Raw genomic sequence first — 112935 nt, forward strand, 5'->3', positions numbered from 1 at the left:
TCGATAGCAGAAGGCAGGATGGTTTCCATACTATGGAGTCTTTTTGCTAGGTTGAGCAAGAACGCGTCAATCAGCATCATCATAGAACACCAACACTTTGGTACCAGTTGTACGCGTCTTTGACCGTTGTACGGAGCGATCTCTGTTTGGCCGGTGCTGCGTTCGTGAATCTTTCAGGTACTGTACCACGTTGTACCCCTGATCTGAATTCTGCGCCATTTATCGGATACAACCCACGGTTGTGAAGTCGATTTACTATGGGAGACAACCCGATCGAAACAACGGAACGGGGAATCGGAGGAACGAAACAGTTGTCGTCGGCCACCGCTGCAATCGTACGGTACAGGGTGCTCGCAGAATGATTCTCACCGGAGACCACAAACCGATTGGTCCCGATTTCGTTAAGCGCAGTTCGGAGCGTGTCAACGACATCAAAAACGTGAACGATGTTGTACTGACCAGGAATATATAACGGTGGAACCAGGAGACGATTCGCTGCCACCCGCTGGAAGAGGTTGAAATGATTCAATCGGTAATCCCGTGGTCCAATGACGTACGTCGGATGGATAATAGACCAATCGAACGGCCAATCCCCGTGAACTATCTCTTGGTCGGCTTCATACTTGGTGATTACGTACTGATTGTCTACCGTGTCATCATACAGGTCGGGATGTGCATTGATCGTGCTCGTAAACACGACTGTCTCGATATTGTGGTCAGCCGCTCGTTCAAGCAGTAGTTGCGTCCCTGAGACATTTACTTCTCGTATGAACCCCTCTTCATTTTCTGCCTGTTGTTCGGTGTCATTGTCGTAGCCAGGATAGACAGCAGCGAGATGGATAAGTGCATCTGCCCGTCGTAGACCATCCTCAAAACTACCGGGCTGGGTAAGATCACCATACACTGTCTCGACCCCTGCCGGCAGCATCTCCGTCTGTGAAGACTCCCGAACAAGTGTCAGAGGCTCAAATGAATTAGTCGTCTGCAGTTTGTGAACGAGGTTGAGCCCGATGAATCCTGTCGAACCTGTTACTAAAACTTTCATATTCAACTGCTCCCAGCGTCGTAGACATCCTCAATTGTCTGTGTAATCGCCAGTCCCTGGGTCACAGGCGCATATGTTTCATCATCGCCATTGATACAGTGTGTGATAAAATGATTTAGACGTCTACGCTCGTAGTTATCCTCGGTCCGGCCCCACAATTGATAGAGTGGACCCAACTGCAAACGGGGTAACTCACCATTTTTGTACTGTAGTTTGTGCCCGCGGACGTTACCCTGCAGCCGTTCGTCGTTGAATCTAAGTATCCCGTCAGTTCCGACCAGTTCGTTCAAATGATACCATCTATCGTGTGTCCAGCCCACTGAAACGTTCACGTCGATGCCTTCATAATTGAGCCCGATCGTCGCAATATCCTCAACAGACGTGGTATTCTTGAACCGGAGTTCAGCGGATGTCACCCTCGGTTGAATATCGAATATTGTGTGATAAAAATCGAATATATGGGGACATTTGTCCTTGACAACGCCCCCTCCGGATACATCCGGGTCGAAATACCATCCTGCAACAGGTGGTGATGAGAAAATTGTTGTATGTGCCTCCACGATATCTCCTAAGAGACCTGCGTCAACCATCTCGATGACTCGTGTAAAATTCGACATAAACTGGTATGCGTATCCGAGCAGCGTGACAATTCCAGACTGCTGTGCCGCCTCAACCATCCGTTGTGCCTCAGTCGGCGTGAGTGCAAGAGGTTTTTCACAAAATATATGACAATTATTATTTGCCGCCTGAATAAAATATTTTTTATGTGTGCTCGGTGGTGAACAGATACTCACGAGGTCGAGGTCCCCAGAATCAATCAACTGAGAGCCATCACGATACGTGGCGAGTCCGCTAAATTTGGATTCAAGGTAACTACGTCTTTCTTCATCGGGGTCAGCAATTCCTACGAGGTCCACCTTTTTATGTTCAGTATAGGCGGGCAAATGAGCTCGTTCAGCGATATTACCACCACCGATTACGCCAGCGCGCAGTTGTTCCGTGGAAATTTGTCTTGAACTATCCAATGAAGATACGTTATTCTGATTCATAATTATATTCTATTATTCCATAGGCGAGACGAATCGTCGATTATCAGAGTAGTCTGATACCTCACCAGTCGACTCACATATATCCCAACCGCTCTAATCGATCCCTTGTCACGTCGCTTACTTGATCCTGAGAACAATCGGTTTGCTTCGACCTCGACTTGTATATCGAAATTGGGACCTCAAATAACTCCGACGCCCACGCCGGGATTTGAGAGTTCTCGTCTGATTCATCCTGCCAACAAGGTTGATTCTGATTAAGTATGTATGTGTCTACGTTTCCGAGTGTATCCCAGACGATTTTTTTCTGTCCTTCATAGACACATCGAATCATACGGTCCCAGTACTCAGTGTCTTCATCGGGACGATCAACAGTCCCACTTTTACCAATGACCTCTGCAGGGATCCGGTCTGTGAAAACGTCAGGCGTATCATCTTTGACTAATGAGTGTATTAGTTTCGGTAGTTGGAGATGGGAAAAATATTGCGTTTCAGTAGTGCTGTAGCCGCTTGGCGGATTAATTATGGCAAATGGGACGTGCAATATCCCCTCTGTAAGACTACTTGTATGACCGAAGAGATGGTTGTCAGCCTTGTATGCTAGGTTGTCGCCGTGATCTGCAGTGATGATAACTGTTGTCGTATTATCAGTGTTGTTAATCAACCACTCTATGAGCATCGATAACTTTCGATCAAGATAATCAATAGCGGCGCTGTAAAGTTCCCGGTGGTATTTCACGCTATCTGGCAAGTGTTCACTTGACGTCTCACTCAATTGGATTCTGTCCGTCCCGGAGTCATAAGAATTCCAAGTGTATGGGGCGGAATGTAATTCCTTGTCAAACCCTAAAATGTGTTGGAGTGGCCCGTGCGCGTCCATATAATTCGCGAATAAGAAGAATGGCTCTGAACTAGCTTGGACGCGTTTCTTGATCTTTCTAGAAATAATTGTTGCTCCTTCATCCCAGATCTTTGGGATAGGGATCCCCCGCAGTGCACTATTTATTTTGGCAGTCACCCCGTTGGCAACACTCTTTAGTCGATGTTCTTGCTGGACAACGGTTTTAAGAAACCGAAGATATTCCGAAATACCGCTCGCATCGGATTCTCGGCTGAATTCCATCATATCAAGCCCGTCGGGAAACCGACGATGTGGTGCAATGTCGTGAAATTCATCAAAGAAGCGATCGAAACCGTAAGCAGAACCAGCATACAAATTTGAACTGACACCGATAGAATAGTGGTCAGGTAGCTGAGTAAATAGGGTCTCTGATGGACTAAGCGTCGAAAAGTCACGATTATGTGTATGAATACCGTGCTGATGAGGAAGCTGACCAGTTATCATACTCGCGTGGCTTGGCAGACTCCAGCCACTCGCTGCTCGACACTGTGAAAAAATTACCTCGGCACGTTTGTTGATTTTGGGTGCAAACTCATCAAAAAAATCCTTGCGAACAGTATCAAGGCAAATCAAAACAACATTTCGGGCCATTTACGAAACATATATCATTTCTAATATTTATATTATGGGTTAACTGCAAGATAAAATTGTTGCAAGGTAGAGCATCGCATTGTGAAACGCTGCGAAGGCTTTGACCCAACGGTCGACTGATTTCCACGAGCTATAGTGGGGGAACCGATTGTAGAAAAGCCTGGTTCGATATTTCAACGGGCCGAACCACGCTTCGACGAGAGACCGTTCCACCCACGTTTCTCGCCGTGACTCACAGAGTTCGAGGTCATCAAGCGGCCAGTTGTACCACGGACCGCGATCGGCGAGGACAACAGGATCGCCACGACAGCGCTTCAACACTTGGTTGATGAAGAGCAACGCGTCAAGATCAGATCGTCCGGGTGAGACCTCGATGTGGATGACTGAACGTCTCCACATCGATCACTGCCCAGACGTAGATCTCGGTCTTTTCGACGTTCAGCTTTGTCTCATCGATTGCGACTGTCGAGTGGTGATCGAGGTCTGGATCGAACAGGTGCGCCAGTTTGTGATACCACTGGCGCACGGCCTCATACGACCGCTAGATCACCTTCTCTATGCGCCGATACGACAAGCCGGTATGATACAAAAACGCTGCATCAACACGCTGTTCGGCGGCATATCTTCACGCGAAAGTATTTTTTGCTCGCGTGCTTGCTCAACCACACGGCCGAGCATTGCTGAGTCACCAATTTACCCTTGCTCGGCCGCTTCCTTCACGTTAGGTTGACACCCTTACCCCGAGGAACCCCGGTAAACATAAACCACGACGACAGATACTATCCCTTATGAAGATACTCATCACGATGGCGGGACGCGGGAGCCGCTTCCGTGAAGTCGGCGTATCCCGGCCGAAACACGAAATCGAGGTCCGAGGTGAGCCGATGTTCGATTGGGCGATGCGGAGCCTAGAAGCGTTCTTCGACGAGGAGTTCGTATTCGTGGCCCAAGCGGAGCACTCGCCGACCGCGTTCATCGACGCCGCGACGACGCGTCTTGGAATCGGCTCCTACAACGTTGTCATCCTCGACGAATACACGGCCGGGCAGGCATCAACCGCGATGGCTGCCGCCGATTCGATTGGCTCCGACTCGGCCGTCGCGATATACAATATCGACACCTACATCGAAGAAGGAGCGCTGACGCCCGATGTCATCGAGGGTGACGGATTCATTCCGACGTTCTCTGCCTCCGGGACCCGGTGGAGTTTCGTCGAAACCACTTCCTCCGGTGAGGCTACTGCCGTCTCGGAGAAGGAGAAGATATCGAACGAGGCCACGGTAGGGTTCTACTATTTCGACCGGTGGGCGCATTTCGTCGACGCCTATCGAGAACGCGCAGACTCCGTTGAGGGAGAATATGGCGAGACGTACGTGGCACCGCTGTACAACCATCTCATCGAGCGAGGCGGCCGAGTGACGACGTACGAGCTTGACCCGGAAGACGTGCACGTGCTCGGAACGCCGACGGACCTTGAGCGGTTCGACGGGACGTTCGATCCGATGGATCAGACGTGATGGCGCCGCAAATCGAGAAGGACGAGGTTCTCCTCGTTCCCTCCGCGGTGATTGTTCCTGACGAGCTACGGCTCGATGTCGGCTCGGTCCCGTCGGGTATGATCACGCTGCGCGGAAAGCCGATGTTGGAACGTATTGCCGCAGCGTACACGGATTTGGACGTCACCAGAGTCGTCGCCGCCGACACGGGGCGCGAGCGCATCGAACAGTACGTCTCGCGAAGCGAGTATGACTGGACTGTCGTTGATGTTGCCGGAACGGAGAGTCTTGCAGACACGGTAGAAATGGCACTTTCGGCTTTCCCTGCCGCCGACCTACGCAACACGGGGCTCTACGTGAACTTCGCGGACACGCTTGTCTCTCCCGTCCGCACCGTAGCGAGCGGAGACTACGTTCCATACAGAGTAGAAGACCGAACTTACCGCTGGACGGCGTTCGAGATTAAAAACGGAGACATCGAAGATATCACCCCGAAGTACGAGCGCGCCTCGTCTGGCCCACGTCCGGTATTTGTCGGTCAGTTCGGCATCTCGTCGGCGGATGCGTTATTAACGGCACTCCGAAATGCAGATAGCGACTATATCCCTCGGTTCTACGCCGGGTTACGGGCGTATCTTTCGGAGCGAACGTACGACCTATGGGAACCCAACACGTGGATCGACGTCGGCCACTTGGACACCTACCATATGGCGAAGAAGCAATTCTTGAACACCCGCGAGTTCAACGAACTCCACGTCGATAGCGGGAAGAACGTCATCACCAAGCGGAGCAACGACGCCGAGACGCTGATAAGCGAAATCAACTGGTATAACCAGGTGCCGTCCGCTCTCCAGCCGTATCTCCCACGTATCTACGACTGGTCGACTGACGGTGAGAAGCCGTTTGTGCAGATGGAGTATATCGGCTATCTCTCCCTGAGTGACCTCCAGTTGTATGGTTCGCACGGACAGCACCTCTGGAACAGGATATTTTATCGCTTGATGCAGATGCTCGCGGAGTTCCGGGAGTTTACGGTCACCGACACGGAGAAGATTTGCGACGCGCTCAAGTCGATGTATGTCGATAAGACTCGGCGACGATTGAATACACTCCGTGACGACGAGCGCTTTGAGCCGTTCTTCGGCCGGGATGAAGTTGTCGTTAACGGGGCCTCACACCCCTCCTTGGGCGAATTCCTTGGGCAGCTCGATTCGATAGTTGAGGAGGAGTCACTACTCTGCCGGGGCGAATTCACGATCATCCACGGCGACCTCTGCCTGCCAAACATCCTCTACGATCCGCGCAACCAGATCGTCAAACTCATCGACCCGCGCGGAGCGTTCGGCTCGTTCACGGTATACGGCGATCCGCGATACGATCTCGCGAAGCTACGTCACAGCTTCGTTGGGCACTACGAACACCTGATAAACGGCCAGTTCGACGCCTTCCGACTCGGAGACCGAGAGCTTTCGTACGACGTCCACGTTACGGACGAGCAACAGCGCCGGGAGGCTCGGTTCGACACAGTTCTCGAAGAGGAGGTTCAGGACTCTCTTTCCCAGATTGAGCTGATTGAGGCGCTCCTCTTCTTGAGTATGGTCCCGCTCCACTCGGATAGCTATGAGAGACAGCTCTGTATGCTCTCTCAGGGTATCGAGAAGATCACGCCATTTGTCCGCTGACCGAAAGACATTCGGGGTCAACCCAGTATCCAAGGAATATGAAACCGCCCGCGGACAAGCGAATTGTCTTCGATATTGATGGCGTAATATGCAAGAAAGATGATAGGAAAGACTACTCCGAACGAGAGCCTCATACAGAAGTAGTAGAGCAACTCCGGGAGTACGACGATCAGGGATACTACATCATCCTCTACACCGCTCGAAATATGAATACGTATGAGGGACGTATCGGTCGAATCAACGCGGACACGGCCAAGACGCTGTTGCAGTGGCTCGAAGAACACGATATCCCGCACGACGAGATTCATTACGGGAAACCGTGGTGTGGCCACGAGGGATTCTACGTCGACGACAAGGCCATTCGGCCGTCCGAGTTACTGGAAAACTCGCCAGACGAAATCCGTGCAATTCTTGATGCCGAAGATGAGTTTATGAATAGTTAGTATGAGACGTCCGAGAGACATACGCGGTGCTCATTTGGGGCTTACGCGGTGATGGGGATGTCTGCTGCGATGGCTTCATAGTCTAGCCATCGCTCTATATCCCCACTATGAAAAATACAGTTATATTCAGCGGGCTCCCGCGGAACCCCGATCTCTTCGAGCAATCAGGGTCGGAGATGGCGGATCTATGCGGCGACGGCGTGCTTGAGCGGATACTGTTCGTGACGTTGTGAGAGCACTTCGACGAGCACCCCGAACTGGCGCGAACGCTTGCCAGATACGACGTCGAGGATATCACGGTCCCGGAGTCACCGCTCGCTGGAGACGAGAACATCTGGCACCAGGGAGCCTGAGAAAGAGTCACGTACGAAGTAGCAAGGGCGGGATGCTCTTATGCCGTAGATTGACTCTATGGCTCTGGTGAATCGCTGTACTGCAGCAGGATAGGTCGTCAATCAAAAGGAAGTGAAGCGGGAAACCCGCGGTGGTTATGTCGAAGATCGCCCGCTTCACAACGAAAGCGGTCACGTTAGCTAAAAATGTTGTTGGTGGCCGAGGCGAAGTCGCCGCCCCCGAAGGGGATGGCGGCTTCCCCGATCACGCTCTTGTATCGCTTTACTGTCTACAGATTTACCTCGATAAGTCGTACCGCAACGACCTCGATCTGCTGAGTGAAGTACCGCATATTCTCGCCGATATCGGCCTCAAAGAGGGGGATCTCTCTAACCACTCGACGTTGGTAAAGGCGTTTGATAGCTTCGAGATGAAGATCTGGCGAGTGCTGCTGCGCCTGTCGGCGCAGCTGCACGACCCGAGCGGTCACGCCGCCATCGACGCGACGCTCTTCGACCGCGAAAACGCCAGCAAGCACTACTGCTGCCGGACGAATTATCGCGTTCAAACACTCAAAGGGACCGCTCTCGTCGATACAGTATCTCAAGCTGTCCTTGACGTTTACTGTACGACTGAGAAAAACCCACGACACACAGCTCGGCTGGCAGGTCTCCTGCCGCAACGCAGGCGACCTGACCAGCCTCGCCGCTGACAAGGGCTACGATTGGATGGATTTACGCGAGAAACTGCGTGAAGAAGACGTGAGACCGCTGATTAAGCATCTCATCTTCCGGCCCATCGACCACGCGCATAACGCGCGGGTTGATGAGCCTCGCTATCGCCAGAGATCAATGTATGAGACCGTTTTCTCGTCGATCAAGCGCACGCACGGCGACGCCGTGCGTGCGCGAACGTGGTACGAGAATTTCGTGAACTCGTCTTGAAATGTGTCGTTCACAACATCAGGCGTGCCGCAACATAGCCAGATCAACCGCTATATGGCGATTCACCAGAGCCCTCGTCTTGGACAAGCACGGGTCACACATCTGTGAGTACACGTGCAAGCGAGCCCACCAACAATATTCTACCCAAGAGCGAATATTGAGCAACCGCCGATACAGTTGGTCAAGATACTCACAAAGACAGTGAATCGCAACGATAACCCAGTCAGCGTAGCCATCGTCCCGCTCCTGAAGCGGTGGCTGAGGCTCACCGACGACAGACTTTTGAGATAAATCGACGCATTTGCCGGTGAAGCGGGCGAGTTGGGTGGGCGTACCCGACTCGTTCCCGCTTCAACCACTCATAATCCTCGACAGCAGCGTCTCTCGCTAGCGTCTAGATATGACCCGGTGGGTTTAATATCCTCTAATCTTCACTCAAAATGGATGATTGGCATCTCCGTTTCCCTGTATGATAAATTTGACGATTTAAGTATAGCTCACGATATAATACGTCATAATTGGGAAGATGAGTACTATATATCAGTGTGTTCAAACCATCCTGATGCATCTGAACGAATTAATGAACTTGACCTCGAAATAGATTCTTTCCAACGAGGTGCACAGATTCCTTTTGAGGATAAAATGGAAGACCGACATAAGCGGACGAATTTCTTATTAAGGGTAAATGATACTATTCGAACAGCTATCAAAAATGCATTCACTGAGGATGCTGTGGATTATGTTCTTCATTTGCATTCGGATGCGTGGCCCCTATCAGAGCAAAGTCTGAAAGATCTAATCAGGGATATGGACAATCGGAATGCGGACGTAGCATTCAAAGTAGATACACGTAAGTTCCTAAATAATTATCCACCAGGACACATTATGGATCAGTTTATGATCTTTAATGTCAAGTCTTGCTCCTCAAATAATCTGTTCGAACGAAGTATTTTAGACTTTCCACCAGGCATTCACTCTCATAGACTGATTATGATGGAATGTATCGTTACCCTGGGCTGGGATAGTCTCTACCATTATTCAAATCGTACGGAGGAAACATTTTGGGACGGGAAGCCAATTCCATCAACTGGCCGAATTGTTAGACCGATGGTATATAACCCAAGTTTTGATCAACTTCACGTTGCTACAGAGGACTTTCCAAATAATCTAGGTAAGTCTTTGCAGTCGCATTACCTAAAAGAATATGGATTAACTGATGGAAACTATATAAAGGAGTTGATAAATAACCACTCGGCCTCTGCTACCGACCTATTCCATAATTTAGATGTATTTTACAATGAATTGGATCGGGAGCTCAAATGGTACTATGGATTATCCACGGAGTCAATGGGAAGAGAAACCCCTAAAATTAAATTATATACTGATTTGCCTCGTCTTGAAAAGACAAAAAAAATAGTTCGTCATAATGTAGATAATATGTTAAGGGGTAGCTACAATCGAGTCAAAAATATGCTTGGCGGTGCCAATCCGAATTCGTCTATAGAAGCGGGATCCGCGGATCTGCTACTACATAATTATTATGAGGACATATTAAATACAGAGGAGCTTCCAGATGACATCTCATAAATCAACTTTCTCAAAAACTGGATAGGCAGATATCATAAGCAAGATAAACGGTAGTGATAATTATGTATTCACCAAAACAAATCCTGAAAGGATTAAAAAACCCGGGGCTTGTGGCCTTAGAACTGTTCAAAATAATTAATCAGAGGAGATAAAGTAAAATTATTGAAAAAGATTGGGATAACCTAATTATCCTTGATGCTTGTAGGTATGATATGTTCGAAGAGTTGAATACGATATCCGGGGACCTTCAGGCAGTATATTCAATGGGATCGACCACCGGAGAATTTCTGACAAAGAATTTTTCTACCGGGACATATCCAGGAACAGTATATATCTCTGCGAATCCTCACATCCAAACTCATAATATCGGTCAAAGATTTCACGCATCCGTTCGGTTATGGGAGGAAGAGTGGGATGAAAAACTCCGTACAGTACCACCAAAGCGAGTAGTCCAACGAGCCAAAAATATCGAAAAAATCTATCCAAACAAACGTTTGATTATTCATTTCATCCAGCCTCACTACCCCTTCATAGGGAAGACAGGACAAAAGATACGCCATAGCTCAATGACTGGCAATGGAATAATCAAAAATGAACGTTCCTACTCCTCTATTTGGGACCGCTTGGAAAGTAATGAAATTAGTCAAGATCAGGTCAGAAAAGCATATCGAGAGAATCTCCAATTGACACTACCACACGTTCAAAACCTTTCAAAGAGTTTAAAGGGGAAAACAGTCGTAACTTCCGATCACGGGAATGCGTTAGGTGAATGGGGTATATATGGCCATCCCGGGAGTACATATATACCACCGCTGGTAAAAGTACCTTGGCTTGTTATCACAGACGCCGTAAGAAAAGAGATCGTTGAAGAGACTATGAGTGATGGTCATAAACAAACATCATCTAAAAAAACGGAGGAGAGATTGGAAGCATTAGGATATAAAAGATGATTTTAAAATATATAGTAATGGTGCTAGTCGTCGGTAAGGGTGTCAAAGCTAGAGGATCGCATTGTGAAACGCTGCGAAGGCTTTGACCCCCTCCCCGCTCGACTGATTTCCAGAAGCCAGTGGGAGAACCGGTCATAAAAGAGCCTGGTTCGGTATTTCAGCAGGCCGAACCAAGCCTCGACGAGAGACCGTTTTTCCACGTTTCTCGGCGTGACTCACAGAGCGAGGTTATCAAGCGGCCAGTTATACCAGGGACCGTGATCCACGAGAACAGCAGGATCGCCGCGACAGCGCTTCAACACCTGCTTTGATGAAGAGCGACGCTCGAGGTCAGATCGGCTGGCCGAGACCTCGATGTGGATGACTTCGGACATCTCCATATCGATCACTGCCCAGACGTAGACCCGGTCTCGTCGACGTTCAGCTTCGTTTCATCGATTGCGATCTTCGAGTGGAGATCGGCCTCGGGATCGAACAGGTGCGCTAGGTTGTAATCACTGGCGTACGACCTCGTACGACCGTCGATCACCCTCTCTTCCCGCCGGTACGAAAGCCAGCATAGTACAAGAACGCTGGATGAACACACTGCTCCATTGGCGTATCTCCACGCGAAAATTTCTTGTTCGCGTGTCGCTCTTGGGTAAGCGATTGTTGGTGAAGTCATAGAGCAGTTTCGAGGATGATTTTGAGTTCCTTTGTTTTGCCGCTGGATGACTGTAGTTTCAGACGCTCTCACTGGAGGATCCGTCAAGCTAACCGGGATTTGGGCGCCGTCTGGCGATATGGGATAGGTCAGACGGTAGCGGTGATGTGTCGAACCCCTTCCAAACAACACGTAGAAGATCCTGACGTACCCGCCGCCGGACGGTGCGGACGGGTACGCCAAGTGGACACAGATCGCGTTGTTTCTGTTCCGCGTTGAGTTGGAAAAGAGTCTCCGTGAAACGGAAGACTATCTCAATGAGATGCCCGGTATCCTCACCATATTTAATCTCGACGAGGCACCACATTACAGTTCGTTCTGCCGGCGGGAAGACGAGTATCGGATGTGTGAACTTCGCCGCCTGTTCCGCGCTTCGGCGGAGCAGGCGGTCTGGAGCGTTGAAGCCGCAATCGATGCAAGTGGCTTCCAGCGTGATCAGACCAGCTATCACTACCGTGACCGTGCGAATTACTCGCTCCAGTCGATGAAGTCAACAATCTTGATCGACGTGAGCTCCTAAGCGATCAAAGACGTTCATAACACGACGAAGAAAGTGTGGGACCGCCACATCGGGATGCAGGTCTTCCGCCGGAACGCGGAAGATTTCCAGGTGCTATCTGCTGACGCGAACTACTCGTGTAGCGATATCCGTGAAGAGTGTCGCTCCAACTCAACACGACCACTGATCAAACACAGGGAACAAAAACCGTTGCAGAAGCTCACAACGCTCGTATGAACGAGGACTACAACCAACGCTGGATGAGTGAAACCGGCTTCTCGCAGTTGAAAGAAGACGACGGCGAGAAACTCCGTACCCGGAGCTGGCACGGCCAGTTCCGGGAACTGACTCGGAAGTGCATCGTGCAAACCTAGCGCAGGCGACGAGCCCTAACTCGCCGCCTGCTCCCTTTCTACGGACGTATCCGAGAGAGGCATCGCCGTCGTCACCGAAACAACGAAGCAAGATACCATAGTTTTGACTCTTCGCCAACCGCCGTGATTGACGGCTACTATTTCTTCTGACTGCTAGATCGCGCCTCGGACAGCGTGAGACTACAAACAACCGCTCCTACCCTGTCGCTGTCTTGCGTTCAACAAGACATTTTGAGTGCTTCCTCGCCGGAATTCTAGCGGATACGTTAGCGACGCTGAAATGCTCTGAAGTAGGGTGTGAGCCTGTCTTTGGAGACGCCTTGATCGGCGAGAATCAACGTCGCGCCAGCGAATCTGCTGCAACAAGTTTGCGGCCCGACGCTCCGAGACGAACGTCTTGATTGGGAACATTATTCGTCGGGTGACGCGAATGCATCATCTATGCCCGCTGTGATGTCCAGTGACTGCTGAGATCTGATTAACAATCCTCTACCCAAGAATGTCGCGTGCTTTCTCAACCACGCAACGAGCATTGCTGAGTCACCAACATACTATTGCTCGGCCGCGCCCTTCACGCTAAACTGGTACAAAATGCGTTCAATTCCATAGTATTACATTGCGCGTCTCAGCGCATAAATGAACTACTTCGGTTATAGTAGATGTCGCTCCCAGCCGAGGCATAGATTTTATTCATCTGATCAACCGGTCGTGCCGGTCTACTGTCACAGGATCCCTGTCGAACGATCGGTTCTCGGCTGATATCCGTGCAGTTGTACATTCCGCTGATGACCTGCTGACTGCTGTAATGGTGGTACGCCTCTCCACCACGGTCCCCGCTATCAAGAAACTCCGAAGCCCGAATGTCGTAGATAGTGTCATAGTACATCGACCAGAAGTATTTCTTTTGGGCGAGATTTCCGTCTTCGATCACCTCCCCCTTATCGATCAGAATATTCGGATGGTATTCGTTCGTCACCGAGCCATACAGTCCGACGTTCAACACGAAGTACGCGAGGACGAACCCGAGCGCAGCGATTCGCCCCATCCGCCGAATATCGTCCCGGTCAACGTACCTTGCCACGAGTGTGAGTCCGTTCCGAATCGTCAGTACCAAAAACGGCGCGAAGAACAGCAACGCCGGCATCAAGGTCCGTGCGGTGTTGAGTTTGTCAACGCCGACGAACGTGCCCCCGAAGACGCCAAGAAACGCCGCACTATACAGCAGATACTCGACTCGCACGCGTAATTGATCACCCGAGCCATTATCCGCCGCCGCAAGGACTCCGCGCCTGAGTCGTTCTACGAACCGCCTCAGCCCGAGGGCGCCGATACTGATCCCTGCGAACGCCCCCAGTGCAATATTGAGCGACTTCAGCCACCGGATCGTATCTGAGGTGTACTGTGTAACCACATACTTAGTCGTGGTCGAATCCTGTGCTGAGACAACAGCACTCTGTCCGTAAAAATCCCGCCAAAGATCCGTAAAGAATCCATACGAGAACGACACGACCCGGGCGAACGCTCCCGCACGGTAGACGATGAACACGTACCACAGGAACACTATCAGCCCGAAAACCAGTACGACAAGGGTGGAAGTATGTGCATACCGATTCGTTTGTGTGGGGCCGAATAAGATCCAGTTGCCGACGAGCACCAATCCGACTGCAGCCAAGACAATGTAGGCTGTCCCGTAGTGGGAAACTACGAGTCCGCCTAAGAAACAGAAAGTGAGCAGGCGTCGTTTCGATCGCGTCAAATTCCGGTCTACGATGGTGACAGCGACGAGTGACAGGAACAATAGCGCGCCGTTCGTCCGGCTATTCCACGACAGAACGGTAAAGAACGAAAAAAACGACATCGGTAGTAGCGCCGCGATGAAGGCGTCGCGTCTGTCGACGACAGCCTGATAGGATTTGTAGAACGCAACGGGCGCGAACGAAAACAGGATCGGGCTGACCGTTTTGAACTCCCAGAGTAGACTGAGATCCGCAAGCACCGAATAGATCGGATGTAACAACACGATCCGCAGCATCGCGTTTTTCATCCATTTGCCGCCGATACTAGCATCCCAGACGCCGTTTTCGACGACGAGCGTCGCCAAGCGGAGTTCCTTCGGGGCGTCCCACGCCAACACGTGGGTCAACACCGAATTGTGCAACAGCAGCGATACCGCGATCACCCAGATCGCCAGCGGGAAGAACCGCTCGGGGAGATATCCCAGATACGCCGCGATAGCGATGAACCCAAGCCCCGTCAACACGATAAGAATCAGACTGTTATTCCCGAATCGGGTGACAAGCCGGGCTCCGAGGATGGCGGCGAACGGAACACACAGCAGGCCGAGCGGCCACGGGTGCCAGACTCCCTCAATAATGGACTCCAGTACCACCGTTCTGGAGTCATTCCGGGTCGTGTGTGCCCATAATAACACCCCAAGACCGGCCAGAATCATCACTAGGAGAATCCCCTCCCTGAACACCGGATCGATACCGACGGCAGGCAGGAACGTATTGAGCACCACGCCGTAGCCCATCAGCAGACAGAGACTCAACCCGAGCGAGTAGAGGAACGCGATCGTCGTCTCTCGGGGGTCAATCTGCAGGAGCCTGAGCGAGAGATAGCCAGGCACGAGCGACAACACCGGGACGACAATCACTGGTCGCAATAGGCCGACGTCAACAACGGTGATATCGACAAAAACAATCGATCCAAAGAGAGCGATGGCAACGCCAAGAAGGTGAGTCTCCTGGGTCCAGCGCTGACGTGCCGTCGCCCAACGAACCACGCTGCGTGAGATACTTGGCTCCATACGAACCTGTCACGCTCACACAAATTCTCTATCCTCTTAGGCCTACCTCTGGCAGCAACTCCTCAATTGGAAGAGACCGATAGCTTGTGAATGAGCTACACTCAGCGCTGCTTCAATTACCCTTCCAAATTCCAGCAAGCAAACCATTAACTCCAGGGCCTCCATTCCTCCGATCAGCCGTGCAAGACCGACGGCGCAACGTTGCCACGTGGATCCTCGCCGCGGTACTGGCCCTTTCGATCCTCAGCGTGGGCTATCTCGCCGCGAACCCAGCGTTGACCACCACCGGCCAGACGGAACTGTACTTTCCGGACGTCGGCAACACCACCACAACCACGGCCCAACCCGGAGCCACAGTCCCACTCATCGTCGGGATTGCCAACCACGAACACCACCCCATAACCTATCGGCTCGTCGCGACGAGCGGTGGCACCGAACTCGCCGCGCGCTCGATCCGCCTTGCAGACGGTGACAGGCGGAACGTCTCCATCCCCATCACGGTCCCGACCGACCCCGGACGGTACCGGATCGACGTCACCCTGTATTACGAGGCGGAACCCGACTCGGAGCTGACGATCTGGCGGTGGATTCGAGTCCAGGGCTAAGCCACCCCCTGTGGTTCGTCGTGGGATGCGCTACGATAACTCGGGGTGAGCCGATCGTCGATTCGGACGGCCCAGCCCCGAATTCAACCAGCTTAGGGATCGAATGGATCCACCTGAAACGGGGAAGCGAGAGCGATTCTTTCCCCAAAGCGATTGACCTGACCGTTCGGTTCCCTTCGAGCGGATGGTCGTCCTCAACGGCCACCCAGTGATCTGAGAAACGAAGCGACCTATCGACGATCCGGAGGCCAAAACGAGTCCTACTCGATTCACGAGCGTTCCCGCCCCAACTCACTGCACGAGAACCGAGTTGGAGTTCCGACGGATGCGACCGAGTGGATACCGCTGTCGAGCGATCATCAACTCCGATCTCAGCAGAGATACCCTAGAGCGGCTGTCAATCATAACGCACCGCGTGCAGATATGTTCCCTACCGCTCACACCTCCGGGCGGTCTCCCATCTGGGACCGATGTATGAGCCACACAATCCCAGCAACCACCCCCGTGACCAGTGTCGGCTCCGGTTGGGTACTCAGATAGAGCCCTGGGCTCGGTATTTTATACTGCAAGAGCGGCCACAGGAGCTGTTGGTTACTGCGACCCATCGGAGTCAGCAACATCATATCAGCAACCGAGTGGCTCACCGCCCCCACTGTGAGCATCACCCCACCCTTCCGTCGTTCGGACGCCGATAACAACACCACACCGATCAGGATGCTCACCACCAGTCCCCCGCCGGTATGCAAACTCCCCCACGCGAACGGAATCCCCAGGAGCTGTTCGACCGTCCGCCCCGGCAGGAGCAATCGCACTTTGACCAAGTCGGGGATGAACGCCCCGACCATCCCGAGGGTAAGATACGGACTTGAGATCCATTCAAACCGCCACGACAGCACCCGACAGACACTATACGCGATGAACGTATGGGCCAGGAGGTCAGGCATTGTCGCCTCCTTGGGGTGCCCTTAATCAGCGTCCAGACGCGACGAGCGGTAAGCGGCCGCTCACGACGCACAAAACACACCCGAGACCACTCGAGTGTCCAGTGCCGTACTAACCGACCCAAGACCCACAGGCCAGCCAGAAACGACACCACCCACGTATACCACAAGCCACTCCGAGGCACGACAAAGGCATTGTGACTGTCGATCGTCCGCAGTCCGGTCAAGATCCCATACACACGGACCTTGTCACCGATTGCGGGAGCAAGCGGGGTCCCCGTAATCGTAAGCGTATGCGTGCCCCGTCGCGTCCGGACCGCAATGACGATCGGTGAGCCCTGCTGGACGATTCCGCCGGTAACGACGCGCTCGCCACGGTATGTGTCCGGATGTTCGATAAACGCATCCGCACGCGGATAGACGCCAGCGTCCGGGTTCACTGGTTGCTGTGCGTACAGCGGAAACAACGCCGAATGGCCGATAAGAAGCAGCACAAGTACACATATACGCCCGCGTGCTGTCGTAATCATCCGCAGTAGTCCACGATAGCATTCTTAGAATAATTATACTTTACCGTACCAGAGGTGGGCCGTCCCGACGTGTGCGAGGGACGAATACGCGATACCAGCCAACCTGCGTTGGGTCACAACGGAACCGACCGGCGTACCCCCACGCAATCGCCCACGCCCGACTCCAATACTCGAACGACAGCAGACAACTCGACCAGCGACGCCGCACGGACACTCTCACCCTGAGACGACTACAGAGATGGCAGTGTTGTCCGAACAGCGTGAGATAGCCATCCCCCTTGGTCGCCGACGACCGCGCTCGAATCGCCGTCCACCATCGGGTTTGGCTGATTCCGGACGGCCCCAGGGCAAACCACCCTATCGTAGGGGCCCGAGACGGATTCGGCGCTGACCAGTTGGCGGTGGATGTCTGTCCAGAGCCACGACCCCAATCGATCAGATCGGTATCACTATCACGGCCCCGTGGGATCGGACTGATATGACTGAGTCCCAGACCACGAGCGCCGTCGAGGTTCCGACCGAGGTGCTCGAGCAGCTCGAGCACCGCGTGACCCAAACCGAATTCGAGGATACCTCGGCCTACGTCACGCATCTGCTCGAGGAAGTCCTCTTCCAACTCGAGCAATCCGCGGAATCAGAGGTCGAGTCCGTCGACGAACAGCAAGTCCAAGAACGGCTCAAATCGCTGGGCTACCTCAACGAGTAACACTATATGACAGCCGGATTGGTGTCGTCCCTCAACAAGGATCCTCAGTTACTAGCACTACTATGAAGATCGCGTTCCTGTATGATGCCGTCTACCCCTACGAGAAAGGTGGTGCCCAAAAACGCATCTGGGAACTCGCCCGCCGGCTCGCCGACGATCACGACGTCCACCTGTATGGGATGCATTACTGGGACGGGCCCGCCGTCATCGAACGGGAGGGTGTCACCCTCCACGGCGTGTGCGAACCCCGCGAGCTCTACGTCGACGGCCGCCGATCGATCCCACAAGCGATCGCCTTCGCCCTGCGTGTGCTCCCGCCACTCCTGCGAGAGGATTTCGACGTCGTCGACTGCCAGGAGTTTCCGTACTTTCCCTGCTTTTCCGGAAAGCTCCACGAACTCGTTCGTGGCAGTACCCTGGTTATCACCTGGTATGAGGTCTGGGACGACTACTGGTACGAGTACCTCGGTCGGAAGGGCCTTTTCGGCAAGGCGGTTGAACGCGCTACCCTCCGGCTCGCGGACACCATCGTCCCGATCTCCGAGTACATCGCCGCGGACCTCCGCGAGCTTGGCCGCACGGCGGGTCTCGAAGTCGTCGAGAACGGAGTCGATTTCGAGCGCCTCCAGGAGATCCCGGCAGCGGACGCCGACTGGGACGTCATCTACGTCGGCCGGCTGTCCGAACACAAGAACGTCGATCTCCTGCTTGAGGCGATCGCAACCGCGACAACGCAGCTGGATCGGGACCTCAGTTGTGGCATCATCGGCGACGGCCCGGAACGCGAACAACTCGAAGCCGACGCCGCCGACCTCGGCGTTGAGGACCAGGTGGAGTTTCTCGGATTTGTCGAGGCGGACGCAGACGTCATCGGCAACATCAAGGCCACCTCGGTGTTCGTCCTGCCGTCAATCAGAGAAGGCTTTCCGAACACGATCCTGGAAGCGAACGCGTGTGGCGTCCCGAGCATCGTCGTCGACCACGCGGAGAACGGCTCGACGGCCGTCGTCGAGGACGGCGTCACCGGCTTCATCACGGAGGTCTCCAGCGAGGCAATCGCCGACCGGATCGTCGACTGTCTCACCGACGACGACCTGCTCGCCGATCTGTCCGCGGGCGCGAAAGCATTCGGCCGCGACCACGACTGGAACGTGATTGTCGACGAATTGGAAGAAGTATATTCAAGTGTTGTCCAGCGAGAACGATAGCTATCGATGGAACACGACGATGTCCTCGTTACTGGTGGGGCGGGATTTATCGGCTCCCGATTCGTCGAGGAGTTAGCCCAAACCGACGCGAACGTCATAGCGGTCGACAACTGCTTTGCCGGCGAGCCGTCGCTAGTCCCCGAGGACGTGCGCTTCGAGCACATCGATATCCGGAGCGCAGAGTTCAGGGAATTGGTTCGGACGGTTGAACCGGACGCGATCGTCCATCTGGCGGCGATCCACTACATCCCGTACTGTAACGAACACCCCGAGGAAGCGTTCGCGGTGAACGTGATGGGGACGCGAAACCTCCTAGCTGCCGCGCGAGAACTCCCTGACCTCGAAACGATGGTCTTTGCCTCCTCGGCAGCCGTCTACCCGCCGAGAGAGGGCCCGAACAGCGAGACCTCCGAGACTGGCCCGACGGACATCTACGGACAGACGAAACTGATCGGCGAGGATCTGATGGAACTGTTCGCCGAACAGACCGCCACACCCACCGTCGCCGCGCGCCTGTTCAACGTCTATGGGCCGAACGAGACGAACGAGCACTTGATTCCCGCGGTGCTGAAACAGGTCCGCGACGGAAAACGCGAAATCGAACTCGGGAACCTCACACCGAAACGGGACTTCATCCACGTCTCGGATGTCGCGAATGCGCTCGTGACCCTTCTCAACGGAGCCGACGGAGGCTACAGCGCCTACAACGTCGGCACCGGAACGGAATATTCGGTCCGGGAGATCGTCGAGAAGACGAGCGAGGCGCTCGGTGAGGGGATCGAGATCACCCAAGCCGACGACCGCGTTCGTGAGAGCGATCGCCCACATCTCCAGGCCGATATCTCGCGGATCCGTGCGGACTTCGGCTGGGAACCGACGGTCGAATTCGTCGAGGGCCTCAAGGACTTGCTCCACCACGACGAAGAGGTGCTCGTGACGTGACTCAACGCAACATCGTTTTAGTCACTTACGACAGCCTCCGTGCCGATCACTGCGGGCACCTAGGCTACGATCGGGACACGACGCCACATCTCGATCGGATGGCCGCCGACGGAATGGCTTTCCCGAACGCGATCGCGCCGGCCTCCCGGACGAACCCATCGATGGCGGGAACCTTCACGGGCGAGCCGATGGTCGCCAGAGCTCGGGTCGCCGATCCCTCTCACTCCCGGCGACACTTGGCCCGACACGGCACGCTCGCAGAGGAACTATCCGCCCAAGGGTACACGACGGGGGCGTTCAATCCGAACGCGTATGCCTCCCGCCACTACGGGTTCGACCGCGGGTTCGATCACTTCGAAGACTTCCTCTTCTCAACAGAGTGGTACCAGGAGATCTTCCAGAATCACCTCTCGGAGTCGACCCTGTACACGCTCGTCCGGAACTTCAGGAACTATCTCCGCCGTGAGGAGGCGTTCAAAACGTGGGATCGCTACATCGATCAAATCGAGGAGTGGGTCACATCTCAGAGCGAACCCTTCTTCCTGTGGATCTTCTCGCTCGACACGCACTTCCCTCACCTCACGCCGCAAGAACACCGGAAATGGAGTTCCCTGTTCCAGCAGTACTACTACAACTGGCGCTGTAATCAGCTGATTGATGAAATGGAGCCTGACCTCTCCGAGAAAGAAATCCAGAAGATCATCGACATCTACGACGATTCGATCCGGTTTGGCGACGTACTGCTATACGAACTCCAAGAGCGGCTGGCCGAATACGACCCCGTCTTCATCGCGTTCGGCGATCATGGGGAAGCATTTGGCGAGCGCGACATCTACGGCCATTTCTATCCATCTCTGTACGAGGAGAACGTCCACGTTCCGCTGGTCGCCTCTGAGCCTCTCGAATGCGATGGCGACCCGTCTCGGCCTATCTCGCTCACGCAAATCCCGAAGATAGTCAAGCACTTCACCGACCAAGAGACGCGACCCCAGCTCGGCACGTGGACTGTTGCCACCGACTACGACGGGCGGAACGATCGAAATCTGATCGCCGTCCGTACCAAGAATACGAAACAGATCGCAAGCTGGAAAAACGGGGAACTGACGAGCACCGAGACGTACGCGCTGGATGGGCAAATAGAAGGCACTCCACTGTCTGAAGACAGCGAACTCCACGATACGTTGAGACCGATCGTTCAACGACGCTACAACCACGAAGCGGAAATTCTCTCGATTCGATCCAGCGTGACAGAATTCGTATAGTCCACAGCGTACAATTTTATCTCCGTTACTTTTGATCGTGTTTAGTTAAGGATGAAGAGTGAGGCGGGGTGATTTTGTGGTGCTCTATGCCAAAAATCGCCCGCCTCAGCGGATGCACGGACTGGATTGATTTGGATTTTGTGGAGCGCCAGCGGACACCCGAGCGTGCGATGAAACTCGGTATTTAACTGCAGTTAGCGGGTTGTCGCTCAGGAATACCGTCTCGATTCTCGAAGAGTGGAGTGTCGAGCGCTCGCCGAAGGCGATTCACGATTGGGTGCAGAAGGCCGAGTTACAGCCTACAGCGGGTCGAAACCCGAATCACGTTGCGCTCGACGAGACTGTGATTCGAATCGACGATCAGCAATTCTGGCTGTACGCCGCCGCTGATCCTGAGACAAACGATCTCCTGCATCTGCGACTGTTTGCAACGACGACGACCGCACTGACCGAAATCTTTCTGCGTGAACTGCGCCAGAAACACGACGTCGAATCCGCCGTGTTTCTGGTCGATGGCGCTCAACACCTCCAAACTGCGCTGGCCAGAACTTCACTCCGATTTCAAACCGAACAGAATGGAAATCGGAACGCCATCGAGCGAATCTTTCGAGAGCTCAAGCGTCGAACCTCCTCGTTCTCGAACTGTTTCAGCCACATTGAGCCGCAAACTGCCGAAAATTGGCTTCAAGCATTTGCCGCCTGGCTCAATGCTCCAAACTAAACACTACCGACAGGAGGTGCTGAACATATATACCCGACAACTGCGTATTCGTGTTCTGAATGCAATTCTGCGACGAGTGCGGTTCGCTGATGCACACGGACGGCGACGCGTGGGTGTGTCGTTCCTGTGAGTACGAGGCGCCGCGAGATTCGCAAGCGGAAGCGGCGATGGCGACCCAGGAGGGACAGCAGGACGACGGGGCACCCGCCGTGGCCGACGCGACGCAGGGCTCCACCGAGACGATGCAGGAGCCCTGCCCGGCGGACGATTGCGACAGCGACCGAGCCTACTACGAGATGATGCCGAAGCCGGGCGGCTCCTACGAAGTTCGGCTGTTCACCTGTGTCGAGTGCGGCCACAAGTGGCGCGACTCCTGACCGCACGTCCCAAACCGTCGCATAACTGTCCACAGACCGCGGCATCACCCCCTTAACTCTCAGGAGGGGTCAGTTCGGAGAGCCCTCATATCTGTCGGCACAATAACAATATACTGAAACAGATATTGCGTTACTATGAGCGGATCGAACCCTACGTCAGAACAGATCGTCAAGACCTACATCGATATCTGGAATACCTGGGACTATTCACGGATCCCCCGCGGTGGTTGCGGATTCGTTCGTCGTTCACGATCCAGCGATCGGTGAAACTGTCGGCGGCGGACCCGCAGGGGAGGCACACGGTCGGGACGGCCTGAAATCGTTTATGAAGCGCGTCGAAAACGGATTCCCCGACTTTCAAATCGCCGTCGAGGACCTACTCGCCGGTGAAACGATGGTAATGGACGAAGCAACGCTGACTGCCACTCACAAGGGCGAATTCAAAGGTGTGCCCCCAACAAACAATCGTATCGAACTCCAGCTAATGGCGAAATTCCGGGTTGAGGACGGTCAGGTCCAAGAACACCGTGTCTATATCGATCAGCAGGAATTTCTGCAGCAACTCGGTCTTACCTTCCCGGACGTCCTCGCACAACTCCCAACCTTGGCATATAGAAAAATTCGGACGGAGTGATGGTCGCTCAATAGAATCGACTACCACCGATTGGTTCGCAGAGTCGTTCTAGCAGTCAGTAGGAACTGCGAGCTAGGCGAGCAGTATCCGACAGTCGAACGCATCCTTGACGGCCGACTGACACCACCAGCCCACTCGTAGAGTGCGAGCGAGTCTAGCAATCGTATTCGAGACTCACGGAGTCACGACGAGTTTCCCGACGTAGCCGCCAGCGAGGATTTCCTGGTGAGCGCGGGCGGCGGTATCGAACGAATAGGTCTCGGCGACGACAGCCGTCAACGCGTCCTGCCGCAGCAGTCGAGCGAGACGGTCCAACACTGGACGCCGAACCGGGTGGTTGTCCATCTTCAACGGTCGGATGGACACTTCCTTGTTGTAGAAGGGCCGCCCGTTCGTCTCGGGGATGTGGCCCATCGTACTGATGATCTGCCCACCCTCTGCGACGACTTCGAGATCCAGGCTGAGGTACTCTTCGAGCCGATGGTCGAGGACCGTGTCGACGCCGGCACCGTCGGTCGCGGTGAGGATTTCGTCGGCGAGCGCGTCACTGTCGTAATCGAGCACGGTGGTCGCACCGAGATCCCTGAGTCGATCGCGCGCCGCGTCGGTGCCGGCGGTCGCAATCACCTCGGCGCCGCTGTGCGCGGCGATCTGCACTGCGAGGTGCCCGACGCCGCCGGACCCGCCGTGGATCAGGACCCGATCGCCCGCCTGGATCCCGGCGAGCTCTTCTAGAGCTGTCCACGCCGTCGCACCGACGTTCCCGATGGCTGCGCCGACCGTCCACGAAACATCACCGGGCAGGTGTGCGACTTTCTCGGCTGGGACGGCGGCGTACTCGGCGAACGTTCCGCCGTCGGCCCGGTCCATCCCGGAGAGGAAGACGCGGTCGCCCGGCTCGAACTCCTCGACGTCCGCTCCGACTTCCTCGACGAATCCCGCGCCGTCGCCGCCGGGAATCGTCGGGAGCGGCAGGTCGCCGTACTGGCCGGCGCGGAACAGCACGTCGACGCGGTTGACGCTGGCCGCCCGGATTTCGACGAGGATTTCGTCGCGGTCGGGCGTCGGCCGTTCCACGTCGTCGACCTGGAGCACGTCCGCGTCGCCGTGTTCGTGGTAGCGGACGGCTCTCATCGCTTGCCCACCTCGGGTTGGGAAGCCGCCGTGGCACTTGACTGGACGGTTCGCCGCCGCACGTCGGTCGTGACTGGGTCCGTCGTCATCACATCCGAATGATACAGGGCGATCGGCGTAGCGATTCTGTGGAGTATGCTCCAGGGGTTTATGTGGTCAGCCGTGAGGCGTGTCAAACGAGATACGTATGAAACACATCCGGATCACCGTCCGTCCGGACCTCGACCGAGCGCCGGAGTTTCTCCGGTACTTGCTGGAAGCGACCGCCGTCGACGAGGCACGCGCGATGGATTGGAACCGCGGGGAGTCGGCGCGCTCGACGCACCTGTACGCGATCGACGGCGACGGGGCGACGTTCGTCGAGTTGGCGCGCGAGACGCCCGGCGTCGAAGCGGTCGAACGCGCGGCTACCGATACGGGCGTGACGTACGCGCTCATCACGTTGCGGGACGCGGCGGTTCCGATCTTCGGCGGGTCTGCGACGGCGATCGATCGCGCTGGACTGGTGGTGCGACGCCCGCTCGTGTACCGCGAGGGTCGGATCCACGGACACATCGTCGGCGACCCGGCGACGTTACAATCGGCGATCGACGGCCTCCCGGCGGCGGTGACCGTCCAAATCGACGCCATTCGGGAATTTCCGAGCGCCGAGGTGGATCCGTCGACGACGCTGAGCGACCGCCAACGGGAGGCGCTACAGGTGGCCGTCGAGTTGGGATACTACGACACGCCGCGTGAAGCCACACACGCTGACGTCGCAGCGGAGTTAGGCTGTGCGCCGAACACGGCGAGCGAACACCTCCAGAAGGGCGAAGCGAAACTCGTCAGGGCCGGGCTTGCTTCGTTCACGTCGTCACTGTGAGCCTGTTGGTACCGTACCTAATCTCCGGGCTGAACCGGGCGGACTCGGATATCGAAAAAACTCTTTTAGTGACAACTTATACACATATGTATGGTAGATGATGATATGGGTCCAGAGACGGGGGCAAGCGGAAGCGGAGGTACTGGGGATCTACCACCAGGCCCGGACGGGCTGCCGATCCTCGGAAACACCCACCAGTACATCAAACAGCCGATAGGGTTCTTCGACGAACTGATCGAATACGGGGACGTCGTCCACTGTGAGTTCCCGCGTATCGATGCCGTCGCGGTCTTCCACCCCGACTACGTCGGGGACGTACTCCTGGGTCAGGGCACCTACGAGCGGTGGAACTTCGACGAACTCAAAGACCTCCTCGATTACGAGATCGCGCCGCGGGGCCTCACGTTCACCCGCGGCGACGAGTGGAAACGACAGCGGCACTTCCTCCAGCCGATGTTCGGACTGGACCGGCTGAAAGGGTTCAGTTCGGCGATGACTACCGCCACGGAACGGATGATCGCAGCGTGGGACGACGGCGAGGAACTCGTGCTCAACGAGGAATTTTCCTGGCTGACGCTGTCCATTCTGACGAACTCGCTGTTCGATTTCGACCTCGGAGAGCGTCGACAGGTGATCGCTGACGCCGCCGACGAACTGCAGGCGATGGCCGATATGAGCGGGCTGAGCGCCGTGGAACTGCTGCTGCCGTCGTGGATCCCGACGCATCGGAACCGTCGGTACAGCCGAGCGATGGACGCCTTCGATGCGACCGTCGAGACACTCATCGAGGAGCGGCGAGCGAACCCGGAGCGGTACGACGACTTCCTGACGATGATGCTCGAAAAAGAAGACGACCACGAGTACTCGATGAGCGACGAGGAGATCCACGATCACCTGATCACGTTCCTCATCGCCGGCCACGAGACGACCGCGATGGCGCTGACGTTCACGTGGCTGTTGCTCGCGCGCAACCCGGAGGCGCGCGAGCGCGTCGAGACCGAAGCCAAAACCGTACTGGACGGGCCGCCAACGGCTGCGCACCTCTCCGAGCTGACGGTCACAGAGCGCGTCGCCAAGGAAGCACTGCGACTGTACCCGCCGGCGGGGATGCTGTTCCGTGAGGCCGTCGAAGAGACGGAACTCGGCGGCTACCGGATCCCGGAGGGGACGAAAATCCTGCTCCCGCAGTTCACCGTACACACTGACGATCGGTGGTTCGACGCGCCCGAAGAGTTCCGACCCGCACGCTTTAGATCCGAACGCAGCGACGACCGCCCGGACTTCGCGTACTTCCCGTTCGGCGGCGGGCCCCACCAATGCATCGGGATGCACTTTGCGATGATGGAACTGAAACACATCATCCCGATCCTCGCCCGACGCGTCGATCTCGAATTGGTGAGTTCACCGACCCCGGACGTGAATATGGAACTGACGTTACAACCCGCCGAAGACGTCCGAATGCGCGTACACAAGCCTTGACGCCGTGACAGCAGACCGCGCCAAGCGGGTCTCACAGTGGTCGTAGAGATACACGGAGAAGCCAGCGGAGGTGATACTGCAGCGTCCCTTGGGCGTACGTTAGATCATCGAGCAACGCGCGAAAGTGAACGCCCGACGTGTCGGCTATCCGCTGGTAGATCGCCCGCCGTGAGGCCAGTTCGATCCGGATCTGACATACTCACTCCCGTGTCAACGCGACGAAAAACGCCAAGAGGCCACCGAGAATCAGGATCGCGCTCCCGTGTTCGAGCAATTCTAGAGTGGCGTACGGGAAATACGGAAGCAACGGATATTCGAGAAACACGATGAGCCCGTAGACGGCGAACATCCCGTAGCCGAGCGTGACGATTCCCATATTGTGGCCGTCACTCGGACGCGCGTTCCGGTGCCTGATGCGTCGCGTCGGCGAACCGGACGACCAGCTCTTCCGTTGTGACGGCGTACACGGTCATTTCCTTTCCCTTTTCGGAGTACCACGTTCCGACCGGCGTGACGAGATCGACGTCACGTAGCCGGTCTAAGTGGTACGTGACGTTCTGGATCGACTGCCCGATTGCGGTCGCAACGTCGGACGCCGTCCCCGGGTCTCGTTTGAGCGTGGTCAGGATTTCCTGTGCGGTATCCGATGACAGGACTTGGAGGACCTCGGGGGGATTCTCGCCGCCGACGACGACGTCGGTCTGTTTCTCGGGAGCGTGTTCGACTGACGGCTGGTGTGGGAGCGCACTGGACATTGACTTGGATGATCCGTTTTGTTTGTTCGGCTCATCCCGAACAAACGAATCAAACAATTTAATACTTATGGAGTCTTTGCCGTAGATATGACTCAAGAGGGGACTCATCACGCCGGCACACGAGGGAGTTCATATGAGTAACGGGGACCGTGACCTCGCAAGCGAACGCGTCATCGAATCGCTGGAACAATCGGCCGAGGTGTATGGGCTGAGCCGCTCGGCTGGACGCATCTACGGCGTCCTGTATTTTGCCACCGAGCCGCTCTCGATTCCAGAACTGGTCGAGCAGACCGGCTATGCCAAGTCCACTGTGAGTAACGTAACCCGGACGCTCACACGGATCGGGCTGATCCATCGGCGCTCCTCGGACGGCGGCGGGCGGCGAGTACAGTTCACGGCAGAACGCGAGATCTGGTTCATCCTCCAGGACGTCTTCCAGCAGTACATCCAACGCGAGATCCAGACGACCCTGCGAACGATCCGGCGAGCGGAAAACCAACTCTCGGACTCAGATACCAGCGACGCCGAACGGATCCGTGACCTCCGAACGACCTACGAAGATTTCGAGGAGATCGTCGAGCTCGCATCGAACCTCTCCGCCGCCGAACTCCGTGAGGCGCTCGAAACGTACGAGGAGTAAGTCCGGTTCGCTCACCAATAGACGGTGTAGGTACAGCGGTCCTCCCCGTTCCGCCGACAGGTAGAGCCCGTCTCTTCGATGAACACGAACGAATCCATCGACGCGTACTGTTCCGCGACGCCTCTGATCAGACCTCGATCGAACGGACACGGGTACGGGTTGTAACACGTGACTGTCCCGGCCCGGTCGTCGGTCTGCTCGAATCGGTACCACCCGATCTCGCCGCCGCGGTGGTTCCGTTGATACGCCTCGTCGATCGACCGTAGCCCTTCCGGGACCGTGTCGAACTCGTTGGGCCACTCGGCGGCGTCCGGAATCTGTTCGCCGAGACGGTCCAACACGTGCGGTTGCAGTTCCTCGGCGATGGCTTCGAACGCGTTCAACCACGCCTGTTGCGGATACCACTCGTCGGGTGCGGGGTCGGTAATCCCCTCTTCAGCCAGCGCCTGCAACGCTTGCTCCCGATACGCGTCTGAGAACTTCCCCATCCCCTGTTCGACGATCGTCAGGACGGTTTCGCCGTTGATCTCGACGGTCGGGTCGAACGCTTCATACGAGGCCATCACGCCAAAACTTCCGATCAACAGACATAAATCCCGCAGGTATGCGGTTCATCGCCGTCGAGAAACAAGACGAACACTCGAAACGGGTCGATACGTTGATCGGGTCATCTATCCGGTGCCGTCTTCGAGATCGCTGATCGTCCCCTCATCGATCGTGATCCGCATCGAATCGCCCGGTTCGATTTCGGTGCAGGGGAGCGTGTCTTCGGGCGTGATGAGAACTGATGGAGTACACGTCGGAGACACGAACGCCACGAGGTCTTCTGTACACGTGGCAACGGTAGCGGGATATGTGCCATCAGAGATGTCGTGATGACCCACGTCGTAATCGGCGCCCCCCAGAGACAAAGTAAATCGCCTGTTAAACTGCTCGGACGAGGACTTGGAACTGAACTGCAGCGGAGCGAGACCGATCTGGTGGTCGCCGGGCAAGAGCCTTTTCCGACTGGTACCCGACCGTCGGATATGGACCTCGATCTCGGACTGGAGGGCAACGTAGCGCTGGTCACCGGAAGCGCCACGGGCCTCGGCCACGCCTGTGCGGAAGCGTTCTCGCGTCAGGGCGCGGACGTCGCCCTCGCCGCGCCGAACCTAGACGACCTCGCGTACGCCGGCGACAGGCTCGACGCGCTCGGTGAGGGGGACATCTTCGGTCTCGAACTCGACGTCCGCGACCCCGACCACCTGGCGGTCCTCGTCGAAGAGACCGTCGACCAGTACGGTGGCATCGACCATCTCGTCACGGGGCCCCGACCGCTCGAACCGGGGCGGTTCCTCGACGTCTCCGACGAGGACTGGTTCCGGGGGTTCGATCGGCTGTTTATGAGCGTCGTCTGGGCCATCCGCGAGTCCGCCCCGCACCTCGAAGCCTCCGATGCGGGCACGGTCGTCACCGTCGCCAACCCCGCCATTCCGGCGCTCGCGGACGAGCTGTCGGTGGCGACCGCCTACGGGCGAGCGGTCCAGGGGCTCACCGAGAGCCAGGCGACGGCGTTCGCGCCGGATGTCCGCGTGAACGCGGTCGCTCCGGGGCCGCACGAGACCGCGGACCTGGAGGGGCTCCTCGCTCGACGCGTCGACGCCGGCGAGTTCGAGGACCTCGCGTCGGCCTGGGAGGCCGTGCTCGCGGACTGTCCCTACGAGTCGCCGGGGGATCCGCTCGACCTGGGGGCGGTGGTCACGTTCCTGTCCAGCCGGCACGCGAGCTTCGTCAACGGCGCGACCGTCCCGGTCGACGGCGGATCCGGGATCTGAGAGGCCCAGCCGAAGCCCGGCTCGGGGGATCGCTGACGACGCCGCGCAGCGACCGAGCCTCCCGGCGCCGGAAGGCGGAGTCGGTCACGAGAGGTGATCGAGGAGCGCGTCGGTCACCGCTGCCCGCTCGTGATGCACCCAGTGGGACGCCTCCGGGAACGTCCGCAGCCGGCCGGTCTCGCAGTAGTCGAGGCTCCGTTCGGCCATCGAAGGCACGAGGCCGATGTCGTCTTCACCCCAGCAGATGAGCGTCGGCTGTGTCACGGTGTCGCGCGCCGGGCGCTCGGACCGCCGGAAGCCGCGGTACCAGTGTATCCGCGGTTCGACGCCGGTGTGTCGCCACGCCGCCTGATACCGAGCGATCGTCTCGTCGTCGAAGGTACCGGGATTCGAGGAGAGCTCCAGCGTCGCGACCATATTGTCCATCTCGTTTCGGCGCAGCATCCACTCGGGGAGCTTCGGGAGCTGATAGAACCAGACGTACCAGCTCCGAACGATCTGTCGGAGGCTGGACCGAAGCGTCTCCCGATACACCGTCGGGTGGGGGACGTTGCAGATCCCGAGTCGGTCGACGACTGCGGGCTCGCGGAGGGCGACGTTCCAGGCGACGAACGCGCCGAAGTCGTGTCCGACCACGTGGGCCGACTCGCGCCCCTCTGTGTGGATCAGTCCGCAGACGTCGGCGACGAGGTTCGACTGCCGGTAGGCGTCGATCCCCTCGGGCGCCTCGCTCAGATTACAGCCCCGCTGGTCCGGGACGACGACGCGGTAGCCGGCGTCGGCGAGCGCGACGATCTGCTCGCGCCAGCCGTACCAGAAGTCCGGATGCCCGTGCAGCAGGACGACGAGGGGCGCGTCCGGCTCGCCCGCCGTCACCACGTGCAGTCGGACGCCGTTCACCTCGCGGTAGCCGGATTCGACGTCGCGGTCGGCGAGCAGCGATGCGTCAGTCTTCGCGGGCGGTGTCGTAGCTGACATCTGTGTTCGTGTGGGAACGGTTCGAAGTCCGTGCTCGGATCGGCCGTCGCTCTGACAACTGAGAGTACGCGACGGGACCGGATAGGCCGGCTGCCGTAGGTGTGTGGTGATTTTTATATCGGCACGCGAGCGTGCTCGTCGTCGAGAGACTCATCATCTGAATCCGGCCGCGGCGGAAGGCTTACCTCGCCGGCGGGCGCCCCTGACGGTATGCAGTCGCTGCCGGAGACCCCGGAGCTGACGCCGCCGACGGACCTGTCCGGCCACCTCTGGGTGCAGGAGCTCCCGACGGGGGGACGGCTCCGGTTTCAGGTGACGGCGGCCGGCGGACTCGCGTTCGCTACGCCGGACGAGACGAGCACGACCGTCACGGCGCTTTCGGCCCCGTATCGGCGCGCGGCGTGGCGACTCCGGGAGGCCCTCGACCGCGACGCGGTCCGGTCTGCGGTCGACGATCCGGAGACCATCACGTTCGTCGGGCGAGCCACGTGGAACGAGGGTATCGACTACCCGTGGCGCGACGTCCCGGCGTTCCTCGGCAGCGACGTCTGGAGCGACCGGACGGATCGGTTCCTGCCGCCGGATACGGCGACGGCGGCGTTCGAACGGCTCGGCGTGCCGACTCTGCCCGCCGTCGCGAAGGAACAGCCCGTGTCCCACACCGACCTCTCTCAGTATACCGACCCCGACGGATTCCCGTCGTCGGCGTGGCGCGACGGCCGCGCCGCCGGCGTCCTCCTCCGCGACAAGACCGGGACGCGCGCCCAGGCGTGGCGCCCCGTCGCGACGGCCACCGGATCGGACCGCGACGACCCCTCCGTTGCGGACGTCGTGACGCGATACGCGACCGAAGAGCGCATCGCCGAGACGGTCGCGCGCCTGGACGCTACCGAGTACGCTCCGTCGGTCGAGGCCGTACGCGACCGCGTCGTCGCCGACATCGCCCGGGAACGCTACCCCGAACTGTACCGGGACGGCGACCCCGTCGTGTCGATGCGAGCGCTCGACTCCGCGATCGCGGAGTCGGTCCAGCGGTACCTCGCCGATCGCCCGTGAGCGGAGTCGATTAAGTCTCTCGAACGGTGAGACAGCGGTATGGACATCTTCGGCTCGGAGACGCCGATCATCGGAATGGTACACCTGCCGCCGCTCCCGGGCGCGCCCGGCTTCGACGGCGACAGGGGCGCGATCCGCGACCGACTCCACCGGGACGCGTCGGCGCTCGAATCGGGAGGCGTCGACGGGATTATGCTGGAGAACTTCGGCGACGCTCCCTTCTACCCGGACCGGGTGCCCCGCCACGTCGTCGCCGACGTCGCGGCGCTCGCGGAGTCGCTCCGCGAACGCGTCTCGATCCCCTTCGGCGTGAACGTGCTCCGAAACGACGCCCGGAGCGCGCTCGGCGTCGCCGCCGCGACTGGCGGGGCCTTCGTCCGCGTGAACGTACACACCGGGGCGCGACTGACCGACCAGGGCCTCATCGAGGGGACGGCTCACGAGACGCTGCGGCTCCGCGAGCGGCTCGACGCCGACGTCGCGATCCTCGCGGACATCGACGTGAAGCACTCCGCACCGGTCGCCGAACGGCCGCTCGGCGAGGTCGTGAGCGAACTCGTCGAGCGCGGCGGGGCCGACGCGGTCGTCGTGAGCGGCACCGGCACGGGCGAGGCGGTCGAGACGGACGCCCTCGACGCCGTGGTCGAAGCCCGCGACGCGCGCGGCCTCGACGCGCCGGTCCTGGTCGGCAGCGGCGTGACGCCCGAGACGGCGCCCGAACTCCTCTCGGTCGCCGACGGCGCGATCGTCGGGACGGCGCTCAAACGGGGCGGCGAGACGACGAACCCCGTGGACGAAGCCGCGGTCGAGCGCCTCGTCGACGCCCGCCCTCACTGAGTCTCCAGGAACTCCCGCACCGCGGACTCCGAGGGAAGGCGGCCGCGTGCGCCGTCGGCGGTGCAGTTGAGCGCCGCCGCGGCGGCCGCAAAGCGACCTGCTGCCGCCGGCGACTGCCCGCCGAGCACCCACGTGTGGATCAGCCCCGCGGTGAAGGCGTCGCCGGCGCCGGTCGTGTCCGTCACGTCCACCTCGAAGGCGGGCACCTCGGTCACCGCCCCCTCGTCGAGGAGGACCGCGCCGTCGCGCCCCCGCGTGACGGCGGCGCGAGAGACGCCCCGTCGCGCGAGGGCAGTTACGGCCTCCTCGACCCCGCCGCCGAAGTACGACTCGGCGGCGACCTCACCGACCACGAACAGATCGATCACGGGGAGAAGGCGATCGATAGTGGCCGGCGTCGTTCCCCGGCCTTCGAGCTCCGAGAGCGGCCCCGCGAGGTCGAACACGAGCGTCGAGACCGGTCCGCGCTCGCGCGCGTCCACGAGTCCGGAGACCACCTCGTCGGGAGCGTAGGCGCTGGTGAAGACCGTTCCGGCCTCGCCCGCGTACTCGACGTCGGCCTCGTCGAGCCGAAGCTTCGGGACGCTGTCCCCGCCGGCGACGATCATTCGCTCGCCGTCCGGACCGCGGAGGACCAGCGTGTACGACGACTCCTCGGGGCCGGAACGGACCCGAGTGCAGTCGATCCCGCGTGCGCGGAGGTCATCCTCGATCTCCTCGGCTGCATCCTCGCCGACGCGCGTGACGATGCCCGTCTCGTTCCCCAGCGCGGCGAGCCCCGAAGCGACGTTCGCGGCGACGCCGCCCACTTCTGTCGCGTGATCGCGGACGAACGCCCCGCCGTCGGGCTCTGGGAGGTTCGAGAGCGCGTACAGGTGGTCGATGACGGCACTGCCGACCGAAACGACGTCGAGCGAGGCCATTGCGTCTCCTCGGAGGTGGGACTCTACGACCATACAGGCGTTGCTGTTCGTCGCTCCGTGCGGGACGCGGTGACGAGATTCGAGAACGTCGACGGCGACCGAGCGAAACGGTGGAGGGCCGAAGCGGGGGGATGCTTCCGCATCCATTGGTTCGTTCACGTGACAGAGATACAAGAGCACTCCGCTGACAAAGAAGCACCATTGAGAACGTAAGTAATTGTAACATCATCAACGAAACGACCGCAGTATCTATACTGTACCCTCACGAAGCGATCCTATGACCGACGAGGAGCCAGCCCCGACGCCCGCGGACGACCGATCGAACGCGACGACCGAGGACGAAACAGCGGCGGACGAGTCGGTGTCGTTCGAGGGCCTGACCGTGTCCGATCGGGTCCACATCGTCCCGCTGGGCTACGAATACGAACGCGTGACCGTCCCGGCGATCCGGATGCGGGCCGACCGCGTGTACCTCGTGTACCACGAGGGCGACGACCCGGCGAAGCGGCCAGAGTACTACGCGGACATCCGCGAGGATCTCCGCGCCGCCGGCATTGCTGTCGATGACGACACCGTCTGCAACATCTTCGATCTGTACGACACGCTCCGGACGGTCGCCGAGCTCATCCAGGCCAACAGGGAACACGAGGTGTACGTGAATCTGGCATCTGGTGGGAAGGTCACCGCGATCGCGGGGATGATCGCGTGTATGGTCACGGGCAATGCCGAGCCGATCTACGTCAGCGCCGCCGAGTACGGACAGGACAAGGAGGTCCCGGTGGCGAAAAACGTCACCAGCGTGTCCCGCCTGCCGACGTACCCGATCCAAGCGCCGTCTCGGGACCCGCTTCGCCTGCTCCGCTACGTCGTCGAGGACGGCCCGGTCACGAAACAGGAGTGCATCGAGTTCGCAGTCGGCGCCGGTATCGACCCGCTCGCCGGCCACAGTGAAGACGACACGCGCGGGCTGTATCGGCTGCTCGACTCGCACCTGCTGAACTCGCTGCGCGACGACGGGTACGTGGAGACGTTCAAGAAGGGCCGGAACAAGTACGTCGAAGCCACTGTCGAAGGGGAAAACACCCTCGAAGCGTTCGCGTATCTACTCGACGAGGACTGATTTGATTGATAGTAAAGTAGAAATATAATTCATAGAAAATATGAGATACAAAAATAGAATGTATTAGCAGGTATAGATAGCATAAATTAGCTACGGGAAGGTGTTTTGAGAATTCCAGAAATATACCGAAACAGGTTTGACATATTTAGAAGATATATTAGTAGTATTTATTTCTGATATGAATACTGCGATATCTGAGGGCGGCTACGATCACTCATCTATGCCCGGCCGAATATTCGATCAGTGTTCGAATATTTTTGTGCATCTTCTAGGAGCCATATTCCTGTACTAGGATACTGTTTTGTAACTGGATGATATATCATCGATGTCTATGGGAGTGACAACCACGCCTGGCGCGAACGTGGAGGAGGTGGTAGACACGACACAGCGCGTCGTACAACACGAAATCACTCGCACGGAGCGGGAGAAACGAGCATTCGCCGACTTCGCGTCACGTATTCGGCAAATCGACACCCGAACGGACCGCTTCACTGCCGGGAGTGATGATGTCGCTTCACGGCCGGTGCTGACAGCGGGAACGGATCCGTGTTCCGGTGTTGGGGGGACCGAAAGCGGCATCTCCGAGCAGATTCGGGAGGCATTTCGATCGACCGTGATGTCGCTGCCGTTCTTCGAAGATGAGTATGCGGAATCCTACCGGGAGGCGCTCCGGCGGGAGTTCGGGCCGGAGTTCGAGACCGTTCTGTTCAACGACGAGTGCTTCACGCCCTCGGCCAAGGACGCCCTCCTCGATCGGATAGACCGCGCGAAACAGCAGCGGAATTCGCTGCTACGGAGTTGCGAGCGGGAGCTCGAATCGGTAACCGACGTCGGTGCGGAACTGGAATCGATCGCCGAGGAAGTGCGATTCTACGAGGATGCCCACTTTGCGGAGCAGGATTTCGGCACCTTGGACGCGTACCGTTCTCACCTGCTTAGACTTGAGGACGCCTGTGAGGACCTCACGGCGGACCGCCAAGCGACGATCCGGCATCACCGGACCACACACGGACTCACGCAGGACTGCTGTGATCTCCCGGAGTACCTCTACGACGACTTGGAGCACAATTATCCGATCCTGTATCTCTGTAGCGACGTCCTGGGGCGGGTGCGGGAACTCCACGACCGAACAGAGACTGCGATCGTCGCGACGTTCGAGTGACGGACTGCGATCGACCGCCGACTTTCACTCGCCGTGACGACAGAGGAGGTACGAAAACGAGGCTGATGATGGATACCCTGAGGCGCGTGTGTCGAAAAAGTCCGGAGCCAGTGCGTTCAGATGCTGGTCGTCCGGAACCCTTCGAGGAGGTACTTGCGAAGGAAAATGACGAAAATGAACGCCGGAATGACGATGAGAGTACTCGCGGCCATTATCTGTCCCCAGAAGACCCGTTGTCCCTCCGAGAACGTGAATAGACCGACTGTGAGCGGCCACTTGTTCCGCGCCGACATCAGCACCTTCGGAATGGTGTACTCGTTCCACGAGATCGCGTAGGAAAACAGCGCCACAGCGATCATTCCGGGCTTCGCTATCGGGAGCGCGACGTCCTTGAACGCCTCAAATCGCGTCGCACCCCTGATACGAGCGGATTCCTCCAGCGTCTGTGGGACTGTCTGGAAGAACTGCCACATCAGCCACAGGGAGAAGGGCAGCGACAGCGCGGTCTCGGCCAACACGAGACCGACGAGGTTGTTGGTGAGACCGATCTCGCTCCAGATGATGAACATCGGAATCGAAAGCAGGATCGCCGGGAACATATAGCCGAACAGGACGAGCCGGGCGAAGCGACGCTTGAACCGGAAGTCGAGTCGGGCGAGCCCGTATCCGCCCAGCGTGGACAACACCACGGTGAGCGTGACGACGCCCAGCGAGACGAGGACGCTGTTTTTGTAGAAGGTGAGGAAGTTGGTGTCGAACAGAAGCGTCTCGTAGTGCGTGAACGAGATCGTCCGGGGAATCAGCTGCACGGACTGGACGAATATCTGGTCCTGCGGCCGGATGGATGTGTGGAACATCCAGAGGATCGGGAGCGCGATGGCCGCGAGCACGAGCAGTGTGAATCCCGCGAGAGTCAGTTTCCAGAGCTGTTCCACCCGACGGTATCCGATGACGGACGCGAGGTCTGACTGTGAGCTCATTCGGCACGCACCTCCTCGGCGGGCTGTAGGGTACGGAAGTAGATCACCGCGACGCTAGCCAGTATCACGAAGAGCAGCGTCGACATCGCGGCCGCTTTCCCTAACCGCGTCATCCCGAAGGCGAGTTCGTACGCATAGATCGGCGCCGTACGAGTGGCGTCGCCCGGTCCGCCACCGGTCAGCACCCAGACGATGTCGAATTTATTGAACATCCACACGCCGCGAAGCAGCAGCACGATGAAGATCACGCTCTTTAGGTTCGGCAGCGTGATGTCCCGAAACACTTGGTAGCGAGACGCTCCGGCGACTCTGGCGGCCTCGTAGAAGTCGTCCGGGATGCTCTGTAACCGTGCGAGCACCATTATCGTCACGAATATCGTGAACTTCCAACTGCTCGTCAGAATCACCGCGATCATTGCGGTGCTGTGTCGTCCGAACCAACTGAACGGCCCGCTGAGAATCCCGAAATCGATGAGCACGCGGTTGATGATCCCCCACTGCGCGTTCCCCATCCAGAGAGCCATAAATCCGAGCACCGCGGTAGGGATCATATACGGCAGGATGACGACCGTCTGGACGAGACGCGAGAACCGGAACTCTCGGTTGATGAGGAGCGCGATACCCGTCCCGACGACGAGCTGGAACGCCGTCGATCCACCGGCAAACACCACGGAGCGCCACAGCGAGGCCCAGAAGGGACCTTCGCCGAGCAGTTCGATGTAGTTGTCCAGGAAGACGAACTCCCACTGGGGCACGAACACGGGAATCTCGTAGAACCCAGCGGCGATCGCCCAGACGATCGGACCGAGCGTGATGAACACGAACAACAGGAGCGCCGGTAGGATGGTGAGAGCGGCCATCACCCGCCGTTCCGACAGCGTTCGATACAGCCGGTCCCGATACTTACGGCCCCGTTCCGGCCGACCCTTCAGGTCATCTGAGACTTCTGTGGCCATCGATAGCAGGTAACACGTATTCTTCAATAATCTTTTTGTTACGACACCGGGATTGGCCCGCTACGACCGCGCCTGATCGATAACCGACTGGATCTGACTGGCGTACTCTTCGACGATCGTCTCCGGATCCCGCTCGTTGATCGTGGCGTCGTTGAGGATGTCGACAAGGAGCTTGGAACTGTAGATCGTGCCCGCGTACGGGTTCGGGGGCGACGTCTCCTGACTGAACGGGAGGATGTCGTCTGCGAACGCCAGCGAGGTCTCGATGTCCGAATCGGACCACGCGTCGTCGAGGTTCTCCAGCCCCTGTTGGTACCTGGTGTTCTCCCGGATCGACGGGTAGCTCGGATTGTTGTGGATCGGCGTCAGCAAGAGCAGGTCGATGAAGTACTCCTCCTGGAAGAGATAGCTGATGAACGCGTTGCCGGCCTCCACGTTGGCATCCTCGAACGTCATATACGTGATCGCGTTGGCGTGGTGCTGGGAGGTCCGGTTTTGGGGGACCTGGGACGCCCGGACGTCGCCGGCGAACTCCTTGCCCTGTTGGACCGACTGGACCTTCGGTCGGGCCCCGACGTAGCCCGCCTCGGCGGAGGTCTGGTTCGGTATCGCCTGGACTTGTTGGGAACAGGCGGCGTTCGCGTTCGTCGGGGAGTACTGGTAGAGGTCGCTGAAGAACTCCAGGGTCTCGATCCACCGCTGCTTGTTCTCGCCCTGATTCATCACACACTGGACCTCCCCGTTGTCGTCGCGGGCACACACGCGCCCCTCGTTCGTGTACAGATACGCGAGGAAGAACGAGTCCACACAGAGCGCCCGGCCGAGCGGGATCGACGTCCCGCGGATGCCGTCGGGGTCGTCGGCCTGCTCCGCGTAGTTCAGCATATCGTCCCACGTCTCGGGATTCCCCTCGTAGATATCCTCCCGGTACCACTGTCCCGACGGATTGATCCAACAGGGAACGGCGTAGTCCGTCCCGTCGACCTGGACGCGGGTTCCGTCTACGGGGTCGCCGTATCGGTCCTGCATATCGCTCATCGCCGAGTCGACCGACCCGGCGACGCCCTGGTTCTGCAGTTGCACGACGCGGGTCTGGACCGCCTGCATCACGTCCGGTGGATCACCAGCCTGGAGCAGCTGCGACAGGCGGGGGCCCTGTTCGCCGAGATTGACGAGATCGAGGTTCACCGTCGCGCCGGTGTCGCTCTCGAAGTCCTCTTTCACGCGCTGGAAGAACTGGGTGAACTTCTCGCTGGATTCGTCGGTCAGGAAGTGGACCTCCTGACCGCTGAGGTCGGGCCACTCGCCGCTCCCGCCGGCACTCCCGCTCGTCGAACCGGAGGTTCCCCCGCTCGACGTGTCGTCGCTTTCTGTATTGCTGTTGTTGGAACTCGAACAACCCGCTAGTCCGGTCACCCCGGCTGCTCCGCCGGCGACCTTTATGAATCGCCGGCGATCGAAGCGACAGCCACACTCGTTCGAGTCTACACCCTCTTTGCTCCGCTGGTCAGACCTATGGCTTTCGTCTGCCATACTCTGACACATTGTTTATTACTATATATACCTTATGTTTATTATACAATAAATTATACATAAATAACAATCCGATCGCCGGACGCGAAGATCAGATCGTCGGGAAGGGGCGGCGCTCGATCCGGACTGCTACTCGCCCCCGGACTAGACGTGGTCCTCTGCGTCGATCACTTCCCTCGCTGCCGTCGGGTTGCGCTGGCTCCGGCCGACCAGCCGCGTGGTCTCGCGATCGAACAGGTGGAGTTCACGCGGATTCAGGTGGATGTCGACCTCGTCGCCTTCGGCGACGTCGCTGTCCCGTGGGATCAGCGCTGCGAGTTCGCCCTGCGGGCCGTCGATCGTCGCCAGCGCCCGGTCGTCGAGCGGTTCGATGAGGCGGACCGTGGCGGTGAACGATCGGTCCTCTCCCGCGAACGAGACGTGTTGCGGGCGGACGCCGAGTATCGCTTCTTCCCCCTCGAACTGGCTCGCAGTCCGCTCGATCGGGAACTCGATCCGACTCCCCTCGACGTCGACGACTGCGGTCTCGTCACCCCACTCGACGACTGAGCAGTCGAGGAAGTTCATACTGGGGTTCCCGATGAACTCGGCTACGAACGTATTGTTCGGATACAGGTGTACCTCGTCGACGTCGCCGATCTGTTCGATTTGCCCCTCGTTCATGACGATGATCCGATCGCTCATCGTCATCGCTTCTTCCTGATCGTGCGTGACGTAGACGGCCGGTTGGCCCAATCGCTTGTGAATCCGCTGGATCTCCTTGCGGATGTCGATCTTCAGTTTCGCGTCCAGATCGCTCAGCGGCTCGTCCATCAGGAACGCGACCGGATCCCCCACGACGGTCTGTGCGAGAGCGACTCGCTGTTGTTGACCACCGCTCAGGCTCCCGGGGTACTTGTCCAGGGACTCCCCGATTTGCATCACCTCAGCCGCCTCCTCTGCGGCCTCGCGGCGCTCGGACTTCGGGACTCCCTTGACCTTCAGCGGATATTCGATGTTCTCCCGGAGCGTCATATGTGGGTACAGCGCGATGCTCTGGAACATCATCGCGAGGTTCCGGTCGTTCACCGGAACGTCGGTGACATCCTGGTCGTCGAACAGGATCCGACCCTCGGTCGGCGTCTCGAGGCCTGCGATACACCTGAGGGTGGTCGTCTTCCCGCACCCCGATGGCCCCACGATCGTCAGAAACTCGCCCTCGCCGACCTCGAAGCTGATGTCGTCCACGGCGACGAGCGAACCGTACGATTTGGTAAGTGACTCCACCTCAATACGCGTCATATCGAGAGTAGTCACTCTCCCGCTGTAAATCACTTTCCCAATCTATCAGATCGAATTTATGAACGGCGGTCGTGAGCCCGGATGCGACGAGGGTCCAGCCGACCGGTAGAATAATACCGCAGGACCGTCACCAATCGAGTGCGTTATGACCGAAAGACTGTCCGGTCAGACGGCCATCGTCACCGGCTCGAGCGCCGGGATCGGAGCGGCGATCGCGAAACGATTCGCGGCCGAGGGGGCGAACGTCGTAACCAACTCCCGGTCGTACGACCGCGCCGAAACGACGGCCGCAGAGATCCGCGACGAGGGAGGCACAGCAGTCGCCATCGAGAGCGACGTCACGGACTACGATCAGATGGGATCGCTCGTCGAGGCGACGGTCGAGGAGTTCGGAAGCCTCGACATTATGGTGAACAACGCGGGCGTGACCGAGATCGCCCCCGCCGAGGAGTTCGATCCCGAGGCGTGGCGACACGTCATCGACGTCGACCTTACCGGCGTCTTTTTCGGCTCCCAGGCCGCCGGACGCCAGATGATCGAGCAGGGGACCGGTGGGTCGATCCTGAACATCTCCTCGATGCTGGGTCAACAGGGACTTCAGAAGCGGGCGCCCTACTGCGCGGCGAAGGCCGGCGTCGACAATCTCACTCGGACCCTCGCGGTTGAGTGGGCCGAACACGACATCCACGTCAACGCGCTCGCGCCGGGGTTCATTCAGACCAACATCACCGAACAGACCCAGTCAGCCGCCGATTACACCGACGAGGACATCCGCAGTCGGACGCCGCTCGGCCGCTACGGGAGCCTCGAAGAGATGGGCGAGTGCGCGACGTTCCTCGTCAGCAACGATCACTACGTCACCGGCGAGGTGCTCCGGGCCGACGGCGGTTGGACCGCCTTCGCCTGGGGGCGGCGTGACGAGTAGTCGGAGTCGGGTAGTCGGCTCGCGACCCTGTCGGAGAACCGATCCGCGATCAGTTTTTGCGAGCTTCCGGAACGACCGACTAGTTCGGGAACGAAACGTCGTAGTACTCGGCCAGAGTGCGAAGGCTCTCCACTGTGCTCGGCTGGAGTTCGACGCCGTTCTGCGCTTGCTCTCTGTACTTCGCGGTCTCGATCTCGCCCGGGAGCTTCACCTCGTCGAACCCCTCGCGGGTCTCGACGGCTTTGAGCTGGTCGATGTAGTCGTCGACGTCCGCCTTGAACGTCTCGACGTCCCGGAACGCCGATACGTCGATCGCCGCGATGAAGTGACCGAGACGCATCGGCTGGTCGTAGTCGTCGTAGAGGGGTCCGATTTCCGGGCTGGTCCCGACACCGGAGAGCAGCCCGCACAGGACGTCCACGACGACCCCCAGCCCGTACCCTTTCGGTCCTCCGACCGGCCGGACCGCGACGGCCTCGTGGGGATCCGTCGTCGGCTCGCCCTGCTCGTTCACCGCCCAGTCCGAGGGTATCTCGGTGTCCTCCCGTCGCGATTCCTCCTGGATCCGACCCATCGCAACGATGCTCGTGGCCATATCGAGCGTGATCGGGAACGAGCGGTTCGTCGGGACCGATACCGAGATCGGATTCGTCCCGAGGAACGGCTTCGACCCACCGAACGGGATGACGTCCGAGCCGACGTTCGTCATCGCGATCCCGATGAAATCCTCGTCGGAGGCATATTCGGTGTAGTAGGCGGCCGTCCCGAAGTGGTTGCTGTTCGTCACCGAGGCCATCCCGATCCCCGCTTCCCGCGCTAAGTCCATCGCCTCGTTCATCGCCAGGTACGCGGCGCTCTGGCCCGGTCCGTCGTCTGCGTCGACCATCGCGGCCGCCGCATCGATCGGCGTGACCGAGATGTCGGGATCCGGATTGAATCCGCCCCCCTCGAACTTCTTCATATACACTTCGAGTCGCGCGACCCCGTGCGAGGAGACTCCCCGCATATCCGCCCGGACGAGGCCGTCGGCGACTCTGTGTGCGTGCTCGTCCGCGACACCGCCTTCGGTGAGCACCGTTTCGACGAACGATCGCAGTGACTCGCTATCGACGTGAACTGGACTATCTGCTTTCGGTTCGGACATACTCCCTCGCGACTTGCTCGGTTGAACTCATGTGTTCTTTCGCTCCGTGTTCTCGGGGGCTGGTCTGATGGCGTCTCCCGGTGCTGGGACGTCGTGGACGGTCGCGGTCTTCTACTGCGCGGTCGTTCCCCCGTCGATGTTCACGACGGCGCCGTTGACGTTCCGGGCGCCCTCCGATGCGAGGTACGTGGCCAGTTCCGCGATGTCGCTGGGTTCGTTCAGCCGGCGGATCGGGATTGCCTCCCGTCGCTCTTCCACCCACTCGGGGTTTTCCTCTCTGACTTCCTCGTTTATCGCCGTCTTCGTGGTGCCTGGGGCGATCGCGTTCACGTTGACGCCTTTGGGTCCGAACTCCACGGCCAGCTGGCGGGTCAACGCGTTGACGCCACCCTTGCTCGAACAGTAGACGGGGAGATTCTCGATGCCGCGCTCGCCCGCCTCCGAGGAGATGTTGATGAGCGTCCCGTCGGTCTCGACGAGCGACGGGAGCGCGGCCTTGGCGAGCCGCATCGGCCCGGTGAGATTGACGTCGATCACCAGTTCGATGTCCGATTCGTCCGTCTCGGTGATCGGTCCCCGCGTCATCGCGCCGGCGCTGTTGAATGCGATGTCCAACGGACCGAACTCTTCGATCGCGGCCTCGACAGCGGCATCCACCGTAGACTGATCGGTCAGATCACACTCGACGAAGGCGGCCTCGCCGCCGTCCTCCCGGATGACCTCGTGAGTCGGTGTTCCGCCGGACCGCGGCTCCTCGCGGATGTCCCCGACGACGACCTTCGCGCCTTCCCGACCGAACCGTTCGGCAACTGCCCGTCCGATTCCCGAGGAAGCGCCGACTACGAACGCTACGTCACCGTCTAGCTGATCAACCATACCCGGGCTATTGAGATAGAAATATAAATATCTTACCCGGACTCCGTCGAGCGGTCTCATAGCTGTCCCGAGCAGTTGTCCAACACTGTTGGAAGATGTGTGTGATTAATCATCAGAGACATCTCGCCGCAGACGCCGCAAACGGGCCTCTGTGTCTGAATCTTCCGAATTGAGGCGTTCTCCGACCACGGGAGAAAGCATCACCATCGTTTACCAGCCGATTCATCCGTTTAGCTCCTGTCAATCCCTTCGGGATACTTGACTGCGCCGTCGAACGGGCTCCGAAGACGGTGAAGAGTGCGGCAAAACCCCGGCAGAATCGGCCGTCCAACGACGTTGGATCGAGTGATCGTCGAATTCGGCGGAAGTGTTCTATCTTTCAAGAACAGTATATAACGAATGATCGCTGTGGTTTGTCGCCGACCGTTCCGTTCGATTTCCTCGGTGTCGTAATCCAACAATGTTGTATCGATTCACCGGATCATAACCTATTTTTATGCAGGTATCGATCATCGCGTATGGCAAAGAAAGAGAATCAGGGTGGCTCACGAAACCGCATCAAAGCCATCAGTACGATGTTCACGATCGTCGACGGCCTGCGGGAGTTGGAAACGGCCGGCGTGTCGGAACTCGCTGACCACCTGGATATGCCGTCGAGCACCGTCCACATCTATCTGAAGACCTTGGAGGAGGAGGGATTCGTCCTCAACGACGACGGCCAATACCGTTCCAGTCTGCGGTTCTTGGAACTCGGCGGGGACATCCGGCAGCGGATGAGCATCTTCCGCACCGTTCGTCCTCAGGTCGACGAGCTTTCGGCCCAGACGAACGAGGTCGCCAACCTCGGAATCGAAGAGGACGGCAAACGGGTCCTGTTGTACACCTCGGAACCCTCGGAGGGCGTGTTCGACAATTCACCCGTCGGACAGTACACGCATATGCACTGGACCGCGCTCGGAAAAGCGCTCCTCGCGCAGTTGCCCGACCAGCGAATACACGACATCGTCGATCGACACGGGCTTCCGGAAGCGACCGACCGAACGATCACGGACCGGGAAACGCTCTTCGAACGAATCGAGACCATTCGCGACCGCGGCTTCTCCATCGAGGACGAAGAGCGACGCCGGGGAATCAAGGCGCTCGCCGTCCCCATACAGTACGACAGCAATCCGTCGCCTCCGGCCGCGGTTTCCATCTCGGGACCGAAGCGACGGATCGGTGAGGAGAGTTACGACGGACTGCTCGATGCGATCAAGAACGCGGTCAACGTCAGCGAACTTCGGTACAAGCACTACCAGTGACGCCGGCACTCGAGTCGATTACCGCGGATGCATCTCGACTGCGGCTGTCCTGCGACGCCCTCTATATAACTAGTGTACGTATGTTATCTCGTTGTTTCCTCGAACGTGTTCGTCAGAGCACGTTCTCTGGACTGAAAGACGGCGACTGAGATCCAACCCTCGGACACGAGCCCTTGACACAGAGACGTTACGCCATATCGGAACCGTGGACGAGGTTGAGTTCGACTTCGTTCGTCGCCGCGAGCACCCGATCTGCGATCTCGTTCCGGCACCTCGACTCGGGCATCCGATGCGCCGCGCCGGCGACGCTGATCGCCCCACGGACGCCCTCCTCGTCGACGATGGCGGCGCCGACGGCGTGGAGCCCGTCGATCGACTCCTCGAAGTTCAACGCGTAGCCCCGCTCGCGGATCTCGTCCAGCTCGGCGAACAGCTGCTCCCGCGACGAGAGCGTGTGGTCAGTTCGCTGTGAGAGCCCGCGCTGTTCGATTATCTGTTCGACTCGGGCGTCCGGTAGCTCTGCGAGTATCGCTTTGCCCCCAGAAGTCGTGTGTAACGGGACGTGCCGGCCGATACGGGCGTCCGTCGCCACGACGTTCTCGCCGATCGCTCCGTGAATGAACACGCCCTGCCCCCGCTCTTCGACGTGACACCATGCGCGCTCGTCGACGTCCGCGGCGAGCGCCTCCACCTTCGGTCGAGCGATCTGATACAGTTCGTTTCGGTATTGCCGGTAGACCCCGTAGTCCAGAAATCGCAGGCTGAGTCGGTACACGCCGTCGGACTTCGTCGCGTATCCGCACTCGTGGAGCGTCTTGAGATACCGGTGGACCGAGCCCTTGGACGCGTCGAGGCGCTCTGCCACCTCCGACACGCGCAGGCCGTCGTGTTCCTTGAGCAGCGTGACGATGCGGAGCAGTTTGGCCCCCGATTTGACCGTGCCCGACGGGAGCGCGTCGTTTCGCATACCGAAACCATTCGCCCAGTATGTAATGAATATTTCGACGAGACCGCCATCGGCTTCGGCGCGATCTGGTGTCCTCATTCTCTCCGATTGGCAGCGATGCGTTGGCCCGTGGTGAGGATAGATGAGACGACCAATCGGTTTCACGATCGAGAACCGTTTGAGTCGTCAATAACAAATGTACGGATGTGAGCCGGTTGGTTCCTCACGTCGGATTTGCCACGCTGATCGGTTCGGAAAACGCACGTGTTCGGCGAATATGTACCCGAAATCGGTTTTTGACGTATATCGGGTATTTTCTGTCGATCCATCGCGACACCCCGATCGTTTCTCATTCCGGAACTCGGCGAATGGACCGTCCGTGGAGACGGTGTTCGATACTCCCGGGCCCTCGGTCGTCGTGTGGAAATCGGCTGACAAACCGAGTGCATCCAAATCTATATGTATTATTAGATCCACGCCGAGCATATGGGATCGTCAATCCAGCGGTTAGACTCGGCTGCCGAGGTCCCCGAGGAGGCGTTCGAGACCGAGGTGATCGATCTGGACTTCCACGTGAATCCGCTCGAAGAGGAACTCGAGCCATATATCGAGGACGAGCGGGCGCTCGATCGGCTCACGACGGAGTTCGGGATGTGGCCGATCCCCGACAAGTGGGACGCCGCGTACGCCATCGCCGAGGGCAACGAGGGCCTGTTCACACAGGGCCGCGCGGAGTACCCCGAGGACGTCTGGGAGGCCTGCGAGAAGTTCGGTATCGACACGCCGATCGTCAACGCCGCGCTCAATATGCTACCCCAGCAGCACCACCCGGTGCTGAAGAACGCGGTGCTGAAGGCCGGAAACTCCTATATGCTCGATAACTTCGTCGACGAGGGCATCCCGACCGCGCTCTCGATCGCGAAGTGGGACGTCGACCACGCGCTCGCGGAACTGGACCGCTGGGGCGAGGAGGACGACGTCGTCGCGGTGTACAGTTGGTTCGACCCGCGGAAGCCCTGGGGCGTCGAGAAGTTCGATCCCGTCTTCGAGAAGCTCGAATCCCTCGGGCTGCCGCTCTTGCTCCACGGCTCGCTCGCGTTCTGGCCGCAGCACTCCTACGTCGGCGACGAGATGTTGACCTGGACCGAGGTGTTGGGGCTCGACTGGCCCTTCCACGGGATGGTGAACACGGCCAATATGATTATGCGCGGCGTGTTCGATCGGTACCCCGATCTGAACGTGGTCTTCCAGGAGGCCGGCCACTGGTGGATTCCGTTTATGCGGTACCGGATGGACGAGTTCTACGAGATGCACCCCGAGGACATCCAGATCACGCCGCGGAAGTTCGACGCTGGCGAACACTACCTCGACCGCGCCCCAAGCGAATACCTCCGCGACAACATCTACGTCTGCACACAGCCGATGGCGCTCCCGCGCCGGGCGGGCGAGGCCGAGAGTATGCTGGATCTCAGTATGGCCCGGGACACCTTCCTCTACTCGTCGGACTGGCCGCATCAGACGCTCGATCCCCCGACGTGGTTCTTCACGAGCCGGGCGTTCCGCGAGGACGAGGAGCTCCGCGACAACGTCCTCCACCAGAACGCGAAAGACATCCTGAGGTTCTGAGTATGTCCGAATCGACGAATCCGACCACGACCATCGACGGCGACGAGTACACGAAAGTGGCCGAGACCGACGACATCGACGTCGGTCGCGGCATCGCGGTGGACGTAGACGGTATCGAGGTCGCCGTGTTCAACGTCGACGGCGACTTCTACGCGATCAGCAACCGCTGTTCCCACCAGCACGCGCCGATGTGCAAGGCCGGCGAGCGGAAGATCAACGCCGATCACACCTGGACCGAATCCCGCGGCGGCGTCAACGCCGAAGACTGCACCGTCTCGTGCCCGTGGCACCTCTGGGAGTGGGACCTCGAAACCGGCGAGAACGAGGCCTCGGGCCAGCGCATCGCCACGTTCGACGTGACCGTACGCGACGGGGAAGTCTGGGTCCGAGTGTGATCCGGCCCCGAACAACGATCCAACACCAACGAGACACCAATGAGTGACCTGCAACGAATCGAACACGCGAAGCTGGCGGTGACCGACCTGGAAGACGCACGGCGATTCTACACCGACGCGATGGGACTCGTCGAACGCGGCGAAACGGACGGAACCGTCTATTTCGGCCGTGGGTACGACAGCAACTTCGACCTGGCCGTCACCGAAGGCGGGACCGGGATCGAGCACTTCGCCGTCCGCGCTATCGACTCGGCGGCCGTCGACGGCTACGAGGAGCGACTCCGTGATCGGGGCGTCGACACGGCCCGAGTCGACGGCGCCGAACCGGGACAGCGGGCCGGGATCCGATTCGAGCTGCCCGGCGGGGTCCCGATGGAGATCGTCGCCGTCGAGGACGAGGCGTACCCGCACTCGAACGTCTCGGCGACGGATCGCGCGGGACACGCGCCCTCCGCGGTCGACCACATCCAGTTCTTCACGCCCGATCTCGACGCGGATCTGGCGTTCCTCCGGGACGCCGTGGGACTGCACGTCTCCGATCTGGTCGGTCCCCGGGACGACCCGGAGAATGCCTTCCTCCGGTGTAACACGCTGCATCACGACATCGCACTGAAGCACAAGCCGGAACTGTCCGAGACCAGTCTCCATCACTTCGCGTGGGGATACGACAGCATCGAACATATGAAGCTCTTCCTCGATACGGTGGTCGGACGCGGCGCGGACTTCGAGCGCGGCATCGGCCGCCACTTCGCCGGGGACAACCTCTACGCGTACTTCTGGGAACCGGGCGGGAACCGATTCGAGATGTGTGCGGAGATGGCCGAGGTGAAGACGACGGAGCCGAACCACGTCGTCGATTACGAGACTGCGACGACCGCGTGGGGGCCGGGCGCTCCCGAGTCATTCGACGAGGGGTCGGGATTGGCGAGCGAAGACTGATACCCCTCACCCGCCGGCGCCACCTTCGTCCGACGAGGAACGCAGAAAACCCAAACAATAATAATGATGGAGTTGACAACCCTACGAGAAGGTATGACAAGCGAGGAGTACGGCGTCGACCGTCGCACAGTGCTAAAAATCGGGGCTACGTCCGGACTGGCGGGTCTCGCGGGGTGTACCACCGGTTCCTCCGGTTCCGACGAGGGCGGTTCGGACGGATCGGGAGCCACGACCGGCACCACGATGAGTTCCCAAGGCGGGTCGAGCGAACCGATCACGATCGGGACGACGCTCCCGGAGAGCGGGTCGTACTCGTCGATGGCCAAACACATCCGCGCCGGCTACGAGATGGGCGTCCAGTACGTCAACGACAACGGCGGCATCGACGGCCGGCCGCTCGAACTGATCATCAAGGACGACGAGAGCGAGGCCCAGAAGACCCGCTCGGGGCTCAACGAGATCGTCTCCAACAACGACGTAGCGATGCTGTGGGGGAGCTTCTCCAGCCTCCTCGTCACCGCCGGCAGCGCGTTCGCCGAATCCCAGGAACTTCCGTTCATCGGCACCACCTTCGCCTACCAGGAGCCCCACCAGGAGAAGAACTACAAGTGGACGTTCGCGCCGTTCCCCAAGAGCCGGGACCAGGTCCGCACCACGAAGAGCTGGTTCGACGCCCTCGACGACGGCCCCGAGCGCATCGCCATCTGGGAGCTCAACTCCGGGTGGGGCGAGGAGCTGGCCAATCTGTGGGAGCAGTCGTTCAAGGGGACGGACTACGAGGTCGTGCTCCGCCAGAAGTACCAAATCGGGAACAGCGACTTCACGACGCTCATCTCGCAAACTCAGGACGCGGACGCCGACGCCATCCTCTCGAATCCGGTCCCGCCGGACGGCATCACCGCGGCCAAGCAGATGAAACAACAGGGCTACACGCCGAACCTCGTGAACTTCATCCGCGCGACCGACCCGCGAGCGTGGACGACGGCGCTCGGGGGGACCGGCGACTACTTCGCCAGCACCGGCGTCGGGTGGCTCGCCGGACTCGATACCACCGGGACGGGCGCTCTCATCGAACGGTATCACGACCGTCAGGGCGTCTCGGGCGACGCCGTGCCGGTGAACTCTGTCGGCGCCGCGTTCACGGTCGTCCAGGTCGCGGCCAGCGCGCTCCGAACGGCCGGCTCGACGGACCCGTCGGCCGTCCGGGACGCACTCTTGAATCAGCAGTTCGATACGGTGATGGGGCAGTTCGGCTTCGACGACACCGGGATGCCGAAGGAGGGCGAGATGGTCCCTGCGGTCAGGCAGTGGCAAGACGGCAAACAGATGCTCGTCCATCCCGAGCCCAGCGGTGACTACGCGATGGAACCCGAGTATCCGATGCCGACTTTCGATAGCCGCTAGCCAAATATATCATATTTCAATATAATTTGAAATTCTGTAATATTAGTGGTCGTACTATGATTCAGGTAGAAATATGCAGATCTCGATGGATGAATCTGGCGTAGTAATGTGAAAATAACCCGGTATTGAACATAGTTTGTTTGGAAATACCTGTATTAGTAGTGAGTTCTTATATATTCTAATATAATACCGGTCGGATCACTGCTGCGGTCAGCAAACAAAAACTTCAGAATCCGTTCAAGACATCATACCTATGTGGTAATAATAACAAAATAAATTTTATCTGGTACTTATACAGAGATGGTTGCCGATCGACCGAACCGAAATGCGAATCCAGCCGCTGGGATTCCCACTATTGGCCCGGCAGCCGCGACGCGCTCTCAGCGTCGGACTTTCATCGGGCGCTCGGCGGTGATGAAGGAGTCGTCGCCGGCGGTGAAGGTGATCCCCCCGTAGTCGGGGCGGTCCACGTGCCAGTCGGGTAGTTCCGGGATGTCGTAGTCCGCCGGCGTCCCGTACGCGGCCGCGATCGCCCACTCTCTGGCTCGCATCCTCAGAACGCTCCAGTGACGATGTCCGCTACGGCCTGCCGATCGAACAGTTCCTCGTCGCCGGTCACGTCGCCGAACGTCTCGGGGTAGAGCTGTTTGGCGGCCCGCTCTGTCAGGAAGAGGTTGTGAATCGGGCCCTGATAGAGATACCCGCCGCGGTAGACCCGGCCGTTCTGGACGGCGCGCAGTTCGCTTCCGACCGGGTGATCCTCCATATACGCGAGGACGGTCTCGCGGAACTCCGTGGCGGACTTCCGTTCGTGGCCGCGCACGAGGATCACCTCGGGGTCGATCTCCAGGAGGTTCTCGTAGTCGAATTCGCCCCGGTTCGTCGTGCTGAGGTTCTCGATATCCGTGCCAGAGAGGGCGTCTGTCACGCCGAGGTCGCGCCACTGCTTCTTGCTGGTCCCGCGGTCGTTGAGGCGGTAGGGCGAGAACGTCTCCGGGGAGTTCGTCCCCTCGTAGGTCAGGAACACGTCCGGGCGCTCGTCGGCCGGGGGGAGCCGCTGCTGGATCGAAGCGATGAACTCGTCGTGCAGCGCCGCGAACGCCTCGTAGCGCTCCCGTTCTTGGAACAGCGTGGCCATCTTCTCGAAGGCCTCATAGAGCGTGTAGAACCGGTAGTCGTGCCAGTCGTCCGAGCGCCGGAAGATGAGGTTGCCGACGAACGGCCCGACGTTCTCGGCGATCTCGTCGACGTCGGACTGCTCCCAGTCGAACCAGTTTTTGAGCATCTCCGGGTCGTACAGGTGGACGTCGCTGTCGAGCGCGTAGAACTGCTCTTTGGTCCGCACCTCGGGGTGTTCCTCGATGCGGTCGCGGTCGACGCTCACGCCGGGGAGTTCGTCGTAGACGTAGGTGTAGTACCGATCCGCGCCGCCGATCCCCGTGATGCCGTCGGCCCGTCCGAGCGCGACCGCCATATCGGCGTAGTCGCCGCTGTAGGGGACCCACGTCTCGGGGACCGACTCGAACGTGACCTCGCCGACCGGCTCCATCGAGACCGAGTACGACCGGTCCTCGGCCGTCCGGGTCGCCGTCGTCGTCGATTCCGTCTCTGTTTCGGTACTGCTCTCGGTCGGCGTCGACTCGTCGCCGCCGGCGCAGCCGGCGAACAGTCCGCCGCCGAGGACCGCGCCGCCGTACTTGACGTACTCCCGCCGCGTCGGCCCGGCGAGGTCGTCCGTGTCTGGTGCCATACGATTTAGGCTCGCCTAAACAAATAAAGCGCTTTCGAAATTTAGGCGAACCTAAAATTGAAGCTCGCGCGACAGGAGTTACACCGACGTGTCGCCGGAGTTATTTCGACGCCCGCCGTCGGACGTCGGATATGGAGGACGCCCTCGCCGACTACCTCGATGAGTTCACGCGCCGCGACTGGCAGACGCTCGACCCCGACGACGTCGACGACCCCGTCCGGGTCGCGGTCGTCGGACTCGGATGGTTCGCCCGCGAGTGGGCGCTCCCGGGCATCGCGCGCTCGGCGTTCACCGAGGCGACCGTCGTCACCGACGTCGACGCGGACGCCGTCGAGACCGTCGCCGTCGAACACGACGTCCGCGGAGTCACGCCCGACGAACTCCGGTCCGGCGCCGTCGCCGACGAGTACGACGCGGTCTATGTCGCCACGCCGAACGCGACCCACCTGGTGTACGTGCGGGCCGCCGCCGAGCAGGGGAAGGCGATCCTCTGTGAGAAGCCACTGGAGGCGACGGTCGACCGCGCCCGGGAGCTCGTGGCCGCCTGCCGCGACGCCGACGTCCCGCTGATGGTCGGCTACCGGATGCAGACCGATCCCGCGGTGCGGCGGCTGCGGGACCTCCTAGAGGCGGGCTTCGCCGGCGACGTCGTCCACGTCCACGCGACGATGTCGCAGACGATGCTCGGCGAACTCGGCAGCGACCACGACCAGTGGCGGCTCGACCCCGATCTCTCGGGCGGCTGTGCGCTGATGGACATCGGCGTCTACCCGCTGAACACGACCCGGTTCGTCCTCGGTTCGGACCCGGTTCGGGTGTCGGGGCGGACCCGGACGGAACACGAGGCGTTCGCGGGCGTCGACGAACACGCGACGTTCAGATTAGAGTACCCCGGCGGCGTCGACGCGATGTGTACGGTGAGCCAGAACGCCCAGCACGCCAGCCGGCTCGAAGTCACCGGGACCGACGCCCGATTGATCCTCGATCCGGCGTTCTACGAGCGCGAGGACCGGGGCTTCGCGGTCGTTCGCGAGGGGACCCGCGTCGACGTCGACTTCGACCAGGTCCACCAGATCGAAGAGGAGTTCGCCTACTTCGGGCACCAGCTGCTGGCAGAGGAACCGTTCTACCCGGACGGCGACCACGCGCTGGGCGATATGCGCGTCCTCGACGCCCTCTACGAGTCGGCCGAGATGGGCCGAGCGGTCGCTCTCGGCGACGACGCGTAGGGCTCGGTGCCCCTCGCGCTACGGCTCGATGCCGTAGACGTCGCCCGTCCAGTCGCGTGCGGGGTGGTCGTACACCGGCTGGTCGCGGTCGCGCTCGTCGAGTCGCCTGCGGTCTTCGTCGTCGAGCGACCAGTCGAGGTCGGCGTTGGCCCGCACGTGCTCGGGGGTCGACGAGCGCGGCAGGGCCACGATGTCGCGGTCGAGCGCCCAGCGGAGGATCACCTGTGCGGGGTGTTTGTCGTACGTCTCGGCCAGTTCTTGGACCACCTCGTCGTCGAAGACATCCGTGCGCGCCAGCGGCGCCGCCGCCTCGATCACGGTGTCGGACTCGCGGCAGTACTCGACGAGGTCGGGCCGCTGGAGCCACGGGTGGAACTCGATCTGGTTGACCGCGATCGGGACGTCGGCGATGTGGTGCGCACAGCTCAGCTGGTACGCGCTGAAGTTCGAGACGCCGACGTTGCGGACGAGCCCGCGATCGTGGAGCCGCTCCATCGCCTGCAGCGACTCCCGCAGCGAGATCGCGGGGTTCGGCCAGTGGATGAGATAGAGGTCGAGGTAGTCGGTCCCCAATCGATCCAGGGACGCCTCGCACGACCGGATCAGCGACTCGTAGTCGAGGTTCTTCGCGAGCACCTTCGAGGTGAGAAACACCTCGTCGCGGTCGTACTCGGCGAGGACGTCGCCGATGACGGCCTCGTTTTGGTACCCCTCGGCGGTGTCGATGTGGGTGTAGCCCGCCTCCAGGGCCGCGCGGACGCTGGCTTCGGTCTCCTCGTCGCTCAGGTCGTAGGTGCCCAACCCGAGCGCGGGCAGCTCGTCGCCGCTCGGGAGGGTGTGGGCTGGGATGCTCACGGGCGTATGTCATCGGATCGCAGATTCAAAGTGTCGCTTCCGGAAGCGACGCCCGGCCGCCGTTGAGCTGCCGTTCGCGCTGACTCCCCCGAATATTAGGAAAAGAGCTTTCTATCTACTGAACGACGTAATACTACGGTTGAGGCCCTAATATGCAGATTCGCTCGTCGGTGTCGCAGTACGTGTCCCCGCTCCAGATTACGCTGCTGTATCTCCTCTTCGGGTTCGTCGCGCTGTTCATCTCCGACATCCTCTTTCCGATCGTCCTCGACGGGCCGCGCCTCCGCCTGATCCAGAGCATCAAGGGCGCCGTCGAGATCCTGCTCACCGCGATCTTCATCTACCTGATCGTCTGGTACAGCTGGCGCGATCTGCGCCTGAAAGAGCGGGCGATCGACGAGGCTCCGATCGGGGTCGTCATCACCGACGACCGCGACGACGACAACCCCGTGATCTTCGCCAACGAGCGCTTTCAGGACCTGACCGGCTACGACAAATCGGAGATCGTCGGCCGCGACTGCCGGATCCTGCAAGGCGAACAGACCGATCCCGAGTCCCGCGCGGAGATCCGGGCCGCCATCGACGACGACCGCCCCGTCTCGGTCGACATTCGGAACTACCGCAAGAACGGCGGAGTCTTCTGGAACAAGGTCGACATCGCCCCGGTCAGGACCGACGACGAGGTCACACACTACGTGGGGTTCCAGACGGACATCACGGATCGGAAGATCAGGGAACAGCGCCTGGAGGTCCTGAACCGGGTGCTGCGGCACAACTACCGGAATCAGATGAACATCATCCAGGGCTACGTCTCCCGCCTCGCCGACGAGGAGACGGCGGACGCCGATACGATCGGTCGGATCCAGCGCGCCATCGACCAGACGCTTTCGGTGACCGAGAGCGCCCACCGGACCGAGCGCGTTCTCGACACCGCCGTTACCGGCCGGAATCCGGTCGAACTCGACGCCCGACTCCGGGCAATCGTCGACGAGGCCCGCGAGGAGCATCCGGACGCCACCGTGACGCTCTCTTGCCCCGACGACGGGCCGATTCTCGTGGGCACCGCGGGTATCGAAGCGGCCGTCGAGGAGGCGGTCACGAACGCGCTGACGCACCACGGCGGCGACGACCCGACCGTCGAGGTACGAATGACGAGACCGCGCGAGGGGCGGGTCTCGATCGCGGTCCGCGACGACGGCCCGGGCATCCCCGACGAGGAGATCACCGCGGTCCGGCGAGGGGAGACCCAACTCTCCCACGGGACGAATATGGGACTGTGGATGATCCAGTGGCTCGTCACCTACGCCGGCGGGACGTTCTCGATCACCCAGAGCGACGCGTCGGGGACGCTGATCGAACTGACGCTCCCGACGGTGGCTCCCTCCGCGGACCGCCAGCGGTAGCGACGCGTCGCTCGAAAGTATACGCGAAAAATAATAGTAATTTTATTTTTACTTCTCGGGATTAGCTGGTGTCTTCGACCACCGGATTCCGCAGCGTCCCGATCCCTTCGATCTCGACTTCGACCGTATCGCCCGGTTCGAGCAGTTCCGGCGGCTCTCGGAAGATACCGACGCCGCCCGGCGTCCCGGTGGAAATCACGTCACCCGGCCGGAGCGTCGTGATGCCGCTGATGTACTCGATCAGCTCCTCGACGCCGAAGATGAACTCCGCGGTGTTCGACGCTTGTTTCTGCTCGCCGTTGACCCGACATAATACCTCGACGCTTGATGGATCGAAGAAATGGTCAGGAACGAGAGTTGGACCCATCGGCGCGAACGTGTCGTAGCTCTTCCCGCGGAAGAACTGTTCGTCGGCGAACTGTGCGTCCCGCCCGCTGACGTCGTTGATGGCGGTGTAGCCAGCGACGTACTCGCGGGCGTTCGCCGCCGAGACGTCCTTCGCCGTCCGGCCGACGACGACGCCGAGTTCGACCTCGTAGTCCACCTCCTCCAGTTCGGCGGGGTGGACGATGGGATCGGTCGGGTTCGTGACGGCCGTCCCCGCTTTTCCGAACAACAGCGGCCGCTCGGGGACGTCTTCGTCCTGTTCCTCGGCGTGGTCGTGGTAGTTGAGACCGACGCAGACGATCTTCCCCGGCCGCGGGACCGGCGCGAGTACCGACGCCTCGGCGGCGGGGATCGCGTCCTCGGAGGCCGCCTCGACGGCGTCTTCGACGACCCGGAGGAAGCCCGGATCGGTCAGCTGCTGGTAGGTCACTTCCTCGCGGAGCCCCGCGAGCGGGACGATCGCCTCGTCGCGACGGACGCCCCACTGGGGGCTCCCGCCGGTGGTGTAGCGGACGAACTGCATCGTGTGCGGTTCGAAACGCGACTGACCTAACTGTTGTGCTCGCCGCCCGTCAGGAGTAGGTCAGGTTCACTTCGATGACGTTCGCGCTCCGGAGGATCTGTTCGATGATCTCGTCGGCGAACTCGTCGTCGCGCATCCGGCTCTTGGGTTCGGAGACGCTCACCGCGGCGAGCGCGCGCCCGTTCTGGTCGGTGATCGGGGCCGCGACGCACCGCATTCCCTTCACCCGCTCCTCGTCGTCGAAGGCGTATCCGCGGTCGCGGACGCGCTCTAATTCCGCGAACAGCTCCTCCCTGTCGGTGACGGTGCGTTCCGTGACGGCCGGGAGCCCGTGCCGGTCGAGGATCGACTCGACCTCCTCTGTGGGCCGGAACGCCATGATCGACTTCCCGAGCGCCGTGGTCTGGAGCGGGACCCGCATCCCGGCGTGGGTGTCCAGTTGCACGGCGTCGGACCCTCGGGCCTTGTACAGGAACACCCCGAGGCCGTGCTCTTCGATCATCAGATTGGCGTGCTCGCCGGTCGTCTCGGCGAGCTCGTCGATCACCGACCGGGCGACGGTGAACACCTTCTGCCGGGACCGGGCCTGATTCCCCAGCTGCAGGAAGCGAGTGCCGACGTAGTACGTCTCGTCTTCCTTGACGAGGTACTCCTCGCGTTCGAGCGTCTGGAGGTGGTCGTAGACGGTGCTTGTCGGCCGGTCGAGATGCGCCGCCACCTCGGAGACGCCACCGCCGTCGATCTCGCGGAGCGCCTCGACGATCTCGAACGAGATCTTCGCCGCTTTGACCGGGACCGTCGTGCTCATACCTCACGCGTGGGGCGGCGGGATAATAAGCGCTTCCGCTATGACCGGATAGCGATCCGGCAACGCAGTCCCTCGGATCGTCGACCCGCCGGCTACCGGAACTGCGGGATGACCTCGTCGGCGAACAGCTCCATTCCGCTCGTGTCCGGGAAGTCGACGAACCAACACTGGAACTTCGTGACGCCGGCCTCGATCCGGCGCTCGATCGCTTCGGCGCACTCCTCGGGCGTCCCCATCACGAAGAACTCCCGGGCGTCTTCCTCGGTGCGGATCGGCGCCTGGTCCTGATACTCCTCTTCGAACTGGATCGGCGTCATCAGATCGAGCAGGCGGTCGAACTTCTCCTCGTCGCGCGTGCAGATGACGTGGCCGTCCCACGAGTACTCGATCTCGTCTGGGTCGCGGCCCACGGTCTCGCAGTGGTCTTCGATCACGCCGATCTTGTGTTCGAGCGTCTCCACGTCGCCGTTGAAGACGTCGGTGTTCCAGACGTCGGCGTGCTTGGCGACGAGCTTGAGCGTCACCTCCTCGCCCTGCCCGCCGACGAGGATGTCCGGATGCGGCTCTTGGACCGGCGCGGGCGCGCAGGGGGCGTCCTCAATCTGGTAGTGGTCGCCGTCGAAGCTCGCGCCGTCGCTTCCGGCCTCCCACATCCGCTTGATCAGGCGGATCGACTCGTCCAGCCGCATCAGCCGCTCGAAGCCGTCCCGGTACTCCCAGCCGTACGCGTCGTACTCGGGCTCGTGCCAGCCGGCGCCCAGACCGAGTTCGAGCCGCCCGTCCGAGACGACGTCCAGGGTCGCCGCCATCTTGGCGACGAGCGCGGGATTCCGGTAGTCGTTACAGAGCACGAGCGAGCCGACGTTGACGTCCTCGGTGAACCCGGCGATCGCCGAGAGCAGCGTCCAGCACTCGTACTCGGCGCGGTCGCGGCCCAGTAACAAATGATCGGGCGCCCACACCGCATCGAAGCCGAGCTCTTCGGCCCGCTCGATCCCGGCGCGGGTCGTCTCCCAGTCGAGGCGCTCGTACTCGGGCGTGTCGCGGTGGACCGGCTCGGAGCCGTCTCCGGTCGGCGCGCCGGCGAAGACCGGCACGTTGTATTCGAAGCTGATCTCCGACATCGTCACTCGACGGCGAAGTGTTCGACGGCCTCGCGATTGAGTTCGGCGCTCAGCCCCACGCCGTCGGGGAGGGGAATGACCCCGTCGTTCGCGTCCGGCGGGTGCTGGTAGATCGCGTCGGCGTACGTCGACTCCTTGTCCTCCTGCTGTTCTTTGTACCACTCGGGGATCGGGAAGTACTCCGCCATCGGCGCGTTCGTCGATGCCGCGATGAAGTGGAGGTGCGGATTGGTCCCCGAGTGGGGGATCACCGGCACGTCGTGGGTGCTCGCAAGCGCGTCGATCCGCTGGAGCTCGGTCAGCCCCCCGCATCGATGCACGTCGGGCTGGAGGATGTCGACGGCCTCGCGTTCGAGGAGTTCCTTGTGTCCCCAGCGGGTGAATTCGTGTTCGCCCCCCGAGATCGGCACGTCGGTCGACGCGCGGATCTCCGCGTACCCGTCGATGTCGTCGGGGATGACCGGCTCTTCGACCCACTTCAGGTCGTACTTCTCCAAACGCCCGAGCATCTTCTTGGCGTACCGGACGTTCCAGCCCATGTACACGTCGGCGGCGATCTCGATGTCGTGACCGACGGCCTCCCGGACGGTCCTGACGATCTCCTCGTTCCGCTCCATCCCCCGGCGCCCGGCCTCGGGGCCGTACTGGAAGCGGAGCTTCATCGCCTCGAACCCCTGTTCGACGTAGTCGAGGGCCTCCCGTTCGAGCGTTTCGAGGTCGACCGGGTGGAGGTTGCTCGCGTAGGCCGGAATCTCGTCGGTCACCGGGCCGCCCAGCAGTTCGTAGACCGGCTTTCCGGCCTCCTTTCCGGCGATGTCCCACAGCGCGAGGTCGACCGCGCTGATCGCCTCGACGGCCGCGCCCTTCCGGCCGAACGGGATCGTCGCCCGGTACATTATGTCCCACAGCCGCTCCCGCTCGCGCGGGTCCTCGCCGACGACGAGCTTCGACAGCGTCTCGTCGACGATGGTCTCGATCGCGCCCGTCGCCCAGTTGCCGTGGCCGACTCCCGTGATGCCCGCGTCGGTCTCGACCTCGACGACGACGTCGCCGACGGGCCCCATCCACTTCCGCCGGGCCTGGGGGTTGTCGCCCTCGGCGTTGTTGTACTCCTCGTACTTGCTCATCACCGTGACCAGCGGGAACTCGACGAACTCGCCCCACGAGTCGGTGCTGATCTTGGTCGCAGAGACGTCTGTGATCTCCATCGTGTATCAGTCGCGTGGTTCTCTCGGCGGGTATAAAATGCTTCTGTCGGTCCCGTGCGCGCCGAATCCCGGCGACTCCACTCGGTCCCTCGCTGACTTCCCGTTCGCTCCGCTCCGGGAATCCCGGCGATGCCTCTCCCCGCCGACCTCGTGGCCGGGCCGGCGCACGGTCAGTCCGCGAACTGGAAGATGGGTTTGCAGGTCTCGGAGCTCAGGAACGCCTCGAACGCCCGTTCCGGGTCGTCGACGCTGAACGAGGTGTCGACGATCTCGTCGACCGCGATCTCGCCGCGCTCCATCAGCCGGAGCGCCTGCTCGAAGTTCGTCCACGTCGAGCCGTAGGAGGTGTTGACATCGACCTCCCCGCGGACGACGTTCGTGAACGTCACCTCGCTCGCGCCGTTGGGGATCCCGACCATCACGACCTGCCCGCCCTTCCGCACGTGGTCGAGAGCGGTCCCGACGCCGGTGTGGTGGCCCGTCGAATCGAACACGACGTCGAAGCCGACCCCGTCGGTGAACGACTCGGCGCGCGCGTCGAGGTCGTCCGACTGGGCGTTGATCGTCTCGATGCCGAGGTCGTCGAGGAGCGGCAGCCGATAGGCCGTGTCCTGATCGAGCCCCGAGACGACGACGTTCGCGCCCAGCGAGTCGGCGACGGCGGCCACGAGGACGCCGATGGGCCCCGGTCCCTCGACGAGGACGTTGTCGCCCGGCGTCGCCTCCGACTGCGTGAGCACGGCGCGGGTGGCGATGCTCGTCGGCTCGGTGATCGCGGCGTGGCGCAGCGGGACCTCCTCGGGCACCCGGTGGAGGTGCTCGGGCGCGACGGCGACGTACTCGGCGTAGGCCCCGTCCCGGTGCATTCCCGTGATCGAGAAGTTCTGGCAGACGTTCGGCTGGCCGTTCTTGCACTGGAAGCACTGGCCGCAGTCGTGGATGGGCTCTTCGATGATCTTGTCGCCGGGCGCGAAGTCGTCGACGGCGCCCCCGACTTCGACGACTTCGCCGGCGTACTCGTGGCCCATGATCCGCGGGATCGGGATCCACTCGTAGCCGCCGTCGTACTTGTAGGCGTGCGCGTCGCTCCCGCAGAGCCCCGCGGTGTGAACGCGCACGAGCACCTCGTCGGCGTCGATCGACGGGCGGTCTCGCTGCTGTGCTTCTACCTCTCGCGGTCCTGTCTGAACGATGGCTTTCATACTCATACGCTGTCGGAGTGTCTGCCGGTCGGTTACGCCTCGATGCTGTCTGTCGCCTGGTCGGCCGCCCGCTCGCTCACGAGGCGGCCCTTGAGGAGCTCCTCTGTCGCCGCGTCGAAGAGGTACACGTGCTCGGGCGCGATCGTGAGCGCGATCTCGTCGTCGGTCGCGAGCCCGTGGAAGTCGCCCACCTTCGCGGTCACGTCGCCGATCGCGGCCGTCCCGTGGACGATCGCCTCGGTCCCGACGGGCTCGACGATCCGGACGTCGGTGTCGAACGCCGGACCGCTCGAATCGCGGTTGCGGGCCTGATAGAGGTCCTGCGGGCGGAACCCGACGAGCACGTCCTCGGTCGTGATCTCCCGCTCGACGTATTCCTTCGGGATCTCGAAGGACAGTCCCTCGGAGTCGACCTGGTAGGCGTCGGCCGTCTCGCCGAGCCGCGCCTCGAAGAGGTTCATGTCGGGGCTCCCCACGAACTGGGCGACGAACAGGTTCGCCGGCTCGTTGAACACCTCGTCCGGCGAGCCGAGCTGCTGGAGCTCGCCGTGGTTGAGCACCGCGATCCGGTCGGCGATGGTCATCGCCTCCTCCTGGTTGTGTGTGACGTACGCCGAGGTGATCCCGACCTCCGACTGGAGCTCGTCGATTTCGGTCCGCATCGTCTTGCGGAGCTTCGCGTCGAGGTTCGCGAGCGGCTCGTCGAACAGGAAGATGCGCGGCTCCCGGATGATGGCCCGACCCAGCGCGACCCGCTGCTTCTGCCCGCCGGAGAGCTGTGACGGCTTGTTGCCCAACAGCTCCTCGATCTCGAGCATCTCGGCCACTTCTCGCACCCGGTCTTTGATCTCGGAGTCGGTCATTCCGTTGTCCTCCCGGCGGAGGCCGAAGCCGAGGTTCTGCTCGACGGTCATGTGGGGATACAGCGCGAAGTCCTGGAAGACCATCGCGACGTCGCGGTTCCGCGCCTTCACGTCGTTGACGACGGTCCCGTCGAACCGGATCTCGCCTTCGGTCGGGTCCTCCAGCCCGCCGATCATCCGGAGCGTCGTCGTCTTCCCGCACCCGCTCGGCCCGAGGAGGACCAGGAAGTCGCCGTCCGGCACGTCGATGTTCAGGTCGTCGACGGCGACGACGCCGGATGCGTCCGGGTCGCCGAAGACCTTCGTGACACTATCTAGTTCGAGGTGTGTCATTGGAAAGTGCTACCGTCCACCGCATCTTAAAGCTAGCGTCCGAGCCGGACGAGTGTCCGGCTATCCCTTGATGGCGCCGCCGGTGAGCCCCTGGACGAAGTACCGCTGGATGTACGCGAGTCCGGCCAACACCGGGATCGAGACGATGATCGAGGCCGCCGCGACCACGTTCCACTGGGTGTTGAACCCCTGCACGAAGGTCAAGAGCCCGGGGGGAACGGTGTACTTCGCGTTGTCGAGGAGCGTCAGCGCGAAGACGAGCTCGTTCCACGCGAGCAGGAACGCGAAGATGAACGACGCGATGAGCGAGTTGCGCGCCATCGGCACGAGCACGTACCAGAACGTCTCGAAGGCGCTACACTGGTCGATCCGCGAGGCCTCGATGATGGAGTCCGGGAAGTCGTCGAAGAAGCCCTTCATCAGCCAGACGACGAACGGCGCCGTCATCGCGCCGTAGATGAGGATCAGCGCGAGGTGGGTGTTGAACAGCCCGAGCGTCGAGATCAGTTCCCACTCGGGGACCATAATCGCGGTCCCGGGGAACATAAGCGACGCCAGGAGGAGGCTCATCAGGAGGTTCTTGCCCGGGAACTCCCGCCGCGAGAGCACGTAGGAGGCCCCGGTTCCGAGGACGACCGCGATGAGGCCGGCCCCGACGGCGACCTTGAGACTGTTGACGACGAGCCCCAGCAGGTCGATGTCGATCGCCGAGGTGACCGTGTATCCGAGGACGTCGTTCACGAGGTCGGAGTAGCCGCCGGCCTGGATCGACGACTCGACCACGAGCCGGAAGCCCTCCAGCGAGAAGTCCTGCGGGAACACCGTCGGCGGGATCCGCTGGATCTCGGCGGTCGTCTTGAACGCGGTCACGACCATCCAGTACAGCGGGAACAGGACGAACACCGCGACGACGAGCGTCAGCAGCCCGATCGCGGCCTTCCGAACGTACGTTCCCGCCGCGGTGTCGTACAGCCACGAGCGGTTCTTGGCGAATTCCTCGGTCGACGTCGAGTCTGCTTGTGCCATCAGTAGTCACCTCGGACTTTGTCGTAGAACTGGATGTAGTAGTACGAGAAGACGAGCAAGACGACGAACAGCATCACCGACAGGGCCGACGCGAAGCCGACCTCGAAGTCGATGAACGCCGCCCGGTAGATCATCACCGGAAGCGTACTGCTGGAGACCCCGGGGCCGCCTTTCGTCATCACCCACACCATCGAGAAGTTCCGCACGTTGTAGATGAGCATCAAAAGGAAGCCGATGGCGAGGTTGTACTTCATCATCGGGATGGTGATGTAGCGGAACCGCTCCCACGGCGTCGCGCCGTCCATCTTCGCCGCCTCGTAGAGGTGCTCGTCGATCCCCTGCAGGGAAGTCAGCGTCAGGAGCGCAAACAGCGGCGCGAGCCGCCAGATCATCCCGATGATCGGCGGCCACAGCGACAGGTCCGTCGACCCGAGCATCACGATGTACTCGTCGATGACGCCGAGCTGCACGAGCAGTTCGTTGATGATGCCCTGGGAGCCGCCGAACATGAACTGCCAGATCGACGCGCCGACGACGCGGGGGAGCACCCACGGGATCAGGACGATCGCGCTCGCGACGCTCGTGTACGGGAGCTTCTCGTTGAGGAGCCAGCCCATCAGGAACCCGAGCACGATCGCGACCAGGCTGCCGACGGTCACCCACACGAACGTGTTCCAGAGCACCTGATGGATGTCGGGGTCGGTCCAGATCTCGACGTAGTTGGCGACGCCGACGAACTCCGCCTCCTCCGGGGACAGCAGGCTCTTCTCGAAGAAGCTCGAATAGATCGCCTGAGCGATCGGATAGAGGATGAACACCCCGACGAGCGCCATCACCGGGAGGATGGGCAGGTAGACCCGAACGCTCTCGGGAATCCGGTTGCTGGCCCGCTTGTACGACGACCGGGCGTTGTCTACGTAACTCATTGTTGATGAGGATCTGCCTGCGGCTTCACTACCAGCTATAAAAAGTATTTCGACGCCGGATCAGGCGATCTGCTCGTCGACGACTTCCTGCACCGCGGAGTTGGCCTCGCTACACGCCTCTTCGGCGGTCGCGTTGCCGAGGACGACCGGCTGGATGACCTGCGTGTTGATGATGCTCTGGATCTGGGCGATCCCCGAGAACGAGGGGAACCGCGAGGTCCGCGTGAACAGATTGTCGTTCTCGTAGAGCGTCAGCAGGTCGCCGAACTGGCTCTCGAACAGTTCGGATGGGTCCTCGAACGCGCTCTGGAGCGTCGGCACCCGACCGCGGATGCCCACGTCGTCCGCCTCGGAGTACGTCCACGGTGCGAGCCGATCGGGCTGATTCCACCAGCCGATGTAGTCGAAGGCGGCCGACCGCTCGGCGGAGCTCTCGGTTCCGTTGCCCATCATGAAGCCCTGGGCGTTCTGCAACAGGAGGTCCAGGGGCTGGAACTGTCCGGACGGGCTGTCCGGGAGCGGGGCCCGAGTGACCGTGTGGCCCTCGCCGTCGAGCCACGGCTGCGGGGCGCCGGTGGTCTGGTACACCGCGTTCGCGTGCGAGTACGTGATGAAGATGCCCGATTCTCCCTCCCGCAGGAGCCGGCCGGCGGCGATGTGGTTGTTCTCCGCCATCGAGTTGGGGAAGAGCCCGGCCTCGGCGATGTCCTGATAGAGCCTGACCGCGTCGACGAATCCGGGCTGGTCGACGGTCGCCTCCATCGTCTCGGGATCGAAGTACCGTCCCCCGTTGGCGTACACGAAGCCGATGAAGTACCCCGTCGTCAGGCCGAAGTCCGTCCCCGGCGCCGTGATCGCCGCCGAGACGTCGTCGATCTCCTGCATCTCCTCGCCCAGCTGGATCAGTTCGGGCCAGTTACGCGGCGGGCGATCGAAGCTCGTCTGTTCGAGGTAGTCCGTCCGGATGTCGATGAACGGACCGAGGTCGGCGTACCCGCCGGGGAGCCCCCACTGGTGCTCGCCGTCGGTGTCGCCCAGGCCCTCGTACATCATCGTATCGATGTTGGCCTGGATGAAGTGGCTGTTAATCTCTTCCAACTGGTCGGCGAACTCGGACTGGTCGAGCGGTTGGATCGCGTCCGCGCCGACGTAGTCGGGGATCTGCTGGCACTGGCCCGCCATCACGTCCGGGAGGTTGTCGTTGGCGGCGGCCGAGGCGATGATCTGATACTTCTGTCCCCACTCCTGGTGCTGGTAACTGACGCTGTGTGTGCCGTAGCTGTCGTAGTTGCCGCTGATGTACTCCCGCTCGGCCGGGATGCCGCCGAACAGCCAGAAGTCGAGGTTCTGCTGGCTCGATCCGCCGTCCCCGCCGGAGCCGCCGCCGTCGGAACCGCCGCTCCCGTCGGAGCCGCCGTTGCCGCCGCCACCGTTGCCGCCGCCCCCGCCACAGCCGGCGAGGCCCGCGGCCATCGCGGTTCCCAGTCCAGTCAGATACCGTCGCCTGCCGATCCCCGTCTTCGAACTGTCGTCTGTCATGGTACGCTATTACAAATCAGACAGGTAGTGGATGATAAATGTACCGGTTTATCGGACCCCGTCTCCGTAACCGTCGACCGCTTCGGCGGGCACCGGCCAACCAAAAATACATAGCGCGGTAGTCCGATCGAGTAGATACCGATGTCAGCCTCTCGCGCGACTTTCGAGGCCGCCCTCGACGATCTCGGCGTGACGGTCTCAAGCACGGTCCCGGCGGAGTTGCCCGCGCACCTCTCGGAGGTGGTGACGCCGCCGGCGGTCGGCGTGCCCCCCGACGGCGTGTTCGACCGACCGGAGTCGGCGCTCGCAGAGACGCCGATCGAGGCGGACCCGACGCCCGCCGCCGTCCGCGAGGCGGCCACGGGAGTCACGGGGGCCGACCTCGGCGTCGCCGACTACGGGTCGCTCGTGCTCACCCCGACCGGACAGGGGAGCGAACTGATCAGCCTGTTTCCCGATCGCCACGTCGCCGTCGTCCGGGCGTCGGACATTCTGGACGATATGGACGCGGCGGTCGAGGCGATCGACGAACGGACAGCGGCGGCCGGAGGAAGTGCGATCATCGCCACGGGCCCGAGTGCGACCGCGGACATGGGCGCGCTCGTCCGGGGCGTCCACGGGCCCGAGTCGGTCCACGTCGTGATCGTCGAGGGGGACGACTGAGATGGCGAGCGCGGACGAGCTCCGAGAGCTGATGCGGAGCGAGGGGGCGGCGGTCGCCGCGAACACTCAGGGATTCAACGAGGGCCGATACGAGTCCGTCGCCCGGCTCGAAGACTACGAGGAGCTCAAGCGCGAGGCGCGGGCGATCAAGGAGGACGCCATCGAGCGGCTCCCCGAACTGCTCGACCGACTCCGGGAGACCGTCGAGGCGAACGGCGGCACCGTCTACGTCGCCGACGACGCCGACGACGCGAACGAGTACATCCGATCGGTGACCCGCGAGCGCGACGCCGACCGCGTCGTCAAGAGCAAGTCGATGACGAGCGAGGAGATCGACGTCAACGAGGCGCTGGCCGACGACGGCGTCGACGTCCTGGAGACCGACCTCGCGGAGTGGGTGCTCCAGGTCGCCGACGAGACGCCGTCGCACATCGTCGTCCCGGCCGCCCACAAGTCCCGCGAGGAGATCGCCGCGCTGCTCAACGAACGGTTCGACCCCGACGAGCCGCTGGAGACGCCGCAGGAACTGACGCGGTTCGCCCGGGAGCACCTCGGCGACCGGATCGCCGACGCCGACGTCGCCCTGACGGGAGCGAACTTCATCGCCGCGGAGACCGGCACGATGGCGCTCGTCACGAGCGAGGGCAACGCCCGCAAGTGTATCGCCGCCACCGACACGCACGTCGCGGTCGCGGGCATCGAGAAGATCGTCGAGCGCGTCGCGGACTTCCACCCGTTCATCGAGCTCATCGCCCGCTCGGGCACGGGCCAGGACATCACCTCCTACGTCTCCCTCCTGACGCCGCCGCTCGATACCCCCGTCGTGGACTTCGACGACGACGAGACGCCGCTCTCGGCGTTCGAGGCCGACCGCGACTTCCACCTCGTCCTCATCGACAACGGCCGGACGGAGATGCGCGAGGACGACCAGCTCCGGGAGACGCTGTACTGCATCCGGTGTTCGGCCTGCTCGAACTCCTGTGCGAACTTCCAGTCGGTCGGCGGCCACGCCTTCGGCGGCGAGACCTACTCCGGGGGCATCGCGACCGGCTGGGAGGCCGGGATCGAGGGGCTGGACGTCGCCGCCGAGTTCAACGACCTCTGTACGGGCTGTTCCCGCTGTGTGAACGCCTGCCCGGTGAAGATCGACATCCCGTGGATCAACACCGTCGTCCGCGACCGGATCAACCGCGAGGGCGAGACGCCGGCGGAGTGGCTGGTCGACGGGCTCGTCCCCGACACCGAAGACGAGGGCGCGCCGCTCCAAAAGCGGTTCTTCGGCAACTTCGAGACCGTGGCGAAACTCGGAAGCGCGACGGCGCCGCTGTCGAACTGGCTGGCAGACGCGGGGCCCACGCGCCGACTGCTCTCGCGGGCGCTCGGGATCGACCCGCGCCGCGAGCTTCCGAAATTCCAGCGCGAGACCTTCCGCGAGTGGTTCGCCGCCCGCGAGCGGACCGTCGACGACCCCGTCCGTCGGGTCGCGCTGTACCCGGACCTCTACACGAACCACGTGCAGGTCGAGCGGGGCAAGGCCGCCGTCCGCGTCCTCGAAGCGCTCGGCGTCGACGTCGTCGTTCCGGACGCGCCCTCCAGCGGCAGGGCCCCGCTCTCACAGGGGATGGTCGCGACGGCGACCCAACACGCCGAGGACGTCGTCGCGGCGTTGGGCCCGGAGATCCGCGACGGTCGCGACGTGGTCGTCATCGAGCCCAGCGACCACGCGATGTTCCAGCGCGAATACGAGAGGCTCGTCGAGCAGGAGGCCTTCTCCGAACTGGCCACGAACAGCTACGAACTGTTCGAGTACGTCTACGGCCTCTCGGAGAACGGCGCGGATCTCGACTCGCTGCGGACCGCCGACGGCCACGAGGTCGCGTACCACAGCCACTGCCAACAGCGGACCCTCGGCCTCGAAGCCCACACCGTGGCCGTGCTCGAAGCCTGCGGCTACGACGTCCGCACCTCCGACGTGGAGTGTTGCGGAATGGCGGGAAGCTTCGGCTACAAGACGGACTACTACGAGCTGAGTATGGACGTCGGCGAGCGCCTCCGGACGCAACTCCGCGACGACGACGCGCGCGACCGGGACGTCGTCGCCAGCGGGACGTCATGTCTCGAACAGATCGACGCGCTCCTCGAACGCCGACCGCGACACCCGGTCGAACTCCTCGCGCCCTGACCTCGGCCCGGCTTCGTCCTGACCTCAGTCGGTCAGCCCGACGTGCCGCGCGAACGACTTTTCGGTGATCCACTCGCGGTCTTTCGCCGAAAGCCCGTCGACGTGTCGGAGCCACGTGTGCGTCTCCGGGTACGCGGTGATGTCGCTCACGTTCGGGTAGTCCGAGCCCCACACGACCCGCTCCCGGCCGAAGGTGTCGAGGAACCACCGGACGTGGTCGTGCATATCGGCGTAGGGGAACGCCGACTCGGATATGTGCGGGACCTCCGAGACCTTCACGGCGACCGAGTCGAACGCCGCCAGCTCCTCGAAGCGCGCGAACGTCCCGCGATCGGTCGGCGTCTTCGGGCCCGCGTGCGCGAAGTGATCGAACAGGTAGGACAGTTCGGGGTACGCCTCGACGAGTTCGATCGCCTGGTCCAGTTGGCGGTGATCACAGAGGATCTGGACCGCCGCGTCGGTCTCGACTGCCGCCTCCCAGAAGTCGGTCTCCTCGACGGCGTCGCGGAGCCACGTGACGTCCGGATCGAACGTCTCCCACATCCGGTCGTAGGGGCAGGCGGCGCCCAGGCGGACCCCGAGGATCCCGTCGGTCTCCATACACCTGCGGAGTTGCGCCGCCGCGTCGTCGGCGAAGGGATCGAGCATCACGATCCCGTAGAGCCGGTCGTGTTCGGCGGCGGCCCGGAGGGTGTACCAGTTGTCCGTCCAGTCGCAGATCGGATAGCCGACGACGACCGCCTCGTCGACGCCGGCGCGGTCCATATCGTCGAGGAGGCGGTCGGCGGTGTAGACCGTATGGACGTCGAATCCGTCGACCAGATCCAGGATCGGACCGTTCACCCACGGATGCGCCTCGCTGGCGGGTCCCCACGCGTGCGTGTGTGAATCGAGCATACCGGGCGAATAACCGTGTGAGTACTAAACTGTACCTGCGGAAGAATTATGAATCGCGCATCTGAGGACTGGGGTATGCCGCGAATCGCGTTCCACCTCAGAATCCGGGACGGACAGCGAGAGGCGTACCGCGAGGAACACGAGGACGTCCCGGCGGCGCTGGAGTCGGCGTATCTCGACTCGGGGGCCGGCATCGAGACCTACAGCGTCTTCGAGAAGGACGGCCACGTGTTCGGATTCCTCGAAGTCGAAGACCCCGAGCGAATCAAGGAGGTAATGAGCGACAGCGACGCGCAAGCCGACTGGGACGAGGTGATGGATCCGATCCTCGTCGACGAGGACGACCCCTGGATGGACGAGGTCTATCGGATGGTCTGATCCGCTCAGGCCTTCAGGTAGCCGCCGTCGACGGCGATGGATTCGCCCGTGATCCACGAGCCCTCCTCGGAGAGCAGGAGGACCGCGACGTGTCCGATCTCGGCGGGTCGTCCCGGACGATCTAGGATGTGCGTGGACATCGCCTCCTCCAAGACCTCGTCGCTCGTGACGCCCTTCGCTTCGGCCTTCTCGTCGGCCCACTCTTCGACCATCGGGGTGTCGACGGTCCCCGGCTTGATCGCGTTGGCCGTGATGCCGTGCGCTTTGAGTTCTTTCGCGAGCACCGTCGTCAGCGCCAACACCGCGGCCTTCGAGGCGCCGTAGGCCCCCTGTCCGCTGAACGGCCGCTCGGCGCCGACCGAGGAGACGTTCACGATGCTCCCCTCGATCCCGTCGTCGATCATCTGTTCGGCCACCCGCTTCGAGACGAGGAACGGACCCTTCGCGTTGACGGCGAAGTGCCGATCCCACTCGGCTTCGCTCGTCTCCAAGAGCGGGACCGACCGCTGGATGCCGGCGTTGTTGACGAGCCCGTGGATCGGGCCCAGTTCGGCCGTCGCCGTCTCGATCGCCGCGTCGATGGCCTCCTGGTCCGTGACGTCGGTCTCGACCACAACGGCCTCGCACCCGAGGTCTCTGATCCGGGAGGCCGTCTCGGCTGCGGCCGCGCTGTCGACGTCGAGGATGGTCACGTCGGCGCCCGAGCGCGCACAGCGGATGGCGATACCTCGGCCGATTCCCTGCGCGCCGCCGGTGACGACGATGTGGTGATCTGCCAGCCGCTCGTCGGTCTGCTCAGCTGATGACTGCGGTGCGGACATCGGTGGCAGTAGCGGGCGGGACACCGTAAATGATCGGGTACACGCCGAATCCGCGCCGACGAGGGCCCGATCCGCGATCTCACACTGTTTCCGGCAGGGCCGGAAAGCGTCGTTGACGCCACGTCGAATCGGACTGTGAAATCTGGCGTGCGGGATCACTCGGTGGAGATTGCGTTCTCACTCTCAGGTGAGAACATCAAATACGGGCCGATCGACGAGACGCACGATCCCGCCTCACAAGCGAGTGCTGCGCGAGCAGCAAAGCTTCCGGCAGCACCGGAAAGCGTCCTTCTTCGATTACTTCCTCACGTGCCATTCGCACGAATCCACCGACGAAAATCTGAAGCGTCGATACTGAGGAGATTACTCCGATTTACGTGAAATGGTACCACACCAATACAGACAGATCTCGCTGTGATCAGATATCGGTGCTCGAAGAATACACAATTCTACACCATATATTATAAAATATAGGGCGCCAAATTCGTATACACTCAATAAACGTAAATAATATCGAATAACTCTGTGCTTCCGGCAGCACCGGAAAAGGAGTGTGGGATCGACGCAGTTACTCTGTGCTCTCACTGAACGACTATCCCGATGATGCAAACTGGATCCTCTATACATAACACACGTACGACCGTTATTTTGGTCTGGGTGTTTTCTTTTTGCGACCGCTACGAATACTCCAAATTCTGTCTTATAGTTATTATACTCAAAAATATTTGGTTTAGTATTCTCGTGTATTTGATTCTATTAGCCCTGAAACGATTTATGAAGCCGTTTTACAAAAATATACTTCAAATATAGTATAATATATTATATAAATTCTAATCCTATCTACAATTAATTGAATATTTTATCCGGGCTCGCTGTCGAGGATTGTGCGATTCCCGTTCGGGATTTCCAGCGAGACCCGAGCCAAAACGAGCGAAGGCCGATTTAACGGAGCTCTCGTGCCGCCGCTAACGCCTCACTCTCCCCGATGTCTCCGGCGGCGAGCGGCGGACGGACGTCCGGGGTCGCGATCAGGTCACGCTCCGCGAGGAGCGCCTTCGTCGCCGGGGCGAATCCCTCGTCCAGACACCGGTCGAACAGCGGCTCGACCACCTCGCGGTGAATCCGCTCGGCGCGCTCGCTCGACGGCTCCGCGACCAGGTTCGCGTACGCCTCCGGCACCGCGTTCGAGAGGGCGTTGATGCCGCCGTCGAAGCCCATCCGGAGCGACGGCAGCAACAGCGCGTCGTACCCCTGGAACAGCGCGAAGTCGTCGGGCGTGCTGTGCATCGCGCGGAGCCCGTACGCGAGGTCGCCGCTGGAGTCCTTCAGCCCGAAGACCGCCTCGTGGTCGGCCACGGCTGCGACTGTCTCGGCGGGGATCGGCTCGCCCACGCAGGCGGGGATGTTGTAGAGACACAGCGGCAGCGGGCTCGCGTCGGCGACCGCCTCGAAGAAGCGCCGGAGCCCCGGCTCGCGGTTGGAGTTGTGGAAGTACGGCGCCGTCAGGACCGCGGCGTCGACGCCCAGGTCGTCGAGGGTCTCGATCCACTCGACCGTCTCGCGAACGCTGGTCCCGGTCCCGCCGGCGATCACCGGGACCTCGTCGCCGACGCGGTCGACGGTGTGCTCGACGAGTCGGCGCCGCTCCTCGCGGGTCAGGCTCGCGGCCTCGCCGGTGGTCCCGCAGGGGAAGACCCCGGTCACGCCGCCGTCGACGACGTGGGTCAGTAGGTCGTCGAACGACTCCCAGTCGATGTCGGTGCCGTCGAACGGCGTCGCCAGCGGCGGCGTCACGCCGTCGAGCGCGGGCGGGTCTCTCGTCATACGCTCTCCTCCCCGCCGCCGACCCTAAAAATTCCGGCGTGGGGTCAGCGATCGATGCCGAGTTCGTCCAGCAGCGTCGCGGCCGCCGCCGCCGAGGAGCCGGGGCCGCGCGCCGTGATCAGATCGCCATCGACGGTGACGGAGGTGTCCGCGTCGAGTTCGGCGTCCCAGTCCGCGCCGGCGGCTTTGACCTCGTCTTCGACCCAGTAGGGGAGCTTCCGGCCGTCGGGCATCAGGTCCTGCTCGTCGACGATGCCCTCCTCCCACTCGTTGGGGAAGCCCGTGACCGACCGGCCCTCGACGAGGTGGCTGCCGTCCGCCTCGCGGGTGAACGCGAGGATCCCGACGGCGTGACAGACGACGAGCGCCTTGCCCTGGCCGCCGCCGACGGCGCTCAGGAGGGCCTGGCGGGCGTGGCGGTCCTGATTCACGTCCCACTCGGTCCCGTGGCCGCCGGGGAAGACGACGGCGTCGTAGTCGGTCGCGTCGACCGTCGCGAGCGGCTCGGGATCGTTCAGGCGGTCGTCGTTCTCGTCGACCTCCCTGACGCGCGCCGCGGTCTCCTCGCCGACGTTCTCGGGGTCGACCGAGCGCTCGTCGACGACCGGCGGCCCGCCCGTCGGCGTCGCGACCGTGATGTCGACGCCGGCCTCCGAGAGCGTGGTCAGCGGCTCGATACATTCCTCGCCCCAGTACCCCTCTTCGCTGACGATGAACAGCGCTGACGTCATGCGTGGTCGCATTGTCGATCCGCGCGATAAGGTCTTTCCATCCCGGAAGGCCGCGGAACGACCGGGGCAGAGGCGTCGTGTCGGGGGAAGCCGCCCAGAAACGGTTAATCCGCTCGGTCGCCTCGCGGTCGTATGCCTCCCGTCCCGTTCGTCCGCCTCTTCGCGGGGCTCTCGGCCGTCGAGGCGACGGCCCTCGTGCTCGCGCTCTCCCTCGTCAGCGCCGTCGCGATGGAGTTCGTCGTCCTCCGGATCGCCCGGCGGTACGTCTCCACGACGGCGACCGAGTACGACAACATCGTCATCGCGACGCTGCGCCCGCCGCTCGTCGTCACCGCGGCGCTCGCCGGCGTCTACGCGCTCACGCAGGTCCCCGCGGTGCGCTCGTCTGTCCTCCTCGACCCGGCGACGCTGGACACGGTCTTCGGCCGGCCCTCGCTGTCGGTGATCGTCCTCGTGTGGGCCTACGCCGCCAACGAGGTGGTGAACCGCGTCGTCGCCGCCGTCAACGACGAGGGCGGCCGCTTCGACTTCGCGCCGGTGTTCTCGAACGTCTGGACACTCGCCGTCCTGCTCGGGAGCGTCGGCACGCTCCTGTGGCTGTGGGGGATCGAGATCACGCCACTCCTCGGGGCCGCGGGCGTCGCCGGCATCGCCGTCGGCTTCGCCGAAAAGGACACGGTCGCGAACTTCTTCGGCGGGATCGCGCTGTACGTCGACGACACCTACAAGCTCGGCGACTACATCGTCCTCGAAGACGGGACCGCGGGCACGGTCGTCCAGGTCGGCGTCCGCTCGACGACGCTCCTGACCCGCGACGAGGTGATGGTCACCGTCCCTAACGCGACGCTCAACGCCGGCAAGGTGACGAACGAGTCGGCGCCCCAGCGCCGGCGGCGCGTCCGGGTGCCCGTCGGCGTCGCCTACGGGACCGACATCGACGCCTTCGAGGCGCTCGCGGTCGAGGTCGCGCTCGCCGAACCGATCGTCCTCGACTCGCCGAAACCCCGGGCGCGCTTCCGCGCCTTCGGCGACTCGGCGCTCCAGTACGAACTCCTCTGCTGGGTCGACGGCCCGACGCGTCGGCGCCGCGCCCAGCACGAACTCAACCGCGCGCTGTACGCGGCGCTGAACGACGCCGGCATCGAGATCCCCTTCCCGAAGCGCGACGTGACCGTCGCGACGGTCGACGACTCGGAGCCGGCGCCGAGTGGCGCTCCCGCGTCGGCGACATCCTCGCCCGCTCCCGAGGATCCGGACAAAGCGGGTACGACGTAGCACGTCCGATCGTGCCCCGATCGCGGCATCGACGCAAGCACCATTAGGCGTCGGCGTGTCGCTTCGGCTATGCTCAGGCAGGCCCGCGAGTACGGTCCGGCGCTCCTCGTGCCGCTCGCGTGGGGGTTCGTCGCGGCCGCCCACCTCGGCGCCGTCGCCGACTCGACGCTGTTCGTCGCCCACGTCGTGATGACGGTCCTCCTCGCCGTCTTCGCCGTCACCGGCCGGGCGGAGATGCGCGAGGGGACGCTCCGCGTCTGGTGGTGGATCGTCGCGGTCGGCTTCGTCGTGACACTCCTCGGAACCGTCGGCTTCCGCCTCGGCGACGCCGGCGCGCCGTTGCAGGCCGTCGCCCTTTTCGGCTGGATGGTGCTCCCCGCCGCCGGCTTCGTCGACACCGCTCGGCGGGGCGCCGACCGGGCGTGGCTCTACTACGGCGCGGCCGTCGGCTCCGTGGTCGGCGCGGGCGTCTACGTCTTCGGGGCGACCATGTACTTCCTGGGCGTCGACGGGTCGCTCTCGGCGGTCCCGGTCGTCGGCCTCGGGCTCGTCGGCGTCGGCCAGACCGCCGCGATCCTCGACGCGGCGTTCGGCTACTGATCCGCCTCGATCAGACGAACTCGGTGTTCTGCGGACCGTTCGTGATGTGGACCTCGAACGGCTGCGTCCCGACGTCGTCCTGCTCGACGAGGTGCCAGTAGGTCTCGGCCATCGCGTCGGGATCGAGGAAGGTGTCGTCCTCGCGGTCGGGGAGTCGCTCGCGCGTCCGCGGATTGTCGATCTGCCCGTCGATGACGACGTGGGCGACGTGGATGCCCTCCGGCCCGTACTCCTGGGCGATGTCCATCGCCATCCCGCGGGCGGCGAACTTCGCGGCGGTGAAGCCGATCGTCCCGCCCGTGCTCCGGACCGCGGAGGTCGCCCCGGTGAAGAGCACCGTCCCGCCGCCGGTCTCCACCATATCGCCGACGGCCTCCTGGGAGGCGACGAAGGCGCCGCGGCCGCCGACCTCCCAGGCGCGCTCGAACTCCGCGACGCTCGAATCCAAGAGCCCCTGCCAGGACGCGGCGCTCGCGTGGTTGACGAGCACGTCGATCGGGCCGAACGCCTCCCGGACGGCCTCGAAGGCCTCGCGAACCCCCTCGACGTCTCGGAGGTCCACCTGGACGGCGAGCCCCTCGCCCGGTTCCGGGAGGTCGTCGGCGAGGTCCTCGATGAAGTCGGTCGTCCGCGCGAACAGCGCGACCTGACAGCCCTCCTCGGCGAACTTCCGCGCGATCGACGCCCCGAGTCCGGGGCCGACGCCGGCGATGACGGCCGTGCGTGTCATACCGGCGCGTCGACCGCGGGACGCAAAACCGTGGCGGCTGTCGCTCCGTCTCGGCTCCGCATCGGGACTTTTGTCGCTCCGCCCCTACTCGTGCCTATGGCGGGCCCCGATCCCGACGAACTCCGGCGGGTCGTCGCCGACTTCCCGGCGCCGCCGGACGGCGACCGCTTCGACCGCGCTGACGACCTCCTCGACGGCGCCTACGGCGCGATGGCCGAGTCCTGGCATCCCGAACTGGAGCGGGTGACCGCGGCGTACGCCGACGGCGACGTGCTCCGCGAGCGCGTCCTCGAACACGTCGAGTCGGTGCCGTCGGTCCGGCTCTCCGACGGCGCCGCGCCGCTCCCGCGCCGCCGCGAGGCGTTGGCGGCGGCGGCGTCTATTCTGGACGAGGTCGCGGCGGTCTCGGCGTGGTACTCCGAACTCCGGGCGCTCCTCGGCGACGACCCCGACGAACTGACGCGGTTCGAGCGCCTCCTGCACGACGTCGGCTACGCGCTGGCGCACGTCCTGTTTCTCGGCGCCTCGACGCCCGAACAGGTCGTCAGCCGGCTCCGGGTCGCCTACCGTTCCGTGGGCGTCGACATCGACGACACCGATTCCGAAAGAGGCGCCGAGCGGACGACGTTCACCTGTCCGTACCGGGACGTCGCGGCCGGCCGGTACGGCGAGCGCTGGGTCTGCCACGAGAAACTGGACCGCGTCGACGACGGCTACGTGACCTACCTCGCAGAGCGCGGCATCGACTACCAGCGGCCGCGCGCCTGTCCGCGCGGCGGGCAGTGTTACTCGACGGTCGCCCGCGACGCTCTGGAGCAGTGGTGGCCGAAGACCGCACCCGAGGCCGTCGCCGACGGGGTCGACCGACCGTGACAGATCCCGATTCCGACCCCGACCCCGACCGCCCGACCGAGGGTGTCGCCTTCACGGTCGAACAGGCCCGCCGGATCCAGCGCGAGTACGGGACCTGGGCGCCGCTCTACGACTGGTTCGCGCGCGCGACGGCCTCCGTCGGCGGCGTCCGCGCGGCCTGCGTCGAGGCGCTCGACCTCGATCCGGGCGACACCGTCGTCGACTTCGGCTGCGGCCCCGGCGTGAACCTCCCGGCGCTCCGCGAGGCCGTCGGCCCCGCGGGCCGCGTCGTCGGAGTCGACATCACCGGCCCGATGCTTGCCCGCGCCCGGCGGCGCGTCCGCAACCGCGGCTGGGAGAACGTCGACCTCCTCCGCGCCGACGCCACCGACCCGCCGATCGAGGGCGTCGACGCCGCGCTCTCGACGTTCGTGACGTCCCTGTTCTCGGACCCCTACGCGGTCGTGAGCCGTTGGTGTGAGATCGCAGACCGCGTCGTCGTGACGAACTTCGCGCCGCGCGGGAGCACGCCGGCGAACGCGGCCCTCCGCGCGTTCGCCCGCCTGAACGCCCGCCTCTTCGACGTCGACGACGAGGGAGTGCTCCGACAGCTCGACGAGCGCACCGCCGCGTCCCGGCGCGCGCTCGACGAGGGGATGGACGCCGTCGCGAGCGAGACCTACGTCTTCGGGACGATCGAACTGAACGTCGGCCGCCGATCGGCGTGATTTTGTATCGCCGTATTCGGTTTATTTCTCGGTCTGCTCCTCGAAGCGAATCGACACGTTGATACTCGAATCCGTGGATTTCCAGGTATGCAGGGCCTCCAGTACAGTCGCGACCGCGGTCGCGACGTCCTCGAATGCCGACACTGCGACGCGACGTTCCCCGAGGGGAAGGCGACGACCGACGGCTGGCACTACGTCTGCCCCGAGTGCGGCGAGGGCCGGGGGATCGGCGAGGGCCTGCGCCGGCTCTGAACCGAACGCGGACTGAATCATTTTTACGCCGGGCGCCCGCACGCTCTCGTAATGACTGCGTACGACTACGACGATCTCGGCCTCGTCGCGGGGCTCGAAATCCACCAGCAGCTCGACACCGCGACGAAGCTGTTCTGTGGCTGTCCGACCGAAGAGCGCGACCCCGAATCGGCGACGCGCTCGTTCACGCGGTTCCTCCACCCGACGAAGAGCGAACTCGGCGAACTCGACGAGGCGGCGCTCGAAGAGAGCCAGGTCGAACGCGAGTTCGAGTACCTCGCCTACGACACGACCTGCCTCGTCGAAGAGGACGAAGAGCCGCCGCACCGGCTTGACGAGGAAGCCCGCGAGGTCGCCCTCCAGATCGCCGACCTCCTGGAGATGGAGCCGGTCGACCAGGCGCACGTGATGCGGAAGCTCGTCATCGACGGCTCGAACACCTCCGGCTTCCAGCGGACGGCGCTCGTCGCCCAGGACGGCGTGATCGAGACCGACGACGGCCCGGTCGGGGTCGAGGACCTGCTCCTCGAAGAGGAGTCCGCCCAGCGCGTCGAAGAGCGCGGCGACGACGTGACCTTCTCCCTGGACCGCCTCGGCGTCCCGCTCGTCGAGATCGGCACCCGACCGGACATCGACTCGCCCGCGCAGGCACAGGAGGCCGCCGAGACGATCGGGATGCTCCTCCGCTCGACCGGCGCGGTCAAGCGCGGGCTCGGGACCATCCGCCAGGACGTCAACGTCTCCATCGCCGCGGGCGCGCGCGTCGAGATCAAGGGCGTCCAGGCGCTGGACCAAATCGCCGAGATCGTACGGGAGGAAGTGGGCCGGCAGGTCGAACTGCTCGCGATCCGCGACGAACTGGCGGAGCGGGACGCGAGCGTCGGCGACGTGCAGGACGTCTCGGAGGTCTTCGCCGACACCGACTCCGGCGTCATCGGCGGCGCGCTCTCTGACGGCGGCGTCGTAAAGGCTGTGCCGCTATACGAATTCGACGGTCTGGTGGGCCGAGAGATCCAGCCCGACCGCCGGCTCGGCACCGAACTCTCCGATCACGCCAAGCGCCGCGGCGCGGGCGGCATCTTCCACACCGACGAACTGCCCGCCTACGGCGTCACCGAATCCGAAGTGGACGCCCTCCGCGAGGCCGTCGGCGCGGGCGAGGACGACGCGGTCGCCATCGTCGCCGACGACCCCGAGACCGCCTCGGGCGCCATCGAGGCGGCTGCCGAGCGGGCCCGGACCGCGATCGAGGGCGTCCCCGAGGAGACCCGCGGCGCCAACGACGACGCCACGACGCGCTACCTCCGGCCCCTGCCCGGCGCGGCGCGGATGTACCCCGAGACGGACGTCCCGCCGGTCGAACTCGACGTCTCGGACGTCGAGACGCCCGAACTGCTGACCGAGAAGGTCGATCGGTACCAGTCCGAGTACGGCCTCGACGCCGGCCTGGCCGAACAGGTCGCGTTCGGTCGCCGGATGCCGCTGTTCGAGCGGGCCGTCGACGAGGGCATCGACGCGACGTTCGCGGCGGGGCTGCTGGAGTCGACGCTGACGGAGCTCCGCCGGGACGACGTCGCGATCGGGAATCTGACCGACGAGCACCTGCTTGCGGTGATGCGCCTCGTCGAGGACGGCGACCTGGCGAAGGAGGGCGTCGGCGACGTCCTGACGACGCTCGCCGACGATCCGTCGCTCTCCGCCGAGGCGGCGGTCGAGGAGGCCGGCCTCTCGGGCGTGAGCGAGGACGAGGTCCGCGAGGCCGTGAGCGAGGTCGTCGAGCGGAACGCGGCGCAGGTCCAAGACGAGGGGATGGGCGCGTTCTCGGCGCTGATGGGCGAGGCGATGGGCGCCCTGCGCGGGAAGGCCGACGGGGAAGTCGTCAGCGACGTCCTCCGCGAGGAGATCCAAAAGCGGGCCTGAGACGGCTCCCCGTCGCTCCTGGCTCGCTGACGAAGCCGTCCGGCGTCGGCTGCGACGTCCGAAAAGGGTTTGCTTGCCGGCCGCGATGCTCTCGTATGTTCGACACCGAGGGCACGCGCGCCGCGTCGATCGATCGAGGCTGTTCCGGTCCGGTCGGTACGGACCGCGCCGGCGACGCTCCCCGAGCGCGATAACGATGGTCGAAGAGATCACCACCGAGGAACTCCACGAGCGCATCGAGTCGGGCGACCCGCCGCAGATCATCGACATCCGCAACCCCGACCAGTACGAGCGGGGCCACATCCCGGGCGCGATCAACGTCCCGATGCACGAGCTCCCGGGCCGGATCGACGAGATCGACTGGGGGGACGACGTCGTCGTCGCCTGCCCCATCGGCCAGTCGTCGGTTCAGGCGGCGCGGCTGATCGGCAGCTACGAGGACGTCGAGGACGCCGCGAACGTCCGGAGTATGGCCGGCGGCTACCAAGCCTGGGAGTACGACCTCGAATCGGGCGCCGAGGCCGCGGCCGAGGAGTGACGTGACCGGTCCGTCTCTCGTTCTCGCGCGGGACGCCTACGACGACATCGTCTCTCAGGGCTACGACGGCGGCGACGAGGAGATCTGCGGGGTTCTCGCGGGCGAGTACGGCGACGACGAGAGCGTCGTCCGCGACGTCCGCCGAGTGCCGAACGCCGCCGAGACCCCGCAGATCCGGTACGCGATGGCCCCCGAGGCCCAACTGGCGGCCATCGAGGGGATCGAGGACGACGGCCTCGACGTGGTCGGGTTCTACCACACCCATCCGACCGGGCCCGCCCACCCCAGCGACACCGACGTCGAGCGCGCGACCTGGCCGGGCTACTCCTACGCCATCTGCGCGTTCGACGGCTACCCGTACCTCGGTTCGTGGCGCTGGACCGGCGAGGCGTTCGAACGCGAGACCGTCCGGCTGGTCGACGACGTCGAATCGTAGGTCTCGGTCCGTCCGGTACCAAAGCATCTCTCCGCGCCGGCACGCGCGACCTTAGATTATTTAGTCTGATAATTGGTGGCTAAGGGTTTTTACCGTGGTTTACGGGGTAGGTGGTATGGCAGAGAGCACGGTCGGATCTCGGGGAGGGCGCTTCGGGACCGACAATTGGGGGGACAAACTCCGCGAGTTCGTCAGGTACATTCCGAGCGGGGATACGATCCCCGACGACACCTGGCGGGCGCGGCACCGAAACATCGTACTGGCGCTCTTCGCGCACATTCCGTTTCTGATCGCGCTCGGTCTCTATGAGGGGACCGAGCCGTTCTCGGGCGCCCAGATCCCGGAGATCCCGACGACGATGCTCGTCTCGCGCGTCGGCATCGTCGCCGCGATCGGGCTGTTGGCGGTGTGGCCGCGGTTCAGCCGACGGATCCGCACGTCGCTCGCGACCGTCGGACTGGTGATGTCCTCGGCGGTGTTGGTGTACTTCTCGGGGGGGTACATCGAGGCGCACTTCCACTTCTTCGTGGTGATGGGGATCGTCGCCGTCTACGAGGACTGGGCGCCGTTCCTCGTCGGCATCGTCTTCGTCGCGCTCCAGCACGCGGTCTTCGGATTCTACATGCCGGAGATGGTGTACAACCACAACGCGGGCGCGACCCGTCCGTTCGTGTGGGCGGGGATCCACGCCGCGTTCGTGCTGATGCTCGCCTCGGCGCTGATGACGAACTGGGTCTCGATCGAGCGCTCCCGCGAAGAGGCGCGGAACCAACTCGCTGAGACCGAAGAGGCGGAGGAACTGAAGGCCGAGGCCGAGGCCCGGCAGCGCGAGGTCGAGGAGATGAACGACCACCTCGAACGGAAGGCCGACGACTTCAGCGCCAAGATGACCCGCGCGGCCGACGGCGACCTCGGCGTCCGACTCGACAGCGACGCAGACAGCGAGGCGATGGCCCAGATCGCCGAGGACTTCAACGGGATGATGGACGAGATGGAGTCCGCGGTGCAGAACATCCAGGCGTTCGCCCAGGAGGTCACCGCCGCGAGCGAGGAGGCCAACGCGGGCGCCGGCGAGGTCAAGCAGGCCAGCGAGGAGGTGAGCGAGGCCGTCCAGGAGATCTCCCGCGGCACCAACGAACAGCGCGAGATGCTCGAAGACGTCTACGACGAGATGACAGACCTCTCGGCGGCGGTCGAGGAGGTCGCCTCCTCGGCCGAAACCGTCGCGAAGACCTCCCACGAGACGGCCCAGATCGCCGACGCGGGCGAAGACACCGCCCGCGGCGCCATCGACGACGCCCAGGAAGCCAAGAGCGCGATCGGCTCGACCCGCGACAACGTCGAGCACCTCGAAGACCAGATGACCGAGATCGGCGAGATCGTCGAGCTCATAAGCGACATCGCAGAGCAGACGAACCTCCTCGCGCTGAACGCCAACATCGAGGCGGCCCGCGTCAGTTCGACCGGGAACGGCGACGGCGACGGATTCGCCGTCGTCGCCGACGAGGTCAAACAGCTGGCCGAGGAGACGCAGGAGTCCGCGACCGAGATCGAGGAACTCATCGAGGAGACCCAGGCCCAGACCGCCCGGACGGTCGAGGAGGCGCGGACCGCCGAGGAACACATGGAAGAGGGCGTCGAGGCCGTCCAGGACGTCCTCGACGCGTTCACGCAGGTCTCCGAGAACACCGACGAGACCGACAGCGGCATCCAGGAGATCAGCGACGCCACCGACGACCAGGCCAAGAGCGCCGAGCAGTCGGTCTCGGTGGTCGAAGAGGTCGCAGACATCAGCCGGAACACCGCCGACGAGGCCGAGGGCGTCTCCGCGGCGGCCGAACAGCAGGCGGCGTCGATCTCGCAGGTGAGCTCGAACGTCGAAGCGCTCACCGACCAGGCCGAGCAGCTACAGTCGCTCCTCGCCCGGTTCGAGGTCAGCGCCACGAAGACGCAGGTCCCGACGCCGGGTCCGGAGGACGGCTCCGGCTCCGGGCGGAACCTCGCGCTGAACGACGGCGGCCGGCTCGAATCCCCCGATTCGGAGGCTCGCCCCAACTCCGGATCCGAGTCCGGGTTCGAGTTCGACGCCGAATAGCGGCCCTGCAACTCCCGTCACTCGATCGGCACCCGAACGCTCCCGTTTTCGGACCACTCGGCCATCGCACGGAGCCGCGCGATCCGGTCTTCGATCGGCGGATGCGTCGAGAAGTACTCCCTGAGCCGCCGCTCCTCTTCGGACTCGACCTCGCCGTGCGTCCACAGCAGCGAGCGGGATCCGAACGTCGGCGACGACGCCCGATCGAGCTTTCCCAGCGCCCGAGCGAGCGCGAGCGGACGGCCCGTCACCTCGGCGGCGCGGGCGTCGGCGCCGAACTCCCGCCGCCGCGCGTACGCCCGGAGCAGCAGCGTCGCCGCCATGCCGACGAGCGCGACGCCGGACTCGACGCGCCGCCTGAGCCGCCCCGGCAGCGTCTCCGCCCACGCGCCGGGATCGCGCCGCGCCCACGCGAGACACAGCGCCGCCCCGGTCAGGAGGAACACCGCCGGCGAGAGCAGGAGTTCGAGCCCGACGACGACGAGCTGGGAGACCGCGAGCGCGAACGTCCCGACCAGCCCGTCGCGGCGCTCCAGGTGCGCGAGCTCGTGGGCGAAGAGCGCCCGCAGCTCGTCGCGGTCGAGCAGTCGCAGGAGCGCCGCGTCGACGACGACCGTCTTGCGCCCGGGCGTTTCGAGCGCGAACGCGTTCGGAACCTCCAGGCGCGCCACCAACAGCCGGGGGCGCTCGACCGACATCGACGCCGAGAGGTCGTCGAGCAGGGCGTACACGCCGGGGAGGCGGGACTCGGGGACCTCCCGCGCGTCGAGGTGCGAGAGGAGCCGGCGCGTCCCCAGCCGGACCGAGACGTACACCGCCAGCAGCGTCCCGACGGCGAGGCCGAGGCCGGCCGCGACGGGATCGAGCCGGACCTGCCACAGCGCCGCGAGGACGAGCAGGCTCAGCCCGGCCAGCGCGCCGTAAAAGGCGAGCGCGACGAGGCCGACGAGCACCGGCCACAGCCGACTTCCCCGGCGGTCGCGGCCGCGGTCGTCGGGGCGGGGACGGGAGCGTGAGGGCGGGCGTGACATCCGTGCGGCGGTGGGGAGGGTCAGTCGGGCGTCGATTCCGGAGTCGATTGGGATTGGGACTGAGATTGCGATTGCGAGTTCGACTCTGCCGACGACTCCGCGGCCTCCTCGCCGGTGTGGTCACCGAACGAGCGGTCCCCCAGCAGTTCGTTCGCGCGCCGGAAGATGCCCGTGAGCGTGGTGATCTCCCGCTCTGTCGGATGCGCCCGGCCGAGGAGCCGCCGCATCATCACGCGCGTCTTCTCGCGCTTGTGCTCGCGGTTCTCGATCGCGCGGTGGAACTCCTCGAAGAAGTCGTAGAAGCGGTCGATCTCCGCCTCGTCGGCGCGCTCGCGCTCGACGTCGGGGAGCTGCGTCTCCTCGACGGTCAGCGAGCGGAACTCGTACAGCAGGATCGTCGCCGCCTGACCGAGGTTCAAGACGGGGTACTCCGCGCTCGCGGGGATCGAACACACCTCGTCCAACTGCTTCAGCTCCGCGTTGTCGAGGCCGGTCCCCTCGCGGCCGAACACGAGCGCGGTCCTCGTGTCGACGGTTTCGAGGCTCTCTCTGACCTCCACGGGCGTCTTGAACGGGAACCGCGTGTGCTTTCTGCTGTCCTCGTTCGTGATCGCCGTCGTGCCGATGGTGTGGTACTCGGAGACGACCGCCTCGAAGGTCACCTCCTCGGCGTTGGGGAGGACGTCCTCGCGGGCGTGGCCGGCGAAGCCGTACGCCTCGCCGTCCTCGTCTAGATCTGGTGGATTCACGAGCTTCAGCTCCGAGAGCCCGAAGTTCTTCATCGCGCGGGCGATGGTGCCGACGTTCCCGGGCGTCTTCGGGTCGACCACGACGACGACGGGGTCGCGACTGCGCGGCGCCATCGTCACTTCGTGGGGTACTCGCGGGAGAGGTCCGCCTCGTCCAGCGACGGGAGGTCGTCCTCGTCGTCGCCTTCGTCGACGGTCGTGATCTCTCCGGTCTCCAGATTGATCCGCTTGCGCTCGCCCTCGTACTGCTCGTTGAGCCGACGGTTGAGCTCCTCGGGCTCTGGCGGCGTCGGCAGGCCGCCGGGGTCGGTCTCGACGTGTTCGAGCCCGCCGTAGCCCTCCGGCGCGCGGTTGCCCGCCGCGAACCACTCGTGGAACTCGTCGCGGAACGTCTCTGTGCCGGCGGCGTCGCTGCCGCCCGCCTCGCGGAACCAATAGAGGAAGTCGGCCTCGTGCTCCGCACAGAGGAGGACCTCCTCCATCGGCTCGCCGTAGACGATCTCCGCCTGGTTCGCTCGCTTTTTCTCCGCCTCTCCGTGGACCAGGTAGCACGCGTCGCAGGGCTTGCTCTGGAGGTACGTCAGCCGAATGAGTCGCCGCCGCGTGTCGTCGGGTACCTCGTCGAGCGGGCGGAACTCCCCCTCGTCGGTGAACACCTCGCGCTCGTCGAAGCGCCACCCGCGGAGCCCGATACTGACTTTGGCCATTACGAGTCGGTTGCGCGCCGGCGAATAAAAGCGGCGTGTCTCGTATGGCGAACAATCAAGACGCGCGGCGGCGAAGGCCCGAGTATGCCCGCCGACGACCCGGCCGCCGCCGAGACGCCGTCGCCGTACCCCGACGCGCTCCCGCTGTCGCCGCGGGCCGAGCGGCTCCTCCTCGGTCCCGACCCCGCGACGGCGGTCCGCCTGTCGGCGGTCGCCGGCGTCCTCTTCGTCGTCACCTTCGTCGTCCACCTGCCGCCGCGTCTCGTCGGCGGCCTCTCGTTTCCGTTCGGGCTGTTGCTCCCCCTCTTGGTCGGCGTCGCCTTCGTCGCCGCCGCGGTCGGCGCGTACCGCAACGACGGGCTCTTCGTCTGTCTCGCGCTCGCCGGCGGCCCGAGCTTCGGCTTCTACCTCCCGCTCGGGCTCTTCGATCTCACGTATCCGAGCGCGACGATGCTGAACGCGCTGGCGATCGGCGTGACGCTCTCGGTCGTCGTCGGAACGGCCGGCTTCGTCGTCGGTGCGGGCGGTCGGCGGCTGGTCGAGCAGGTCGCGTAGGCCGCGGGTCGCCGTCCGTCCCGTCGGCCGCGGTTTCCCTCCCGGCGCGCCGCGGACCCCGGAACGTGCGCCTTTTCCTTCCCCCGCGAGAACGGAGGGGTATGGATCCGAAGCGGGAGCTCACGAGCGTCGATCTGGCCGCCCTCGTCACCGAACTGAACCGGTACGAGGGGGCGAAAGTCGACAAGGCCTACCGCTACGGCGACGACCTGCTCCGCTTTCGGATGCGCGACTTCGACCGCGGGCGCGTGGAACTGCTTCTCGAAGTCGGCGAGGTGAAGCGCGCCCACGTCGCCGACCCCGAACGCGTCCCCGACGCGCCCGGCCGCCCGCCGAACTTCGCGATGATGCTGCGGAACCGCCTGTCGGGCGCCGACTTCGCGGGCGCCGAGCAGTTCGAGTTCGACCGCATCCTCGTCTTGGACTTCGAGCGCGACGACGAGAACACCCGGATCGTCGTCGAGCTGTTCGGCCAGGGCAACGTCGCCGTCCTCGACGAGTCCGGCGAGGTCGTCCAGAGCCTAGAGACCGTCCGCCTGAAGTCGCGAACGGTCGCGCCCGGCTCTCAGTACGAATTCCCGGCGTCCCGCTTGAATCCGCTGACGGTCGGCTACGAGGCGTTCAAGCGGAATATGGACGACTCCGACACCGACGTGGTGCGGACGCTCGCGACGCAGCTGAACCTCGGCGGCCTCTACGCCGAGGAGCTCTGTACCCGGGCGGGCGTCGAGAAGACGACGCCGATCGAGGAGGCCGGCGACGAGGAGTACCGCGCGATCCACCACGCCATCGAGGAACTGCGCACGCGGCTCCGCGCCGGCGACTTCGACCCGCGGGTCTACCTCGACGACGGCGCGGTCGTCGACGTGACGCCGTTCCCGCTCGAAGAGCGCGAGCGAGAGGGCCTCGACAGCGAGGCCTACGACAGCTTCAACGACGCGCTCGACCGGTACTTCTACCGCCTGGAGCTCGAAGACGACGAGCCCGAGGACACGGGGAGACAGCGCCCGGACTTCGAGGCCGAGATCGAGAAGAAACAGCGAATCATCGACCAACAGCAGGGCGCGATCGAGGACTTCGAGGCGCAGGCCGAGGCCGAGCGCCGCCGCGCCGAACTGCTGTATGCGAACTACGACCTGGTCGACGAGGTGCTCTCGACCGTCCGCGACGCGCGCGAGGAGGGCGTCGGCTGGGACGAGATCCGCGAGACCCTCGCCCAGGGCGCCGAGCGGGGCATCCCCGAAGCCGAGGCCGTCGTCGACGTCGACGGCGCCGAGGGGACGGTCACGATCGAACTCGACGACACCGAGGTCGCAGTCGAGGTCGACACCGGCGTCGAGAAGAACGCCGACCGCCTCTACACGGAGGCAAAGCGCATCGAAGAGAAGAAGGAGGGCGCGCTGGCCGCCATCGAGGACACCCGCGAGGAACTGGCCGCGGTCAAGCGCCGCCGCGAGGAGTGGGAGGAAGACGACGCAGAAGAGACGGACGACGAAGAGCCCGACGAGCGCGAGGAGCGCGACTGGCTGTCGATGGAGTCGATTCCGATCCGGCAGTCGGATCACTGGTACGAGCGCTTCCGGTGGTTCCGCACCTCCGACGGCTTCCTCGTGATTGGCGGCCGCAACGCCGACCAAAACGAGGAGATCGTCACGAAGTATCTCGATCAGCACGACCTCTTCTTCCACACGCAGGCCCACGGCGGGCCCGTGACGATCGTGAAGGCGACCGGTCCCTCCGAGCCGTCCGAGGCCGTCGACTTCCCCGAGCGGACGAAGGAGGAAGCCGCCCAGTTCGCGGTCTCGTACTCCTCGATCTGGAAGGAGGGGCGGTACGCCGGCGAGGCGTACATGGTGACGCCCGATCAGGTCTCGAAGACGCCCGAGTCCGGCGAGTACATCGAGAAGGGCTCGTTCGTCATCCGCGGCGACCGGACGTACTTCCGCGACGTCGAGGCCGAGGTCGCGGTCGGGATCCAGTGCGAGGGCGAGACGCGCGTGCTCGGCGGGCCGCCGTCGGCGATCGAAGACCGCGTGGAGACCTCCGTCCGGCTCCAGCCGGGTCGCTACGCCCAGAACGACGCCGCGAAGATGCTCTACCGAAAATTCAAGGAGCGCTTCGCCGACCAGTCGTTCCTCCGGAAGGTGGCGACCGCAGACAGGATCCAGGAGTTCCTCCCGCCCGGCGGGAGCGAGATCGTCGAAGACTGAGGCCAGATCTCTCCGGCTCCCTCCTGTGATTCACTCGCCCCGTGCGACCGGCCAGCACGCGTCAGTGCGGCTTTATCTCCGTGGTCGGCGTATCTCTCCCGAGCGACCATCCGGCTCCGTCCGTCTCCCTCGCTCGGTGATACAATGATTCAACAATCCCTGCAGTACCTCCGCAACGACGAGGACTCGTGGCTCACCACGGTCCTCATCGGCGGGGTCCTCAGCCTGCTCGGCGCGCTCGTGATCCCCGCGATCCTCGTCCTCGGCTACCTCGTCCGCGTCGTCCGCGAGACGATGCGCGGAAACGAGCACCCGCCCGCGTTCGACGAGTGGGGCGACCTCCTCGGCGACGGCCTCCGGGCCTTCGCGGTCGTGGTCGTCTACGGCCTCGTGCCCGCCGTCGTCTCCGCGGTCGTGATCGGCGGCGGCGTCCTCTCGTTCGTCGTGGTCGGCGGCTCGACCGCGGGGATGTCCGGTCCGGGGGCCGTCGGGCCGCAGAGCGGCCTCGGCCTCGGGATCGGCCTCCTCGTGATCCTCGTCGGGGGCGTGCTCGCGCTCGTGCTGACGCTCCTGGCCGCCTATATCGTGCCCGCCGCGATCGCGACGATCGCCGAGCACGACGACCTGAGCCGGGCGTTCTCGGTCGGCGAACTCCGCCCCGTGCTGACCTCGGGGACGTACGCCACCGCGTGGCTCTCGGGCTTCGCGATCGTCCTCGCGGCCGGCCTCGTCGCGGGCGCGCTCAACGCGATCCCGCCGGTCGGCTTCCTCGCCGGGGGCTTCCTCGGCTTCTACGCCGCGGTCGCCGCGTACTACCTGATCGGGACCGCCTGGGGCGAGATCCACCCGGTCGAGGTGCGCGACGGCGGCGACGCGGCCGACGAGCGGCCGGCGGTCTGAGCGACAGCTCCGACCACCGCGCCGATCGGCGCGTACGCCCCTGAGACGCACTCTATGCTCTCGGGCGTGACTTTATTGCTAATGAGACACGATCACACACAGAGCGGCAACTCCAGCCCGCCCGTGAGGCAATGTCCCCTACGTCCCGGCGCGGCCTCGCCGACGAGGTCACCCGCGTCTCCGCGGTGTCGTACCTCCAGGGCGCCACCGGCCATGGCGTCGGCAGCCTCGCCTTTCTCCTCGTGGGCGTCGTCGGCTTCGCCGTGACGGACTCGCCCGCGGTCGGCTTCGGCGGCGTGGCGTCGGCCTGTCTGATGAGCGGGAACGGGCTCTCGCTCTACCTCTGGGACCGGGTCAGAGACGCCGCCGTCGCGGGCGACTCAGCCGCTTCGGATCGCGGCCGACGCGACGACGACTCGGGCGGCGCGGACGGCTCTGGCGACGCGGTCGATCGCACGCTCTCGCCGCCGTCGCTGTCGGCGGAACACCGGGCGGAGCTGGCGAGCGGGCTGGTCCAGGTCGTCGGGCTCGTGGTCGTCCTCGCCGCCGTGTTCTTCGTCTTCCGCCGGCTGGGCGTGACGTACGGCTCGTACCTCCTGGGCGGCGTCCTCGCCGTCGGCAACCTCGCGGCGCTGGCGCTCGCCTGGCGGCGCACGGACGGATAACAGGACCTTTCTTCCCCGACGCTCCAGTCCCGATATGCGAATCTCCAGTCGCGGCCGCGGCGAGGAGGGCCGCGAGCGGATGACGGTGGTCCCCGAGAACGTCGACGACCTCTGGCACCTCTCGCACGTCCTCGAAACGGGGGACCTCGTCTCCGGCGACACCACCCGCCGGATCCAGCGCGACGACGAGAACCTCCGCGACACCGGCGGCCAGCGCGAGCACCTCTTCGTGACGATCGAGGTCGCGGACGTCGAGTTCGCGCGCTTCGCGAACCGCCTGCGGGTCGGCGGCGAGATCGTCGACTGCTCGCGCGAGGACCAGCTCGGCCACCACCACACGATCAACGTCGAGGAGCACGACGAGCTCACCATCGAGAAGCACTTCAAGCCCGATCAGGTCGAGCGGATCGAGGCCGCCGAGGAGGCCGCCGAGAACGCCGACGTCGCCATCGCCACCGTGGAAGAGGGCGAGGCGCACATCCACACGGTCGCGCAGTACGGGACCGAAGAGCGATTCTCGTTCACCGCCCCCACCGGAAAGGGCGAGTACGCCCGGCCGCGGTCCGAACTGTTCGCCGAACTCGGCGACGCGCTCGCGCGGATGGACGTCGACGCGATCATCCTCGCGGGCCCGGGCTTCACGAAGCAGGACGCCCGCGACCACATCGCGGAAAGTCACCCCGAAACCGCCGACCTGATCACGATGGTCGACACCGCCGGCGTCGGCGACCGCGGGGTCCACGAGGTGCTCAAGCGCGGCGCCGTCGACGAGGTACAGACCCAGACCAGGATCTCGAAGGAGGCCGAACTGATCGACGAGCTGACGGAGGGCATCGCGACGGGCGAGAAGGTCGCCTACGGGATCGACGAGGTCGCAGAAGCCGCGGAGTTCGGCGCTGTCGAAGAGCTGCTCGTCGTCGACGACCGCCTGCGACAGGAGCGCCAGGGCGAGGGCGACTGGGACGTCGACGTCAACGACGTCATTCAGTCGGTCGAGCGCCAGGGCGGCGAGGTCACGGTCTTCTCCGGGGAGTTCGACCCCGGCCGCCAGCTGAAGAACCTCGGCGGGATCGCGGCGCTTCTCAGATATCGACTCCAGTGAGCCTCACTCGCCGGTGAGCGCCTCGCTGCCAGGCGAGACGTCGATCGTCGTGCCCAGGTCCTCCTCTCGGGCCTTCTCGTAGAGCAGGTACGCTCCGGCGACCGTCTCGATGCCCGTCCCGCCGCTGTCGAAGACGGTGATCTCCTCGGCGTCCTCGCGGCCGGGGGCCTCGCCGGCGACGACCTCGCCCAGTTCGGCGTGGATGTGGTCCTCGTCGACGACGCCCGCATCGAGGGCGTGGAGGAACGAGCCCGCGTCCTGGAAGGCCCGCTCGCGGAGGTCGGGGACGTACGTCGCGCGCTCGATCGTCGCGTCGTCGAGTTCGCGCTTCTCGGGGTTGTACTGGCCCATCGCCGTGACGTGCGTCCCGGGTTCGAGCGCGTCGCCGTCGAACACCGGCTCGTCGGCGTTCGTCGCGGTCACGACGACGTCGGCGTCCTCGATGGCCGCGGCGGCGGACGCGACGGCCGCGACGCTGGCGTCCAGCCGGCGGTCCATCTCGCCCGCGAACGACTCGCGGTGCTCCTTGGTCGGCGAGTACACCCACACGGTTTCGAGATCGCGGACGGTCGCGAGCGCGCGGAGCTGGCCCTTCGCCTGCGGGCCGCTGCCGATGATCGCCGCCGAGGTCGCGTCCGCGCGAGCGAGTTCGTCGGCCGCGACCGCGCCGGCTGCGCCGGTCTTGTAGGGGTTCATACTCGCGCCGTCGACGAGCGCGAGCGGCTCGCCGGACTCGGCGTCGAACAGCGGCGTCATGAACCACGCGTCCTCGGCGCCGAAGCCCGCGGAGTACATATAGCCGCCCATCGCGCCCGTCTCGGGGAGCACGGCGGCGTAGGCGGTGAAAAAACCCGGCGGCTCGGCGTTCGTGAGCTTCGTCCGGGGCTCCGCGGGCGCGCCCTCGCCCCGCTGTCGGTAGGCCTCGCGGACGGCGTCGACGAACTCCGCGGGCGTCGCGAGCCCGTCGACCTCGGCACTGTTCAGAAACACCGTCTCGGTCATACCCGCCGGTTCGGGGGGCAGCGATAAGAACCTGGGGAAGGCGTCACCGGCCGACTACCGGGCCGAGAGCAGAATCGAGACGGAACTGACCGAAAAGACGCCCGCGACAGGGGCCGATTTCAGTCGGCGTTCTGGACGCCGATGTTCTGGCTCTGGGTCGACTCCGTTCCGGTGAGGCCCGAGCGGGGCCCGCGGCTCACCGGCGAGCGGACGAACATCGCGTGGCCGATGATCCCGGCGGCGACCGCCGCGGCGATCGGGACCGCCTGCGTGAGCGTGAGGCTCGTCTGGACGAGCCCACCAGTGAGACCGAACAGCGCGAGCGGGATGAGGCCGAGAACGTAGTCGTAGTACCCTGTCATAATACACTGTATACTACGAGTGTAGGGAATATAATTCTTTCCCATCAATAACGGGTGAATTCGTAATTGGCTCTCCGATGGATTTCTATAACTTATGAAACGAAATTCGTGTTAGAGGCTCTCAGGCATAGAACTTCGACGAAATCGGAGTCAGAGTGCCGAGCGATCGGAATCCGTCGACCACTGCGGCAGAGCCGGCGATTCGCACAGGCCGGCGCGCGCGAGCGTGCCCCGCGGGAGACATCGGAGCGTTGAACTGATCACCCCGTCGAACGGTGGACGTGAACGGGAACGACCGGTCGATCGTCGCGCTTGTGAGCCTGGCCCACGGGATGGTCCACACCTACGAGCTCTCGATCCCGATCTTCGTCTCCATCTGGCTCGCCGAGTTCGACGTCCTCCCGCTCGGCGTGGTCGAGGTCGAGGTGACCGCCGCCACGCTCGGGCTCGTCGTGACCGCGGGCTACGGGCTCTTCGGCGTCGGCGCGCTCCCCGGCGGCGTCCTCGTCGACCGCGTCGGCTCCGCGCGGCTCATCACGCTGTGTCTGTTCGGGATGGCCGGCTCGTTCCTCCTCCTCGGCGTCTCGCCGAATCTGCTCGTCGTCACGCTCGCGCTCCTGCTGTGGGGCGCGGCCGCCAGCGTCTATCACCCCGCCGGGCTGACGCTCATCTCCAAGGGCGTCCGCGAGCGCGGCACCGGCTTCGCGTACCACGGCATCGCGGGGAACGTCGGGACGGGCCTCGGCCCGCTCCTCACCGCGATCCTCCTCCTCTTCGTCGACTGGACGGTCGTGGCCGTCGTGCTCGCGGTGCCGGCGCTGGCGGCCGGCGCGTACGCGCTCCGGGCGCAGTTCGACGAGACCGCGGCCGTCGACCCCGACGACGCGAACGAGGGAGCGCCTCGCGGCGACGGCGGCGACTCGCGGACCGACAGCGTCGATTCGCTGGCGGAGTTCGCCTCCGAGTCGCGGCGGCTCTTCGCCGGGGCGTTCGCGCTCGTCTTCGTGGTCGTGATGTGCTCGGGGCTCTACTACCGCGGCGTCCTGACGTTCCTGCCGAACCTGCTCGAATCGTTCCCGGCGTTCGAGCCGGTCCCGATCACCACGCTCCTCCCGCCCGCGGTGACCGACGCGCTCGGCGTCGACCCCGACGCGACGCGGACGCTCAACCCCGAGCGGTACTTCTACTCGGGGCTCCTGATCGTCGGCGTCTTCGGGCAGTACGTCGGGGGGAAACTGACAGACCGGATCCCGGTCGAGTACGGGCTCGTCGGCGGCTTCGGCCTGCTCGCGGTCCTCGCGGTCGTCTTCCTCCCGGCCGCGAGCGCGGGGCTCGCTCCCCTCCTGATCATCGGGGCGGTGCTGGGCGCCGCGCTCTTTCTCGTCCAACCCCTGTATCAGGCCACCGTCGCGGAGTACTCGCCGCCAGGGACGCGCGGGCTCTCCTACGGCTACACCTACCTCGGCGTGTTCGGCGTCGGCGCGCTCGGCGGGGCCATCGCGGGCGGGATCCTGACCTACGCGACGCCGCCGGTGCTGTTCGCCGTCCTGGCCGGGTTCGCGGCCGTCGCCTCGGGCGTCGGGATCGCGCTCGCCCGGTATCTCTGATAGAGATTACTCTCGTCTCTTACCGCCGAACGCCACCCCCGGTGACGGCATTCGACGGGAAACAGTGAGAGTAATCACTATGAGTCACCTGCGTCGGCCGACGCGTCTGGATCGCGATCGCGACCGCGCTACCGGACTATCCGAAGAGCTTGAAGAAGAGCCAGCGCCCGGCGACGAGCGCCGCGCCGCCGAAGAGCAGGACGACGACGCCGAAGATGGGCTGGAAGCCGCCCGAGAAGAGCGGCGAGGCCCGGAGCGCGAAGCCGACGATCGCCCCCGGCACCCACGCCCGGACGGCGAGCGGGATCGCGGCCTTTGCCGATTCCGCCGCGCCGGCGGAGTACGCCCCGACGAGCGGCCCCGCGACGCCCCAGCCGACGAGGAAGGGAACGAGCGTCAGAACCCAGCCGACGGGGTCCGCAGAGAGGTACTCGACGCCGTTGTGGTTGATCACGCCGATCGTCAACACCGCCGAGAGCGCCAGGACGTCGACCGCGGCGAGGGGGGCCGCGGCGGCGTCGATGCGTCGCGCGAGGAACGACTCCTGCGAAGCCGATGGTGCCATACCGGTGGATTCGAACGCTCCCTAATGGCTCTCTCGGAATCCGCTCGATCGCTCCGGGACGCGGCCGACGACCACGTAGTCGAATCCCTCGCGGGCGATCCGAGGCTCGAAGCCGGCCGCCGCGAGGCGCTCGCAGAGCTCCGCGGGCCTCCAGAACGTCGAGTCGAAGCCGACGGCGCGCTCGGCCGCGACGAGCGCGCGCCCGCGGAGGCCGCGCGGGTGGAACTCCTGCACCACGAGCACGCCGCCGGGCCGGACGACGCGAGCGGCCGCTTCCAGCGCCGCGTCCGGGTCGGGGACGTGGTGGAGCGCGTCGACGACGACGGCGGCGTCGACCGCGTCGGTCCGGACCGGCAGGCGCGTCACGTCGGCGCAGACGGTCGGGTGCCCGGCGTCGCGGGCGCGGGCGAGCATCCCCGCCGAGGCGTCGACGACGACGGCGTCGACCCCGAGCGCGGCCAGCCCCCGCGAGGCCCGTCCGGTGCCGCCGGCCAGGTCGAGGACGCGCTCGATCGGCCGGTCCGCGAAGGCGAACGCGTCCGCGAACGGACCGACGCGCGCCCGGGGCATCGCGGCGTCGTAGAGGCGCGCCACGCGGTCGAAAAAGCGGACGTCGCCGGAGCCGAATCGGGGCATACTCCGAGTACGTTCGGGGCCGAAAAGGGCCTGTCGGCGGGCCGGCATCGCTCTCACACCGCCGGACTCTTGCCGGTCGGCGTCCCACTTCGATCGATGGAATTCGCCGTCCTGGGCTGGCCGCCGGAGGGGCCACAGCTCAGACTCGACTACCGGCGCTTCGCCTACGCCGGGAAGTTCGTGATGTCGAACACCGGGAAGGCGGTCGTCCGGGAGGCGGAGGAATCGGCGGCTGACGATATGATCGACGACGATTCGACTGCCGGCGACACGGCCGCTGCCGACACGGTCGCCGACGATGCGACCGCCGGCGCCGACGCGGACTTCGACGTGGGAGTCGCGGCCGCGCTGGCGTTCAACGCGGACCGGACCGAGGACGCGACGCTCTGGTACCGGTACGTCACCGTCCGCGACGACGCGAAGGGAAACGGCCTGGGCCCGCGCCTCGCCGCGTTCGTCGCGCCGCGGGCGGCCGACCGCGGGTACGACCGCCTCCGGATCGCCGTCAACAACCCCTTCGCGTACGAGGCGATGTACAAGGCGGGCTTCGCCTGGACCGGCCGCGAGACCGGCGTCGCCGAACTCGTCCTCGAACGGCCCGCCGACCCCGCCGCGGCGGCTGGGCGCGATCGCTCCGGGGACCGATACCGCGCCGGTCTAGACCGCTTCCGCGCCCGCGACTCCGCGGATCCGGAAGCGTCGTTCCTGGCCGCGCGAGAGGGTGCGGATCCTCCCGCGATCCTCGCCGATCTCGCCGACCCGACGGTGGACGCCGTCGAGCGGCCGTCGACGGAGGCCGACCCGAGCGACCCGCCGGCCGACGTCGACCCGGACGGTTAACTCTCCGCGGCACCGACACCGGGATAATGGGCAACGCAGATCTACGCAGTCTCGCGGTCCTCTCGGAGATCGGGTTTGACGAGGTCGCGGGCAGCGTCGTCGCCGTCGACGCGCACAACTGGCTGTATCGCTACCTCACGACGACGGTCAAGTTCACGCGCGAGGGCGCCTACACGACCGACGCGGGCGAGGAGGTCGCGAACCTCATCGGCCTCGTCCAGGGGCTACCGAAGTTCTTCGAGCACGACCTCACGCCCGTGTTCGTCTTCGACGGCGGCGTGACCGACCTGAAGGACGAGGAGGTCGCCGAGCGGCGCGAGGCCCGCGAGCGCGCCGAAGAACAGCGGAAGGCCGCCGAGGAACGCGGCGACGACGTGGCCGCCGCCCGGCTGGAAGCCCGCACGCAGCGCCTGACCGACGTGATCCACGAGACGACGCGGGAGCTCCTCGCCCTGCTCGACGTGCCGATCGTCGAGGCGCCCGCCGAGGGCGAGGCGCAGGCGTCGTATATGGCCAAGCGCGGCGCCGTCGACTACGTCGGCAGCGAGGACTACGACACGCTGCTGTTCGGCGCGCCCTACACGCTCCGGCAGCTCACCTCGAAGGGCGATCCCGAGCTGATGGATCTCGACGCCACCCTCGCCGCGCACGACCTCACCCGCGAACAGCTCGTCGACGTCGCGATCCTCTGCGGGACCGACTTCAACGACGGGCTCTCGGGGGTCGGCCCGAAGACGGCGCTGTCGGCCGTCCGCGAGCACGGCGACCTCTGGGCGGTGCTCGACGACCGCGAGGCCTACATCGAGAACGCCGATCGGGTCAGGGAGCTGTTCTTGGACCCGCCGGTGACGGACGACTTCGACTTCGGGACGGACCTCTCGCCGGACGTCGAGGCCGCGCGGGCGTACGTCACAGACGAGTGGGAGGTCGACGCCGACGAGGTCGCCCGCGGCTTCGAGCGGATCGAGTCCTCGCTGGTCCAGACTGGCCTCGACGACTGGACCTGAGTTACGGATCGGCGCCGGTCCCGGACGCCCGCGGTAACTCAAACGCGCGTTCCACCTATCCCAACGGGTATGGTACGGTCCGCCGTACGCCGAGGTAATGCGTCGCCGCGAGCTGCTCTCGTTCGTCCCCGCCCTCCTCGCTGGCTCCCTCTCCGGCTGTCTCGACGGCGTGGGCGCCGGGACGCCGTCGACCGGAACGACCCCCGAGCCCCTCCCGCCCAGCGGCTACGGCAGCCTCTCCGAGTTCGACGCGGGCGACCCCTTCGAGACCCGGCAGATCGGCGAGCCGTCGCCGGCACACCACCACCGGATCGTGGTCTGGAACGACGACTCCGAGCGGCGGCCGGTCTCGCTCCGCCTCCGCGACGTCTCGACCGACGACGTCGTGTTCGCGTTCGAACCGACGTTCCCGGCGTACGGAACGCTCCTCGTCGAGGTGTTCCGCCGGTCCGACTACGTGCTGGACGTCGATCCCCCTACCGACGACGGCCGCCTCCTGGGCATCCGCCGGGACTTCGTCGACTGCAACGACTCGGCGACCCACGTCGCGGTCCGCCCCGACAGCAGCGTCCGGGCGCGCGTCGTCTCCACCGCCGTCGCCTGCGACGTCGGCTCCGCGACCGTCGAGGAGAGCGATTCGGAGTCTCAGACCGGATCGACGTCGGCGCCGGCAGAGCCGTCGGGGACGCCGACCCCGACCCCGCGGTAGACTTTTGGTTCGTCGCGGTCCCTGATTCGGTATGTCCGTTCCCGAGTTGGACCGCTCGCGGCTCTCCTGGTGGCTGGGCGGGGCCGCGCTCGGGGTGGGGCTCGCGTACGTGATCTACTCGTTTATCGGCACGTTCGTCTTCGGCATCTTCCTCTACTACTCGACGCGGCCGATCTACCGGCGGATCAAAAAACGCGTCCGGCCGCCGAGCCTCGCGGCCGCCGTCGCCCTGTTCGTCCTGGCGCTGCCGGCGCTCGTCCTCATCGCGTACACGGGCGCGATCGCCGTCAGCGAGCTGACTCGGCTCACGAATCAGGGCGTCTTCGACCTCTCGCAGTACCCGATCACCCAGGCGCAGTTGGCCCGCCTGACCGACGTAGAGCAGCTGCTGGCGTTCGATCCCGAGACGATCACTACTGAGCAGATCCGGCGACTCTTCGCCTCGATCGGCTCGGCCGGCAACGTCCTGGCGTTCGTCGGCGTCGGCCTCGTTCACCTCTTTGCGATGATCGCGCTGGCGTTCTACCTGCTCCGGGACGACCGGAAGCTCACCGCCTGGGTCAGGAGACAGGTCGGCGACGACCGGGGCGTGATGGAGGCGTTCCTGGCCGGCGTGGACCGCGACTTCACCCACATCTTCTTCGGCAACATCCTGAACGCGGTCCTCACGGGGACGATCGGCGTCGTCGCGTACGCGCTGTTGAACGCCATCTCGCCGCCCGGCGTCTCGATCCCGGCGCCGGAGCTCATCGGGCTCCTGGCCGGCATCGCGAGCCTGGTCCCCGTCGTCGGGATGAAGCTCGTCTACGTCCCCGTCGCGGCGTATCTCGGCGTCACGTCGTACCTGTTCGATCCGGCGACGCTGTGGTTCACGGCCGTCTTCGTCGCCGTCTCGTTCGTCGTGGTGGACACGATTCCGGACCTCGTGCTCAGGCCGTACGTGTCGGGGCGGAACCTCCACGTCGGCGCGGTGATGATCGCCTACACGCTGGGCCCGCTGCTCTTCGGCTGGTACGGGATCTTCCTCGGGCCGATCCTGCTCGTCCTCGTCGTGAACTTCGCGCGGCACGTCCTTCCCGTGCTCATCAAGAGGCAGCCGCTCACGCCCTACGCCGTCGATCCGGCCGTGATGCAACCGGACGAGCCGACGACCGGAACGATCCACGACCGGGCCGTCGCCGCCGACGGGGCGCCCGCCGCTTCCGCCGACGACGTCGGTGGCGAGTCCGACCGGGACGCGTCGGACGGCGAGAGCGGGTTCACCTTCGGCGCTCGGATCGTCGGCGACGACGACGCGTCCACGGAGTGACGGTCCAGCGCCGTCGCTGATCGCGGGAACGAACGCAGGAACTGGTGGACCGGTTGGCCTCATAGTGATTACTCTCACTGTTTACCGCCGAACGCCGTCAGTGGGAGGCGTTCGGTGCTAAGAGACGAGAGTGATCGCTATCAGTCGTCGTCGATACCTTCGAAAGAGACGTTGATGTAGGTGCTCTCCCAGTCCTTCCGCGCCGCGATCTCGCGGCGGCCGCGACGGGTGAGCGTGTAGTAGTTCGTCCGGCGGTCGCGCTGTCCCTTGTCGACGAGGCCCTTCTCGACGAGCGTGTCGAGGTTGGGATACAGCCGGCCGTGGTGGATCTCCTTTTCGTAGTACTCTTCGAGTTCTTCCTTGATCGCGAGTCCGTGCGGTTCGTCGAGCCCCGCGATGACGTACAGCAGGTCACGCTGGAATCCTGTCAGGTCATACATCCGTGGAATCTATTCGGATGTTAGTGTTCTCCAAAATAAACATATCGGCCTGAATCGACCCCGACGGTACCCGAAATGGATGATAGCCGAATATCTGGCAGATGAGTGACCGCGAACATATATTTCAGTTTACTATTTCCGAGTCAAAAGACGAATATGTCAACGTGTTTTATTTTCCGGACTGTGGTCGGTCCTGTTGCCACTCCGTGATCGAGCCAGCGGTCGACGATTGAACGTCGCAACGACGAAGACGGCCGTTGCTCGTCGATCACTTCGCGAAAAGGAAGCAAGCCGCGTGAAAAACACGCGGAAGCTTGCCGCCCTGAATTGGTCCCCGCTGACGCTTCGGCCCTCCAAAGCGAAGCGTCACCCGATGCTTGCCGATTGCCCCACATAAATATGTCGACTACGGCGAAGCGTGCGCCGTCCGTCCATTCGCCCGCGGTCGAAACGAGACGTTCGCCCGCTAACGGCGTCGCGACGCGCTTTTGGGCGTCGGCCGCGACGTTTCGGGTATGCGCATCCGTGGCCGGCGCCGCTGTACGGACTGTGGCCGGGAGTGGTCGTACTTCGAGACGGGGCGAGTGGCGTGCCCGGACTGCGGGAGTCTCCGGAGCGTCGGGACCGGCGACCGCGAACGCCACACCGACAGCCCGGCGGAACTGGACCTCTCGGAACACCGGAACGCGCTCGATTCGGCCACCGGGATCGGCGACGTCGCCGACGGGCTGAAGTCGACCCTCCGGGACTACGTCCGCCAGCGGGGGTTCGTGCGCGGCGGCGACCTCCGGACGGTCGACGACACGGTGCTCGCGGCCGCGGAACTGCTGCACGCGGTCGACGTGTACGAGCGGACGCGGGACCCGACCGACGAGATGCGGCTCTACGTCCTCTCGCTCCTGCGCGGGGCCGACGGCGGCGACCGCTCGGCGCCGGAGGAGGTCCCATCGGAGATGACCGACGCTCGCGGGCTGGCGTACGCCGAGGTGCTCGACGGCTTCTGTTCGGACCTCGGCGTGTGGCTGGAGGACCACCCCGACCCGAGCGCTCGGGCGGTCCGGGAGACGCTCGAAACTCACATCGCGCGCGTGGACGCCCTCTACGGCGACGTTCCGCCCGCGGAGTCGGAGTCGCTCGTCCGCGCCGCGCGCGAGCTCGCGACGTACCTCAGAGACGACGACGAGGCGGCGCTGGCGACCGCGCGCGACCGCCTCTCGCGGCTGGAGTGACCGCGTCGGTCCGCCGACGGAACGGCTTTGTCGCCGGCGGGCCGACCGCCCCGTGATGGCCGACCGCTTCGACCAACACGCCGTCCGGCACCGGATGAAGCTCCTCAGCGACGACGGCGACACCACGCTCTACGAGAACCGCGACGAAGTCGACTGCCCGGCCTGCGGCGAGCCGTTCTCCCGGCTGCTCCTCACCGAGCGCCGGGCGCACTCCTTCGACGTCGACGGCGCCGGGCGGCTCTGTGTCGTCCACGAGGACGAGCGGTTGGTCGTCTGTCTCCATCGTCCGTAGTCCGCGCGTCCGCCCCCGCTCTCGCCGCCCGGCGGCCGGGGAGGTTTATATACGAAGGCGAGGCCACGCCCGCCGTGCGGTGAGTACGGTCCGCGGGGGTCAGGGCGGGTGCGCGGCGCGCCCTCGCGGGTATCGGAGCGGTTGCACGTCTTCGCTCATCCGATCGTACGAGAGCGCGCGCGGACGAGCGATAGATTGCGGCCGCTCCTGTGGCAACCGAGCACGCGCCGCCTGTTCGCCCCACGCGGTGGATCGAGCCAGGAGCGAACGCTATCCCTTGATGTTGCAGACGGGGTACGTGCGCGCCACCTTGTCGCCGATGCCGAGTTCGTCCGAGACGCGGACCACCTCGTCGACGTCCTTGTAGACGCCGGGGGCCTCCTCGGCCACGGTCGCGCCCGACTGGGCCTTCACGTAGATCTTCTCCTGGTCGCGGAGCTCGTCCTGGACGGTCTCGCCCCAGAACTCGTTTTTCGCCTGCGTGCGGCTCATCGTCCGTCCGGCGCCGTGAGCCGTCGAGCCGAAGGACAGTTCGAGCGAGCGCTCGCCGCCGCGCAGGACGTACGAGCCCGCGCCCATACTGCCCGGGATGATGATCGGCTGGCCGACGTCCCGATACGCCTTCGGGACCTCCGGCCGCCCGGCCGGGAACGCGCGCGTCGCGCCCTTGCGGTGGACGTAGAGCTCCCGCTCTGCGGTGTCGACGGCGTCGCCGACGGCCGTCGGCTGGCCGCGCTCGTTGACGGGGACCTCGTGGACCTCCCGCTTGCCGATGTTGTGGGCGACGTCGTAGAGGAGTTCCATCTCCATCGCCTCCCAGTCGCGGTCGAAGACGCGCTCGAACACCCGGCGCGTCCGGTGCATGATCAGCTGTCGGTTCACCCACGCGAAGTTGATCGCCGCACACATCGCGCCGTAGTACTCCTCGGCCAGCGCGGAGCCGGCCGGGGCGGCGGCCAGTTCCTTGTCCGGCAGCGACTCCAGGAGGTCGCCGTGGGTCTCTTCGATCCGACGGAGGTAGTCCGAGCAGATCTGGTGGCCCAGCCCGCGGGACCCGCAGTGGATGAGGACGACGATCTGGTCCGGTTCGAGTCCGAACGCCTCGGCGACGTCCGGCCGGTAGACGTCGGTGACGCGCTGCACTTCGAGGAAGTGGTTCCCGGAGCCGAGGCTCCCGATCTGATTTTTGCCCCGGTCTTTGGCCTTCTGGGAGACGGCCTCGGGGTCGGCGTCGTGGCGCATCCCCTCGTCCTCGCAGTGTGCGAGGTCGTCCGCGACGGCGTAGCCGTGTTCGAGCGCCCAGTCGACGCCGCGGGCGAGGATGGCCTCGATCGTCTCGCGGTCGCCCTCGACGATCCCGCCGCCGCCGAGCCCCGAGGGCACGTTCGCGAACAGGGACTCGACGAGCTCTTCCTCCCGGCCCTCGACGTCGTCGTAGGTGAGGTTCGTCCGCATCATCCGGACGCCGCAGTTGATGTCGTAGCCGATCCCGCCGGGCGAGATGCAGCCGGTCTCGGCGTCCGTCGCGGCGACGCCGCCGACGGGGAAGCCGTACCCCTGGTGGCCGTCCGGCATGCAGATCGCCCGGCCGACGACCCCCGGGAGGTGCGTCGCGTTCCGGAGCTGCTGGAGCGTCTTGTCGTCGGCGATCTGTTCGAGCAACTGCTCGCTCGCGAACACCCGCGCGGGGGCGTTCATCCTCCCCTCGCGTGGGATCTCCCAGACGTTCTCGCGGACGCGTTCGAGCCGGACGTCGCCGAAGGTACGAACGTCGTCGCCGTCGTGAGTCATACGCGTGAGAAAGACAGCCCGGGAGGAAAGCGTTCTCCTCGACGGTCGCCCGCCCGGTCTGGCGCCGACAGCGCTACGGGATTACTCCTGGTAGGCGATCCGGACCTGCTCCCACTTGTTCTTCGATTCGAGGTGGTCCTGGAGCGCGTCCGCGTAGGCCTGGGTGAGCCGCTCGGCGGCGTCCAGCCGCTCCTGGTCGTTGCCGCCCGTCCCGTTCCCGAGGCCGAGCGCGCCCTTCAGCGAGTCGACGATGCCGGCACCGGAGTCCGAGTCCTCGCCGGGCGCGCCGCCCATCTGCGCCATCTGGGAGCGGACGTTGTCGAGCTCGGGCATAATCTGCGGGAGCTTCTCCGTGTCCGCGACGATCCGCGCCCGCTCAGGGTCGTCGGCGTGTTCGATCTCCAGTTCCGTCGCCGTCATGATGAGTCCCCACTCCTGACTCGTGAACCGCGAGTTCTCCACGCGGTCGTTGAACTCCCGATCGACAGTCATCCGGTCTCCGACGATGCTGTCGGTCCAGTCTGCCATACCCCGCTGTAAGACACACCCGGGTTTGAGCGTTTCCCTGGCCGCGCGGCCGAGCCGACGCGGATTCGATCGGAGGTGCGTTTTTACCGCCGGCCGACGGCGTTGTGGTATGGACCGGTACGACCTCCTGTATCGCCTCTACGAGGACTACGAGACCGACACGCTCTACGATCTCCAGAACTTCGTCGACCTCTTTCCGCCCGTCGACTCCCGCGTCGCGCTCGGGTACTGGCAGGACGCCAGCGACGACCTCACAGAGCGGAAAGCCGACGTCTCGGAGGCCTTCGCCGCCGGCGAGACGATGGCCGAGATCGCCGCGCACGCGACTCGCGAGCAGACCTTCACCGCGCTCGATCTCTACGCCGAGTACGGCCGCGCGGTGAACGCGCTCGTCCTCGACGTCGACGAGACGCTCCGCTCTGCCGGCCGGACGGACAACGAGATCCCCCGCGAGACGCTGCACCTCCTCACCGAACTCCACGAGTCGGGCGTCCCGATCGTGATCTGCACCGGCCAGACCCTCGAAAACGTGAAGGGATTTATGATCCAGGGGCTCGGCACCGAACTGGTCCACTCGGGGTCGTTCAGCATCGTCTACGAGGCCGGGACCGGGGTGTTCACGCCCGGCCACGGCTCCGACACGAAGCGGCTCCTCTACGAGTCGCTCGACGACGAGATCCGGGACGTCTTCGCCCGCGTCCGCTCGCGCGTCCTCACGGGGGCGGACGCCGAACTCCGCCGCTCGGCCCACCTCCAGGGCAACGAGTTCAACGTCACGCTCAAGCCGAACTTCGACGTCGGCAGCGACGCGGCCGCCGAGGTCATCGACGCGGGGCTCGTCCACCTCGTCGACCTCCTCGGGGGCGCCGTCGTCGAGAGCGTCGAGGGTGTCGGCGACGTCGGGATCGAGACGCGGGACGGCGACCGCGAGGGTCCGGCCGACTCCGCCGACTGGGCCCGGGCGTACTACGCCGACGCCGACCCGGAGATCGACGCGGTGCTCGCGCGTGAAGACGCCGCGCCGACCTGCGGGGTCGAGGCGATCCCCGAGGCCGTGCGCGATCGGTTCGATCGGATCGACGTGGCGTACTACCACGCCGACGCCGCCGAGATCGGCTCGCTCGACCTCGACAAGCCCACGGGCGTCCGCGAGGCGCTCGACGTCCTGGGGATCGACGACCCGTTCGTGCTCGTGATGGGCGACAGCAAGTCCGACCTCCGCGTGATGGAGTGGGCCGACGAGGCCGACGCCGGCGTCGCCGCCGCGCCCGAACACGCCTCGGCGTCGGTGCTCGACCACGTCCGCGACACCGACGACCTGGTGTACGGCCCCGGCGACGCGGGCTCTGTGCTCCGCATCGTCTCCGTGCTGAATCGCCTGGCCGAGTGGTGAGCGCCGACGGAATCGGGGGTCGATCGCGGTTCTCCAAAGATTTACCTCCTATCGAGTAAATCACGCGGTATGGGAATCGACTACGCCGACTTACACGACCCGAACGCGGAGTACACGATGCGGGAGCTCTCCGCGGAGACCATGGGCGCGACGGCCGAGCGGGGCGGCGGCCGGGACGTCGAGATCACGGACGTCCAGACCACGATGATCGACGGCAACTTCCCGTGGACCCTGGTGCGCGTCTACACCGACGCGGGCGTCGTCGGCACCGGCGAGGCCTACTGGGGCGCGGGCGTCCCCGAGCTCGTCGAGCGGATGAAGCCGATGATCGTCGGGGAGAACCCCCTCGACATCGACCGGCTGTACGAGCACCTGATCCAGAAGATGTCCGGCGAGGGAAGCGTCGAGGGCGTCACCGTGACGGCGATCTCGGGCATCGAGGTCGCGCTCCACGACCTCGCGGGGAAGATCCTCGACCTCCCGGCGTATCAACTGCTGGGCGGGAAGTACCGCGACGAGGTGCGGGTCTACTGCGACTGCCACACCGAAGAGGAGGCCGACCCCGAGGCCTGCGCCGACGAGGCCGAACGCGTCGTCGAGGAACTGGGCTACGACGCCCTGAAGTTCGACCTCGACGTGCCCTCCGGGCTGGAGAAGGACCGCGCGAACCGCCACCTCCGACCCGGTGAGATCCGCCACAAGGCCGAGATCGTAGAGCGGGTCACAGAGCGCGTAAAGGACCGCGCGGACGTCGCCTTCGACTGTCACTGGACCTTCTCGGGCGGGTCGGCCAAGCGCCTCGCCGCCGAGATCGAGGAGTACGACGTCTGGTGGCTCGAAGACCCCGTGCCGCCGGAGAACCTCGACGTCCAGGAGGAAGTCACGAAGTCGACGACGACGCCGATCGCCGTCGGCGAGAACCGCTACCGAGTCACAGAAGAGCGCCGCCTCATCGAGAATCAGGCGGTCGACATCGTCGCGCCGGACCTCCCGAAGGTCGGCGGGATGCGCGAGACGCGGAAGATCGCCGACGTCGCCAATCAGTACTACGTCCCCGTCGCGATGCACAACGTCGCCTCGCCCGTCGCGACGATGGCCGCCGTCCACGTCGGCGCCGCGATCCCGAACGCGCTGGCGGTCGAGTACCACTCCTACGAACTGGGGTGGTGGGAGGACCTCGTCGAGGAGGACGTCATCGAGGATGGCTCGATCGCCGTCCCCGAAGAGCCCGGCCTCGGCGTCACGCTCGATATGGACGCCGTCGAGGCGCATATGGTCGACGGGGAAGAGCTGTTCGACGCAGCGTAGCTTCGTCGTGCTCGCCGGACCTTGTCCGGCGGCGTTCGACGCAGCCTAAAGCCAGTCACTCCTCGACGTCGGGATCGATCTCCAGCGACCGCAGCGCGTCGGCGGTGTCGTCGCCGGCGACCCGGATCGTGTAGCCCGCGACCATCCGCACGGTCTCCCAGTCTTCGTCGCCCGCGCACCGATCGTCCAAGAGCGCCAGCCCCTCGTCCAGCACCGCGGCTGTCTCCGCGCGGAGGTCCCGGAAGAGGTCGGCACGGCGGGCCGCGACGTCGCCGTCGCGGCCTTCGAAGAAGGCGATCAGCCGCCCGTGCGTCCGGAGCGTGACGAGCGGGCGGCCGACCATCCCGCCCGCGATCCGCTGGACCGTGGCGTCGCGGCCGCGGAGGTACGCGTGCATCGGTCCGGCTCCGCCGTCGTCGGGCGCCCAGCCGTCGAGTTCGGCGGCGACCCGCTCGCGGTGGTCGTGCTCCTGGTCGACGACGGACTCGAAGGCGGCGCGCGCTTCGGCGTCCGACTCGTCGGCGACCCACGCCCGAAAGGTCTCGCGGGCGGCGTGTTCGCTCTCGGCGGCGGCGTCCAAGAGCGGTTCCGGCGCGGGGTCGCCGCCGGCCGCGGCACGGAGAAACCGCGGCGATCCGAGGAGCGACAGCGACGCCGACTCGTCGGTTTCGAGCCGGCCGCGGAGCGTCTCGCCGTCCATACCCGAGCTTCCAGCCGAATTTACGTAACCGTTGCCGTCCGCGATTCGCGGGCCGTCCGGTATCAGCGCTGATAGCGGGGAGATAACAGTCTTATGGCCGACACGCCCCCGTTCTGGTAATGAGCGGAGACAGCGTCGCTGTGACCGACGAGGACCGATCTCTCGTCGACGGCCGCAGGCTACTCGAGGATCTGGACATCGACCGCGAGGAGATGGAGTGGCGGAAGTCGTTCGTCCGCCTGGACGAGGCGGACAGAGAGCGGATGCGGGACCTGGAGCCGACGTTCGACGCCGTCGCCGACGACATCGTCGAGGATTTCTACGACCACCTGACGGGCGATCCCGCCTCGAACGAGATCTTCGGTCGCTCCTCCAAGGGAATGCAGCGGCTGAAGGCGGACCAGGCGGCCTACCTGCGATCGCTCGCCGACGGCGAGTACGGCGAGGACTACTTCGCCCGCCGCGCGCGGGTCGGAAAGCTCCACGAGATGCTCGATCTCGGGCCGAAGTTCTACCTTGGCGCGTACAGCATCTACTACGACGGACTGCTCGATGCGATCGGCGAGGAGGTGAAATCCGAGTTCGCCGGCGCGGCGCGCGACGCAGACGGGCGCGGGTCCGGTGGAGACGCGGCCGACGGCCGATCGGGCGGCGGCTTCCTCTCGCGCGTCGTCGGCGGCGAGTCGCCGTCCCGGCTCGAAGAGGGCGACACCTCGCCCACGCGGGGGCGGGCGGACGATCCGGTGGCCGCCGCCGTCGACGCCGTCGTCGAGCGAGCCTCGTCGCTGCTGAAGGTGCTCGCGCTGGACCAGCAGGTCGCGATGGACACCTACATCCACGCGTACAGCGAGGAGGCGCGCAAGCAGGCCGAAGACCGCGAGCAGCTGGCCCGCGAGGTCGAAGAGGATCTCAGGGAGCCGATCGAGGACGTCTCGGAGGCCTCCTCGGTCGTCGCCGAAGAATCCGCCGCGATCCGCGAGATCGCCGACGAGCAGGCGGATGATATGGAGGAGGTGAGCGCCGAGGTCTCACAGATGAGCGCGACCGTCGAGGAGATCGCGGCCACCGCCGAGGACGTCGAGGAGACGAGCACCGAGGCGGCCTCCCGCGCGCGGACCGGCGAGGAGGCCGCCGACGAGGCCATCGAGGTGATGGAGGAGGTCGCGGATGCGGCCGCGGCGGCCTCCGAGGACCTCGAACGGCTCCAGTCGCAGATCGACGAGGTGGACGAGGTGCTCGAAGCGATCGACGACATCGCCGAGCAGACGAATCTGCTGGCGCTGAACGCCTCGATCGAGGCCGCCCGCGCGGGCGAGGCCGGCGAGGGCTTCGCCGTCGTCGCCAACGAGGTGAAACAGCTCGCCGAGGAGTCGCGACAGCGCGCCAGCGAGGTCGAAGAGACCGTCGGCAAGGTCCAGTCCGACGCCGACGAGACGATCGAGAGCCTCGCGGAGACGACAGAGAAGCTCCACGAGGGGATCGACCGCGGCGAGGACGCGATGGACAGCCTCGGCGGGATCGTCGAGGCCGTCGAGCGGACCTCCGAGGGGATCGCGGAGGTCGCGGTCGCGACAGACGAACAGGCGGTCAGCGCAGAGCAGGTGACCGCGCTCGTCGAGGGCGCCCGCGAGCGGGCCGAGGACGTCGCCGGGCGCGTCGACGAGGTCGCCGAGGCGAGCCGAGAGCAGACGGAGCGAATGGAGGAGATCCAGTCGGCGGCGAACCGCCTCGTCGTGGACGAGGACGGACCGGCGGGCTCGGCCCCGGCCGGACCCCGAGGCGGGGATGTCGGCGGCGCCGACGACCTCGCTGTCGGGACCGACGGCGGAACCGATCGGCGGGAGTAATCGCTGTCAGTCGTCGCCGGCGGCCGCCCCGGACTCGCCGCCGATCTCGGCCGCGTCCGCTTCGATGCTCGGCGGGTAGATGCCGCGTTCGAGCTTCAGGTCGCTCTGGGGGCGGGCCATACACGTCAGCGCGTAGCCTTCGCGCTCCTCGTCTGTGAGTCCGCGCGCCGCGGGCTGGGCGACCTCGCCCTCGATGATCTCCGCCGAACAGGCGAGACACATCCCGACGCGGCAGGAGTACTCCTGGGCGATGCCCGCTTCGATGCAGGCCTTCAGGATCGTCTGCTTGTCGGAGATCTCCAGCGTCTCGCCGGTGCCGACGAACTCGACGGTGTACTCGGTCATACCTCGCCGTTCGACGGACCGCTCCAAAACTCTTTGCGAAGCGACCGTGGGGTCACTCCCGCTCGTCCGGCGATACACGTTTTAGGGGCCCGCCCGAGAGACCTACGCAGGTCACGATGGCGTCGCTACCCAGCCTCCCCGGAGTCGAACTCTCCCGCCGCAACCGACTCATCGCGTACTACCTCCTCGGGCTCGTCGCGCTCGTGGTCGTGTTCACCGGCGTGTACAACCTCGCGCTGCTGCGGCTCGAAGGCGTCGAGCAGTCGGTCTTCGCCTCGTTCGAGTTCGTCGTCCAGACGATGACGACGACGGGCTACGGCCAGGACTCGGGGCTGTGGAGCCACCCGCTGATGTTCCTGCTCGTCGCCGGGATGCAGCTGTCGGGGATCGGTATCGGCTTTTTCACGCTCCGGCTCGTGATCATCCCGCTGTTCAACGACGCCGAGGTCGACCTCGACGACCGCCTCACGCGGAAGCGGGACCACGTGATCATCTGCGAGTACCGGCGCGACTCGGCGGTGCTGCTCGACGAACTGTCCGAACTCGGCGTCGACTACGTCCTGATCTCCTCCGACGAGGAGCGCGCGCGGGACCTCTCTGATGCGGGCTACTCCGTCATCCACGGCTCGCCGCAGGACAACGCGGCCTTCGAGCGGGCCAGCATCGGCGCCGCGAGCGCGGTCATCACGGACGCCGGCGAGGCGAACGTCGGCACGATCCTGACCGTGACGTCGCTCCGCTCGGACGTCGACATCATCGCGCTCACCGACGACAGCGATATGCGGGACGTCCTCGTCGACGCGGGGGCCGACACCGTGCTCTCGCCGCACGGCGTCCTCGGGCACCGGCTCGCGGAGAAGGCGGTCTCCTCGCTCGGGACGGACCTCTCGGACACGGTCGATCTCGGCGGCGACCTCGAGATCTCCGAGGTGCCGGTGGGCCACGGGAGCCGGCTGATCGGCACGCGGCTGCGGAACTCCGGGATCAGAGAGGAGACGGGCGCGACCGTCCTCGCCGCCTGGATCGACGGTGAGCTCCAGCTGCCGCCGGATCCGGACGCGGTCATCCGCCCGAACACGGTCCTGCTCGTCTCGGGCGGGCACGAGGAGCTGACGGCGCTGAGCGAGTTCACCCGGCCGGTGCGCTCGTTCGGCCGCCACGAGCGGATCCTCGTCGCCGGCTTCGGCGAGGTCGGCCAGGCGGCGCGGTCGCGCGTCCGCGAGGCGGGCATCGAGACGGTGACGATCGACCGCGAGGCGGGCGCGGGCGTCGACGTCGTCGGCGACGCCACCGCGAAGGCGACGCTCCGCGAGGCGGGCATCGAGTCGGCCGACGCGATCATCGTCGGCCTCCCGGACGACGCCGCGGCGCTGCTGACGACGGTGGTCGCGCGGTCGCTCAACCCCGACGTCGAGATCCTCGTGCGGATGACAGATACCGACGCGATCCGGAAGGCGCTGAACGGCGGCGCCGACTACGTGCTCTCGGTCCCGCGGGTGAGCGCCCGGATGGTCGCCCGGGAGCTGGGCGGCGAGGACGTGCTCGCGCCCGCCAGCCAGATCCGGCTCGTCCGCGTGTCCGCGGCGCCGTTCGCCGGGCAGACGCTCGCCGGGTCCGGGATCTACGAGCGGACGGGCTGTCGGGTCGTCGCCGTCGAAGACGAATCGGGCCTCTCGAGCACGGTCGATCCGAACCGGACCTTCTCGGGCGAGGAGCGGCTCGTCATCGTCGGCTCGGACGAGTCGATCCGGCAGTTCCACGGGCGGTTCGACGTGCCGACGACGGAGTCCTGACGGGGAGGGAAGCCGGATTTCAGCGGGCGGTGCGGTCGGGCGCGGGCGTCCCGCCGTCGGTCTCCGCGTCCGGTTCGGCTTCCGTTTCGGTTTCGGCGTCCTCCGGAGCCCGCACGGTCATCACCGGCACGTCCGACGAGCGGACGACCTTCTCGGCGACGCTGCCGAGGAGGAACCGCCCGACGCCGGTCCGGCCGTGGGTCCCCATCACGATCAGGTCGACCCCGTGGTCCGACGCGTGGTCGATGATCTCGCGGTGGGCGATCCCGTTCGCGACCGCGGTCTCGGCGTCCACGCCGGCCTCGGCGGCCCTTTCGGCGACGGCGTCGACCGCCTCCTGACCCTCCTCGCCGAGCGCCTCCGCGACGATCTCCGATCCCATCTCGAGCGAGGCGTACGCGCCCGTATCGACGACGTACAGGGCGTACAGGGTCGCGTCGTACTGCGTCGCGAGTTCGATGGCGTGGTCGACGGCGCCCGCGGTGGCGACGCTCCCGTCGGTCGGCACGAGGATTCGGTCGTACATCGTTCTACGTGAACGTACGGCACCCGGGGTTTAGAAGGTACCCCGCCGGTCGGCCGCTCGGCCGTCACTCGCTCGCGGGCTCATTCGTCGTCGCTCGCGGACTCACTCCTCGTCGGACTCCGGCACCGCGGGCTCGTAGGCGCCGGGCGCGTCCGCGGGCGTCACCGCCTCGGGGTCGTCGCCGCGGAACCGCAGGATCGCCGCCTCGCAGGCCTGGAGCCCGTCGACGCGCTCGGTGTCGGCGTCGAGGTCGACGGTCTCGACGACCGTCCAGCCGTCCGCCTCGCCGTCGAGCGCGAGCCCCTTCACCCACGACTCGGTGGCGACGAGGAGGCCCGTGACGCGGCCCTCGTCTTCGATCGGGACGGCCAGGTCCAGCGCGTCGGCCGAATTGAGCTGGAGCAGTTCCTCGGGATCGAGCGGGCGGGGCGGCAGCGACTCGACGACGGACATACCGTCGCTGGGGCGAGCGGGCGCTTGGGCGTTGCGGATCGGCCCGGCCCCCGGCGTCGATCACAAAGCTTCTATCGGCCCGGCCCCCGGCGTCGATCACAAAGCTTCTATCGGCCCGGGAGCGAGGGGTGCCTATGTCGCCCGAGGCCGACGCCGGGAACGCGGCCGGAAGCGACGGGACGCCGGCGCCGTCGGGCGCTCGCCTCTCCGTCGCCGGCGTCGGATTCCGTCGGGACCGCGTGCTCGCGGCCGTGCTGGCGATCGCGGCCGTCGGGCTGTGTTTCAGACTCGTCGCGCTCGGGGCCCGGCCGTTCCACTGGGACGAGGCCCGCGTCGGCTACTGGACGCTCCGCTACCTCGATACGGGCGCGTTCCAGTACCGCCCCGTCGCCGGCGGGCCGCTGCTCTATCACCTCGGCCGAGCGTCGTTCGCCCTCCTCGGCGCCTCGGAGTTCACCGCGCGCCTCCCGGTCGCGGTCGTCGGCGCGGGCCTGCCGCTCGCTGCGCTGCTCTTCCGGGACCGCCTCAACGACGCCGAGACGGTCGCGCTCGCGCTCGTGCTGGCGTTCCAGCCGCTGGTGCTCTACTACGGTCGGTTCCTCCGCGGCGATGTCCTCCTCGCGGTCTTCGGCCTCGTCGCGGTCGGATTCGCGATCCGAGCGTGGGACCGCGGGAGCCGCCGGGACGCCTACGCCGCCGCCCTCGCGATCCCGCTCGCCGCGTCGGCGTCGGGGTTCGTCGCGGGCTATCTGCTCTGCGGACTGGGCGCGTGGCTCCTCGTCGTCGACCAGCGGAGCGTCGCCGCCGACGGCGGACGGAGCGCCCGCGCGACCCTGGCCGCGGTCCGAGGCCGACTCACCGGAACCGTGACGTCGGCCGCCCGCGCCGCCCTGCTCTCGGTCGGGACCGCCGTCTTCCTCTTCGCGCCCCGGGCGGGTCCCGGCGTCGAGCGGGGGCTCTACGCTCCCGCCGATTTCCCGTACGCGATCTACGAGGGCACCGTCGGCGCGCTCTGGCGGTTCGTCGGCGTCCGCCTCGTGAACCGCGCGCCCGACGGCACCCACGCCTTCCTCCCGTTCGTCCGCGACGCCGCCGCGCTCCTCGTCGCGGTCGCGCTCCCCGTGCTCGTCGCCGGCGTCGCGGTCACCTTCCTCGCGCGCTACGCGTCGCCCTCGCGACGCCGCCCGCTGATCGAGGGCGCCGGCTACTGGGGGCTCCTGGCGCTCTTCGTCTTCCCGACGCTCGCGGAGGTGTCGGCGCCGTGGACGCTCGTCCACGTCGTCGTCCCGTTGTCGCTCCCCGCGAGCGTCGGCTTCGTCGCGCTCGCCCGGCGCGGGATCGACGCCGTCCCCCGATCGCTCGGCGGCGCCGCGGCCGTCGACGTCGGCACCGCGGTCGCCGTCGCGCTCGCCTTCCTCGCGGTCGGCGCGCAGGTCGGCGCCGTCACCGCCGGCGGCGTGTACGGCCCCGCGGACCGCTCGAACCGCCTCGCGCAGTTCGCCCAGCCCAGCGACGACCTCGAACCGATCGAGGCCGCCGCGCGGGCCGCCGCCGACGAAAACCGGTCGACGGCCGAGGTCGTCTACGTCGGCGAGTCGTTCCACCTGCTCGACGACGCGATGCTGCGCCCGCCGGTCGGCGACGCCTGGGGCGCGCGGCTGCCCTTGCCGTGGTACGTCGCGGTCGCGGGCGCGGACGCGACGAGCGCCCCGAGCGTCTCGGCCTTCGCCGAGCGGTACGGCAACGGGAGCGCGCCGCCGATCGTCGTCGCCGATCCGGCAGCGCGGGCGGCGCTCGCGGACCGCCTCGGCGACGGGTACGAGGCGACGGTCTATCGG

108 protein-coding genes and 5 pseudogenes (1 of these 113 cut by a window edge) are annotated in these 112935 nt (G+C 64.2%); 60 read left to right on the forward strand and 53 right to left on the reverse strand.

Features of this window, described 5'->3' with window-relative positions:
- Window positions 1-79 precede the first annotated feature (79 nt).
- From OS889_RS07230 to OS889_RS07240, 3 genes are all read right to left on the reverse strand, one after another.
- A complete protein-coding gene (locus OS889_RS07230) occupies window positions 80-1045 on the reverse strand; it encodes an NAD-dependent epimerase/dehydratase family protein (RefSeq protein WP_372388573.1) in 966 nt (321 codons plus the stop codon).
- 2 nt (window positions 1046-1047) lie between these two features.
- Window positions 1048-2094, reverse strand: coding sequence for a Gfo/Idh/MocA family protein (locus tag OS889_RS07235; protein ID WP_372388575.1), 1047 nt, complete (start codon window positions 2092-2094; stop codon window positions 1048-1050).
- Between the two features lie 73 nt (window positions 2095-2167).
- Window positions 2168-3583 carry a sulfatase-like hydrolase/transferase gene (locus tag OS889_RS07240; protein ID WP_372388577.1) on the reverse strand — a complete coding sequence of 472 codons (1416 nt, stop codon included), beginning with the start codon at window positions 3581-3583 and terminating at the stop codon, window positions 2168-2170.
- A gap of 788 nt (window positions 3584-4371) precedes the next feature.
- Here OS889_RS07240 and OS889_RS07245 point away from each other — a divergent pair.
- The 4 genes and pseudogenes from OS889_RS07245 (at window position 4372) to OS889_RS07260 (ending at window position 8519) form a co-directional block, all read left to right on the forward strand.
- Complete coding sequence (locus tag OS889_RS07245; RefSeq protein ID WP_372388579.1) at window positions 4372-5100, forward strand: glycosyltransferase family 2 protein; 729 nt, start codon at window positions 4372-4374, stop codon at window positions 5098-5100.
- Window positions 5100-6761: an aminoglycoside phosphotransferase family protein gene (locus OS889_RS07250; protein WP_372388580.1), complete on the forward strand. Its 1662-nt coding sequence runs from the start codon at window positions 5100-5102 to the stop codon at window positions 6759-6761. The genes OS889_RS07245 and OS889_RS07250 overlap by 1 nt, the downstream gene beginning before the upstream one ends.
- A 38-nt stretch (window positions 6762-6799) precedes the next feature.
- On the forward strand, window positions 6800-7204 hold the full coding sequence (locus OS889_RS07255) for an HAD family hydrolase (protein ID WP_372388581.1): 405 nt from the start codon (window positions 6800-6802) through the stop codon (window positions 7202-7204).
- 490 nt (window positions 7205-7694) lie between these two features.
- A pseudogene (locus tag OS889_RS07260) lies at window positions 7695-8519 on the forward strand (IS5 family transposase).
- A 115-nt stretch (window positions 8520-8634) separates the two neighbouring features.
- On the opposite strand, the pseudogene OS889_RS07265 reads toward OS889_RS07260, so the two are convergent.
- Window positions 8635-8811, reverse strand: a pseudogene (locus OS889_RS07265) (IS5/IS1182 family transposase); the annotation flags it as partial.
- A 114-nt stretch (window positions 8812-8925) separates the two neighbouring features.
- On the opposite strand from OS889_RS07265, the gene OS889_RS07270 reads away from it, so the two are divergent.
- The 3 genes and pseudogenes from OS889_RS07270 to OS889_RS07280 all read left to right on the forward strand — a co-directional run.
- Window positions 8926-10068, forward strand: a complete 1143-nt coding sequence (locus OS889_RS07270) for a hypothetical protein (RefSeq protein WP_372388582.1) — start codon at window positions 8926-8928, stop codon at window positions 10066-10068.
- 212 nt (window positions 10069-10280) lie between these two features.
- Complete coding sequence (locus OS889_RS07275; RefSeq protein ID WP_372388583.1) at window positions 10281-11018, forward strand: alkaline phosphatase family protein; 738 nt, start codon at window positions 10281-10283, stop codon at window positions 11016-11018.
- Between the two features lie 808 nt (window positions 11019-11826).
- Window positions 11827-12608: pseudogene (locus OS889_RS07280) on the forward strand (IS5 family transposase); the annotation flags it as partial.
- A gap of 611 nt (window positions 12609-13219) precedes the next feature.
- Here the strand turns inward: OS889_RS07280 and OS889_RS07285 are convergent.
- Window positions 13220-15403, reverse strand: a complete 2184-nt coding sequence (locus OS889_RS07285; RefSeq protein WP_372388584.1) for a hypothetical protein — start codon at window positions 15401-15403, stop codon at window positions 13220-13222.
- A gap of 179 nt (window positions 15404-15582) precedes the next feature.
- Between OS889_RS07285 and OS889_RS07290 the strand changes: the two genes are divergently transcribed.
- Window positions 15583-16008, forward strand: coding sequence for a DUF1616 domain-containing protein (locus tag OS889_RS07290; RefSeq protein WP_372388585.1), 426 nt, complete (start codon window positions 15583-15585; stop codon window positions 16006-16008).
- A 437-nt stretch (window positions 16009-16445) separates the two neighbouring features.
- Here OS889_RS07290 and OS889_RS07295 read toward each other — a convergent pair whose 3' ends face one another.
- On the reverse strand, window positions 16446-16952 hold the full coding sequence (locus OS889_RS07295) for a metal-dependent hydrolase (RefSeq protein WP_372388586.1): 507 nt from the start codon (window positions 16950-16952) through the stop codon (window positions 16446-16448).
- Between the two features lie 41 nt (window positions 16953-16993).
- Window positions 16994-17479: pseudogene (locus tag OS889_RS16815) on the reverse strand (OB-like fold-containing membrane protein); the annotation flags it as partial.
- Window positions 17480-17957: 478 nt separating this feature from the next.
- Here OS889_RS16815 and OS889_RS07300 point away from each other — a divergent pair.
- The 7 genes and pseudogenes from OS889_RS07300 to OS889_RS07330 all read left to right on the forward strand — a co-directional run bounded on the left by OS889_RS07300 (window position 17958) and on the right by OS889_RS07330 (window position 23329).
- Window positions 17958-18185, forward strand: a complete 228-nt coding sequence (locus OS889_RS07300; protein ID WP_372388588.1) for a hypothetical protein — start codon at window positions 17958-17960, stop codon at window positions 18183-18185.
- Between the two features lie 62 nt (window positions 18186-18247).
- Window positions 18248-19393 carry a glycosyltransferase family 4 protein gene (locus OS889_RS07305; RefSeq protein WP_372388590.1) on the forward strand — a complete coding sequence of 382 codons (1146 nt, stop codon included), beginning with the start codon at window positions 18248-18250 and terminating at the stop codon, window positions 19391-19393.
- Window positions 19394-19399: 6 nt separating this feature from the next.
- Entirely contained in the window at window positions 19400-20335 is a 936-nt protein-coding gene (locus OS889_RS07310; RefSeq protein ID WP_372388592.1) for an NAD-dependent epimerase/dehydratase family protein, read from the forward strand.
- Window positions 20332-21597, forward strand: coding sequence for a sulfatase-like hydrolase/transferase (locus OS889_RS07315; RefSeq protein ID WP_372388593.1), 1266 nt, complete (start codon window positions 20332-20334; stop codon window positions 21595-21597). Before OS889_RS07310 ends, OS889_RS07315 begins: the two co-directional genes overlap by 4 nt.
- A gap of 86 nt (window positions 21598-21683) precedes the next feature.
- Window positions 21684-22318, forward strand: a pseudogene (locus tag OS889_RS07320) (IS6 family transposase).
- Between the two features lie 59 nt (window positions 22319-22377).
- On the forward strand, window positions 22378-22695 hold the full coding sequence (locus tag OS889_RS07325; RefSeq protein ID WP_372388595.1) for an RPA12/RPB9/RPC11 RNA polymerase family protein: 318 nt from the start codon (window positions 22378-22380) through the stop codon (window positions 22693-22695).
- A gap of 223 nt (window positions 22696-22918) precedes the next feature.
- The gene (locus OS889_RS07330) at window positions 22919-23329 is read left to right on the forward strand and encodes an ester cyclase (RefSeq protein WP_372388597.1); all 411 of its coding nucleotides are present in this window, start codon (window positions 22919-22921) and stop codon (window positions 23327-23329) included.
- 174 nt (window positions 23330-23503) lie between these two features.
- Here the strand turns inward: OS889_RS07330 and OS889_RS07335 are convergent, their stop codons facing one another.
- A complete protein-coding gene (locus OS889_RS07335) occupies window positions 23504-24463 on the reverse strand; it encodes a quinone oxidoreductase family protein (protein WP_372388599.1) in 960 nt (319 codons plus the stop codon).
- Between the two features lie 187 nt (window positions 24464-24650).
- Between OS889_RS07335 and OS889_RS07340 the strand changes: the two genes are divergently transcribed.
- Together OS889_RS07340 and OS889_RS07345 are read left to right on the forward strand one after the other, a co-directional pair.
- Window positions 24651-25325 carry a helix-turn-helix domain-containing protein gene (locus OS889_RS07340; RefSeq protein ID WP_372388601.1) on the forward strand — a complete coding sequence of 225 codons (675 nt, stop codon included), beginning with the start codon at window positions 24651-24653 and terminating at the stop codon, window positions 25323-25325.
- Window positions 25326-25415: 90 nt separating this feature from the next.
- Window positions 25416-26804, forward strand: coding sequence for a cytochrome P450 (locus OS889_RS07345; RefSeq protein WP_372388603.1), 1389 nt, complete (start codon window positions 25416-25418; stop codon window positions 26802-26804).
- Window positions 26805-26835: 31 nt separating this feature from the next.
- Here the strand turns inward: OS889_RS07345 and OS889_RS16800 are convergent, their stop codons facing one another.
- The 3 genes from OS889_RS16800 to OS889_RS07355 all read right to left on the reverse strand — a co-directional run bounded on the left by OS889_RS16800 (window position 26836) and on the right by OS889_RS07355 (window position 27559).
- Window positions 26836-26919, reverse strand: a complete 84-nt coding sequence (locus OS889_RS16800; RefSeq protein ID WP_443673230.1) for a hypothetical protein — start codon at window positions 26917-26919, stop codon at window positions 26836-26838.
- A gap of 84 nt (window positions 26920-27003) precedes the next feature.
- The gene (locus tag OS889_RS07350) at window positions 27004-27180 is read right to left on the reverse strand and encodes a hypothetical protein (RefSeq protein ID WP_372388605.1); all 177 of its coding nucleotides are present in this window, start codon (window positions 27178-27180) and stop codon (window positions 27004-27006) included.
- Between the two features lie 10 nt (window positions 27181-27190).
- Window positions 27191-27559: an ArsR/SmtB family transcription factor gene (locus tag OS889_RS07355; RefSeq protein ID WP_372388607.1), complete on the reverse strand. Its 369-nt coding sequence runs from the start codon at window positions 27557-27559 to the stop codon at window positions 27191-27193.
- Between the two features lie 133 nt (window positions 27560-27692).
- On the opposite strand from OS889_RS07355, the gene OS889_RS07360 reads away from it, so the two are divergent.
- Window positions 27693-28199 carry a GbsR/MarR family transcriptional regulator gene (locus OS889_RS07360; protein WP_372388609.1) on the forward strand — a complete coding sequence of 169 codons (507 nt, stop codon included), beginning with the start codon at window positions 27693-27695 and terminating at the stop codon, window positions 28197-28199.
- An 11-nt stretch (window positions 28200-28210) separates the two neighbouring features.
- On the opposite strand, the gene OS889_RS07365 is transcribed toward OS889_RS07360, so the two are convergent.
- Window positions 28211-28762 (reverse strand): hypothetical protein, encoded by a 552-nt coding sequence (locus OS889_RS07365; RefSeq protein WP_372388610.1) that lies wholly within the window; start codon window positions 28760-28762, stop codon window positions 28211-28213.
- Window positions 28763-28870: 108 nt separating this feature from the next.
- Window positions 28871-29008, reverse strand: coding sequence for a hypothetical protein (locus OS889_RS07370; RefSeq protein ID WP_372388612.1), 138 nt, complete (start codon window positions 29006-29008; stop codon window positions 28871-28873).
- A 219-nt stretch (window positions 29009-29227) separates the two neighbouring features.
- Between OS889_RS07370 and OS889_RS07375 the strand changes: the two genes are divergently transcribed.
- Window positions 29228-30016, forward strand: coding sequence for an SDR family NAD(P)-dependent oxidoreductase (locus tag OS889_RS07375; RefSeq protein ID WP_372388613.1), 789 nt, complete (start codon window positions 29228-29230; stop codon window positions 30014-30016).
- An 84-nt stretch (window positions 30017-30100) separates the two neighbouring features.
- Here OS889_RS07375 and OS889_RS07380 read toward each other — a convergent pair whose 3' ends face one another.
- The gene (locus tag OS889_RS07380; RefSeq protein ID WP_372388615.1) at window positions 30101-30994 is read right to left on the reverse strand and encodes an alpha/beta fold hydrolase; all 894 of its coding nucleotides are present in this window, start codon (window positions 30992-30994) and stop codon (window positions 30101-30103) included.
- 210 nt (window positions 30995-31204) lie between these two features.
- On the opposite strand from OS889_RS07380, the gene OS889_RS07385 reads away from it, so the two are divergent.
- On the forward strand, window positions 31205-32050 hold the full coding sequence (locus OS889_RS07385; protein ID WP_372388616.1) for a hypothetical protein: 846 nt from the start codon (window positions 31205-31207) through the stop codon (window positions 32048-32050).
- A 39-nt stretch (window positions 32051-32089) separates the two neighbouring features.
- Window positions 32090-32887, forward strand: coding sequence for a BtpA/SgcQ family protein (locus OS889_RS07390; RefSeq protein ID WP_372388618.1), 798 nt, complete (start codon window positions 32090-32092; stop codon window positions 32885-32887).
- On the opposite strand, the gene OS889_RS07395 is transcribed toward OS889_RS07390, so the two are convergent.
- On the reverse strand, window positions 32881-33810 hold the full coding sequence (locus OS889_RS07395; RefSeq protein WP_372388620.1) for a carbohydrate kinase family protein: 930 nt from the start codon (window positions 33808-33810) through the stop codon (window positions 32881-32883). The two genes, OS889_RS07390 and OS889_RS07395, sit on opposite strands and share 7 nt — an antisense overlap.
- A gap of 277 nt (window positions 33811-34087) precedes the next feature.
- On the opposite strand from OS889_RS07395, the gene OS889_RS07400 reads away from it, so the two are divergent.
- Both OS889_RS07400 and OS889_RS07405 read left to right on the forward strand, forming a co-directional pair.
- The gene (locus tag OS889_RS07400) at window positions 34088-34930 is read left to right on the forward strand and encodes an HFX_2341 family transcriptional regulator domain-containing protein (RefSeq protein WP_372388622.1); all 843 of its coding nucleotides are present in this window, start codon (window positions 34088-34090) and stop codon (window positions 34928-34930) included.
- A gap of 331 nt (window positions 34931-35261) precedes the next feature.
- Window positions 35262-36092: a DUF7260 family protein gene (locus OS889_RS07405; protein ID WP_443673229.1), complete on the forward strand. Its 831-nt coding sequence runs from the start codon at window positions 35262-35264 to the stop codon at window positions 36090-36092.
- 116 nt (window positions 36093-36208) lie between these two features.
- Here the strand turns inward: OS889_RS07405 and OS889_RS07410 are convergent, their stop codons facing one another.
- The 4 genes from OS889_RS07410 to OS889_RS07425 all read right to left on the reverse strand — a co-directional run bounded on the left by OS889_RS07410 (window position 36209) and on the right by OS889_RS07425 (window position 40842).
- On the reverse strand, window positions 36209-37072 hold the full coding sequence (locus OS889_RS07410; RefSeq protein WP_372388625.1) for a carbohydrate ABC transporter permease: 864 nt from the start codon (window positions 37070-37072) through the stop codon (window positions 36209-36211).
- On the reverse strand, window positions 37069-38028 hold the full coding sequence (locus OS889_RS07415) for a carbohydrate ABC transporter permease (protein WP_372388626.1): 960 nt from the start codon (window positions 38026-38028) through the stop codon (window positions 37069-37071). Before OS889_RS07415 ends, OS889_RS07410 begins: the two co-directional genes overlap by 4 nt.
- Before the next feature lie 60 nt (window positions 38029-38088).
- The gene (locus OS889_RS07420; RefSeq protein WP_372388628.1) at window positions 38089-39444 is read right to left on the reverse strand and encodes an ABC transporter substrate-binding protein; all 1356 of its coding nucleotides are present in this window, start codon (window positions 39442-39444) and stop codon (window positions 38089-38091) included.
- Between the two features lie 261 nt (window positions 39445-39705).
- Entirely contained in the window at window positions 39706-40842 is a 1137-nt protein-coding gene (locus OS889_RS07425) for an ABC transporter ATP-binding protein (RefSeq protein ID WP_372388630.1), read from the reverse strand.
- A gap of 145 nt (window positions 40843-40987) precedes the next feature.
- On the opposite strand from OS889_RS07425, the gene OS889_RS07430 reads away from it, so the two are divergent.
- On the forward strand, window positions 40988-41767 hold the full coding sequence (locus tag OS889_RS07430; protein ID WP_372388632.1) for an SDR family NAD(P)-dependent oxidoreductase: 780 nt from the start codon (window positions 40988-40990) through the stop codon (window positions 41765-41767).
- A 79-nt stretch (window positions 41768-41846) separates the two neighbouring features.
- Here the strand turns inward: OS889_RS07430 and OS889_RS07435 are convergent, their stop codons facing one another.
- On the reverse strand, window positions 41847-42911 hold the full coding sequence (locus OS889_RS07435) for an Ldh family oxidoreductase (RefSeq protein WP_372388634.1): 1065 nt from the start codon (window positions 42909-42911) through the stop codon (window positions 41847-41849).
- Between the two features lie 111 nt (window positions 42912-43022).
- Window positions 43023-43787: an SDR family NAD(P)-dependent oxidoreductase gene (locus OS889_RS07440; RefSeq protein ID WP_372388636.1), complete on the reverse strand. Its 765-nt coding sequence runs from the start codon at window positions 43785-43787 to the stop codon at window positions 43023-43025.
- Window positions 43788-44305: 518 nt separating this feature from the next.
- On the opposite strand from OS889_RS07440, the gene OS889_RS07445 reads away from it, so the two are divergent.
- Complete coding sequence (locus tag OS889_RS07445; protein WP_372388637.1) at window positions 44306-45088, forward strand: IclR family transcriptional regulator; 783 nt, start codon at window positions 44306-44308, stop codon at window positions 45086-45088.
- A 187-nt stretch (window positions 45089-45275) separates the two neighbouring features.
- Here the strand turns inward: OS889_RS07445 and OS889_RS07450 are convergent, their stop codons facing one another.
- Complete coding sequence (locus OS889_RS07450; RefSeq protein WP_372388638.1) at window positions 45276-46055, reverse strand: IclR family transcriptional regulator; 780 nt, start codon at window positions 46053-46055, stop codon at window positions 45276-45278.
- A gap of 465 nt (window positions 46056-46520) precedes the next feature.
- Between OS889_RS07450 and OS889_RS07455 the strand changes: the two genes are divergently transcribed.
- The 4 genes from OS889_RS07455 to OS889_RS07470 all read left to right on the forward strand — a co-directional run bounded on the left by OS889_RS07455 (window position 46521) and on the right by OS889_RS07470 (window position 50398).
- Window positions 46521-47660 (forward strand): amidohydrolase family protein, encoded by a 1140-nt coding sequence (locus tag OS889_RS07455; protein ID WP_372388640.1) that lies wholly within the window; start codon window positions 46521-46523, stop codon window positions 47658-47660.
- Window positions 47661-47662: 2 nt separating this feature from the next.
- The gene (locus tag OS889_RS07460) at window positions 47663-48055 is read left to right on the forward strand and encodes a Rieske (2Fe-2S) protein (RefSeq protein WP_372388641.1); all 393 of its coding nucleotides are present in this window, start codon (window positions 47663-47665) and stop codon (window positions 48053-48055) included.
- Window positions 48056-48094: 39 nt separating this feature from the next.
- Window positions 48095-48994 (forward strand): VOC family protein, encoded by a 900-nt coding sequence (locus tag OS889_RS07465; RefSeq protein ID WP_372388643.1) that lies wholly within the window; start codon window positions 48095-48097, stop codon window positions 48992-48994.
- Between the two features lie 243 nt (window positions 48995-49237).
- Window positions 49238-50398: an amino acid ABC transporter substrate-binding protein gene (locus tag OS889_RS07470; RefSeq protein ID WP_372388645.1), complete on the forward strand. Its 1161-nt coding sequence runs from the start codon at window positions 49238-49240 to the stop codon at window positions 50396-50398.
- Between the two features lie 380 nt (window positions 50399-50778).
- Here OS889_RS07470 and OS889_RS07475 read toward each other — a convergent pair whose 3' ends face one another.
- Together OS889_RS07475 and OS889_RS07480 are read right to left on the reverse strand one after the other, a co-directional pair.
- On the reverse strand, window positions 50779-50949 hold the full coding sequence (locus tag OS889_RS07475; protein WP_372388647.1) for a hypothetical protein: 171 nt from the start codon (window positions 50947-50949) through the stop codon (window positions 50779-50781).
- A gap of 2 nt (window positions 50950-50951) precedes the next feature.
- A complete protein-coding gene (locus tag OS889_RS07480) occupies window positions 50952-52148 on the reverse strand; it encodes an ABC transporter substrate-binding protein (RefSeq protein ID WP_372388649.1) in 1197 nt (398 codons plus the stop codon).
- Window positions 52149-52279: 131 nt separating this feature from the next.
- On the opposite strand from OS889_RS07480, the gene gfo6 reads away from it, so the two are divergent.
- Window positions 52280-53377: a D-xylose 1-dehydrogenase Gfo6 gene (gene gfo6, locus OS889_RS07485; protein WP_372388651.1), complete on the forward strand. Its 1098-nt coding sequence runs from the start codon at window positions 52280-52282 to the stop codon at window positions 53375-53377.
- An 18-nt stretch (window positions 53378-53395) separates the two neighbouring features.
- Here the strand turns inward: gfo6 and OS889_RS07490 are convergent, their stop codons facing one another.
- A complete protein-coding gene (locus OS889_RS07490; protein ID WP_372388653.1) occupies window positions 53396-54232 on the reverse strand; it encodes an aldo/keto reductase in 837 nt (278 codons plus the stop codon).
- Window positions 54233-54384: 152 nt separating this feature from the next.
- On the opposite strand from OS889_RS07490, the gene OS889_RS07495 reads away from it, so the two are divergent.
- The gene (locus tag OS889_RS07495; RefSeq protein ID WP_372388654.1) at window positions 54385-55635 is read left to right on the forward strand and encodes a PAS domain-containing protein; all 1251 of its coding nucleotides are present in this window, start codon (window positions 54385-54387) and stop codon (window positions 55633-55635) included.
- 61 nt (window positions 55636-55696) lie between these two features.
- Here the strand turns inward: OS889_RS07495 and OS889_RS07500 are convergent, their stop codons facing one another.
- The 9 genes from OS889_RS07500 to OS889_RS07540 all read right to left on the reverse strand — a co-directional run bounded on the left by OS889_RS07500 (window position 55697) and on the right by OS889_RS07540 (window position 65508).
- Window positions 55697-56545: a fumarylacetoacetate hydrolase family protein gene (locus tag OS889_RS07500; protein ID WP_372388655.1), complete on the reverse strand. Its 849-nt coding sequence runs from the start codon at window positions 56543-56545 to the stop codon at window positions 55697-55699.
- 49 nt (window positions 56546-56594) lie between these two features.
- Window positions 56595-57353: an IclR family transcriptional regulator gene (locus OS889_RS07505; protein WP_372388656.1), complete on the reverse strand. Its 759-nt coding sequence runs from the start codon at window positions 57351-57353 to the stop codon at window positions 56595-56597.
- Between the two features lie 92 nt (window positions 57354-57445).
- A complete protein-coding gene (locus tag OS889_RS07510) occupies window positions 57446-58477 on the reverse strand; it encodes an LLM class flavin-dependent oxidoreductase (RefSeq protein ID WP_372388658.1) in 1032 nt (343 codons plus the stop codon).
- 2 nt (window positions 58478-58479) lie between these two features.
- Window positions 58480-59685, reverse strand: coding sequence for an enolase C-terminal domain-like protein (locus OS889_RS07515; protein WP_372388660.1), 1206 nt, complete (start codon window positions 59683-59685; stop codon window positions 58480-58482).
- Between the two features lie 170 nt (window positions 59686-59855).
- On the reverse strand, window positions 59856-60887 hold the full coding sequence (locus tag OS889_RS07520; protein WP_372391582.1) for a zinc-dependent alcohol dehydrogenase: 1032 nt from the start codon (window positions 60885-60887) through the stop codon (window positions 59856-59858).
- Between the two features lie 32 nt (window positions 60888-60919).
- Window positions 60920-62083: an ABC transporter ATP-binding protein gene (locus OS889_RS07525; protein ID WP_372388662.1), complete on the reverse strand. Its 1164-nt coding sequence runs from the start codon at window positions 62081-62083 to the stop codon at window positions 60920-60922.
- 60 nt (window positions 62084-62143) lie between these two features.
- Complete coding sequence (locus OS889_RS07530) at window positions 62144-63109, reverse strand: carbohydrate ABC transporter permease (protein WP_372388663.1); 966 nt, start codon at window positions 63107-63109, stop codon at window positions 62144-62146.
- Window positions 63109-64035 (reverse strand): carbohydrate ABC transporter permease, encoded by a 927-nt coding sequence (locus OS889_RS07535; protein ID WP_372388664.1) that lies wholly within the window; start codon window positions 64033-64035, stop codon window positions 63109-63111. Before OS889_RS07535 ends, OS889_RS07530 begins: the two co-directional genes overlap by 1 nt.
- A 60-nt stretch (window positions 64036-64095) precedes the next feature.
- On the reverse strand, window positions 64096-65508 hold the full coding sequence (locus OS889_RS07540; RefSeq protein WP_372391583.1) for an ABC transporter substrate-binding protein: 1413 nt from the start codon (window positions 65506-65508) through the stop codon (window positions 64096-64098).
- Between the two features lie 207 nt (window positions 65509-65715).
- Here OS889_RS07540 and OS889_RS07545 point away from each other — a divergent pair, with 207 nt between their 5' ends.
- Window positions 65716-66237 (forward strand): LUD domain-containing protein, encoded by a 522-nt coding sequence (locus tag OS889_RS07545; protein ID WP_372388665.1) that lies wholly within the window; start codon window positions 65716-65718, stop codon window positions 66235-66237.
- A gap of 1 nt (window position 66238) precedes the next feature.
- Complete coding sequence (locus OS889_RS07550) at window positions 66239-68419, forward strand: LUD domain-containing protein (RefSeq protein WP_372388667.1); 2181 nt, start codon at window positions 66239-66241, stop codon at window positions 68417-68419.
- Between the two features lie 24 nt (window positions 68420-68443).
- On the opposite strand, the gene OS889_RS07555 is transcribed toward OS889_RS07550, so the two are convergent.
- Window positions 68444-69316, reverse strand: coding sequence for an amidohydrolase family protein (locus OS889_RS07555; RefSeq protein ID WP_372388669.1), 873 nt, complete (start codon window positions 69314-69316; stop codon window positions 68444-68446).
- 75 nt (window positions 69317-69391) lie between these two features.
- Between OS889_RS07555 and OS889_RS07560 the strand changes: the two genes are divergently transcribed.
- On the forward strand, window positions 69392-69694 hold the full coding sequence (locus OS889_RS07560) for an L-rhamnose mutarotase (protein ID WP_372388671.1): 303 nt from the start codon (window positions 69392-69394) through the stop codon (window positions 69692-69694).
- A gap of 5 nt (window positions 69695-69699) precedes the next feature.
- On the opposite strand, the gene OS889_RS07565 is transcribed toward OS889_RS07560, so the two are convergent.
- The 3 genes from OS889_RS07565 to OS889_RS07575 form a co-directional block, all read right to left on the reverse strand.
- Entirely contained in the window at window positions 69700-70515 is an 816-nt protein-coding gene (locus tag OS889_RS07565; RefSeq protein WP_372388673.1) for an SDR family NAD(P)-dependent oxidoreductase, read from the reverse strand.
- Window positions 70516-71457: 942 nt separating this feature from the next.
- Window positions 71458-72339: a dihydrodipicolinate synthase family protein gene (locus OS889_RS07570; RefSeq protein ID WP_372388674.1), complete on the reverse strand. Its 882-nt coding sequence runs from the start codon at window positions 72337-72339 to the stop codon at window positions 71458-71460.
- A gap of 44 nt (window positions 72340-72383) precedes the next feature.
- Complete coding sequence (locus tag OS889_RS07575; protein ID WP_372388675.1) at window positions 72384-73070, reverse strand: type 1 glutamine amidotransferase domain-containing protein; 687 nt, start codon at window positions 73068-73070, stop codon at window positions 72384-72386.
- 132 nt (window positions 73071-73202) lie between these two features.
- On the opposite strand from OS889_RS07575, the gene OS889_RS07580 reads away from it, so the two are divergent.
- A complete protein-coding gene (locus OS889_RS07580) occupies window positions 73203-74345 on the forward strand; it encodes a mechanosensitive ion channel family protein (protein WP_372388677.1) in 1143 nt (380 codons plus the stop codon).
- A 69-nt stretch (window positions 74346-74414) separates the two neighbouring features.
- Window positions 74415-74945 (forward strand): hypothetical protein, encoded by a 531-nt coding sequence (locus OS889_RS07585; protein WP_372388679.1) that lies wholly within the window; start codon window positions 74415-74417, stop codon window positions 74943-74945.
- A 10-nt stretch (window positions 74946-74955) separates the two neighbouring features.
- Here OS889_RS07585 and OS889_RS07590 read toward each other — a convergent pair whose 3' ends face one another.
- Window positions 74956-75675, reverse strand: a complete 720-nt coding sequence (locus OS889_RS07590) for an SDR family NAD(P)-dependent oxidoreductase (RefSeq protein WP_372388680.1) — start codon at window positions 75673-75675, stop codon at window positions 74956-74958.
- 96 nt (window positions 75676-75771) lie between these two features.
- On the opposite strand from OS889_RS07590, the gene OS889_RS07595 reads away from it, so the two are divergent.
- From OS889_RS07595 to OS889_RS07625, 7 genes are all read left to right on the forward strand, one after another.
- Window positions 75772-76548 (forward strand): hypothetical protein, encoded by a 777-nt coding sequence (locus OS889_RS07595; RefSeq protein WP_372388682.1) that lies wholly within the window; start codon window positions 75772-75774, stop codon window positions 76546-76548.
- Window positions 76545-77255 (forward strand): class I SAM-dependent methyltransferase, encoded by a 711-nt coding sequence (locus OS889_RS07600; protein ID WP_372388684.1) that lies wholly within the window; start codon window positions 76545-76547, stop codon window positions 77253-77255. Before OS889_RS07595 ends, OS889_RS07600 begins: the two co-directional genes overlap by 4 nt.
- Before the next feature lie 87 nt (window positions 77256-77342).
- Window positions 77343-77507 (forward strand): HVO_2901 family zinc finger protein, encoded by a 165-nt coding sequence (locus tag OS889_RS07605; RefSeq protein ID WP_372388686.1) that lies wholly within the window; start codon window positions 77343-77345, stop codon window positions 77505-77507.
- A 51-nt stretch (window positions 77508-77558) separates the two neighbouring features.
- A complete protein-coding gene (gatE, locus tag OS889_RS07610; protein WP_372388688.1) occupies window positions 77559-79427 on the forward strand; it encodes a Glu-tRNA(Gln) amidotransferase subunit GatE in 1869 nt (622 codons plus the stop codon).
- A gap of 196 nt (window positions 79428-79623) precedes the next feature.
- Window positions 79624-79965: a rhodanese-like domain-containing protein gene (locus OS889_RS07615; protein WP_372388689.1), complete on the forward strand. Its 342-nt coding sequence runs from the start codon at window positions 79624-79626 to the stop codon at window positions 79963-79965.
- A gap of 1 nt (window position 79966) precedes the next feature.
- Window positions 79967-80401, forward strand: coding sequence for a desampylase (locus tag OS889_RS07620; RefSeq protein WP_372388691.1), 435 nt, complete (start codon window positions 79967-79969; stop codon window positions 80399-80401).
- A gap of 115 nt (window positions 80402-80516) precedes the next feature.
- On the forward strand, window positions 80517-82496 hold the full coding sequence (locus OS889_RS07625; protein WP_372388693.1) for a methyl-accepting chemotaxis protein: 1980 nt from the start codon (window positions 80517-80519) through the stop codon (window positions 82494-82496).
- Between the two features lie 17 nt (window positions 82497-82513).
- Here the strand turns inward: OS889_RS07625 and OS889_RS07630 are convergent, their stop codons facing one another.
- Genes OS889_RS07630 through OS889_RS07640 form a run of 3 tightly spaced genes read right to left on the reverse strand, consistent with a single transcriptional unit; the run spans window position 82514 to window position 84983 of the window.
- Window positions 82514-83527: a M48 family metallopeptidase gene (locus OS889_RS07630; RefSeq protein ID WP_372388695.1), complete on the reverse strand. Its 1014-nt coding sequence runs from the start codon at window positions 83525-83527 to the stop codon at window positions 82514-82516.
- A 20-nt stretch (window positions 83528-83547) separates the two neighbouring features.
- On the reverse strand, window positions 83548-84390 hold the full coding sequence (locus tag OS889_RS07635) for an RNA methyltransferase (protein ID WP_372388697.1): 843 nt from the start codon (window positions 84388-84390) through the stop codon (window positions 83548-83550).
- 2 nt (window positions 84391-84392) lie between these two features.
- On the reverse strand, window positions 84393-84983 hold the full coding sequence (locus tag OS889_RS07640) for a DUF8114 family protein (RefSeq protein ID WP_372388698.1): 591 nt from the start codon (window positions 84981-84983) through the stop codon (window positions 84393-84395).
- 84 nt (window positions 84984-85067) lie between these two features.
- Between OS889_RS07640 and OS889_RS07645 the strand changes: the two genes are divergently transcribed.
- From OS889_RS07645 to OS889_RS07665, 5 genes are all read left to right on the forward strand, one after another.
- Window positions 85068-85538, forward strand: a complete 471-nt coding sequence (locus tag OS889_RS07645; protein WP_372388700.1) for a hypothetical protein — start codon at window positions 85068-85070, stop codon at window positions 85536-85538.
- Between the two features lie 101 nt (window positions 85539-85639).
- Window positions 85640-87748: a ribosome rescue protein RqcH gene (gene rqcH / locus OS889_RS07650; protein WP_372388702.1), complete on the forward strand. Its 2109-nt coding sequence runs from the start codon at window positions 85640-85642 to the stop codon at window positions 87746-87748.
- Window positions 87749-87892: 144 nt separating this feature from the next.
- Window positions 87893-88648: a DUF4013 domain-containing protein gene (locus OS889_RS07655; RefSeq protein WP_372388704.1), complete on the forward strand. Its 756-nt coding sequence runs from the start codon at window positions 87893-87895 to the stop codon at window positions 88646-88648.
- Window positions 88649-88779: 131 nt separating this feature from the next.
- Window positions 88780-89313, forward strand: a complete 534-nt coding sequence (locus tag OS889_RS07660; RefSeq protein ID WP_372388705.1) for a hypothetical protein — start codon at window positions 88780-88782, stop codon at window positions 89311-89313.
- 34 nt (window positions 89314-89347) lie between these two features.
- The gene (locus OS889_RS07665) at window positions 89348-90415 is read left to right on the forward strand and encodes an mRNA surveillance protein pelota (protein WP_372388706.1); all 1068 of its coding nucleotides are present in this window, start codon (window positions 89348-89350) and stop codon (window positions 90413-90415) included.
- Between the two features lie 3 nt (window positions 90416-90418).
- On the opposite strand, the gene OS889_RS07670 is transcribed toward OS889_RS07665, so the two are convergent.
- A complete protein-coding gene (locus tag OS889_RS07670) occupies window positions 90419-91417 on the reverse strand; it encodes an ornithine cyclodeaminase family protein (RefSeq protein WP_372388708.1) in 999 nt (332 codons plus the stop codon).
- A gap of 119 nt (window positions 91418-91536) precedes the next feature.
- The gene (locus OS889_RS07675; protein ID WP_372388710.1) at window positions 91537-91779 is read right to left on the reverse strand and encodes a DUF8015 family protein; all 243 of its coding nucleotides are present in this window, start codon (window positions 91777-91779) and stop codon (window positions 91537-91539) included.
- Between the two features lie 332 nt (window positions 91780-92111).
- On the opposite strand from OS889_RS07675, the gene OS889_RS07680 reads away from it, so the two are divergent.
- A complete protein-coding gene (locus tag OS889_RS07680; RefSeq protein ID WP_372391584.1) occupies window positions 92112-93386 on the forward strand; it encodes an MFS transporter in 1275 nt (424 codons plus the stop codon).
- A 136-nt stretch (window positions 93387-93522) separates the two neighbouring features.
- Here OS889_RS07680 and OS889_RS07685 read toward each other — a convergent pair whose 3' ends face one another.
- Both OS889_RS07685 and OS889_RS07690 read right to left on the reverse strand, forming a co-directional pair.
- Window positions 93523-93951, reverse strand: coding sequence for a DUF3054 domain-containing protein (locus OS889_RS07685; RefSeq protein ID WP_372388712.1), 429 nt, complete (start codon window positions 93949-93951; stop codon window positions 93523-93525).
- A 21-nt stretch (window positions 93952-93972) separates the two neighbouring features.
- Window positions 93973-94587 (reverse strand): class I SAM-dependent methyltransferase, encoded by a 615-nt coding sequence (locus OS889_RS07690; RefSeq protein WP_372388713.1) that lies wholly within the window; start codon window positions 94585-94587, stop codon window positions 93973-93975.
- A 96-nt stretch (window positions 94588-94683) separates the two neighbouring features.
- Here OS889_RS07690 and OS889_RS07695 point away from each other — a divergent pair, with 96 nt between their 5' ends.
- From OS889_RS07695 to OS889_RS07710, 4 genes are all read left to right on the forward strand, one after another.
- Window positions 94684-95427 (forward strand): GNAT family N-acetyltransferase, encoded by a 744-nt coding sequence (locus OS889_RS07695; RefSeq protein WP_372388715.1) that lies wholly within the window; start codon window positions 94684-94686, stop codon window positions 95425-95427.
- A 26-nt stretch (window positions 95428-95453) separates the two neighbouring features.
- Window positions 95454-96434, forward strand: coding sequence for a flap endonuclease-1 (gene fen, locus OS889_RS07700; protein ID WP_372388717.1), 981 nt, complete (start codon window positions 95454-95456; stop codon window positions 96432-96434).
- 97 nt (window positions 96435-96531) lie between these two features.
- Window positions 96532-97143: a hypothetical protein gene (locus OS889_RS07705; RefSeq protein WP_372388718.1), complete on the forward strand. Its 612-nt coding sequence runs from the start codon at window positions 96532-96534 to the stop codon at window positions 97141-97143.
- Window positions 97144-97174: 31 nt separating this feature from the next.
- Window positions 97175-98452, forward strand: coding sequence for an AI-2E family transporter (locus OS889_RS07710; RefSeq protein ID WP_372388720.1), 1278 nt, complete (start codon window positions 97175-97177; stop codon window positions 98450-98452).
- A gap of 140 nt (window positions 98453-98592) precedes the next feature.
- Here the strand turns inward: OS889_RS07710 and OS889_RS07715 are convergent, their stop codons facing one another.
- Window positions 98593-98892, reverse strand: a complete 300-nt coding sequence (locus OS889_RS07715) for a helix-turn-helix transcriptional regulator (protein ID WP_372388722.1) — start codon at window positions 98890-98892, stop codon at window positions 98593-98595.
- Window positions 98893-99407: 515 nt separating this feature from the next.
- Here OS889_RS07715 and OS889_RS07720 point away from each other — a divergent pair.
- Entirely contained in the window at window positions 99408-100121 is a 714-nt protein-coding gene (locus OS889_RS07720) for a DUF7117 family protein (RefSeq protein WP_372388723.1), read from the forward strand.
- Between the two features lie 55 nt (window positions 100122-100176).
- Window positions 100177-100413: a DUF7385 family protein gene (locus tag OS889_RS07725; RefSeq protein WP_372388725.1), complete on the forward strand. Its 237-nt coding sequence runs from the start codon at window positions 100177-100179 to the stop codon at window positions 100411-100413.
- Between the two features lie 270 nt (window positions 100414-100683).
- Here OS889_RS07725 and OS889_RS07730 read toward each other — a convergent pair whose 3' ends face one another.
- Both OS889_RS07730 and OS889_RS07735 read right to left on the reverse strand, forming a co-directional pair.
- Window positions 100684-102204, reverse strand: a complete 1521-nt coding sequence (locus OS889_RS07730) for an RtcB family protein (protein ID WP_372388727.1) — start codon at window positions 102202-102204, stop codon at window positions 100684-100686.
- A gap of 81 nt (window positions 102205-102285) precedes the next feature.
- A complete protein-coding gene (locus tag OS889_RS07735) occupies window positions 102286-102732 on the reverse strand; it encodes a DUF5799 family protein (RefSeq protein WP_372388729.1) in 447 nt (148 codons plus the stop codon).
- 109 nt (window positions 102733-102841) lie between these two features.
- Here OS889_RS07735 and OS889_RS07740 point away from each other — a divergent pair, with 109 nt between their 5' ends.
- Together OS889_RS07740 and OS889_RS07745 are read left to right on the forward strand one after the other, a co-directional pair.
- Entirely contained in the window at window positions 102842-104125 is a 1284-nt protein-coding gene (locus OS889_RS07740; RefSeq protein WP_372388731.1) for an HAD hydrolase family protein, read from the forward strand.
- A gap of 69 nt (window positions 104126-104194) precedes the next feature.
- Window positions 104195-105433 carry a mandelate racemase/muconate lactonizing enzyme family protein gene (locus OS889_RS07745; RefSeq protein WP_372388733.1) on the forward strand — a complete coding sequence of 413 codons (1239 nt, stop codon included), beginning with the start codon at window positions 104195-104197 and terminating at the stop codon, window positions 105431-105433.
- Between the two features lie 55 nt (window positions 105434-105488).
- Here OS889_RS07745 and OS889_RS07750 read toward each other — a convergent pair whose 3' ends face one another.
- Complete coding sequence (locus OS889_RS07750) at window positions 105489-106133, reverse strand: rubrerythrin family protein (protein ID WP_372388735.1); 645 nt, start codon at window positions 106131-106133, stop codon at window positions 105489-105491.
- A gap of 119 nt (window positions 106134-106252) precedes the next feature.
- Between OS889_RS07750 and OS889_RS07755 the strand changes: the two genes are divergently transcribed.
- Window positions 106253-107980: a globin-coupled sensor protein gene (locus tag OS889_RS07755; protein ID WP_372388736.1), complete on the forward strand. Its 1728-nt coding sequence runs from the start codon at window positions 106253-106255 to the stop codon at window positions 107978-107980.
- 6 nt (window positions 107981-107986) lie between these two features.
- Here the strand turns inward: OS889_RS07755 and OS889_RS07760 are convergent, their stop codons facing one another.
- The gene (locus OS889_RS07760) at window positions 107987-108325 is read right to left on the reverse strand and encodes a 2Fe-2S iron-sulfur cluster-binding protein (protein WP_372388738.1); all 339 of its coding nucleotides are present in this window, start codon (window positions 108323-108325) and stop codon (window positions 107987-107989) included.
- Between the two features lie 116 nt (window positions 108326-108441).
- On the opposite strand from OS889_RS07760, the gene OS889_RS07765 reads away from it, so the two are divergent.
- Window positions 108442-110118 (forward strand): NAD-binding protein, encoded by a 1677-nt coding sequence (locus tag OS889_RS07765; RefSeq protein ID WP_372388740.1) that lies wholly within the window; start codon window positions 108442-108444, stop codon window positions 110116-110118.
- A gap of 19 nt (window positions 110119-110137) precedes the next feature.
- Here the strand turns inward: OS889_RS07765 and OS889_RS07770 are convergent, their stop codons facing one another.
- Both OS889_RS07770 and OS889_RS07775 read right to left on the reverse strand, forming a co-directional pair.
- Complete coding sequence (locus tag OS889_RS07770) at window positions 110138-110644, reverse strand: universal stress protein (protein ID WP_372388742.1); 507 nt, start codon at window positions 110642-110644, stop codon at window positions 110138-110140.
- A 102-nt stretch (window positions 110645-110746) separates the two neighbouring features.
- The gene (locus tag OS889_RS07775) at window positions 110747-111097 is read right to left on the reverse strand and encodes a DUF7964 domain-containing protein (RefSeq protein ID WP_372388744.1); all 351 of its coding nucleotides are present in this window, start codon (window positions 111095-111097) and stop codon (window positions 110747-110749) included.
- Window positions 111098-111231: 134 nt separating this feature from the next.
- On the opposite strand from OS889_RS07775, the gene OS889_RS07780 reads away from it, so the two are divergent.
- Window positions 111232-112935: the 5' portion of a flippase activity-associated protein Agl23 gene (locus tag OS889_RS07780; RefSeq protein WP_372388746.1), read on the forward strand. Its footprint extends 117 nt past the window's final position; only the first 1704 of its 1821 coding nucleotides appear in the window; the start codon lies at window positions 111232-111234; its stop codon lies off the right edge, out of view.

Origin of the sequence: Halobellus sp. MBLA0158 (assembly GCF_041477585.1) — an archaeon.
In the GTDB taxonomy this organism is placed as follows: Archaea; Halobacteriota; Halobacteria; order Halobacteriales; family Haloferacaceae; genus Haloquadratum; species Haloquadratum rubicundus.

What these genes read in the sequence shown, in the direction of transcription:
- OS889_RS07230 (WP_372388573.1), bottom strand. Translation starts at nt 1,045, where the DNA reads ATGAAAGTTTTAGTAACAGGTTCGACAGGATTCATCGGGCTCAACCTC.
- OS889_RS07235 (WP_372388575.1), bottom strand. Translation starts at nt 2,094, where the DNA reads ATGAATCAGAATAACGTATCTTCATTGGATAGTTCAAGACAAATTTCC.
- OS889_RS07240 (WP_372388577.1), bottom strand. Translation starts at nt 3,583, where the DNA reads ATGGCCCGAAATGTTGTTTTGATTTGCCTTGATACTGTTCGCAAGGAT.
- OS889_RS07245 (WP_372388579.1), top strand. Translation starts at nt 4,372, where the DNA reads ATGAAGATACTCATCACGATGGCGGGACGCGGGAGCCGCTTCCGTGAA.
- OS889_RS07250 (WP_372388580.1), top strand. Translation starts at nt 5,100, where the DNA reads ATGGCGCCGCAAATCGAGAAGGACGAGGTTCTCCTCGTTCCCTCCGCG.
- OS889_RS07255 (WP_372388581.1), top strand. Translation starts at nt 6,800, where the DNA reads ATGAAACCGCCCGCGGACAAGCGAATTGTCTTCGATATTGATGGCGTA.
- OS889_RS07270 (WP_372388582.1), top strand. Translation starts at nt 8,926, where the DNA reads ATGATTGGCATCTCCGTTTCCCTGTATGATAAATTTGACGATTTAAGT.
- OS889_RS07275 (WP_372388583.1), top strand. Translation starts at nt 10,281, where the DNA reads ATGTTCGAAGAGTTGAATACGATATCCGGGGACCTTCAGGCAGTATAT.
- OS889_RS07285 (WP_372388584.1), bottom strand. Translation starts at nt 15,403, where the DNA reads ATGGAGCCAAGTATCTCACGCAGCGTGGTTCGTTGGGCGACGGCACGT.
- OS889_RS07295 (WP_372388586.1), bottom strand. Translation starts at nt 16,952, where the DNA reads ATGCCTGACCTCCTGGCCCATACGTTCATCGCGTATAGTGTCTGTCGG.
- OS889_RS07300 (WP_372388588.1), top strand. Translation starts at nt 17,958, where the DNA reads ATGACTGAGTCCCAGACCACGAGCGCCGTCGAGGTTCCGACCGAGGTG.
- OS889_RS07305 (WP_372388590.1), top strand. Translation starts at nt 18,248, where the DNA reads ATGAAGATCGCGTTCCTGTATGATGCCGTCTACCCCTACGAGAAAGGT.
- OS889_RS07310 (WP_372388592.1), top strand. Translation starts at nt 19,400, where the DNA reads ATGGAACACGACGATGTCCTCGTTACTGGTGGGGCGGGATTTATCGGC.
- OS889_RS07325 (WP_372388595.1), top strand. Translation starts at nt 22,378, where the DNA reads ATGCAATTCTGCGACGAGTGCGGTTCGCTGATGCACACGGACGGCGAC.
- OS889_RS07335 (WP_372388599.1), bottom strand. Translation starts at nt 24,463, where the DNA reads ATGAGAGCCGTCCGCTACCACGAACACGGCGACGCGGACGTGCTCCAG.
- OS889_RS07340 (WP_372388601.1), top strand. Translation starts at nt 24,651, where the DNA reads ATGAAACACATCCGGATCACCGTCCGTCCGGACCTCGACCGAGCGCCG.
- OS889_RS07345 (WP_372388603.1), top strand. Translation starts at nt 25,416, where the DNA reads ATGGTAGATGATGATATGGGTCCAGAGACGGGGGCAAGCGGAAGCGGA.
- OS889_RS07350 (WP_372388605.1), bottom strand. Translation starts at nt 27,180, where the DNA reads ATGGGAATCGTCACGCTCGGCTACGGGATGTTCGCCGTCTACGGGCTC.
- OS889_RS07355 (WP_372388607.1), bottom strand. Translation starts at nt 27,559, where the DNA reads ATGTCCAGTGCGCTCCCACACCAGCCGTCAGTCGAACACGCTCCCGAG.
- OS889_RS07360 (WP_372388609.1), top strand. Translation starts at nt 27,693, where the DNA reads ATGAGTAACGGGGACCGTGACCTCGCAAGCGAACGCGTCATCGAATCG.
- OS889_RS07365 (WP_372388610.1), bottom strand. Translation starts at nt 28,762, where the DNA reads ATGGCCTCGTATGAAGCGTTCGACCCGACCGTCGAGATCAACGGCGAA.
- OS889_RS07375 (WP_372388613.1), top strand. Translation starts at nt 29,228, where the DNA reads ATGGACCTCGATCTCGGACTGGAGGGCAACGTAGCGCTGGTCACCGGA.
- OS889_RS07380 (WP_372388615.1), bottom strand. Translation starts at nt 30,994, where the DNA reads ATGTCAGCTACGACACCGCCCGCGAAGACTGACGCATCGCTGCTCGCC.
- OS889_RS07385 (WP_372388616.1), top strand. Translation starts at nt 31,205, where the DNA reads ATGCAGTCGCTGCCGGAGACCCCGGAGCTGACGCCGCCGACGGACCTG.
- OS889_RS07390 (WP_372388618.1), top strand. Translation starts at nt 32,090, where the DNA reads ATGGACATCTTCGGCTCGGAGACGCCGATCATCGGAATGGTACACCTG.
- OS889_RS07395 (WP_372388620.1), bottom strand. Translation starts at nt 33,810, where the DNA reads ATGGCCTCGCTCGACGTCGTTTCGGTCGGCAGTGCCGTCATCGACCAC.
- OS889_RS07400 (WP_372388622.1), top strand. Translation starts at nt 34,088, where the DNA reads ATGACCGACGAGGAGCCAGCCCCGACGCCCGCGGACGACCGATCGAAC.
- OS889_RS07405 (WP_443673229.1), top strand. Translation starts at nt 35,262, where the DNA reads ATGGGAGTGACAACCACGCCTGGCGCGAACGTGGAGGAGGTGGTAGAC.
- OS889_RS07410 (WP_372388625.1), bottom strand. Translation starts at nt 37,072, where the DNA reads ATGAGCTCACAGTCAGACCTCGCGTCCGTCATCGGATACCGTCGGGTG.
- OS889_RS07415 (WP_372388626.1), bottom strand. Translation starts at nt 38,028, where the DNA reads ATGGCCACAGAAGTCTCAGATGACCTGAAGGGTCGGCCGGAACGGGGC.
- OS889_RS07425 (WP_372388630.1), bottom strand. Translation starts at nt 40,842, where the DNA reads ATGACGCGTATTGAGGTGGAGTCACTTACCAAATCGTACGGTTCGCTC.
- OS889_RS07430 (WP_372388632.1), top strand. Translation starts at nt 40,988, where the DNA reads ATGACCGAAAGACTGTCCGGTCAGACGGCCATCGTCACCGGCTCGAGC.
- OS889_RS07435 (WP_372388634.1), bottom strand. Translation starts at nt 42,911, where the DNA reads ATGTCCGAACCGAAAGCAGATAGTCCAGTTCACGTCGATAGCGAGTCA.
- OS889_RS07440 (WP_372388636.1), bottom strand. Translation starts at nt 43,787, where the DNA reads ATGGTTGATCAGCTAGACGGTGACGTAGCGTTCGTAGTCGGCGCTTCC.
- OS889_RS07445 (WP_372388637.1), top strand. Translation starts at nt 44,306, where the DNA reads ATGGCAAAGAAAGAGAATCAGGGTGGCTCACGAAACCGCATCAAAGCC.
- OS889_RS07450 (WP_372388638.1), bottom strand. Translation starts at nt 46,055, where the DNA reads ATGCGAAACGACGCGCTCCCGTCGGGCACGGTCAAATCGGGGGCCAAA.
- OS889_RS07455 (WP_372388640.1), top strand. Translation starts at nt 46,521, where the DNA reads ATGGGATCGTCAATCCAGCGGTTAGACTCGGCTGCCGAGGTCCCCGAG.
- OS889_RS07460 (WP_372388641.1), top strand. Translation starts at nt 47,663, where the DNA reads ATGTCCGAATCGACGAATCCGACCACGACCATCGACGGCGACGAGTAC.
- OS889_RS07465 (WP_372388643.1), top strand. Translation starts at nt 48,095, where the DNA reads ATGAGTGACCTGCAACGAATCGAACACGCGAAGCTGGCGGTGACCGAC.
- OS889_RS07470 (WP_372388645.1), top strand. Translation starts at nt 49,238, where the DNA reads ATGAGTTCCCAAGGCGGGTCGAGCGAACCGATCACGATCGGGACGACG.
- OS889_RS07475 (WP_372388647.1), bottom strand. Translation starts at nt 50,949, where the DNA reads ATGCGAGCCAGAGAGTGGGCGATCGCGGCCGCGTACGGGACGCCGGCG.
- OS889_RS07480 (WP_372388649.1), bottom strand. Translation starts at nt 52,148, where the DNA reads ATGGCACCAGACACGGACGACCTCGCCGGGCCGACGCGGCGGGAGTAC.
- gfo6 (WP_372388651.1), top strand. Translation starts at nt 52,280, where the DNA reads ATGGAGGACGCCCTCGCCGACTACCTCGATGAGTTCACGCGCCGCGAC.
- OS889_RS07495 (WP_372388654.1), top strand. Translation starts at nt 54,385, where the DNA reads ATGCAGATTCGCTCGTCGGTGTCGCAGTACGTGTCCCCGCTCCAGATT.
- OS889_RS07500 (WP_372388655.1), bottom strand. Translation starts at nt 56,545, where the DNA reads ATGCAGTTCGTCCGCTACACCACCGGCGGGAGCCCCCAGTGGGGCGTC.
- OS889_RS07505 (WP_372388656.1), bottom strand. Translation starts at nt 57,353, where the DNA reads ATGAGCACGACGGTCCCGGTCAAAGCGGCGAAGATCTCGTTCGAGATC.
- OS889_RS07510 (WP_372388658.1), bottom strand. Translation starts at nt 58,477, where the DNA reads ATGTCGGAGATCAGCTTCGAATACAACGTGCCGGTCTTCGCCGGCGCG.
- OS889_RS07515 (WP_372388660.1), bottom strand. Translation starts at nt 59,685, where the DNA reads ATGGAGATCACAGACGTCTCTGCGACCAAGATCAGCACCGACTCGTGG.
- OS889_RS07520 (WP_372391582.1), bottom strand. Translation starts at nt 60,887, where the DNA reads ATGAAAGCCATCGTTCAGACAGGACCGCGAGAGGTAGAAGCACAGCAG.
- OS889_RS07525 (WP_372388662.1), bottom strand. Translation starts at nt 62,083, where the DNA reads ATGACACACCTCGAACTAGATAGTGTCACGAAGGTCTTCGGCGACCCG.
- OS889_RS07530 (WP_372388663.1), bottom strand. Translation starts at nt 63,109, where the DNA reads ATGGCACAAGCAGACTCGACGTCGACCGAGGAATTCGCCAAGAACCGC.
- OS889_RS07535 (WP_372388664.1), bottom strand. Translation starts at nt 64,035, where the DNA reads ATGAGTTACGTAGACAACGCCCGGTCGTCGTACAAGCGGGCCAGCAAC.
- OS889_RS07540 (WP_372391583.1), bottom strand. Translation starts at nt 65,508, where the DNA reads ATGGCCGCGGGCCTCGCCGGCTGTGGCGGGGGCGGCGGCAACGGTGGC.
- OS889_RS07545 (WP_372388665.1), top strand. Translation starts at nt 65,716, where the DNA reads ATGTCAGCCTCTCGCGCGACTTTCGAGGCCGCCCTCGACGATCTCGGC.
- OS889_RS07550 (WP_372388667.1), top strand. Translation starts at nt 66,239, where the DNA reads ATGGCGAGCGCGGACGAGCTCCGAGAGCTGATGCGGAGCGAGGGGGCG.
- OS889_RS07555 (WP_372388669.1), bottom strand. Translation starts at nt 69,316, where the DNA reads ATGCTCGATTCACACACGCACGCGTGGGGACCCGCCAGCGAGGCGCAT.
- OS889_RS07560 (WP_372388671.1), top strand. Translation starts at nt 69,392, where the DNA reads ATGCCGCGAATCGCGTTCCACCTCAGAATCCGGGACGGACAGCGAGAG.
- OS889_RS07565 (WP_372388673.1), bottom strand. Translation starts at nt 70,515, where the DNA reads ATGTCCGCACCGCAGTCATCAGCTGAGCAGACCGACGAGCGGCTGGCA.
- OS889_RS07570 (WP_372388674.1), bottom strand. Translation starts at nt 72,339, where the DNA reads ATGACGAGAGACCCGCCCGCGCTCGACGGCGTGACGCCGCCGCTGGCG.
- OS889_RS07575 (WP_372388675.1), bottom strand. Translation starts at nt 73,070, where the DNA reads ATGACGTCAGCGCTGTTCATCGTCAGCGAAGAGGGGTACTGGGGCGAG.
- OS889_RS07580 (WP_372388677.1), top strand. Translation starts at nt 73,203, where the DNA reads ATGCCTCCCGTCCCGTTCGTCCGCCTCTTCGCGGGGCTCTCGGCCGTC.
- OS889_RS07585 (WP_372388679.1), top strand. Translation starts at nt 74,415, where the DNA reads ATGCTCAGGCAGGCCCGCGAGTACGGTCCGGCGCTCCTCGTGCCGCTC.
- OS889_RS07590 (WP_372388680.1), bottom strand. Translation starts at nt 75,675, where the DNA reads ATGACACGCACGGCCGTCATCGCCGGCGTCGGCCCCGGACTCGGGGCG.
- OS889_RS07595 (WP_372388682.1), top strand. Translation starts at nt 75,772, where the DNA reads ATGGCGGGCCCCGATCCCGACGAACTCCGGCGGGTCGTCGCCGACTTC.
- OS889_RS07605 (WP_372388686.1), top strand. Translation starts at nt 77,343, where the DNA reads ATGCAGGGCCTCCAGTACAGTCGCGACCGCGGTCGCGACGTCCTCGAA.
- gatE (WP_372388688.1), top strand. Translation starts at nt 77,559, where the DNA reads ATGACTGCGTACGACTACGACGATCTCGGCCTCGTCGCGGGGCTCGAA.
- OS889_RS07615 (WP_372388689.1), top strand. Translation starts at nt 79,624, where the DNA reads ATGGTCGAAGAGATCACCACCGAGGAACTCCACGAGCGCATCGAGTCG.
- OS889_RS07625 (WP_372388693.1), top strand. Translation starts at nt 80,517, where the DNA reads ATGGCAGAGAGCACGGTCGGATCTCGGGGAGGGCGCTTCGGGACCGAC.
- OS889_RS07630 (WP_372388695.1), bottom strand. Translation starts at nt 83,527, where the DNA reads ATGTCACGCCCGCCCTCACGCTCCCGTCCCCGCCCCGACGACCGCGGC.
- OS889_RS07635 (WP_372388697.1), bottom strand. Translation starts at nt 84,390, where the DNA reads ATGGCGCCGCGCAGTCGCGACCCCGTCGTCGTCGTGGTCGACCCGAAG.
- OS889_RS07640 (WP_372388698.1), bottom strand. Translation starts at nt 84,983, where the DNA reads ATGGCCAAAGTCAGTATCGGGCTCCGCGGGTGGCGCTTCGACGAGCGC.
- OS889_RS07645 (WP_372388700.1), top strand. Translation starts at nt 85,068, where the DNA reads ATGCCCGCCGACGACCCGGCCGCCGCCGAGACGCCGTCGCCGTACCCC.
- rqcH (WP_372388702.1), top strand. Translation starts at nt 85,640, where the DNA reads ATGGATCCGAAGCGGGAGCTCACGAGCGTCGATCTGGCCGCCCTCGTC.
- OS889_RS07655 (WP_372388704.1), top strand. Translation starts at nt 87,893, where the DNA reads ATGATTCAACAATCCCTGCAGTACCTCCGCAACGACGAGGACTCGTGG.
- OS889_RS07660 (WP_372388705.1), top strand. Translation starts at nt 88,780, where the DNA reads ATGTCCCCTACGTCCCGGCGCGGCCTCGCCGACGAGGTCACCCGCGTC.
- OS889_RS07665 (WP_372388706.1), top strand. Translation starts at nt 89,348, where the DNA reads ATGCGAATCTCCAGTCGCGGCCGCGGCGAGGAGGGCCGCGAGCGGATG.
- OS889_RS07670 (WP_372388708.1), bottom strand. Translation starts at nt 91,417, where the DNA reads ATGACCGAGACGGTGTTTCTGAACAGTGCCGAGGTCGACGGGCTCGCG.
- OS889_RS07675 (WP_372388710.1), bottom strand. Translation starts at nt 91,779, where the DNA reads ATGACAGGGTACTACGACTACGTTCTCGGCCTCATCCCGCTCGCGCTG.
- OS889_RS07680 (WP_372391584.1), top strand. Translation starts at nt 92,112, where the DNA reads ATGGTCCACACCTACGAGCTCTCGATCCCGATCTTCGTCTCCATCTGG.
- OS889_RS07685 (WP_372388712.1), bottom strand. Translation starts at nt 93,951, where the DNA reads ATGGCACCATCGGCTTCGCAGGAGTCGTTCCTCGCGCGACGCATCGAC.
- OS889_RS07690 (WP_372388713.1), bottom strand. Translation starts at nt 94,587, where the DNA reads ATGCCCCGATTCGGCTCCGGCGACGTCCGCTTTTTCGACCGCGTGGCG.
- OS889_RS07695 (WP_372388715.1), top strand. Translation starts at nt 94,684, where the DNA reads ATGGAATTCGCCGTCCTGGGCTGGCCGCCGGAGGGGCCACAGCTCAGA.
- fen (WP_372388717.1), top strand. Translation starts at nt 95,454, where the DNA reads ATGGGCAACGCAGATCTACGCAGTCTCGCGGTCCTCTCGGAGATCGGG.
- OS889_RS07705 (WP_372388718.1), top strand. Translation starts at nt 96,532, where the DNA reads ATGCGTCGCCGCGAGCTGCTCTCGTTCGTCCCCGCCCTCCTCGCTGGC.
- OS889_RS07710 (WP_372388720.1), top strand. Translation starts at nt 97,175, where the DNA reads ATGTCCGTTCCCGAGTTGGACCGCTCGCGGCTCTCCTGGTGGCTGGGC.
- OS889_RS07715 (WP_372388722.1), bottom strand. Translation starts at nt 98,892, where the DNA reads ATGTATGACCTGACAGGATTCCAGCGTGACCTGCTGTACGTCATCGCG.
- OS889_RS07720 (WP_372388723.1), top strand. Translation starts at nt 99,408, where the DNA reads ATGCGCATCCGTGGCCGGCGCCGCTGTACGGACTGTGGCCGGGAGTGG.
- OS889_RS07725 (WP_372388725.1), top strand. Translation starts at nt 100,177, where the DNA reads ATGGCCGACCGCTTCGACCAACACGCCGTCCGGCACCGGATGAAGCTC.
- OS889_RS07730 (WP_372388727.1), bottom strand. Translation starts at nt 102,204, where the DNA reads ATGACTCACGACGGCGACGACGTTCGTACCTTCGGCGACGTCCGGCTC.
- OS889_RS07735 (WP_372388729.1), bottom strand. Translation starts at nt 102,732, where the DNA reads ATGGCAGACTGGACCGACAGCATCGTCGGAGACCGGATGACTGTCGAT.
- OS889_RS07740 (WP_372388731.1), top strand. Translation starts at nt 102,842, where the DNA reads ATGGACCGGTACGACCTCCTGTATCGCCTCTACGAGGACTACGAGACC.
- OS889_RS07745 (WP_372388733.1), top strand. Translation starts at nt 104,195, where the DNA reads ATGGGAATCGACTACGCCGACTTACACGACCCGAACGCGGAGTACACG.
- OS889_RS07750 (WP_372388735.1), bottom strand. Translation starts at nt 106,133, where the DNA reads ATGGACGGCGAGACGCTCCGCGGCCGGCTCGAAACCGACGAGTCGGCG.
- OS889_RS07755 (WP_372388736.1), top strand. Translation starts at nt 106,253, where the DNA reads ATGAGCGGAGACAGCGTCGCTGTGACCGACGAGGACCGATCTCTCGTC.
- OS889_RS07760 (WP_372388738.1), bottom strand. Translation starts at nt 108,325, where the DNA reads ATGACCGAGTACACCGTCGAGTTCGTCGGCACCGGCGAGACGCTGGAG.
- OS889_RS07765 (WP_372388740.1), top strand. Translation starts at nt 108,442, where the DNA reads ATGGCGTCGCTACCCAGCCTCCCCGGAGTCGAACTCTCCCGCCGCAAC.
- OS889_RS07770 (WP_372388742.1), bottom strand. Translation starts at nt 110,644, where the DNA reads ATGTACGACCGAATCCTCGTGCCGACCGACGGGAGCGTCGCCACCGCG.
- OS889_RS07775 (WP_372388744.1), bottom strand. Translation starts at nt 111,097, where the DNA reads ATGTCCGTCGTCGAGTCGCTGCCGCCCCGCCCGCTCGATCCCGAGGAA.